Origin of the sequence: Sphingomonas sp. Sph1(2015) (assembly GCF_001970915.1) — a bacterium.
Lineage (GTDB): Bacteria > Pseudomonadota > Alphaproteobacteria > Sphingomonadales > Sphingomonadaceae > Sphingomonas > Sphingomonas parapaucimobilis.
In genome coordinates this window covers 55,893-153,938 of the sequence record NZ_MQUI01000003.1, presented here as the reverse complement: position 1 = coordinate 153,938, position 98,046 = coordinate 55,893, and the positions used below count along the sequence as shown (strand labels likewise).

The 98,046-nt window shown below is 67.7% G+C and carries 94 protein-coding genes, 2 tRNA genes and 2 pseudogenes (1 of these 98 cut by a window edge); 33 read left to right on the top strand and 65 right to left on the bottom strand.

Annotated features, from left to right (window positions below):
- The 16 genes and pseudogenes from BSZ14_RS02460 to BSZ14_RS02385 form a co-directional block, all read right to left on the bottom strand.
- Positions 1–736, bottom strand: a pseudogene (locus BSZ14_RS02460) (hypothetical protein); the annotation flags it as partial.
- Positions 736–1,119 carry a hypothetical protein gene (locus tag BSZ14_RS02455; protein WP_076709641.1) on the bottom strand — a complete coding sequence of 128 codons (384 nt, stop codon included), beginning with the start codon at positions 1,117–1,119 and terminating at the stop codon, positions 736–738. The pseudogene BSZ14_RS02460 and the gene BSZ14_RS02455, both read right to left, overlap by 1 nt.
- The gene (locus BSZ14_RS02450) at positions 1,116–1,922 is read right to left on the bottom strand and encodes a DUF2163 domain-containing protein (RefSeq protein WP_076709640.1); all 807 of its coding nucleotides are present in this window, start codon (positions 1,920–1,922) and stop codon (positions 1,116–1,118) included. The genes BSZ14_RS02455 and BSZ14_RS02450 overlap by 4 nt, the downstream gene beginning before the upstream one ends.
- Positions 1,919–4,192 carry a DUF2460 domain-containing protein gene (locus tag BSZ14_RS02445; protein WP_076709639.1) on the bottom strand — a complete coding sequence of 758 codons (2,274 nt, stop codon included), beginning with the start codon at positions 4,190–4,192 and terminating at the stop codon, positions 1,919–1,921. The genes BSZ14_RS02450 and BSZ14_RS02445 overlap by 4 nt, the downstream gene beginning before the upstream one ends.
- 161 nt (positions 4,193–4,353) lie before the next feature.
- Positions 4,354–4,890 carry a tail tape measure protein gene (locus tag BSZ14_RS02440; protein ID WP_076709638.1) on the bottom strand — a complete coding sequence of 179 codons (537 nt, stop codon included), beginning with the start codon at positions 4,888–4,890 and terminating at the stop codon, positions 4,354–4,356.
- Entirely contained in the window at positions 4,883–5,080 is a 198-nt protein-coding gene (locus BSZ14_RS02435) for a phage tail assembly chaperone (protein WP_042490581.1), read from the bottom strand. The genes BSZ14_RS02440 and BSZ14_RS02435 overlap by 8 nt, the downstream gene beginning before the upstream one ends.
- Entirely contained in the window at positions 5,077–5,385 is a 309-nt protein-coding gene (locus tag BSZ14_RS02430; RefSeq protein WP_076709637.1) for a gene transfer agent family protein, read from the bottom strand. The genes BSZ14_RS02435 and BSZ14_RS02430 overlap by 4 nt, the downstream gene beginning before the upstream one ends.
- The gene (locus BSZ14_RS02425) at positions 5,382–5,789 is read right to left on the bottom strand and encodes a phage major tail protein, TP901-1 family (protein WP_076709636.1); all 408 of its coding nucleotides are present in this window, start codon (positions 5,787–5,789) and stop codon (positions 5,382–5,384) included. Before BSZ14_RS02425 ends, BSZ14_RS02430 begins: the two co-directional genes overlap by 4 nt.
- Positions 5,790–5,800: 11 nt before the next feature.
- Positions 5,801–6,190, bottom strand: a complete 390-nt coding sequence (gene gp17 / locus BSZ14_RS02420; protein ID WP_076709635.1) for a tail completion protein gp17 — start codon at positions 6,188–6,190, stop codon at positions 5,801–5,803.
- On the bottom strand, positions 6,187–6,681 hold the full coding sequence (locus tag BSZ14_RS02415; protein ID WP_241823609.1) for a hypothetical protein: 495 nt from the start codon (positions 6,679–6,681) through the stop codon (positions 6,187–6,189). Before BSZ14_RS02415 ends, gp17 begins: the two co-directional genes overlap by 4 nt.
- Positions 6,682–6,879: 198 nt before the next feature.
- Positions 6,880–7,875: a phage major capsid protein gene (locus BSZ14_RS02410; protein ID WP_076709634.1), complete on the bottom strand. Its 996-nt coding sequence runs from the start codon at positions 7,873–7,875 to the stop codon at positions 6,880–6,882.
- Position 7,876: 1 nt separating this feature from the next.
- Positions 7,877–8,257: an HK97 family phage prohead protease gene (locus BSZ14_RS02405; protein ID WP_076709633.1), complete on the bottom strand. Its 381-nt coding sequence runs from the start codon at positions 8,255–8,257 to the stop codon at positions 7,877–7,879.
- Entirely contained in the window at positions 8,254–8,559 is a 306-nt protein-coding gene (locus BSZ14_RS02400) for a DUF6127 family protein (RefSeq protein ID WP_076709632.1), read from the bottom strand. The genes BSZ14_RS02405 and BSZ14_RS02400 overlap by 4 nt, the downstream gene beginning before the upstream one ends.
- Positions 8,556–9,659: a phage portal protein gene (locus BSZ14_RS02395; RefSeq protein WP_076709631.1), complete on the bottom strand. Its 1,104-nt coding sequence runs from the start codon at positions 9,657–9,659 to the stop codon at positions 8,556–8,558. The genes BSZ14_RS02400 and BSZ14_RS02395 overlap by 4 nt, the downstream gene beginning before the upstream one ends.
- Positions 9,660–9,808: 149 nt before the next feature.
- Positions 9,809–11,119: a DNA-packaging protein gene (locus BSZ14_RS02390; protein WP_076709630.1), complete on the bottom strand. Its 1,311-nt coding sequence runs from the start codon at positions 11,117–11,119 to the stop codon at positions 9,809–9,811.
- Positions 11,119–11,598 (bottom strand): hypothetical protein, encoded by a 480-nt coding sequence (locus BSZ14_RS02385; RefSeq protein ID WP_076709629.1) that lies wholly within the window; start codon positions 11,596–11,598, stop codon positions 11,119–11,121. The genes BSZ14_RS02390 and BSZ14_RS02385 overlap by 1 nt, the downstream gene beginning before the upstream one ends.
- A 188-nt stretch (positions 11,599–11,786) precedes the next feature.
- On the opposite strand from BSZ14_RS02385, the gene BSZ14_RS02380 reads away from it, so the two are divergent.
- Positions 11,787–11,862 (top strand) — tRNA-Val (locus tag BSZ14_RS02380).
- 569 nt (positions 11,863–12,431) lie between these two features.
- Here the strand turns inward: BSZ14_RS02380 and BSZ14_RS02375 are convergent.
- From BSZ14_RS02375 to BSZ14_RS02305, 15 genes are all read right to left on the bottom strand, one after another.
- A complete protein-coding gene (locus tag BSZ14_RS02375) occupies positions 12,432–14,252 on the bottom strand; it encodes a glycoside hydrolase family 127 protein (RefSeq protein ID WP_445190531.1) in 1,821 nt (606 codons plus the stop codon).
- A 262-nt stretch (positions 14,253–14,514) separates the two neighbouring features.
- On the bottom strand, positions 14,515–15,033 hold the full coding sequence (locus BSZ14_RS02370; RefSeq protein ID WP_076709627.1) for an FUSC family protein: 519 nt from the start codon (positions 15,031–15,033) through the stop codon (positions 14,515–14,517).
- Positions 15,030–16,754 carry a ubiquinone-dependent pyruvate dehydrogenase gene (gene poxB, locus BSZ14_RS02365; protein WP_076709626.1) on the bottom strand — a complete coding sequence of 575 codons (1,725 nt, stop codon included), beginning with the start codon at positions 16,752–16,754 and terminating at the stop codon, positions 15,030–15,032. The genes BSZ14_RS02370 and poxB overlap by 4 nt, the downstream gene beginning before the upstream one ends.
- A 134-nt stretch (positions 16,755–16,888) precedes the next feature.
- Entirely contained in the window at positions 16,889–18,637 is a 1,749-nt protein-coding gene (locus BSZ14_RS02360; protein WP_139330266.1) for a hypothetical protein, read from the bottom strand.
- 13 nt (positions 18,638–18,650) lie between these two features.
- Positions 18,651–19,724, bottom strand: a complete 1,074-nt coding sequence (locus tag BSZ14_RS02355) for a protein-glutamate methylesterase/protein-glutamine glutaminase (RefSeq protein ID WP_076709624.1) — start codon at positions 19,722–19,724, stop codon at positions 18,651–18,653.
- Positions 19,725–19,729: 5 nt separating this feature from the next.
- On the bottom strand, positions 19,730–20,584 hold the full coding sequence (locus tag BSZ14_RS02350) for a CheR family methyltransferase (protein WP_042490562.1): 855 nt from the start codon (positions 20,582–20,584) through the stop codon (positions 19,730–19,732).
- A gap of 70 nt (positions 20,585–20,654) precedes the next feature.
- Positions 20,655–21,143: a chemotaxis protein CheW gene (locus tag BSZ14_RS02345; RefSeq protein ID WP_042490561.1), complete on the bottom strand. Its 489-nt coding sequence runs from the start codon at positions 21,141–21,143 to the stop codon at positions 20,655–20,657.
- Positions 21,140–22,813: a methyl-accepting chemotaxis protein gene (locus BSZ14_RS02340; protein WP_076709623.1), complete on the bottom strand. Its 1,674-nt coding sequence runs from the start codon at positions 22,811–22,813 to the stop codon at positions 21,140–21,142. Before BSZ14_RS02340 ends, BSZ14_RS02345 begins: the two co-directional genes overlap by 4 nt.
- Positions 22,814–22,981: 168 nt before the next feature.
- Positions 22,982–24,901 carry a methyl-accepting chemotaxis protein gene (locus BSZ14_RS02335; protein ID WP_076709622.1) on the bottom strand — a complete coding sequence of 640 codons (1,920 nt, stop codon included), beginning with the start codon at positions 24,899–24,901 and terminating at the stop codon, positions 22,982–22,984.
- A gap of 253 nt (positions 24,902–25,154) precedes the next feature.
- Positions 25,155–26,957 (bottom strand): methyl-accepting chemotaxis protein, encoded by a 1,803-nt coding sequence (locus BSZ14_RS02330; protein ID WP_076709621.1) that lies wholly within the window; start codon positions 26,955–26,957, stop codon positions 25,155–25,157.
- Positions 26,958–27,170: 213 nt separating this feature from the next.
- Positions 27,171–27,674: a chemotaxis protein CheW gene (locus tag BSZ14_RS02325; RefSeq protein ID WP_042490442.1), complete on the bottom strand. Its 504-nt coding sequence runs from the start codon at positions 27,672–27,674 to the stop codon at positions 27,171–27,173.
- 4 nt (positions 27,675–27,678) lie between these two features.
- The gene (locus BSZ14_RS02320; protein ID WP_076709620.1) at positions 27,679–29,652 is read right to left on the bottom strand and encodes a chemotaxis protein CheA; all 1,974 of its coding nucleotides are present in this window, start codon (positions 29,650–29,652) and stop codon (positions 27,679–27,681) included.
- Positions 29,649–30,017 carry a response regulator gene (locus BSZ14_RS02315; protein ID WP_058744781.1) on the bottom strand — a complete coding sequence of 123 codons (369 nt, stop codon included), beginning with the start codon at positions 30,015–30,017 and terminating at the stop codon, positions 29,649–29,651. The genes BSZ14_RS02320 and BSZ14_RS02315 overlap by 4 nt, the downstream gene beginning before the upstream one ends.
- Positions 30,014–30,325 (bottom strand): STAS domain-containing protein, encoded by a 312-nt coding sequence (locus BSZ14_RS02310; RefSeq protein ID WP_076709619.1) that lies wholly within the window; start codon positions 30,323–30,325, stop codon positions 30,014–30,016. Before BSZ14_RS02310 ends, BSZ14_RS02315 begins: the two co-directional genes overlap by 4 nt.
- A gap of 452 nt (positions 30,326–30,777) precedes the next feature.
- A complete protein-coding gene (locus tag BSZ14_RS02305; protein WP_076709618.1) occupies positions 30,778–31,596 on the bottom strand; it encodes an arylamine N-acetyltransferase family protein in 819 nt (272 codons plus the stop codon).
- Between the two features lie 104 nt (positions 31,597–31,700).
- Between BSZ14_RS02305 and BSZ14_RS02300 the strand changes: the two genes are divergently transcribed.
- Positions 31,701–32,636 carry an L-threonylcarbamoyladenylate synthase gene (locus BSZ14_RS02300; protein WP_076709617.1) on the top strand — a complete coding sequence of 312 codons (936 nt, stop codon included), beginning with the start codon at positions 31,701–31,703 and terminating at the stop codon, positions 32,634–32,636.
- Between the two features lie 201 nt (positions 32,637–32,837).
- Here BSZ14_RS02300 and msrA read toward each other — a convergent pair whose 3' ends face one another.
- A complete protein-coding gene (gene msrA / locus BSZ14_RS02295) occupies positions 32,838–33,377 on the bottom strand; it encodes a peptide-methionine (S)-S-oxide reductase MsrA (RefSeq protein ID WP_042490451.1) in 540 nt (179 codons plus the stop codon).
- Between the two features lie 79 nt (positions 33,378–33,456).
- On the opposite strand from msrA, the gene galE reads away from it, so the two are divergent.
- Positions 33,457–34,461 (top strand): UDP-glucose 4-epimerase GalE, encoded by a 1,005-nt coding sequence (gene galE, locus BSZ14_RS02290; RefSeq protein WP_076709616.1) that lies wholly within the window; start codon positions 33,457–33,459, stop codon positions 34,459–34,461.
- Between the two features lie 5 nt (positions 34,462–34,466).
- Positions 34,467–35,306, top strand: coding sequence for an HpcH/HpaI aldolase/citrate lyase family protein (locus tag BSZ14_RS02285; RefSeq protein WP_076709615.1), 840 nt, complete (start codon positions 34,467–34,469; stop codon positions 35,304–35,306).
- Here BSZ14_RS02285 and BSZ14_RS02280 read toward each other — a convergent pair.
- On the bottom strand, positions 35,283–36,014 hold the full coding sequence (locus BSZ14_RS02280; RefSeq protein ID WP_241823608.1) for a phosphatase PAP2 family protein: 732 nt from the start codon (positions 36,012–36,014) through the stop codon (positions 35,283–35,285). The genes BSZ14_RS02285 and BSZ14_RS02280 overlap by 24 nt on opposite strands.
- A gap of 242 nt (positions 36,015–36,256) precedes the next feature.
- Here BSZ14_RS02280 and BSZ14_RS20145 point away from each other — a divergent pair, with 242 nt between their 5' ends.
- Positions 36,257–36,382 carry a hypothetical protein gene (locus tag BSZ14_RS20145; RefSeq protein ID WP_274533634.1) on the top strand — a complete coding sequence of 42 codons (126 nt, stop codon included), beginning with the start codon at positions 36,257–36,259 and terminating at the stop codon, positions 36,380–36,382.
- A 79-nt stretch (positions 36,383–36,461) separates the two neighbouring features.
- Here the strand turns inward: BSZ14_RS20145 and BSZ14_RS02275 are convergent, their stop codons facing one another.
- Together BSZ14_RS02275 and BSZ14_RS02270 are read right to left on the bottom strand one after the other, a co-directional pair.
- Positions 36,462–37,541, bottom strand: a complete 1,080-nt coding sequence (locus tag BSZ14_RS02275; RefSeq protein WP_076709614.1) for a glycosyltransferase family 2 protein — start codon at positions 37,539–37,541, stop codon at positions 36,462–36,464.
- Positions 37,538–40,030 (bottom strand): DegT/DnrJ/EryC1/StrS family aminotransferase, encoded by a 2,493-nt coding sequence (locus BSZ14_RS02270; protein ID WP_076709613.1) that lies wholly within the window; start codon positions 40,028–40,030, stop codon positions 37,538–37,540. Before BSZ14_RS02270 ends, BSZ14_RS02275 begins: the two co-directional genes overlap by 4 nt.
- A 223-nt stretch (positions 40,031–40,253) precedes the next feature.
- On the opposite strand from BSZ14_RS02270, the gene BSZ14_RS02265 reads away from it, so the two are divergent.
- Complete coding sequence (locus tag BSZ14_RS02265) at positions 40,254–40,670, top strand: DUF2721 domain-containing protein (RefSeq protein ID WP_042490538.1); 417 nt, start codon at positions 40,254–40,256, stop codon at positions 40,668–40,670.
- A 280-nt stretch (positions 40,671–40,950) separates the two neighbouring features.
- A pseudogene (locus BSZ14_RS20265) lies at positions 40,951–41,070 on the top strand (IS481 family transposase); the annotation flags it as partial.
- Here BSZ14_RS20265 and BSZ14_RS02260 read toward each other — a convergent pair.
- Positions 41,018–42,142, bottom strand: coding sequence for an ATP-binding protein (locus BSZ14_RS02260; RefSeq protein WP_076709647.1), 1,125 nt, complete (start codon positions 42,140–42,142; stop codon positions 41,018–41,020). The pseudogene BSZ14_RS20265 and the gene BSZ14_RS02260 overlap by 53 nt on opposite strands.
- Complete coding sequence (locus BSZ14_RS02255; protein ID WP_076709612.1) at positions 42,139–42,816, bottom strand: response regulator; 678 nt, start codon at positions 42,814–42,816, stop codon at positions 42,139–42,141. The genes BSZ14_RS02260 and BSZ14_RS02255 overlap by 4 nt, the downstream gene beginning before the upstream one ends.
- Positions 42,817–42,940: 124 nt before the next feature.
- On the opposite strand from BSZ14_RS02255, the gene BSZ14_RS02250 reads away from it, so the two are divergent.
- Genes BSZ14_RS02250 through BSZ14_RS02230 form a run of 5 tightly spaced genes read left to right on the top strand, consistent with a single transcriptional unit; the run spans position 42,941 to position 50,389 of the window.
- Positions 42,941–44,074 (top strand): efflux RND transporter periplasmic adaptor subunit, encoded by a 1,134-nt coding sequence (locus tag BSZ14_RS02250; protein WP_076709611.1) that lies wholly within the window; start codon positions 42,941–42,943, stop codon positions 44,072–44,074.
- Positions 44,075–44,077: 3 nt separating this feature from the next.
- Positions 44,078–47,185, top strand: a complete 3,108-nt coding sequence (locus tag BSZ14_RS02245) for a multidrug efflux RND transporter permease subunit (protein ID WP_076709610.1) — start codon at positions 44,078–44,080, stop codon at positions 47,183–47,185.
- On the top strand, positions 47,182–48,603 hold the full coding sequence (locus tag BSZ14_RS02240; protein WP_089413565.1) for an efflux transporter outer membrane subunit: 1,422 nt from the start codon (positions 47,182–47,184) through the stop codon (positions 48,601–48,603). Before BSZ14_RS02245 ends, BSZ14_RS02240 begins: the two co-directional genes overlap by 4 nt.
- Positions 48,600–49,145, top strand: a complete 546-nt coding sequence (locus BSZ14_RS02235) for a cytochrome b (protein ID WP_076709608.1) — start codon at positions 48,600–48,602, stop codon at positions 49,143–49,145. Before BSZ14_RS02240 ends, BSZ14_RS02235 begins: the two co-directional genes overlap by 4 nt.
- Positions 49,142–50,389 carry an MFS transporter gene (locus BSZ14_RS02230; protein WP_083748048.1) on the top strand — a complete coding sequence of 416 codons (1,248 nt, stop codon included), beginning with the start codon at positions 49,142–49,144 and terminating at the stop codon, positions 50,387–50,389. The genes BSZ14_RS02235 and BSZ14_RS02230 overlap by 4 nt, the downstream gene beginning before the upstream one ends.
- Here BSZ14_RS02230 and BSZ14_RS02225 read toward each other — a convergent pair.
- From BSZ14_RS02225 to BSZ14_RS02210, 4 genes are all read right to left on the bottom strand, one after another.
- Entirely contained in the window at positions 50,386–52,773 is a 2,388-nt protein-coding gene (locus tag BSZ14_RS02225) for a TonB-dependent receptor domain-containing protein (protein WP_158069153.1), read from the bottom strand. The genes BSZ14_RS02230 and BSZ14_RS02225 overlap by 4 nt on opposite strands.
- Positions 52,774–53,001: 228 nt before the next feature.
- Entirely contained in the window at positions 53,002–53,982 is a 981-nt protein-coding gene (locus BSZ14_RS02220; protein ID WP_076709606.1) for a FecR family protein, read from the bottom strand.
- 102 nt (positions 53,983–54,084) lie between these two features.
- On the bottom strand, positions 54,085–54,624 hold the full coding sequence (locus tag BSZ14_RS02215) for a sigma-70 family RNA polymerase sigma factor (RefSeq protein ID WP_042490463.1): 540 nt from the start codon (positions 54,622–54,624) through the stop codon (positions 54,085–54,087).
- A gap of 153 nt (positions 54,625–54,777) precedes the next feature.
- Positions 54,778–55,653, bottom strand: a complete 876-nt coding sequence (locus BSZ14_RS02210) for a glycosyltransferase (protein WP_083748045.1) — start codon at positions 55,651–55,653, stop codon at positions 54,778–54,780.
- A gap of 174 nt (positions 55,654–55,827) precedes the next feature.
- Here BSZ14_RS02210 and BSZ14_RS02205 point away from each other — a divergent pair, with 174 nt between their 5' ends.
- The 6 genes from BSZ14_RS02205 (at position 55,828) to BSZ14_RS02180 (ending at position 64,136) form a co-directional block, all read left to right on the top strand.
- Positions 55,828–56,751: an MlaA family lipoprotein gene (locus BSZ14_RS02205; RefSeq protein ID WP_076709605.1), complete on the top strand. Its 924-nt coding sequence runs from the start codon at positions 55,828–55,830 to the stop codon at positions 56,749–56,751.
- Positions 56,752–56,865: 114 nt separating this feature from the next.
- Positions 56,866–57,285 (top strand): glycine zipper 2TM domain-containing protein, encoded by a 420-nt coding sequence (locus tag BSZ14_RS02200; RefSeq protein ID WP_076709604.1) that lies wholly within the window; start codon positions 56,866–56,868, stop codon positions 57,283–57,285.
- Positions 57,286–57,397: 112 nt separating this feature from the next.
- Positions 57,398–58,096 (top strand): outer membrane protein, encoded by a 699-nt coding sequence (locus BSZ14_RS02195; RefSeq protein ID WP_076709603.1) that lies wholly within the window; start codon positions 57,398–57,400, stop codon positions 58,094–58,096.
- Between the two features lie 151 nt (positions 58,097–58,247).
- A complete protein-coding gene (locus BSZ14_RS02190; protein ID WP_076709602.1) occupies positions 58,248–59,507 on the top strand; it encodes an efflux RND transporter periplasmic adaptor subunit in 1,260 nt (419 codons plus the stop codon).
- 55 nt (positions 59,508–59,562) lie between these two features.
- Positions 59,563–62,703 (top strand): efflux RND transporter permease subunit, encoded by a 3,141-nt coding sequence (locus BSZ14_RS02185; RefSeq protein ID WP_076709601.1) that lies wholly within the window; start codon positions 59,563–59,565, stop codon positions 62,701–62,703.
- Complete coding sequence (locus BSZ14_RS02180) at positions 62,700–64,136, top strand: efflux transporter outer membrane subunit (RefSeq protein WP_076709600.1); 1,437 nt, start codon at positions 62,700–62,702, stop codon at positions 64,134–64,136. Before BSZ14_RS02185 ends, BSZ14_RS02180 begins: the two co-directional genes overlap by 4 nt.
- A gap of 83 nt (positions 64,137–64,219) precedes the next feature.
- Here the strand turns inward: BSZ14_RS02180 and BSZ14_RS02175 are convergent, their stop codons facing one another.
- From BSZ14_RS02175 to BSZ14_RS02165, 3 genes are read right to left on the bottom strand one after another with little or no spacing between them, the layout of a single operon-like run.
- Positions 64,220–66,010, bottom strand: a complete 1,791-nt coding sequence (locus BSZ14_RS02175; protein WP_076709599.1) for an ABC transporter ATP-binding protein — start codon at positions 66,008–66,010, stop codon at positions 64,220–64,222.
- A gap of 4 nt (positions 66,011–66,014) precedes the next feature.
- Positions 66,015–67,385, bottom strand: coding sequence for a HAMP domain-containing sensor histidine kinase (locus tag BSZ14_RS02170; protein WP_076709598.1), 1,371 nt, complete (start codon positions 67,383–67,385; stop codon positions 66,015–66,017).
- Positions 67,382–68,062, bottom strand: a complete 681-nt coding sequence (locus BSZ14_RS02165) for a response regulator transcription factor (protein ID WP_076709597.1) — start codon at positions 68,060–68,062, stop codon at positions 67,382–67,384. The genes BSZ14_RS02170 and BSZ14_RS02165 overlap by 4 nt, the downstream gene beginning before the upstream one ends.
- A 130-nt stretch (positions 68,063–68,192) precedes the next feature.
- On the opposite strand from BSZ14_RS02165, the gene BSZ14_RS02160 reads away from it, so the two are divergent.
- The 3 genes from BSZ14_RS02160 to BSZ14_RS02150 are packed head-to-tail and all read left to right on the top strand — an operon-like array spanning position 68,193 to position 72,699.
- On the top strand, positions 68,193–69,383 hold the full coding sequence (locus tag BSZ14_RS02160) for an efflux RND transporter periplasmic adaptor subunit (protein WP_076709596.1): 1,191 nt from the start codon (positions 68,193–68,195) through the stop codon (positions 69,381–69,383).
- Positions 69,383–71,332: a MacB family efflux pump subunit gene (locus BSZ14_RS02155; protein ID WP_076709595.1), complete on the top strand. Its 1,950-nt coding sequence runs from the start codon at positions 69,383–69,385 to the stop codon at positions 71,330–71,332. Before BSZ14_RS02160 ends, BSZ14_RS02155 begins: the two co-directional genes overlap by 1 nt.
- A gap of 2 nt (positions 71,333–71,334) precedes the next feature.
- On the top strand, positions 71,335–72,699 hold the full coding sequence (locus BSZ14_RS02150; RefSeq protein WP_076709644.1) for an efflux transporter outer membrane subunit: 1,365 nt from the start codon (positions 71,335–71,337) through the stop codon (positions 72,697–72,699).
- Between the two features lie 250 nt (positions 72,700–72,949).
- On the opposite strand, the gene BSZ14_RS02145 is transcribed toward BSZ14_RS02150, so the two are convergent.
- Both BSZ14_RS02145 and folK read right to left on the bottom strand, forming a co-directional pair.
- Positions 72,950–73,025, bottom strand: a tRNA-Lys gene (locus BSZ14_RS02145).
- A gap of 20 nt (positions 73,026–73,045) precedes the next feature.
- Positions 73,046–73,522 carry a 2-amino-4-hydroxy-6-hydroxymethyldihydropteridine diphosphokinase gene (folK, locus tag BSZ14_RS02140; RefSeq protein WP_076709594.1) on the bottom strand — a complete coding sequence of 159 codons (477 nt, stop codon included), beginning with the start codon at positions 73,520–73,522 and terminating at the stop codon, positions 73,046–73,048.
- Positions 73,523–73,544: 22 nt separating this feature from the next.
- Here folK and BSZ14_RS02135 point away from each other — a divergent pair, with 22 nt between their 5' ends.
- Entirely contained in the window at positions 73,545–74,219 is a 675-nt protein-coding gene (locus BSZ14_RS02135) for a uracil-DNA glycosylase (protein WP_076709593.1), read from the top strand.
- Positions 74,220–74,253: 34 nt separating this feature from the next.
- Here BSZ14_RS02135 and aguB read toward each other — a convergent pair whose 3' ends face one another.
- From aguB to BSZ14_RS02110, 5 genes are all read right to left on the bottom strand, one after another.
- Positions 74,254–75,102 (bottom strand): N-carbamoylputrescine amidase, encoded by an 849-nt coding sequence (gene aguB / locus BSZ14_RS02130; protein WP_076709592.1) that lies wholly within the window; start codon positions 75,100–75,102, stop codon positions 74,254–74,256.
- 33 nt (positions 75,103–75,135) lie between these two features.
- Positions 75,136–76,146 (bottom strand): hypothetical protein, encoded by a 1,011-nt coding sequence (locus BSZ14_RS02125; RefSeq protein ID WP_042490480.1) that lies wholly within the window; start codon positions 76,144–76,146, stop codon positions 75,136–75,138.
- A 53-nt stretch (positions 76,147–76,199) separates the two neighbouring features.
- The gene (locus tag BSZ14_RS02120; RefSeq protein WP_076709591.1) at positions 76,200–76,652 is read right to left on the bottom strand and encodes a hypothetical protein; all 453 of its coding nucleotides are present in this window, start codon (positions 76,650–76,652) and stop codon (positions 76,200–76,202) included.
- 715 nt (positions 76,653–77,367) lie between these two features.
- Complete coding sequence (locus BSZ14_RS02115; RefSeq protein ID WP_076709643.1) at positions 77,368–78,336, bottom strand: agmatine deiminase family protein; 969 nt, start codon at positions 78,334–78,336, stop codon at positions 77,368–77,370.
- An 11-nt stretch (positions 78,337–78,347) separates the two neighbouring features.
- On the bottom strand, positions 78,348–79,979 hold the full coding sequence (locus BSZ14_RS02110) for a M28 family peptidase (RefSeq protein WP_076709590.1): 1,632 nt from the start codon (positions 79,977–79,979) through the stop codon (positions 78,348–78,350).
- A gap of 93 nt (positions 79,980–80,072) precedes the next feature.
- Here BSZ14_RS02110 and BSZ14_RS19825 point away from each other — a divergent pair, with 93 nt between their 5' ends.
- Together BSZ14_RS19825 and BSZ14_RS02105 are read left to right on the top strand one after the other, a co-directional pair.
- Positions 80,073–80,213 (top strand): hypothetical protein, encoded by a 141-nt coding sequence (locus BSZ14_RS19825; RefSeq protein ID WP_042490483.1) that lies wholly within the window; start codon positions 80,073–80,075, stop codon positions 80,211–80,213.
- Between the two features lie 147 nt (positions 80,214–80,360).
- Entirely contained in the window at positions 80,361–80,738 is a 378-nt protein-coding gene (locus BSZ14_RS02105; protein ID WP_052811592.1) for a lysozyme inhibitor LprI family protein, read from the top strand.
- 39 nt (positions 80,739–80,777) lie between these two features.
- Here BSZ14_RS02105 and BSZ14_RS02100 read toward each other — a convergent pair whose 3' ends face one another.
- The 3 genes from BSZ14_RS02100 to BSZ14_RS02090 all read right to left on the bottom strand — a co-directional run bounded on the left by BSZ14_RS02100 (position 80,778) and on the right by BSZ14_RS02090 (position 82,270).
- Positions 80,778–81,146 (bottom strand): hypothetical protein, encoded by a 369-nt coding sequence (locus BSZ14_RS02100; RefSeq protein WP_076709589.1) that lies wholly within the window; start codon positions 81,144–81,146, stop codon positions 80,778–80,780.
- Between the two features lie 124 nt (positions 81,147–81,270).
- On the bottom strand, positions 81,271–81,885 hold the full coding sequence (gene rpsD, locus BSZ14_RS02095) for a 30S ribosomal protein S4 (protein WP_042490485.1): 615 nt from the start codon (positions 81,883–81,885) through the stop codon (positions 81,271–81,273).
- Positions 81,886–82,045: 160 nt separating this feature from the next.
- Positions 82,046–82,270, bottom strand: coding sequence for a hypothetical protein (locus tag BSZ14_RS02090; RefSeq protein ID WP_042490487.1), 225 nt, complete (start codon positions 82,268–82,270; stop codon positions 82,046–82,048).
- Positions 82,271–82,375: 105 nt separating this feature from the next.
- Here BSZ14_RS02090 and BSZ14_RS02085 point away from each other — a divergent pair, with 105 nt between their 5' ends.
- Entirely contained in the window at positions 82,376–82,684 is a 309-nt protein-coding gene (locus BSZ14_RS02085; RefSeq protein WP_076709588.1) for a chorismate mutase, read from the top strand.
- 153 nt (positions 82,685–82,837) lie between these two features.
- On the opposite strand, the gene BSZ14_RS02080 is transcribed toward BSZ14_RS02085, so the two are convergent.
- The 6 genes from BSZ14_RS02080 to rpiB form a co-directional block, all read right to left on the bottom strand.
- Positions 82,838–83,563: an RNA methyltransferase gene (locus BSZ14_RS02080; protein ID WP_241823607.1), complete on the bottom strand. Its 726-nt coding sequence runs from the start codon at positions 83,561–83,563 to the stop codon at positions 82,838–82,840.
- 2 nt (positions 83,564–83,565) lie between these two features.
- The gene (locus tag BSZ14_RS02075) at positions 83,566–83,886 is read right to left on the bottom strand and encodes a GIY-YIG nuclease family protein (RefSeq protein ID WP_076709586.1); all 321 of its coding nucleotides are present in this window, start codon (positions 83,884–83,886) and stop codon (positions 83,566–83,568) included.
- A 165-nt stretch (positions 83,887–84,051) separates the two neighbouring features.
- Positions 84,052–84,519 (bottom strand): transcriptional regulator NrdR, encoded by a 468-nt coding sequence (gene nrdR / locus BSZ14_RS02070; protein WP_076709585.1) that lies wholly within the window; start codon positions 84,517–84,519, stop codon positions 84,052–84,054.
- Entirely contained in the window at positions 84,520–84,711 is a 192-nt protein-coding gene (locus tag BSZ14_RS02065) for a hypothetical protein (RefSeq protein ID WP_042490494.1), read from the bottom strand.
- Between the two features lie 12 nt (positions 84,712–84,723).
- Positions 84,724–86,022 carry a serine hydroxymethyltransferase gene (glyA, locus tag BSZ14_RS02060; protein WP_042490495.1) on the bottom strand — a complete coding sequence of 433 codons (1,299 nt, stop codon included), beginning with the start codon at positions 86,020–86,022 and terminating at the stop codon, positions 84,724–84,726.
- An 18-nt stretch (positions 86,023–86,040) separates the two neighbouring features.
- Positions 86,041–86,484: a ribose 5-phosphate isomerase B gene (gene rpiB / locus BSZ14_RS02055; RefSeq protein WP_076709584.1), complete on the bottom strand. Its 444-nt coding sequence runs from the start codon at positions 86,482–86,484 to the stop codon at positions 86,041–86,043.
- A 118-nt stretch (positions 86,485–86,602) separates the two neighbouring features.
- On the opposite strand from rpiB, the gene BSZ14_RS02050 reads away from it, so the two are divergent.
- Positions 86,603–87,049, top strand: coding sequence for a hypothetical protein (locus BSZ14_RS02050; RefSeq protein WP_076709583.1), 447 nt, complete (start codon positions 86,603–86,605; stop codon positions 87,047–87,049).
- Positions 87,050–87,158: 109 nt separating this feature from the next.
- Positions 87,159–87,653 carry a Uma2 family endonuclease gene (locus BSZ14_RS02045; protein ID WP_076709581.1) on the top strand — a complete coding sequence of 165 codons (495 nt, stop codon included), beginning with the start codon at positions 87,159–87,161 and terminating at the stop codon, positions 87,651–87,653.
- A 158-nt stretch (positions 87,654–87,811) separates the two neighbouring features.
- On the opposite strand, the gene hemA is transcribed toward BSZ14_RS02045, so the two are convergent.
- Both hemA and murI read right to left on the bottom strand, forming a co-directional pair.
- Entirely contained in the window at positions 87,812–89,053 is a 1,242-nt protein-coding gene (gene hemA, locus BSZ14_RS02040) for a 5-aminolevulinate synthase (RefSeq protein WP_042490500.1), read from the bottom strand.
- A 248-nt stretch (positions 89,054–89,301) separates the two neighbouring features.
- Positions 89,302–90,099, bottom strand: coding sequence for a glutamate racemase (gene murI, locus BSZ14_RS02035; RefSeq protein WP_076709580.1), 798 nt, complete (start codon positions 90,097–90,099; stop codon positions 89,302–89,304).
- A 103-nt stretch (positions 90,100–90,202) separates the two neighbouring features.
- On the opposite strand from murI, the gene plsY reads away from it, so the two are divergent.
- The 3 genes from plsY (at position 90,203) to topA (ending at position 94,840) form a co-directional block, all read left to right on the top strand.
- Positions 90,203–90,808: a glycerol-3-phosphate 1-O-acyltransferase PlsY gene (gene plsY, locus BSZ14_RS02030; protein ID WP_076709578.1), complete on the top strand. Its 606-nt coding sequence runs from the start codon at positions 90,203–90,205 to the stop codon at positions 90,806–90,808.
- Positions 90,801–91,880 (top strand): DNA-processing protein DprA, encoded by a 1,080-nt coding sequence (gene dprA / locus BSZ14_RS02025; protein ID WP_076709577.1) that lies wholly within the window; start codon positions 90,801–90,803, stop codon positions 91,878–91,880. Before plsY ends, dprA begins: the two co-directional genes overlap by 8 nt.
- 362 nt (positions 91,881–92,242) lie before the next feature.
- A complete protein-coding gene (topA, locus tag BSZ14_RS02020) occupies positions 92,243–94,840 on the top strand; it encodes a type I DNA topoisomerase (protein ID WP_076709576.1) in 2,598 nt (865 codons plus the stop codon).
- 159 nt (positions 94,841–94,999) lie between these two features.
- On the opposite strand, the gene BSZ14_RS02015 is transcribed toward topA, so the two are convergent.
- From BSZ14_RS02015 to panC, 3 genes are all read right to left on the bottom strand, one after another.
- Positions 95,000–95,161 (bottom strand): hypothetical protein, encoded by a 162-nt coding sequence (locus tag BSZ14_RS02015; protein ID WP_158069151.1) that lies wholly within the window; start codon positions 95,159–95,161, stop codon positions 95,000–95,002.
- Between the two features lie 149 nt (positions 95,162–95,310).
- Positions 95,311–95,616: a hypothetical protein gene (locus tag BSZ14_RS02010; RefSeq protein ID WP_076709573.1), complete on the bottom strand. Its 306-nt coding sequence runs from the start codon at positions 95,614–95,616 to the stop codon at positions 95,311–95,313.
- 74 nt (positions 95,617–95,690) lie between these two features.
- Entirely contained in the window at positions 95,691–96,536 is an 846-nt protein-coding gene (panC, locus tag BSZ14_RS02005; RefSeq protein ID WP_076709571.1) for a pantoate--beta-alanine ligase, read from the bottom strand.
- A 75-nt stretch (positions 96,537–96,611) separates the two neighbouring features.
- On the opposite strand from panC, the gene BSZ14_RS02000 reads away from it, so the two are divergent.
- The 3 genes in view from BSZ14_RS02000 to pgmG are tightly spaced (each overlapping or abutting the next) and all read left to right on the top strand, a layout consistent with a single transcriptional unit that may run on beyond the window.
- Positions 96,612–97,448 (top strand): division plane positioning ATPase MipZ, encoded by an 837-nt coding sequence (locus BSZ14_RS02000; protein WP_042490511.1) that lies wholly within the window; start codon positions 96,612–96,614, stop codon positions 97,446–97,448.
- Complete coding sequence (locus tag BSZ14_RS01995) at positions 97,445–97,714, top strand: molecular chaperone DnaJ (RefSeq protein ID WP_076709570.1); 270 nt, start codon at positions 97,445–97,447, stop codon at positions 97,712–97,714. The genes BSZ14_RS02000 and BSZ14_RS01995 overlap by 4 nt, the downstream gene beginning before the upstream one ends.
- Positions 97,707–98,046, top strand: partial view of a phosphoglucomutase/phosphomannomutase PgmG gene (gene pgmG / locus BSZ14_RS01990; protein WP_076709568.1) — the 5' end (the start) only. 1,046 nt of this gene lie beyond the right edge of the window; the window shows 340 of its 1,386 coding nt (coding positions 1–340); it begins with the start codon at positions 97,707–97,709; its stop codon lies beyond the right edge, outside the window. Before BSZ14_RS01995 ends, pgmG begins: the two co-directional genes overlap by 8 nt.

Genomic DNA, 98,046 nt, shown 5'->3' with positions numbered 1-98,046 from the left:
CGACCCATTGCCCGCCGCTCATCCCGGCGAGCATCTCCAGCACCGCGCGCACGCTGCCCCCGCTCGCGGCAAAGCCCGCCACGCGCATCCCCGCATCGCCCGGCCGCACCACAGGCGACAGCGCCCGTGCGATCCCGTCGCAGGAGACGGGACCGGAATCGGCCTCCACCTCGAAGGTCAGTTGCGGGATACGGTTGCCGAACTCGGCCAGTGCCAGCCCCTCGAACACCGCATAGGCGATGCCCCGAAAGGCCGACGCCCGCGCGCCCTCGACCGAGGCGATCAGCGGGTCGACCGGCTGGTCCTCCGTGCCCTCATGGAGGCGAAAGCCGGTCGCGACCTTGAAGTCCCCCGCGCTCCCCCGCAGCAACCGGCCATCGGCCCAGATTCGCCCGACCCGCCGGATCGCCCGCCCCGACAAGGCGACCGCGAAGTTGGCGGAGTAGCTGTAGCTTTCCGTGCCCGGCCGCCCCTTGCCGCCGCCGGTCAGCCCCCGCGCCTCGACCAGATCGGTCGCCCAGATCACCGGCCCGGCGACGCGCATCGCGCCGAAGACGGCGGGTATCTGCGTGCCGTAGGTGGAAGTCTGCACCGACAGCTCGGCCAGACGCGGGCCTTGGCGGCGCGGCGGACCCAGCACCGCATGATCGACCCGATTGCCGATCAGCGCGCCGATCGCGCCGCCCACCGGCCCCAGCAGCGCACGCCCCACCGTGCCCAAGACCAAGGTCGCCATTACCTCTCCCCCTTCCAATATCCCAGTATCGGCCAGGGCGGCGCTCCCGGCCGCCAAGCGACGCGGCGAAGCCCCGCATCGGCGTGGACGATCCCGTCGCCGACCCGGATCGCCAGATGCAGCTGCCCCGGCCCGGCCTGCATCAGCAGCACCGCGCCCGGCTGATCCCCGCAGCGTGCGAATACGGCATCGAGCAGCGCCGCCACCCGCCCCTCATCGCCGCTGCGCCAGCCATAGCCGGTCGGCGCATCCCGCCCCGTCGCCAGCGCGACCAGACCGACACAGTCCAGCCCATGCACCGCATCGCGCCCGTGCAGCCGGAACCGCACGCCGACCAGCGCCCGCGCCGCCGCCTCGACGCCGTTCATGACCTCGGGGGTCATGCGCCGGGATAGCGGGTCAGCAGGTCGATGCCGGGCAGGAACGGCTCGCCGCGAAAGTTCACGACATTGCCGAAGCGTGACAGGCAGGTCTCCAGCCGCTTGTCGCACCCCTCGACCAGTTCGATCAGCGCGCCTGCTGCGACCGCAAAAGCAGGGGCGGCGGACAGCCACAGCCGGTTCCCCTCGGACCGCGCGACCATCGCCTCCAGCCCGGTATTGTCGCCGCCGAACCAGATCAGCCGTCCCTGGCCATAGGCGTTGGCGACCGGCTCGGCCGCGTCGAGGGTCAGCGCGACCTCGCCATCCCAGGCCGTCACCCGCACGAACCGCCGCCGCCCCGCCATCGCCACGCGGCACCGCCGGTCGCCCAGCGACGCGCGGCAATCGGGCGAAGTTTCCTCCGCCACCGGCCGGTCCAGCGAGGCCGCCACACCGCGCAGTTCGGCGGTGAACCCGCCCTCGCCCAGCTGGACCGCGCCGATCGTCCCCTGCCCCAGCGGCACGGGTGCCGCCTCGCCGCTCCAGTCGACCGCGATCGCCGCGACGCTCGCTCCATCCCAGCGACCGCTCAACAGGTCACGTTCGCCGATCGCCGCGCTGGTCAGCGCCCCCGATGCCTCCATCAGATCGGGGTCGAGGCCATCACCGCGCAGGATCGCACTGGGCGTCAGGCCGGGTGCGGCGCGATAGCGAAGCCCCTCGATCCACAGGTCATGGTCGTGGCCCGCCAGCCCGATCGTCACGCCGTCGCGCCGCTCGATCCGCCAGCACAGCACCCATGTCGTCAGCGTGTCGGCACTCATGCCTCGCGCACCTCGACCAACGGGACCGAGGCAGCAGCCCCCGCCCGGAACCCCGCGAGCGTCGCGCTCAGCCGGTCCTCGGCGAAGCGGACGGGCACGTCGAAGGTGAAGCTGGCGGTGATCGCCGCGCCCGCCGCAGGGGCGGTGTCGAAGAGCAGCCAGCCGCCCGGCTCCAGGCCGAATCCGGTGGCATTGCGGCCTGCGATCTTCACCGACACGCTGCCCACCACCGGCCGGGTGATGCGACGCGACTGGTCGCCATAATGACGGGCCAGCGCGAAGCGGCGCGTGGTGCCGTCGCCGATGCCGATCGCTTCATCAGTGCCGATGCTGTCGAACGGATCGCGCAGGCGGAAACCCCGCGCCGGTCCCATCCGCGCCCGAAAAAAGCCGAGCAGCGCGGCGATGTCCTCGGCCGAACGGATGCCGGGGCCGACATCATAGGTCGTCCGCGCCCCCGCCCAGGCGGCGTTGCGCGCCTCGCGCCCGCCCGCGCTGGTCAGGATCGCGGTCGAGAAGCCCGGCGTCACCTCCGCCTCGCGGCCCAGCGCCAGCGGGAACAGCACATCGTCGAAAGCCTGCATCTCGTCCTCCTCCCCTTCCCAGCAGGTGAATCCGTCGCGCATCACCTGCGGCATCGCCCACAAAAAGGTCTGCACCACGCCGCGCGCCCGCGCCGCCTCCGCCGCTTGGGCGATCCAGCCCCATTGCCCGCGCTGGTCGGCGCGCAGCACGAAGCCCGACAGATAATGCTGGCGCGCGGGCGGATAGCCGAGCCGCGCCTCGGCCAGCGCGACGCCCTTGCGGGTCGAGGCGGTGGCGCCTGCCGTCACCCAGTCATAATCCTCCAGTTGCAGCACATCGAAGGCGGGGCTCGCCCAGCCGATCGGCATGTTGGCGCGCTTGGCTTCGGGAGCCAGCGGGTCGAGCACGGTCGGCAGATAGGTGAGCAGATGCGTGACGCAGCCCGGTGCCGCCGCCTTCGCCGCCGCACACAGCGCCGCCGTCGATGCCGCCAGGCACGCCCCCGCCCGGTCGAGCGTATCGCGCTGCCCTTGCGTCTTCGCGCCCGCCATGCTCGCCATCGGCACCGGCGCGAAGGCCGCCACCGCCGCCGCGTCGCACAGGCACGGCGCCCCGTCCGAGGGGCGCACCCACCACCATGGCTCGCCGACCTGAAATTGCGGGGGGAGACCCGCCGCCTGGCCGATCGCCAGAAAGGCGCGCGCCACTTCCTGGAGATAGGCCATCGCGCCCGAATGCGCCGGGCTGAGAAGCGTGGAGGGCGGCTCCCAGCCGGTCAGCGCGGGCGCACCATCGGCCGAGCGCTGCTTCCAGTCCCCCCAGCAATGCGCGTCGAACAGCTCGTAGGAGAGCGACCAGATCAGGTCGTACCCCAGCGCCTTCGCCTCTTGGGCAAAGCCGCGATGCCAGGCCGCACATGCCGCGTTCAGCGCGCCGCCCATCAGGCTGGCGTAAAGCCCCTCGCCGCTGCGTTCGAGCCGGAAATAATGGCTCATGCCGACATAGTGGACGATGCCGCCGCGATAGCCGAGGTGCAGCATGTTGCGCAGCAAACGCTGCGGCGTCAGGTGATAGCTGTCGTCATAACCGCTGGCGATCCGAAACCCCTGTTCGGGCAGAACGCCCGCGCCGACACCGATCACCGCCCCCGGTCCGTCACAGGCGATGCGGGTCAGTTCGACCCAGCCCTCCTGCGGCCGGGCGAGGAACGTCGCGCCGGCATCGTAATCGGGTGCGACCAGTGAGACGAACATCCGGTCGACATCGCCAGCCCAGACGTGATCACGATCCTCGGGAAATCGGAACCCGCCTGCGAGGTTCGCGAAGTCGATCACGACCTCCGCATCCTCCGGCGTGCCGGTCGCGTAATTCCACAGCCGGACATACCAGGCACGGGCCTTGCCGCTTTCATCGCGCCCCTCGATCGTCAGCGTCGGCCCATGCCGCGCATCCAGCGGCTTGATCCCGCCCGAGCGCCAGCGGAACCGCAACCGGCAGTCGCGATAGTCGCGCGCCGTGTCGTAGCGCAGCAGCGGATGGTCGTGCCGATCCGCCGATTCCCAGATCAGCCCGGCCAGATCGTCGGCACGGTAGAATACCGCATCGATCCGCAGCGCGTCCGGTGCGGTCGCGACGACCGCTGCCATCATCGGGCGCGGAAAATCGACCGTCCAGTAGCGCGGGTCGAAGCGTGAAAGAATGTCGCTCCGCTGCTCGCGCCGCTGGTCGTGCAGGCAATATTGCATGACAGCATTCCTTCTATTCCTCCCCTGCAAGGGGAGGGGGACCATGCGGAGCATGGTGGAGGGGTGTCCCCGGTCATGGGTTTCACCGCCCTAACCGGCCGGGACACCCCTCCGTCAGGCCTCCGGCCTGCCACCTCCCCTTGCAGGGGAGGAATGGGGTTTCAGTCCTCGGCCAGCGCCGCGCGTACCGCCCTTGCGACCTGTCGACTGGAGCGTTGCAGCACGCCCGCCGCCTCCCCCGCCCCGGCGTTGATGGTGATCGCAACACGGACGTCACGCGGGGCGCCGCCGGGGCGCAGCGTCTCGACCCGCCCGCTGCTGGTCGGCACGAAGACCTCCGGCCCGCGCTCGCCGACCAGATAGGGCCGGTCGGGCGACACCGGCCCGCCGGTCGCCCGGCCCGGCAAACCCGAGGCCAGGCCGCCCAGCAGGCCGAGCAACCCGCCATCGCCGACCGACGCCATCCCCTGTTTCAACGCCACCCGCGCGATCTGGTCGAGCACCGACAGCGCGGTCGCCTTCAACTCCTCGAAGCCGAACTTGCCCGTCCGCGCGGCGCGCAGCAGCGCCCCCTCGACCGAGCGCGCGCCGATCTCCGCCGCATCGCCCAGCCCGCGCGAGAGTTCGGCGCGCATGGCCCCCATGTCCGCTGCGAAGCCCCGCATGTCGATGCGGGGCGCGAAATCCTGCTCATCCATCCGGATACATCTCCCGCAGGCGGGCGAGCGTGGCGGGCGAGGGTGGATCGCCACCCTCACCACCGCCCGCCATCGCCGTCACGATTCCCTGAAGCTCGGCCGGTGTGGCGCGCCAGAAGCGGTCGGGCGACCAGCCCAGCACCGCGCCCGCCATCCCCGCCAGCCGCGCCGCCGCCTCGGCGAAGGTCATTTTCCGCCCAATATCTGGCGCAGCAATTGGCGCAGCACGGGCGCCAGCGCCGCCAGCCCCAGATCGACCAGCGCCTCGCCCAGCTGCTCGCGGCTCAACCCCTCGGGCACCTCGCGCAGGCAATGCCAGATCAGCGCCGCCGCCTCGCCCAGCGAGAGCTTGCCCTCGCCGGCCCGCTCGACCAGCCCGAACAGCGGACCGAGTTCGCCCTCCGCCGCGACCAGGGCCTGGAAGCTCGGCCGCACCACCAGCTCCGCGCCGCCGACCCGAACGCTCGCCTCGCCGCGCATCGGATTCGCGCTCATGCCGACACCACCGGGCCGGAGCTTTCCAGCGCCAGCGTGTAGGTCCGCTCGCCGCCGAAATCGCCCGAGTAATCCAGCCGCGTGACCAGGAACCGCCCGGTCATCGACCCGCCGCTCTCGAAGCTCAACCGATAGGTCTCGATCGTGCCCGCCAGCGCATGGCCGCGCATCCGCGACTCCGCCGCCGATCCGGTGAACACGCCCGCGCCCGCCACGCTGACATGCCGCACCCCCGCGCCCGACAGCAATTCGCGCCAGCCGCACGAATCCTTGCTCGTCACCACCACCGTCTCGCCATTGATCGACAACTGCGTGGTGCGCAGCCCCGCCATCGTCGCGAAGGCGGGCGGCTCGGCCCCGTCGCCGATCTTGAGCAGAAAGGCGCTTCCCTTTTCGATTGCCATGTCCCGTCCCCCTATTGTCCCGTGCGCCACAACCGGGCGCGCCATTCGACGCTCGCCGTCCAGCGCGCACCCGTCTTCCCCATGCGGGTCGCGGTCACGCTCAGCGCCGCCACCCGCCACCCGTCCGCCAGCACGTCCGCCAGGCCGACTGCCTCCGCCGCCTGGACGCAGGTGCGTAAGCGCCGGGGGTGCTCCCCCTCATCGGTCAGGGTCAGCACGACCCGCAGTTCGCGCCCCTCGATCCCCGCCGCGCCCCAATCGCTGTCGCTCGGTTCGCCCAGCACGGCTTGCGGCACGCTCGCCCGCACCGGCACCGCGTCGAACAGCGCCACGCCCAGCGGCGTCAGCGCGGGGCGGAGCGCGGCCATCAGCCCGGTCCTGAGCGCCTCGCGCGCGGTCATGCCCGCCTCGGCCCGTCGAGCCGCATCCGCCGGTATGGCCGCCAAAGTGCGGCGACGGCGGCGGGCGGAACGGCGGCGGCATCGCGATTGTCGAACAGATGCGCGCCCATGATCGCCACGCCATGCGCGATCTCGGGCGGCAGGCCGTCCCAACCCTCGGCAAGACCCGCGCGATAGCGCACCGTCGCGGCCTCCCGCGTGCGGACCCAACCACGCCCGTCCCGGTCGATCGCGTTTTCACCGCCGGACAGGATCGCCGCGACCGGCGTCGCCGCCAGCGCCTGCCACGCCACCGATCCCGACAGCGGCTCCTCGACGTGCCGCCGGATCAGCATCTGCCCGCAAAAGGATTCGGCCAGCCCCAGCGCAACGCCCGCGACTCGCTCAACCAGCGCCGCCTCATTGCCCTCTTCCAGCCGCAGCAGCGCGCGCACCGCGCCCGCCGCCGCCGTCACGGTCGCCGGGGGCATGGCCTCCTTCGTCCCGCTCATCATGTAAACTCCTTCATCGATACAAGTTGCGACAGGTCCGACACACGGGCGTCACAGTTGGCGCGCAGAGAGTCGGGCAGCCGCTGCCCTCCTCCCCCTTGGGCACCGGCCATGCCGACCCCGCGCCCCCCGGCCGGGTCCGGCATCCTCCCTGAACTACGGGGCAGCCCCTTGCGGCTGCCCCGATTTTTCAGGGACTCAGGCCGTCGCGAACTTCATCAGCTTGATCGCCTCCGAGTCGCTGACGCAGCCGCCGACTCGCCGCGTGGCGTAGAAGGTGACGAACGGCTTGTTGCTGTACGGATCGCGCAGGATCGCGGTCTCGGCGCGCTCGGTGATCAGATAGCCCGCCTGGAAATTGCCGAACGCGATGGCGTAATTGTTCTCTGCGACATCGGGCATGTCCTCCGCCTCGACCACCGGATAGCCGAGCAGCGTTGCGGGCTGCCCCGCCGCAAGCCCCGGCGCCCAGAGGAACTGGCCGTCCGTCGTCTTCAGCTTGCGGATGCGTGCCGAGGTCGCCGCGTTCATCACGAAACAGGCCCCCTGACGATAGGGCGCGCGAAGCAGCTGGACCAGCTCGACCAGCCGGTCCTCCGCGCCCGCCCCGAACGCGCCCGGCGCACCGCTCGGCATATATTGCAGCGTGCCGAAGGGGCGCGCGCCGTCCTTGGCGGTCGAGACCGGGTTGGTCAGGAAACCCTTGGGCCGATTGATACCCGATCCGCTGACAAAGGCCTGCCCCTCGGCGCGTGCGAACTCGGTCGCGATCTCGCTCGCCAGCCAGCCCTCGACGTCGAAGGCCGCGTCGTCCAGCATCGCCTGGCTGGCCGAGGGATTGGCGTAAAGCTCGCCCATCGGCGGGGCGAGTTCGACGAAACTGGGCGTCGCCGTCTCGGGCCGCGCCGCCGTCTCGCTCGCCCAGCCCGACGGCGTGCCGCCGGTCGTGACCAGCTTGCGATACCCCGCCGAGCCGACCGTCACGACATTGGCGATGCCGCGGATGGGCGAGACGTTGCGCAGCACCGACCCGATCGCCGCGTCGATCTCACGCGGGACGGCAAAGCCGCCGCTGTCGCCGGTGGTGCCGGTAAAGGCCTTCAGCTCGACGGTGGTGCCGCTGCGCACATAGCCGTCGAAAGCGCCGCTGGTCTTGCGCGCGCCGTCCAGCACGGGCCGTTCGATCACGTCCATATCATTCCCCCTTGGTAAAAATCTGAATCACGCGGGCAAGCGGCTGCATCGGCACCGTCACCAGGCTGATCTCGATAAGTTCGGCCGACAGGATGGCGCGGGCCGCCCCCTGATGGACGACGCGCGGCCGGTAGCCGACCGACAGCCCCGCCACCGCGCCGGAGCGGACCAGAGCGGCCAGCACGGGGTCGTCGACCATGCCCTCGACCGACAGGCCCGTATCGTCCTCCGCCATGGCGGTGATGTGTCCCATCGCCGCGCCGCGATGCTGCCAGAGCAGTGGCACGTCGCCCGCCCCCGCAAAGGCCCCGCGTCGCATCACGTCGCCCGCCCGGTCCATCCGGTCCCAGATCGCGGCATAGCCGGTGAAGGAGAGGCTCATTTCAGCCAATCCTCCATGCCCAGCCGCATCGCGATCCCCGCCAGCAGCAGCGCCCCAAGCAACCGCGTCAGCCAGCCGACCGCGCTTTTCCACACCGACGACTTGGCCTCGCGCCAAGCCGACAGCAGCTCGCGCAGTTCGGCGACATCCGCCGCCGCTTGCGGGTCGGTGAGACCCAGCCGGGTCAGCGCCCGTGTCGCGCCCAGCTCGCCCGCTTCCTCGGCGACCGCGCGCAGCGTCACCAGGTCCGCGCCGCTATCCGCCGCCTGCGCCAGCAGCCGCGCCAGAACGTCGCTGCTCATGACAGCCCCACCATGGCGCGCTTCTCCGCCGGATCGAGGAAATCGGCGCTCGCCGCCATGGCCCAAAGCATCTGGCGCTCCTCGGCCAGCGCGGTGACGCGGTTGATATCGACCGACAGGCTGGCGCCCTCGAACCAGCCCGCCAGTCCCTGCGCCAGCCCGCTCAGGATCGCACCCGCCAGCGGCAGGATCGCCTGTCGCCACAGCGCGCGGTTCGCCTCGCGATAATTGGCATAGGTATTGTCGCCGGGCAGGCCGAGCAGCATCGGCGGCACCCCGAACGCCAGCGCGATCTCGCGCGCCGCGGACGACTTGGCCGCGATGAAGTCGAGTTCGGCCGGCGTCAGGCTCATCGCCTGCCACTTCAGCCCGCCCTCCAGCAGCAGCGGCCGCCCCGCATTGCCGCTGCCCGCAAAGCCCTCCATCTCGGCACGCAGCCGCTCGAACTGGTCGGGGGTGAGCGTCGAGCCATCGCCCGGATCATAGACCAGTGCCCCCGAAGGCCGCGCCGCATTGTCGAGCAGCGCGCGGTTCCAGGCGGCGGCGGCATTGTGAATCGCGATCGCCCCCGCCGCCGCGCCCAGACAGCCCAGCCCGTAATGATCGTCGAGCGGGTGGCAGCTTTTCAGATGCACCACCGACGGCTTCACCGGATCGACCGGCAGCGTCGTCACCCGGCCCCCGGCGCGGTAGAGATAGGCGGCGGGCCAGCCGCTCGCGTCCAGCTCCATCGTCACCCGCTCGGGACGCAGCGCGAACAGCTCGACCACATCGCCCTCGGCATCGCGCAGGATCTGCACATAGGCATTGCCGTGTAGCAGCATGTGCGTCGCCACCGTCTCCAGCAGCGCCTGCCCCTCACTGCGCGCCGCGACCAGCGCGACCAGTTCGGGATGCGACGCGGTGAGCGGCGCATCGGCCAGCCCGCCCGCGACCATGCGCACCGCGCGCTGCGCCACCGGATTACGAAGATAGCCCTCGCGCACCTGGCTCTCATAGGACGGTGCCGCCCCCGTCAAAGGCACCCCCGACCGGGCCAAACCCAATCCGAGCAAAGGACGCGCGGCCCCCCGCCCGGTCTTGCGACCGAACATCCTCATGATCGAATCTCCTCTAGCTCCTCCCCGGCACGGGGAGGTGGCAGCGCGCAGCGCTGACGGAGGGGTGCTTCCACGCAAGGTCACCCCTCGCCGCGATCCCCCTCCACCATCCTGCGGATGGTCCCCCCCCCGTTCCGGGGAGGATCAGCTCACAAATTCCGTATCCCCGGCGGCCCTCGCCCCGACAGCATCAGCTCGGTGAGCGCCCAGACCAGCGCGTCGGCGCGGTCGGGCGAGCGGCCCGGTCCGTCATAGGCCCCCGCCACCCCCAGCCCGCACAACTCGTCCTCCAACGCCGGAAACCCTCGCGAATGCCAAACCCGCCCCTGCGCATAGAGAAACGACACCGGCTCGGCCCGCGCCGCTTTCCCGATCGAGGCATAGACCAGATGCACCGGCAGCGTCGGGTCGGCGAGCCGCAGCACGCTTTCCACCATGTCGCCGCCCTGGTTGCGCTCGGCCACCACCCGGTCCGCGCGGTTGCGCCGGGCACAGCCCGCCACCCGCGCCGCCCAACCCTCGGGCGAAAGCCCTGCCTCGCTGGCGTCCTCCAGCACATAGCCATGGCCGTCGCGCCCCAGCCCCACCGCAACGATCCCGCAGGCGTCGCCGCCGCTGGTCGCGGGCGGATCGACGCCGACCACCACCCGGTCGAGTGCGGGCACCGACTTGGCCCGCTGCCGGTCGAGCAAAGCGCGGGTCCACAAGGCCCCCTCGCGGTCGTCGACCATCTCGCCGTCCAGCTCCTGCCGCCCCAGCCGCGTGTCGCCGTACTGGGCGATCATTGCGTCCTGGAAGCTGTCGGGCAGATGCGCATTGTCGCTGGTCCGCCCGATCGTCTCGACACAATCGGGCAGCGCCATGACCTTGCGCATCAGCGGCGTCGCGCGCGGCGTGGTCGTGACCAGCACGCGCGGGGTCTCACCCAACCGGAGCGTCATCATCAGATTGTCCCACCCGGCCTCCCCCTTCCACTTGCCCAGTTCGTCGCACCAGGCGGCATGATGCTGCGGCCCGCGCAAAGCCTCGGGCGCGGCGGCCGAATAGGCGAAGCCGATCGCGCCGGACGCGAAATGCACCTGCCCCAGGCTGCCGATCCATTTCGGCGTCTCACCCTTTCGCGCCACCGCCAGCAGCCCGCTTTCGCCGCGCACCATCACTCGCTCGACATCGCGCAGTGTCGCCCCCATCAGCGCGATCCGCGCGCCCGGATGGTCGCGGGCCAGCGCGCTGACCCACTCCGCCCCCGCGCGCGTCTTGCCGAAGCCGCGCCCGGCGCGGATCAGCCAGACCCGCCAGTCGCCCGGCGGCGCGACCTGTCCGTCATGCGCCCATAATTCCCATCGCTCGACCAGTTCGCGCTTCTGCGCCGCCGTCAGTGCGGCCAGCGCCTGTTCGCGCGCACCCGGCTCCAGCATCGCCAGCGTGGCGAGCCGCGTTGCCGCATCCTGTCCCGCCATCACGCCATCCCCTTCAACCGCCGCCGCGCCAGCCCATCGAGCGCGCGTTCCAGCGCCGCATCGGTCTCGGCCGCATCGGCCCGCGCCGCTTCGCTTGCGCCGTCACCGGCCTGGGCCAGCGCATCGCGGCGGGCGAGCAGCTTCAGATAGAATTGCACCTCGGTCGGCTGGAGCGGCGGGGTGATGGAGAGGCCGGTGGTCCCCGCACCGGCCTCTCCGCCTCCCTCCCCGTCCCCGGCCGCCAACAGGGCGAGCATCCGGCGCAGCAGCCCTTCCTCGACCAGCGCATGTGCCGCGCCGATCGCCGCATCCCAGGCCTCGCCAAAGGCCCGGTCGCGCGCCCGCAAGGTGCGTGCGGCCCGCAGCGTCTCTCCCACCGCCCGTGCCGCCGCGCCCGCATCGGCGCTGACCGCCAACGCCGCCAGGAATTGCCGTCGCCGCGCCAGCGTCCACCGCGCGCCCTCCCCCGTTCCGGCCATTCCCACTCCCCCCGTAACACCGAGCGCGAACCCGACCGCTCCCCCGGTCGCATCCGCCCCTCGATGTTCCCTTTATGTACCGATGCCGGTGGGGTTTGTATCCAACAAACGAACCAGATGGGTTGGAGGCATAAAAGCGGCTTGCCAGATGCGGAACGCATCGGCATTAGGCGGGCCTTCCCGAGAGGGGGCGATTAGCTCAGTTGGTAGAGCGTCTCGTTTACACCGAGAATGTCGGCGGTTCGAGCCCGTCATCGCCCACCATTCCAAACATCCCCGAATAGCCCCGCCCCGGCGAAGGCCAAGGTCTAGCCGCCATGCGCTCGGTGGAGCGGTAACGGGTCGAGATTTTTTGTTCGCGCGGAGACGCGGAGGCGCGGAGGTGCCTCGCCTGCTGCAGCTTTATGCCTTTCTCCGCTTGGTGATGAAGGCTTGCCCAGGCCAATCGGACACCCTCTCTGCGTCCTCCGCGTCTCCGCGTCTCCGCGCGAACAAATCTTTTTGTGCTATTAGCCGCGACGGCGTGGCAACTGGACCCCGGCTTTCGCGGGGGTGGTCGAGTTTGGATTTGGGTCGGATCGACATTCAGACATGCCCAACTTTCCCTCGCCCCTCATCGAGGGGAGAGGGTTGCGCAGACTTGGCCTTTGCCAAAGCAAAGGCTTAGTCGGAGCTGGGTGAGGGGTGCTGCGCTCGCGCAAGCGAGCGCGCGAGCCGAAGGCTCGCTCAACCCCTCACCCAAGCTGCGCTAGCCAGCCAAGCTGGCAAGCTTCGCTAACCCTCTCCCCTTTCCAGGGGAGAGGGAAGAGGGGGAGCGTGAATGCCGATTTGGCCTAAGCCAGCTTCCAATAGGTCGCGTACCGCTCATGCGCGATGCGGTGGTAGGGGACCAGCCGTACCGGCTGGCCATCCGCCGCCGGGATGGTGAATTCCAGCGGTTTGCCCGTCGCGCTGATCTTCCTCGCCAGCGCATCGGGCTCACCCGCCAGCGTGGGCGCCTGGAACGGCGTGTCGTTATACTCGCCGTATTTGCGCTCACTGACGATGATGTCCGCGCCCGGGGCCAGCCCCTCGCGGCCCAGCGCGCCCGCCAGGACCAGCGGTCCATAGGTGAAGGCGACGATCTCCGGCGCGGCGGGGGCGCTTTCGACGGCGGGCTCCATGACCAGGCGCCATTCCACCGTGTCGCCGGTCTTCCACGTCCGGGTCAGCTCGGCATAGCGGCCAGGCTTGTCGGAACGCTGCACCTCCGCACCGTTGACCAGCAGGGTCGCGGTGCGGCTCCATTTCGGGTGGCGCAGCTTCAGGGTCAGCTCGGTCGGCTGGCGCAGTGTCCAGCGGAACTGGGTGTTCGCCACCTCGGGGAAGTTCGTCACCTGGGTCAACGTCGCCCCCTTGTCGGCCCAGGTCACGGTCGAGGGGATGAACAGGTTCACATAGATCGCGCGGTCGTCATGGAAGTAGATCGAGTCGCGATACTTCACATGATTTTCCATGCCCGTGCCGGTGCAGCACCAGAAGCTGTCCTCGGGCGTGTGATAGAGCTTCATGTAACCCGGCCGCGCACCCTGAAAATAGGTCGCCATGCCCGAATCCGGGTCCTGCGAGGCGAGGATGCCGTTGTAGAGCGTGCGCTCGTAATAATCGGCATATTCGGCCTGCGGATCGCGCAGGAACAGCGCGCGGGTCAGCTTCAGCATATTGTGTTGGCAGCAGGTCTCCGATCCCTTGGCCGAGAAGACGTGTTTGTCGAAATCGGCCATGGCGAAGAAATGCTCGCCATCGCCGTGACCACCGGTGGCGAAGGCACGGGTATGCGCGACCGTCCGCCAGAAAAAGGCGGCGGCGTTGTGATAGGCGTCGTCGCCATTCGCCTCATAGACGCGCTGGAACCCGATGATCTTCGGGATTTGCGTATTGGCGTGCATCCCGTCGAGATAGTCGCGGCCGCCCGTCAGCGGCTTCATCACCGCCTTTTGCGAAAAGCGTTCGGCAAGGTGGCGATAATCCGCGTTGCCGGTCATGAAATACAGGTCGGCATAGACCTCGTTCATGCCGCCATATTCGGTTTCCAGCATCGTCTCGAACTGCGCGTCCGACAGCGGCTTGGTGGCCACGACGCCCCAGTCGGCCAGCCGGATCAGCACCGGCCGCGCCGGCTCGCTCCCCGCCAGCTGCACCGCATCGCGCAGGCCCGCATAGACCTTGTGCAGCGTGTACCAGGGGACGCCGGTGATCGGCTCGCCGCGCAGGTGCGCCGCGACCAGCGCAGGACCCTTGGGGAAGGCGCAGACCAGGCCGGTGCCCGCCGCCTGCTGGCACGCGGCGAGTTCGTTCGCGATATAGTCGATCCGCTGGCGATAGCGCTTGTCCCTGGTCGCGCGGTACGCCAGCGCGCAGGCCGAGAGATAATGGCCCAGCGTGTGGCCGTGGCAGTTGATGTCGGCCCACTGCGCCTCCGACTCCCAGCCGCCATAGACGGGTGCCTTGGGCTTCAATCCGGCATTGGTGCGGAAATTGGCGAGCATCCGGTCGGGTTGCAGGCGCATCAGATACGCCTCGGTCATTTTCTGCGCATGGAGGAAGGGGCTGTCGGCCAGCGTGACATCGGCCATGTCGAAGGGCTGGACCGCATTGGCGGGCATGGGGGCCATCGGCTTCCCGCCGGTCCCGTTCTGCGCCCAGGCGGAGGCGGGCATCACCGCCCCCCATCCGGTCGCCAAGGCACCGATACTGGCCGTGGCAAGGACTTGGCGCCGCGACGGCGCGGAACAGCATGAAGGCATGATCTTCTCCGACTATTCGATTTTGCAGCAGTCTGCGTCGCACGGCCGGAATCCGCAAACGTTTTCCAGCCAGGGCGCGAAATTGGCGTCCCGGCGACCGCGGAATGATGTTTATTTGTCGGACAGAGGATCAGCCGGTTCGGCGGAACAGCAATCGCTCAAAGCCCCAGTGCAGGATCGCCCCGATCGCCACACCCAGCATGACCTCCTGCGCCTGCGCCAGCGCGGCGGTCAGGATCGTGCCCCCCGGCGGGACGGTCAGCAGGACGATGACCGAGGTCCACATGCACACCCGCAATTCGGTGCGGATGCGGGCGATGGCGGCGGTGACGCTGACCGCCACCGCCAGCATCGCGACCGCCCCCGCACCGGGCATGGCGAAGGCGACGAGCAGCGCCACCGCCACGCCGATCAGCGTCGCGACGATCCGCCAGGTGAGCGAGCGATGCGTGTCGCCCAGCCGGTCCTGCGAGACGACCAGCGCGGAGACGCTCGCCCAGACCGGATGGTCCAGGTGCAGCCGGTCGGCGATGCCGAGCGCCAGCACCGCCGCGCCGGTACAGCGCGCGACAAAGGCGATGGTACGCACCGTCTCCTCGCGTGAGACATGCGCCGTCACCCAGCTTCGCAGGGCGGGCGGCGGCGTCACCGCAAGAGGTTCGCCCTGGCCAGTTCCAGCACCTCGTCCCCGCGCCCGCTCAGCACCGCGCGCGCGGCATAAAGGCTGAACCCCTTGATCTGCTCGGCCTGGATCTTGGGCGGCATGATGAGTTCCTGCGTCTCGGTCACGACATCGACCAGTGCCGGGCCGTCATGCGCGAACGCCTCGCGCAAGGCGCCCTCCAGCGCGTCCGATCGGGTGACGCGCACCCCGAAATAACCCATCTCGCGCGCGATCGCGCCAAAGTCGGGGTTCTGGAGCGACACATTGTCGTCGACATAACCCGCCGCCTTCTGCTCCAGCGCGACGAAGCCCAAGGTCGAATTGTTGAAGACCACGATCTTGACCGGCAGCTTCATCTGCACCGCGGTCAACATGTCGCCCATCAACATGGTCAGCCCGCCATCCCCCGACATCGACACGACCTGCCGCCCCGGACAGGCGCCCTGCACGCCCAGTGCCTGGGGCAAGGCATTGGCCATCGAGCCATGGTTGAACGAGCCGATGATGCGCCGCTTTCCGTTCATCGTCAGATAGCGCGCCGCCCAGACGGCGGGCGTGCCGACATCGGCGGTGAAGACGGTATCCTCGTTCGCGAGCCGGTCGATGGTGCGGGCCACGAATTGCGGATGCAGCGGCTTGTCGCCGTCGCGCGGGGTGGCGAGGTCGTCCAGCCCCTTGCGGGCATCGCGGTAATGCGCGCGCGCCTTGTCGAGGAAGCGGCCATCGCGCTCGCCGCCGACCAGCGGGATCAGGCCGCGCGCCACTTCCGCCACGTCGCCGACCACGCCCAGGTCGAGCGGCACCCGCCGCCCCAGCGCGCTCGGGTCGCGGTCGACCTGCACCACCTTCGCCTTTTCGGGATAGAAGTTGCGATAGGGAAAGTCGGTGCCGAGCATCAGCAGCGTGTCGCACTCCATCATCGCGTGATAGCCCGACGAAAAGCCGATCAGCCCGGTCATGCCGACATCATAGGGGTTGTCGTACTCGATCCATTCCTTGCCCCGATAGGCGTGGACGATCGGGGCCTGTAGCGCCTCGGCCAGCGCGACCACCTCGTCATGCGCGCCCGCCGTGCCTGCACCGCACAGCAATGTCACCGCCTTCGATTCGTTGAGCAGCTGGGCGATCTTGCCCAGCTCCGCCTGCGGCGGCACGAGGCGCGGGGTGGCGAGCGGCGGGAAAGCGACGCTGCGCGTCTCGGGCGCAGGCTTCAGCGCGACATCGCCGGGGATGACCAGCACCGCCACGCCGCGCTTGCCGATCGCGGTGCGGATCGCGCGGTGGAGCAGTTCGGGCATCTGGCGCGGGTCCTGCACCATTTCGCAGAAATGACTGCATTCGCGGAACAGCTCGGTGGGGTGCGTTTCCTGGAAATAGTTCAGGCCGATCTCGCTCGACGGGATATGCGCCGCGATCGCCAGCACCGGCACATGGTTGCGATGGCAGTCGAACAGCCCGCTGATCAGGTGGAGATTGCCCGGCCCGCAACTCCCCGCACAGACCGCCAACCTGTCCGTCGCCGCGGCTTCCGCTCCCGCCGCAAAGGCGCCCGCCTCCTCGTTGCGGACATGCATCCACTGAATCTTGCCCGACTTGCGCAGCGAATCGTTGAACGCGTTCAGGCTGTCGCCCGTCACGCCCCAGATTCGCTCGACGCCCGCCTCGACCAGCGTGCGGTTCAAAAGATCGGCGATCGTCTCGGCCATGGTTCGTCTTTCCCTCACTATCGACGGGGCCGGTGCCCGTCATGCTGCAAGAGCGAAACGATCCGGGATGCGAATGGCTTCGCACCCCGGAGATGAACTTCGTGCAAGACGTCTAAACCGCCGTGCAATCGCGATCAGAACAGCCCGTCATCGTCATCGTCGAACGTCACCGCCGCCGTGACCGTCGCCACCGGCTCCATGCCGGGCAGCAGATAGGCCGCATGGATCAGACGCTCGGATGCCATCGTATAGAGGCTTGCCGCCCAGGGCAGCAGCTCCGCCAGCACGGCCTCGTCCGCCGCCGTCAGTTCGGTGCCGTCCGGGGTCTCGGGCGCGACCCGATCGGCATAGCGGGTCAGCCCCAGGGCCACCGAGCACAGCGCCTCCACAAAGTCGCGCTGCTCGCCCAGATCCCCGGCGCTCGCCTGGAGCGAGGCGACGATCCGCTCGGCATCGCCGCCGCCCTTCACCATGGCCCCGGCCGAGCTTTCGCAGGCCCGCCGCACGACCGACAGCGCTTCCTGCAACGCGCCGCGCGTGTCGCCATTCTTGCTGTGCGTGTTGTCCTGCTGGACCAGGTCGATCCCGCTGAGCACCCCGATCAGCGAACCGACCGCGACGCTCAGCTGGTCGAGGCGGCTGGCGCAGGGGGCGACCTCCTTGGCGATCACCGCCACCGCCCGGCCCAGCGTGCCGTGGCGACGGCACAGCAGCTGGGTGTTGGTCGAGATATCCTGCACATTGACCGCGATGTGGCGGATGCGGCTCAGTCCGTCGGTCAGGTCGGCCAGCGTGCGGCTGACGAAGCCGGTCAGTTCGGCCAGATGGCCATCGGCGTCGCACAGCTGATCGGTGACGTTGCCCAGCGTCGAAATGCCATGTTCCAGCCGGAACAGCAGCTGTCCGTCCGCGCCGCCCTGCGACCCCAGCAGATCGCGCAGATGATCCGCCAGCGGCGCCAGCCGTTCGAGCGAGGTGACGATCGAGGCGATCTCCCGCCCGAACTCGTCGGCCATCGCGTTCAATTGCGCGGAGATCAGCCGGGCCATATGCGCCCTGGCTCCGTCCGGCATACCGCCATTCGCATCCTCGCTCGCGACCCGGTGCAGCATGGTGATGGCGTGTTCGGCGCGCTGGCGCACGCTGTCGCCGATCTGGATCGCGCCCAGGATGCGCGCGACCTCGCCCTGCACGGTCCGCACGATGCCGCCGACCTCGTCGGTCATGCGCATCACCGATTCGATATGATCCTGCAGCGCATTGGCATTGGCGGTCAGCTCGGCGGGCACGGCAGCCCCGGCGCGGTCGCATTCGGTCGCGAGTAGGCGGTCGGCCTTCTGGACGTCGCCCACCACCCGGCCGAACTGGTCCAGCTGCCGCTCGATCTGGCGCAGTTCCTGGCGGCCGGTGGTCAGCTTCTCGTCCATGCCGACGACGAAGTTGAAGAACGCCGCCTCGCCCGACGAGGCGATCTTGATGTTCATCCCATAGATGCCGAGCAGCTTCAGGATCGTGCTGACCTCGTTCAGCAGGCCGCGCAGCTCGCGGGTGCGGCCGGTCAGCGTCTCGACCTCGATCGCGCGCCGCTTCTGGATGATCGGCAGGGTGATCAGGCGATAGGCGACGTCGCGCAGCCGGGAGACGGCCACACCGGCGGTGTCGTGCGACAGGGCCTGACGGATACTCGCCAGGCCGTCCGCCATGCCGTCGATCGTGCCGATCGCGGTGGCCAGCGTCTCGCCGGTTTCGCGAAACGCGTCTTCCAGGCCACCCATCCGGTTCTGCACCTGCTCCGCCAGCACCGCAAAGGAGATGGCGGGCGGGGTCGGCAGGCCGCCAGCCAGCGGAACCGCATTGTCGGTATCGATCCGTGCCACAAACATCTGTCGTTCCTTCTTAGCGGGCCGTGGCGTGGAGCAGTTCGCGTGCGACGCTGCCCAGCGGGATGATCTTGTCATGCGCGCCGCGCGCGATCGCTTCCTTGGGCATCCCGAACACGACCGAGGTCGCCTCGTCCTGCGCGAAGGTCCGCGCGCCCGCCTGCTTCATTTCGAGGAGACCGCGCGCCCCGTCGTCGCCCATGCCGGTCAGGATGATGCCGACCGCGTTGGAGCCCGCATTGCGCGCCGCCGAGCGGAACAGCACATCGACCGAGGGGCGATGGCGCGAGACCAGCGGCCCTTCGCGCACCGACACGACATAGCGCGCGCCCTGCCGCTCCAGCATCGTGTGGCGCAGGCCGCCCGGTGCGATCAGCACGCGGCCGCGCATCACCGTGTCGCCGTCCTCGGCCTCCTTGACGTCGACCTGGCACAACCCGTCCAGCCGCTTGGCAAAGGCGCGGGTGAAGCTCTCCGGCATATGCTGGACGATGACGATGCCCGGCGAATTGGCGGGCAGCGCCTCCAGCACCTCGCGCAGCGCCTCCGTGCCGCCGGTCGAGGCGCCGATGCACACCACCATCTCGGTCGTGCGGCTCATCGCGCGGCCGGTGGGGGGCGGCAGGACGGCATCGGCGGTCAGCTTCTGCGCTGGGCTCAGCCTGGTCTGGGCACGCCGCGCGCCGAGCCGCGCCTTGGCCGCGCCCTTCACCGTCTCGCGGATCATCATATGCGCTTCGTTCAGGTGATCGGCGACGCCGACCCGCGGCTTCAGGATCACGTCGACCGCCCCGGCCTCCAGCGCCTGGAGCAGCGTTTCCGAGCCTTCCTCGACCAGCGAGGAGCACATGACGACCGGCAGCGGGCGCTGCGCCATCAGCTTGCGCAGGAAGGTGATGCCGTCCATGCGCGGCATCTCGACGTCCAGCGTGATGACGTCGGGCACCTCCTCCTGGATGTGGCGCGCGGCGGCGAAGGGATCGGCGGCGGCGGCAATCACCTGAATGTCCGGGTCGGCGGACAGGATCGCGGTCATCGCCTGGCGGACACTGGCGCTGTCGTCGATCACCAGCACGCGGACTTTGCTCATGGCCGTCAGATCCGTTGAAACACGGTGTTTGACACCGTCTTCAGGGGAAGGTCGAAACCCGTGATCGATTCGGAATGGCCCAGGAACATCCAGCCGCCGGGGCGCAGACATTCGGCCAGACGGCGCACGACCTTTTCCTGGGTCGGCTTGTCGAAATAGATCAGGACGTTACGGCAGAAGATGATGTCCATCGGATCGCCCACCGGATAGCGTTCGTCCATCAGGTTCATCTGGGCGAAGCCGATGGCCGAGCGCAGCGCGGGCACGATGCGCATCTCGTCGCGCCTGGGATCGCTGGCGCTCATGACATAGCGTTTGCGCAAGGTCGTCGGCACCGGATCGAGCATCGCGGCCGGATAGATGCCCCGACGCGCGGTGCGCAGCACCTCGCTGTCGAGATCGGTCGCCAGGATCCCGAAATCGGGGCCGCCCTTGTCGGCGGCAAAAGCGTCGAGCAGCATCGCCAGCGTATAGGGCTCCGCGCCGGTCGAGCAGGCCGAGCTCCACACGCGGATCCGGCGCTGCCCCTGGTCGCGCAGCTGCGGCATGACCGTGCCCATCAGATAGTCGAAATGCTTGGGCTCACGGAAGAAGTCGGTCTTGTTCGTCGTGACCGCATTCAGCAGATGCTCGCGCTCGCCCGCCAGATGATCGGCCTGGAATACCCAGGCGCAATAGTCGCCCAGGCTGCTGAGCCCCGTGGCGCGCACGCGGCGGCGCAGACGCCCCTCAATCATCGTCATCTTGGCGGGCGGCAGGCGGATTCCGCACTCCTTGTATACATAGGCGGAGATGCGATCGAAATCGCGACGCTGCAGCGCGTCGGGCGATGCCGATGCCGCGCGGGCCAGACTGCTCAAAGGAACGGCTCCTGTCGGAAGCGAGAGGAAGGGATCGGCCGCCACGCCGGGCGGCCGGAAAGAACTGGGATCACGCCGCCATGCCGAGATCGGCCAGGGCGGCCTCGGCACCGTCCGCCCCGAACAGGCGCGCCGGGTCGAGCAGCGCGACGAAGCCCGCACCCCGCCGCAGGATCGCCTCGATCTGCTCGGACCGCCAGCGACCGCCCAGATCAGGCGCGCCCTCGACCGATTCGGCCGGGAAGGTCGCGACGTCGAGCACCCGGTCGACGACCATGCCCAGCGCCAGCGGCTTGCCCTCGCCGCCCGCCACATCGACCACCAGAACGCGGGTGGTCAGCGTCGGCTCGACCGGGGGCATCCCCAGGCGGACCCGCAGATCGACCATCGGCACGGAGTCGCCACGCACATCGGTCAGCCCCAGGAACCAGTCGGGCGCGTGCGGCACCCGATAGGCGTTACGGTGGTCCAGGATCTCGCGGACCGTGGTGACGGGCAGCGCGAACTCTTCGTCGCCCAGTCCGAAGACCACGACCTGGATGTCGGATGCGCCGCTCATGCCGCGCGTCCGAACGCGGCGTCTTCGCCGTCAGGGCCGCCATTGGTCAGGTCCAGCGCGAAACCGCGCACCCGCGCCTGCTGGTCGGCGACCGAACCGCTGCGGGCCGGAACCGCCTTGGGCCTGGCCTTGGCCGGGCGTGGTGCCGGGCGGCGCACCGGGCGGTTCTGTGCGCCCTGTCCGTCGACACGGAAATAGGCGATGCTTTCCTGAAGCTCCTCGGCCTGGCTGGCGAGTTCTTCGGAGGTGGAAGAGATCTGCTCGGAGGCGCTGGCGTTCTGCTGCGTCACCTTGTCGAGCTGCTGGATCGCCTCGTTGATCTGGACCGCGCCGATATCCTGCTCGCGGCACGCCGCGCTGATCTCGGCGACCAGTTCGGCGGTGCGGCGGATGTCAGGCACCAGCTTGGTCAGCATCTCGCCCGCCTGGGTCGCGGCACCCACGGTGTCCGAGGACATGCCGCTGATCTCGGCCGCCGCCGTCTGGCTGCGCTCGGCGAGCTTGCGGACCTCGGCCGCCACGACCGCGAAGCCGCGACCATGTTCGCCCGCACGGGCCGCCTCGACTGCCGCGTTCAGCGCCAGCAGGTCGGTCTGGCGGGCGATTTCCTGCACGATGCCGATCTTCTCGGCGATGGTGCGCATCGCGACGACCGCCTTCTGCACCGCTTCCCCACTCTGTTCGGCCGCCTGCGACGACTGCCGTGCGATCTTCTCGGTCTGGGTCGCGTTGTCGGCATTCTGTTTGATGTTGGCGGCCATCTGCTCCATCGAAGCCGAGGCTTCCTCGGCGGCGGCGGCCTGTTCGGTCGCGCCCTGGCTCACCTGTTCCGACGAGGACGACAGCTGCTGGCTGCCCGACGCGACATTCTGCGCCGCCTGGGTGGTCTGGCCGATCGTCTCGCGCAGGCGGACGGTCATCCGGTTGACGGTTTCGACCAGGTCCTTGATCTCGTCATTGCTGGCGACATGCACTTCGTTGCTCAGGTCGCCATCGGCGACGGCGGACACCGCTTCGTCGATCTTGCGCAGGCCCTTGGAGACCAGCAACGCAACCCACAGGGCGCCCGCAACCGCGATCAGCAGCGCGACGACCGCGGTGGTCATCAGAGTCGTCCGGGCCGACGCATAAAGCGTGGCGGAGTCGATCTTCGCCTTATCCATCTGGCCTTGCGTGATGCCCGCCAGCTTGGTCAGCGTTTCGCTCAGCCGCACCGCGACGGCACGGCCTTCGGTCATCGACATGGCAGCCGCCTCGGCATTCTGGTTCTGCAAGGCCAGAGCGCGGGCGCGGTCGCTGATATTCTTGTAGCTGTGCCATTCCTCCAGCGCCTTGGTCCATACGGGGCGGCCCTGCACGGTGGCGATCTTCAGACCGTCGTTCAGGCTTTCCTCGATCTTGGCGTCATACTGGCCGAAGCTGCTGTCGAAACTACGCTTCTGCGCAACATCCTGCGTCATCATCATGTTCTTTTCGGCGCGGATCGCGCGGCTAATGTCGCCATCAGCCGTTAAGGACAGCTTGATGCGCTGCGCTGGTCCATCGATGATGTCGGCGATCATCACGTTCAACGCATTGACCTTTGACACGCCAACTCCGACGACAACCGCCAGAAGCAACAAGACTATCGCAAATGTACCAGCCAGCTTGGCCTTGATCGTAACCCGCATAAACCCACCCCAAGTTGAAAGCCGCTTCGAATATTACGGAACCACCCCCTCGGAACCGCAAAACATCATAGGCATAAAGTAATGAATTATTGGTTCAGAACCGTGATATTGGTGTCATGACGACGGCTGTGCGGAGCGCCCCCGGCACTCCGCAGCCCAGTCAGCCCCTCAGGCCGCGTGGCCGAACTCTGCATCCTCGCCGTCCGGTCCGCCCTCGCTCAGGTCGAGCGCGAAGCCGCGCAGCCGTGCCTGCTGGTGCGCGACCGAGCCGGTCCGTGCCGGGGCCTTGCGCACCTTGGCGATCGCCTGGCGCGTCGCGGGTTTGCGGACCGCAGGCTTGACCGCGGCGGATCGCTGCGCCTCGGCCACCTGGAAGAAAGCGATGCTGTCCTGCAGATCCTCGGCACGCCCGGCGAGTTGGGTCGAGGTGCTGGAAATCTGGTCGGACGCGGACGCGTTCTGCTGCGTGACCTTGTCCAGCTGCTGGATCGCCTCGTTGATCTGCGACGCGCCGATATCCTGTTCGCGGCACGCCGCACTGATCTCGGCGACCAGTTCGGCGGTACGGCGGATGTCGGGCACCAGCCTGGTCAGCATCTCGCCCGCCTGAGTCGCGGCGAGAACCGTGTCCGACGACATGCCGCTGATTTCGGCCGCCGCCGACTGGCTGCGCTCGGCCAGCTTGCGGACTTCGGCCGCCACGACCGCGAAGCCACGGCCATGTTCCCCGGCCCGTGCCGCCTCGACCGCCGCGTTCAGCGCCAGCAGGTCGGTCTGGCGCGCGATTTCCTGCACGATGCCGATCTTTTCCGCGATAGTGCGCATCGCGATGACCGCCTTCTGCACCGCCTGACCGCTCTGTTCGGCATCCTGTGACGACTGGCGGGCGATCTTTTCGGTCTGGGTCGCGTTGTCGGCATTCTGTTTGATGTTGGCGGCCATTTGCTCCATCGAGGCCGAGGCCTCTTCGGCGGCGGCGGCCTGTTCGGTCGCGCCTTCCGACACCTGTTCGGAGGCCGAAGACAGCTGCTGGCTGCCGCTGGCGACCTGATCGGCCGCCCCCGCGACATTGCTCGCGAAATGGGTGAGGTTGTCGACCAGATTGTTGATCGCATCCTTCATCCGGCGGTGATCGCCCTCGCACTCGATCTCCACGCGTTCGAGCAGCGAGCCAGTGCTGACCAGGTTCAGCACGCGATTGCCCTCACCGATCGGCAGCAGGATCGCGTCGAGCATCCCGTTGATCCCGCTGACCAGTCCGGCAAAGTCGCCGGGGAAACGCGTCGCATCGCCGCGCTCGCTCAGCTTGCCGGCGGTCGAGGCCGCGATCAGGCGCTGGATCTCGCCGATGATCGCCTGGAAATTGGCGCGCAGCAATTCGATCGTGTCGTTGATGAACGCCTTCTTGCCGGGCAGCTGCTGCATCGGCGCATCGAAATTGCCCTCGCCGAACTGCTTGATACAGGCCATCGCCATCTTCTTGGCGGCGATGTGGTTGGCGACCATCTCGTTCAGGCGGCGGGCCATGACGCCGAAATCGCCCTGAAACTTGTCGACCGGCACGAACACGTCGATGTCGCCGCGATCATGTTCGGCCGACATGGTGTTCATCTCGGCGATCAGGCCCTTCAGATTGCCGCGAAGCTGCTCGATCGTCTCGTTGATAAAGGCCTTCTTGCCCGGTAGCGCCGCCAGGGGCGTCTCGAAATCGCCCTGCGCCAGCGCGGCCACACAGGCCATGGCCTGTTTCTTGACCGCGATATGGCTGGCAACCAGTTCGTTGACGGTCCGCGCCGCAATGGCCAGGTCGCCGGACAATTCCTCGACCGGCACCACCGCGTCGATGTCGCCACGCTCATGCTCGGCCGCGACTTGCGCCAGCCGCCGGTTGAACGTGGCGGCCGGCATGGCGGCGGTCTCGAGCAGTTCGTTCACCGCGACGAGCATTTCGCGCGCCTTGCCGGTCGCACCCGACAGGTCGGCGCGCTCGTCGATCCGCCCTTGGGCGAAGGCGCGCTGCAACCGGCCGATCTCCGTCGTGGCGACGTCGGCATGCGAGGTGTGTTTCAGCGAAGCATGGAAACGCATGATGGTCCCCTCTCCTGTTTTGAGTTGAAAAGCAGATCAGGCGGCGACCGCAGCCGCACGGGTGGCGTCGAGGCAGAAGATTAGCTTTTTCGACATCGACAGGTGATTGAAGGAACCCGGCATGTTCTTGTCCTCAAGAGTCGACCAGCGCATCATGCGGTTCGCGAGCCTGGGGATTACGAAGCGCCGGAATGCGCGCGAACATCCCGGCTGTCAGGGGGCGGGGCAGCGCCCGCCCCCTGACCATCCTGGTTCAGGCAGCGTGCCCGAATTCGACGTCCTCGCCGTCCGGACCACCATTGGTCAGGTCCAGCGCGAAACCGCGCACACGGGCCTGCTGATCGGCGACCGAGCCGGAGCGCGCGCCCGACGCCGACCGGGCAGGCTTGGCCACCGGACGGGCCACCGGCTTGCGTACGGCGGGCTTGGCGCGGCCACGATGGCCAGCGGCATCGACGCGGAAATAGGCGATGCTTTCCTGAAGTTCCTCGGCCTGGCTGGCGAGTTCTTCGGAAGTGGAAGAGATCTGCTCGGAGGCGCTGGCATTCTGCTGCGTCACCTTGTCGAGCTGCTGGATCGCCTCGTTGATCTGGACCGCGCCGATATCCTGCTCGCGGCACGCCGCGCTGATCTCGGCGACCAGTTCGGCGGTGCGGCGGATGTCAGGCACCAGCTTGGTCAACATCTCGCCCGCCTGGGTGGCAGCACCCACGGTGTCGGAGGACATGCCGCTGATCTCGGCCGCCGCCGTCTGGCTGCGTTCGGCGAGCTTGCGGACTTCGGCCGCCACGACCGCGAAACCACGGCCATGTTCCCCGGCCCGTGCCGCCTCGACCGCCGCGTTCAGCGCCAACAAGTCGGTCTGGCGGGCGATTTCCTGCACGATCCCGATCTTCTCCGCGATGGTGCGCATCGCGATCACAGCCTTCTGTACCGCCGTGCCGCTCTGTTCGGCATCCAGCGACGACTGGCGGGCGATCTTTTCGGTCTGGGTCGCGTTGTCGGCATTCTGTTTGATGTTGGCAGCCATCTGTTCCATCGAAGCCGAGGCTTCCTCGGCGGCGGCGGCCTGTTCGGTCGCGCCCTGGCTCACCTGTTCCGACGAGGACGACAGCTGCTGGCTGCCCGACGCGACATTCTGCGCCGCCTGGGTGGCATCGCCGACGACGCCGCGCAGACGCTCGACCATCGATACCAGCGCATGGCCCAGCATGTCCTTGTCCGACAGCGGCTGGTGATTGACGGTCAGGTCGCCGCCCGCGATCGTATCGGCCAGTTGCGCGGTCTTGCGCAAGTTGACGGTCATGCGGTTCACCGAATCGACCAGATCCTTGATCTCGTCATTGCTCTTGACATGCACGTCCTGCTCCAGGTCGCCGATGCCGACTGCCTCGATCGCCACCGACGCAATCTTCAGGCCACGCGAGACGATCAAGGAAATCCAAACGGCGCCACTGATCGCGACAAGCAAGGCGAGCACACCACACATCAGCAGGACGTTGCGGCTTTCGGTGTACAGAACGTTCGTCTGCTCATCGGCTTCCGTCATCTGCGATCGCTGGAAGGCACTCAGCTTCGCGATATTGTCCGCCAATCGGTTCATGATCGGGGTTTGAACCGTGTTGGACAAAGTGGCGGCTTCCTCGTTACGATTTGCATAGCCGAGGTCGCGGATGCGGTCGAACGTGGGCTTCAGTTCATTCCAGTCGGAACGCACTTTCTCCCACAGGGCCTTGCCGTCGGGCGATGCGATGGCCAAGCCCTGGTCGATGGTCTTGCTGAGTTCGCTCTCGCCCGTGATGACCCTGTCATAATAGATCTTCATCGTGGCCTGATCGGTATTGAGGGCCAATGACTGCTGATCGGCGAGGGACTGGCTCTGGATCGTATCGATCGATTGTGCGATCGACAGTCGGCGTGCCGGGCCAGCGATCACGTCGCTGATGGCGCTGTTCAACACACCCATCTTGACGATGCCGACACCGATAACGATGGCAAGAAGAAGGGTCAGGACCGCAAAGGTCGCACCCAGTTTCATTTTGATGGTAGCTCGCATGACCCCCCCATTATGGGTTTGGATTGATAGAAATATCGGCGCAAATCGGGCGTTTGTTGAATTGCCGTCAGGCCGAACATGACTTTGGCATCGAACGGATAAACCTGGACCGTCGCGCTGCGGGCAACGGACGAGCCGGGCGCCGGGGCGTCGATACGCCCTTGTGTCGCATGGTGACGGCCGCAAAGGCGCTGGCGCAGACCGTGCGCCCGGTCAGTGGATGGTCGTGGTCTCGGCGGCGGCGTCGGTCAGGCGCGAGAACAGCGCGGTCAGGTCCGGCAGGACCACCACATCGCCCCCTCGCCGCACCAGGCAGCGGACATTCTCGCGCGGCCAGCGCATGCCGATCACCGGCACCTCCTCGGAATCCCCCGCGTGCAGCACGGTGACCTCGTTCACACGGTCGGCGGTCAGGCCGATCAGGAAGGGATCGCCGTTCACGTCCAGCTCGATCACGATGATGCGGCTGTCGGCGGTGTTGGCCTGCGCCTCCATCCCGAACGCGCCGCGCAGATCGGCCAGCGGCACGATGCGGCCGCGAAAGTTGATGACCGAGGCGGCGAGCGGATCGGCGCCCGGCACCATCGTCACCGGCATCATGTCCAGGATCTCGCGGACGATGCCCGCCTCCAGCGCGAAGGTCTCGCCACCCAGGCCGAAGGTCAGGACCTCCAGGCCGTTCTCGGGCGTCCAATTGGGTACTTTGTGATAGGGCATGGGCTTATCCAGCGGCCAGACGCCGCTCCTCCCTGGGCTGGCTCAGCGCGATGAGCTGGGCGATGTCGAGGATCAGGGCGACCGAACCGTCGCCCAGGATGGTCGCGCCCGCAAAGGCCGCGACGTTGCGGTGGAGCGGCGACATGGCCTTGATGACCGTCTGGTGGTTGCCGACGATCTGGTCGACGACCAGGCCGACGCGCTCCGCCCCCGTGCCGACCACGACGATCTTCTGATAGGTGTCGGGCTTGGTCCCGGTGGCGAACAGGTCGCGCAGCCGCAGGAAGGGCACCAGCCGTTCGCGCAGCGTGATGATGCTGCGCCCGCGCGAGCGCAGATCCTCCTCCAGCGACAGCTCCAGGCATTCCTCGACCGCCGCGAGCGGGATGACATAGCGTCCCTCGCCCACGCGGACCAGCAGCCCCTCGATGATCGCCAGCGTCAGCGGGATGCGCAGCGTGATGGTCGAACCCTGGCCCGACACGCTCTTCACGACGATCGAACCGCGCAGGCTTTCGATGGTGCGCTTGACCACGTCCATGCCGACGCCCCGGCCCGACAGGTTCGTGACCTGCGCCGCCGTCGAGAAGCCGGGGTGGAAGATCAGGCCCAGCAGCTCGTCCTCGCTGACCACCTGGCCGGGCTGGATCAGGCCATTGGCTTCCGCCTTGGCACGGACCCGCTCGACATCGATGCCGCGCCCGTCATCGGTGATGGTGATGAGGACTTCGCCACCCGCCTGATGCGCGCTCAGCCGGATCACGCCGCTGGGCGCCTTGCCCGCCGCGATGCGGTCCTCGGCCTTTTCCAGGCCATGGTCGCAGCTGTTGCGGATGATATGGACCAGCGGGTCGAACAGGCGCTCGATCACGGTCTTGTCGACCTCGGTCGTCTCGCCTTCAGTCACCAGCTCGATCGCCTTGCCGGTCTCGTTGGCCAGATCGTGGATCAGGCGGCGGAAACGGCCGAACAGCGTCGACACCGGCACCATGCGCAGGATCATCATCGTGTCGCGCATCTCGCCCGCCAGCCGCTCGATCTCTTCCGAAACGGAACGCAGGCTGAGGTCCTGGCCATGCCCCGCCAGCTGCGACAGACGGCTCTGGGCGATGACCAGTTCGCCGACCCGGTCCATCAGCTCGTCGAGCCGCTCGGCGGGCACGCGGACATGCTCGCCCTGCGAGCGGTTGGCGGCGGCGCCGCGCGGGCTGGCGTCATTGGCGGCGACGGGTGCGTCCACGGCGACCGGAATTGCCTGGGCCTCTTCGTCCACCGCTTCCGCCCCGGCATCCTCGACCGCCAGCGGGGTGATGGTGATGTCCATGTCGTCCATGACGAACAGGAACACGTCCTCGATCGCCTCGCGCGAAATGTCGCCGATCAGCGTGCAGTCCCAGCCGACGAGGCAATGGCCGGGGTTGAGATCGTCCAGCGCGGGCACCGTGTCGAAGGTCGCGACGATCGTCGCCTCACCCAGCTCGCGCAGTTCGTCGAGAAGCGCCAGCGGGCTCGTGCCATTGGCCATCGCGTCGGGGGGCAGGCGGAAGGACAGGGTCCAGCCCTGCTTGCGCGGGGCAGGCGCGGCCATGGGGGCCGAGATACCGGCCGCCGCATCGACCGCCGCCGCCAGTCGGTCCAGGATCGCCTGGCCATGGGCGGCGGGCGCGTCACCATCGACCAGCGTACGCATATGGTCCGCCGCCGACAGGATCACCGACACCAGTTCCGGCGTCGCACGGACATCGCCCTTGCGCACGCGGTCGAACGCGCTTTCGCAATGATGGGTGAAGGCCGCCAGCGCATCGAAGCCGAACATCGCGCCCGAGCCCTTCAGCGTGTGAAGGCCCCGGAACACGGCGTTGACGAGGTTCATGTCGTCCAGCCGGTGCCCCAGGTCGAGCAGGCCCTGTTCGACCTGCTCCAGAAGCTCGCCCGCCTCGATCCGGAAGGCGGCTGTCGGATCCTCGGCCGCGCTCACCGGGCCAGGACCTTCTGGGCGACGCGGATCAGCTGTTCGGGCTGGAAGGGCTTCACCAGCCAGCCGGTCGCGCCCGCCGCCTTGGCCTGCGCCTTCATCGAGTCGTCCGACTCGGTGGTCAGGAAGATGATCGGCACGCCCGCCTGCGCAGGCTGCTGGCGCAGTGCGCGGATCATCTCCAGCCCGTCCATATTGGGCATGTTGAGGTCGGTGACGATCAGGTCGAACCGGGTCTCGGTCGCCTTGGCCAGCCCCTCGGCGCCATCGGCGGCCTCCGTCACCGTATAGCCCGCGCCGGTCAGGGCGATGCGGATCGCCATGCGCAGGCTCGCGCTGTCGTCGACGGTCAGGATGGAAGCGGTCATTGGGCGATGTCTCCGTGAAGCCAGAATTGGGTGTCGTCGGCCGAAGCGGGCAGGAAGGCCGCGCGGGTCAGCAAGGTGTGCAGGGTCGCGTCGGCGGGGGCCGACAGCGCGAAATCGCAGCCTGTCGCCGCCGCACTGACTCGCGCCGCCTGGACCAGCTGGATGACGCTGAGGTCCGGTGACGCGGCGCCGGACAGGTCCAGCCGGACGGTCGCGCCAGGCGCGATCGCGGTCTTCAAATCTTCGGCCAAAACGCCGATGGTCGGCAGGCACACGTCCTCGCTTGCCATCACCATGGTGATCGACATGATCTTTCCTTCAGGTCAAAGGTGCGGACACGCAGGATCACCCTGCGGCCCCATCAATAGTTCACGAAATACCCATCAACGCGGACCGGGCCGTCAACGTCCCGGTCTCCGATTGGCGTGGCGTGGAGCGGTGCGGCCAAAACCCCGTGGTTCCAGCCGGTACTCTCCGCCCCCGATCATCTCTTATGTCCCCCAAGTTCATTCAGGGGTATATCGCGCAATGGTAAAATCCGACTTAAATATACAAGACGTGCGATGAAAATGGCGAATGGCCGCACAGAGCCCATGCGCCACCGGCAACGCCCTGCATATTCCCGGAATCCCGAGGGCAGCCACCACCCGGGCGGGCGGTGCATCGGCCCCCCCGCCGCCTATCCGACCAACATGGATCAGGCCGTGACTCGACCACCCCGTCCGGGCGCCAAATCACGACGGCCGCGAAAACGAATCGGCTATTCGCCGAACAGCGTGCCTGCGTCTTCGCTGCCCAGGTCGATGCCGAACATCAGGCTCAACCGCATCCGATAGACACGCGGGTCGGTGATCGTCGCGGCGGCTTCATCCTCCCCGACGCGGCGGCGATAATGCCGGTCGGTCAGCGCCGCGAAGCCACGCGGCAGGACGATGCTGACGATCGTCGCCTGACGGAAACGGCTCTCCGGCGCGGTCGAGGTCCAGTGATTGGCCAGCGCCAGGTCGGCGTCCCACACATGGTCGGTGGTAAAGCTGTATTGCGGTTGCCACCCCTCACCCGTCGCGCGGCCATCGGTCAGGCCGGGATGGCCGTTGCGCAGCAGCATCCAGCCATGCTGCGGATCGCGGTCCAGCCGGAAGAGCGCGCCGTCGGGTGCGGTCGCCTCCGCCCCTTCGACGAGCGGCATGGGCGGCAGATAACTGCCCCCGAAGCCCGCATCGGCGATCCAGTCCTGCCCCTCGATATGGACCAGGCTGAGCGTGTGGGTGGTCGGCGGCACGTCCGTCGCCGCCAGCCATACCCGCGCGAGCAGCGGCCGTGCATGGAAGCCGTGCGCCGCCAGCGCGTCGAGGAACAGCCGGTTCTGCTCGAAGCAATAGCCGCCGCGCTTGGCGGTCACCAGCTTGGCGAAGACGCCCGTACTGTCGATGGCGATGGGCCGGCCCAGCCGGACATCGATATTCTCGAACGGGATCGCCTGGCGATGCGCCCATTGCAGTCGCCCCAGCCCTTCGGCATCGACGGTCACGCGCGAAGGCAGGGCGATACGGGCAAGATAGGAATCGAGATTGAACATGCGTGTGTCCTTTAAGGGTCCGGACCCGAATTGTCGAAGGGGGCCGGACGCGTCTCCCGCCCCCTTCTGTCGCCATGCGCGACGGGATATAGGCGGAGGCGATCATGACCTTTCCCCTTGAAGACCCGACCCTGCCCTTCGGCCCCGATGCGATCCGCGCCGCCGCGGCGGTGATCCGGAATGGCGGCATCGTCGCGGTGCCGACCGAGACGGTCTATGGACTGGCCGCCGATGCGACCGACGCGAAAGGCGTGGCGCGCATCTATGCGGCCAAGGGGCGGCCTTCGTTCAACCCGCTGATCGTGCATGTCCCCGATCTGGCGACGGCGCAGACGCTGGCGGAATTCGATGACGACGCATTGGCGCTGGCGCGCGCCTTCTGGCCGGGGCCGCTGACGCTGGTGCGCCCGCTCAAGGCCGGGGCGGGCATCGCCTCGCTGGTCACGGCGGGGCTGGATACGGTCGCGATCCGGGTGCCGCGCCACCGTGCGATGCAGGCGTTGCTGATGGAAAGCGGCCGCCCGCTCGCCGCGCCGTCGGCCAATGCCAGCGGCGGGATCAGCCCGACGCGCAGCCCCCATGTCCGCGCCAGCCTGGGACCGGACGTGCCGGTCATCGACGACGGCGCGACCGAGGCGGGGCTGGAATCGACCATCGTCGCGGGCCGCACCATCCTGCGCCCCGGCCCGGTGACGGCCGCGATGCTGGCGCAAGTGCTAGGCGATGTGGAGCAAGGCCCGCAGGCCCCCGCCATCGTCACCGCGCCGGGTCAGCTCGCCAGCCATTATGCGCCGCGCAAGCCCCTGCGCCTGAATGTCACGCACGCGGCGGCGGACGAATGGCTGATCGGCTTCGGCGACGTACGCGGGCAGGACAGCCTGTCGGAGCGCGGCGATCCGGTCGAGGCGGCGGCACGACTGTTCGACGCGCTCCACCGCGCGGATGCGGGGGACCGCGCGAGGCTGGCGGTGGCGCCGATCCCCGACGACGGGATCGGCGAAGCGATCAACGACCGGCTGCGGCGGGCCGCGACGCGATAGAGGTCGGGGCGTGCCGCTTCGACTTCGCTCAATGCGACCGGGACTTACATCCCGCCCTCCGTTCAGCCTGAGCGAAGTCGAAGGCCAAGGGGCTACCGACACCCCGAGGGCATTTTGGGCGGAGGTCTACGCGTGGCCTTCGACTACGCTCAGGCTGAACGGAGGTGGGATGGCAGGTTAGGAACCACCCCACCCTATCCCTTATGCCGTCACCGCCTTCGACCGGGCGGCGAAGCTCTTGCGCAGTTTCTGCAGCTTGGGCGGAATCACCGCCATGCAATAGGGGTTCGACCGGCCCGAGGTTTCCCAATAATCCTGATGGTAATCCTCCGCCGGATACCACTCGGCCATCGGCTCGATCGTGGTCACGACCGGCTTGTCCAGCCCGGCCTGGGCGCGTTCCAGGGCTGCCTTCATCGCGGCCTCCTGCGCCTCATCCGCCGGGAACATCGCCGAGCGATATTGCGTGCCGACGTCATTGCCCTGCCGATTGAGCTGCGTCGGGTCGTGCGTCGCGAAATAAATGTCGAGCAGATCGCCCAGCGCCAGTTGCTCCGGATCGAAACCGATGCGGATCGCCTCGGCATGGCCGGTATCGCCGCCGCACACCTGCTTGTAGGTCGGGTTGGGCACGGTGCCGCCGATATAGCCGCTTTCGACCGACTCGACCCCGATCACGTCCTTGAACACCGCCTCGGTGCACCAGAAACAGCCCCCGGCCAGCGTTACATATTCGGTCACTCGGAATCTCCTTGTCGTCTTGTATGCATAGATAGGAAGCGGCTAGGCCACGGCAATCCAGCGACTTGAGGCAAAAGTGATGGCGACGATCGACGGCAAGGTGATGGTGACGGGCGGCGCCGGTTATATCGGCAGCCATGCCGTGCTGGCGCTGCTGGATGCAGGCTATGAGGTCGTCGTGCTCGACAATCTGGTCACCGGCTTCGACTGGGCGGTCGATCCCCGCGCCTCGCTGGTCGTCGCCAATGTCGCCGACGACGACGCCGTGCGCGCCGCGATCCGCGAGCATAACGTCCGCGCCATCATGCACTTTGCGGGCTCGATCATCGTGCCCGAGTCGGTCACCGATCCGCTCAAATATTATCGCAACAACACCGCCGCCAGCCGCTCGCTGATGGAAAGCGCGGTGGCCGAGGGCGTCGGCCACTTCATCTTCTCCTCGACCGCCGCCACCTATGGCACGCCCGAGCGGGTGCCGATCAAGGAAAGCGATCCCAAGGCGCCGATCAACCCGTACGGCATGTCCAAGCTGATGACCGAGATCATGCTGAAGGACGTCGCCGCCGCGCATCCGATCAACTATTGCGCGCTGCGCTACTTCAACGTCGCGGGCGCCGATCCGCAAGGGCGCTCGGGCCAGTCGACGGTCGGTGCGACGCATCTCATCAAGATCGCGGTCGAAGCGGCGATCGGCAAGCGTGATGCCGTCGGCGTCTATGGCACCGACTTCGCCACCCGCGACGGCACGGGCGTGCGCGACTATATCCACGTCTCCGACCTCGCCGCCGCGCATGTCGCAGCGCTCGAACTGCTCATCGAGCGGCCGGGCGAGAGCCACACGCTCAATTGCGGCTATGGCCGTGGCTTCTCGGTGCTGGAGGTGCTGGACGCGGTCGACCGCGTGACCAACCGGACGATCGAGCGCCGGATGGAAGGCCGCCGCGCGGGCGATCCGGCCGAGCTGGTCGCGGACAATGGCGCGATCCTCGCCACCCTGCCCTGGCGGCCCGAACGCGACGATCTGGAAGGCATCGTCCGCGACGCGCTGGCCTGGGAGCGCAAGCTGGCCGAGATGGGCCGCTAAAGCCGATGCGACTGCGCTCGCTCCTCTTCGTACCCGGCGATCGGCCCGAGCGGATGGCCAAGGCGATGGGGACGGGCGCGGATGCCCTGATCCTCGACCTGGAGGATGCGGTCGCCCCCGATGCCAAGCCGCGCGCGCGCGAAGAGGTGGCGCGGTTCCTGTCCCGGCCCCGCGACACGGCCGTGCAGCTGTTCGTGCGGATCAATCCGATCGACGGGCCGCTGGCGACCGACGATCTGGCCGCGATCCTGCCCGCCCGACCCGACGGCATCGTCCTTCCCAAGGCCGAAGGGCTGGTCAGCCTGCACGCACTGGCGGCGCGCGGGGTGACGCATATCCCGATCCTGCCGATCGTCACCGAGACGCCGATGGCGCTGTTCCGGCTGCACGAATATGCGGGGTCGAGCCTGCCACTGACCGGCCTGACCTGGGGCGCGGAGGACCTGCCCGCCGCGATCGGGGCGACCACCTCGCGCGAGGCGGACGGCAGCTATACCGCGCCCTATCAGCTGGCGCGCTCGCTGACCCTGTTCGGTGCGCATGCCGCCGGGATCGCCGCGATCGAGACCGTCTATCCCGACTTTCGCGATCTGGACGGGCTGGCCGCCTATGCGGCGCGGGGCAACCGGGACGGCTTTAGCGGCATGATGGCGATCCACCCGGCGCAGGTGCCCATCATCAACGCCGCCTTCACCCCCTCCGCGGAGGATATCGCGCGGGCACAGGCGATCGTCGATCTGTTCCTGGCCAATCCGGGCGCGGGCGCGCTGCAGCTGGATGGCAAGATGGTCGATGCCCCGCATCTGAAGGCGGCCCAGGCCTTATTGGCGCGCGCCGCCCCATGACCGGCGGGCGGCCGCCGTCGCCCACCACCAGCCCAGCGCCCAGAGCGTTCCGAAGCACCAGCCCGCCGCCACGTCCGACGGCCAGTGTACGCCCAGATAGACGCGGCTGCCCCCGATCGTCCCGACCAGCAGCACCGCGATCACGACGATGGCATAACGCACCCGGCGATGGTCGGTCAGTTGCGTCGCCAGCGCCGCCAGCGTCAGATAGACCATCGCGCTGCCCGCCGCATGGCCGCTGGGGAAGCTGGCATTGTGGACATCGACCCAGTGCGCCACCAGATCGGGGCGCGGGCGGGCGACCATCAGCTTCACCCAGGTCACGACCGCGCCGCCGCTGATACCCGAAAGCGCCGTCATCAGCGCCAGCAGCCACCACCCCCGCGCCAGCAGCAGGATCACCGCACCCGCCACCATCAGGACCAGCGTCGGGACGCTGCCCAGCGCCGTGAAATCCTCCGCCACGGCGCGCAACTTGTCCGACGAGGCATGGGTCCGCAAACCGGTCAGGATCGCGCGGTCCCAGGCAAAGGGCCAATGATCCACCGCCACCCCGAAGAGCAGCAACAGCGCAAGCGCCATCGCCACCGCCGCCACCCCGCGCAGTGCCATCGGCATTGCCGACAGGCGCGACGGCGCAGCGAGCGGCGAGTCATGCGATTCGTCGCGCGACGAATCGCTGCCCGAAAAACGGGTCCGGTCGATCATGGAAACTGCCTCGCCATGCCCCGCCTTTGTGGCGAATGCCCCAGAAGGGCAAGGGGATCAGGCTTCATGACTGGGCCAGACACCGATTTCGTCGCCGCCAAGCCCTTGAATGACCGGAAACTAATCCGGAAGCGGCGCGATCAATCAGTGTCATTCGAAAAATGGGTTTGTTTGTTAACGCATTCTGTCTCATAAATGAGACGCGCCAACGAGAATGATTGGCGCGAGAGGACTGCACCACCATGCAAGAGCACGTGATTTCCCCGATCGATCGCCTGATGATCCTGACCGTCGGTGCGGTATCGAGCTGGCTGGCCGTCGGCGGCATCGCCGTCGGTGCGTCGAGGCTGATCAGGCACCTGATCTAAGACAGGTCGGCGCAATCCCCGGCGCTTTCAGCGGCTGGGGATTGCCACAGGGAACGGCGCATGCCCGGCGATGATCGGATCAGTCCCGGTCATGGCCCTGCCCGGTCCGATAGACACGGCGCGCCATACCGATCGCGCGCCATCGCAGCAGATCGTCGACACCGGCATAGCCCAGTCCCAGATGTGGCGGCCGCGATGCCAGCACATCGCCCAGCGTGACCTTGCCGCCCCGCAGCGCAGCGCGTGCCAGTTGCCGCCAGCGCCGCGCGGTTTCCCACCGGATCAGCGTCAGGCTCTGCGCATCGGGCGCGAAACGCTCGACGAACGCGCCCTGGAGCTGCGCGATCGCCTGCCCCAGACGGCGCAGGGTCGCGCCGTCGGGGATCGGCACGCCCCCCATATTATGCTGGACCAAGAGGCGCGCCACCTCGCCCGCATCGTCGCCAAACAGCGGCGCATGCGCCTCGGCCAGGACGCGCGTCGCGCTGGCGCGCATCATCGTCGTGAACCGCTTCGACGCGCCGCCTTCGTGCTGGCGATAGATCAGCAGCGGCTCGTCCAGCCGCGCGATGCGCCCGAATGCGACGATGCGGTGGTACAGGTCGAAATCCTCGGCATAGAGGATTTCGGGCCGGGTGAACGGGTCGAGCCGCCGGGCGGCATCGGCGCGGACCACCACCGTCGACCATGCCAGCGGATTTTCGATCCAGCTCAACCAGGCGACCAGATCGGGCGTGGTATGCGGCGCATAGTCCATGGGCAACACGCGCTGCCCGACCAGCTGCTCGGTCTGGGTCCCGGCCAGCACGATATCCGGGCGCGCCTCCAGAAAGGCGACCTGCCGTGCCAGCCGTTCGGGGCGACACAGATCGTCCTGGTCCAGCCCCGCCAGATAGCGCCCCCGCGCCTCGGCAAATCCGCGATTGCGTGTCTTCACCGGGCCGCCATTGACGGCATTCTCGATCAGGCGAACCCGGGGATCGGGCCAGTTCCGCACCAGTTCGCGGGTGCCGTCCGACGAACAGTCGTCGACGACCAACGCCTCCCAGGCGGTCAGCGTCTGTTCGCCCAGGCTCGCCAGCGTTTCGCCGATCAGCGATGCGCCGTTATAGGCGGGGATGACGACGCTGACGACAGGATCGGCGACCGGATCGCTCATGCCGCCACACTGCTCCGGGCCGCCGCATCGCCGCCAAGCAGCTGGTCGACGATCATCTGGCCGACATCATTCTGCCAGAGCCACAAGCCATTGGCCTGCCCCCGGAAACTCTTCTCCCCGCCCAGCGCGCCCCCGGGTACGAAACCGGCGGAAAGGCCGATGCCATAGACGCCCGGCACCGGCCGATCCTGGTCGTCGAGGATACGGCAATGCCGGTCGACCATCGGCCGCCCCGCGCGATGGGCGAGCGCGATCGGCTGTCCATTCACGTCGAACAGCGGCAGCGCGCGCGGACGATAGCCGAGCGCGCCCACCACCAGATCGGCCTCGCCGATGATCCGACGCGCCTCGGCATCGTCCTCTCCCGCGATCCGGTGGAGGCGCAGGCGCGGGTCGGGTGTCCGTCCGCCCAAGCCCAGCATCCGCATCACCAGTTCGCGCGACTCCAGCCGAAGCCCAGCGAGGCGCAGCACGAACCCGCTGACCGGGCAGATATCGTCGGGCGTATAGTCGGTAAAACCTTCCGCCGCCGCCGCCTCGACCGACGGGAAGAAGGGCTTGGGCGCGGTCCGCACCATCAGCGTGATCGCGCCCGCCCCCCAGGGCAGGTCATGGCATTTGAGCAACTGCACCGCCGAGGCCAGGGCGCTGGTCGAGGCCCCGACGATCACCACGCGCGGCGCGCGCCGGTCGGCCAGCCGTGCCGCCACTGCCTCTACCCCGCCACGCCGCAACAGCAGGTCGGAGCGCATCAGCCGGTCCCCCGCCAGCTCGCCCAGGGTCGCGCCCGCGACCCTCTTGTCCGCGACATGCGCGTCGGTCTGGTAGCCGCCGGTCGCCACGACCAGATGGCGCGATGTCAGCACGCGCTGCCCTTCGCGGCCGACAATGGTGGTCCGCCAGAGCCCGTCCGCCGTGGCCTGGGCGCTCAGCGCCTCGGTATCGGTGCGGATTTCGCCGCCATGCGCCGTCACGATGCCGCGCAGCCGCTGCGCGGTCGCCGCCAGCAACGGCGCGGTCTCCGCCAGCGGCGCGCCCAGCGCCCCGCAATGCCGCGCCATCATCTGCCCGGCCGGATGCGCCTCCAGCGCGGCGAGTTCGGGATAAGGATTGCCGCGCACCGCCGACAGGAAGGTTTCCGCCGTGGTGTCCGAACGGATCGCATAGCCGCCCAGCGCCCCCGGCCCGATGCGGGGCGACCGTTCGACCAGGACCAGTCCGTCCCCGGCCAGCCGCTCCAGCAATCCCTTCTTGCTCGCGGCGGTCAACACGGCGGTGCCCGCCGGTCCGCCGCCGATCATCACGCAGCCCAGCGCGGCGTCACCATGGGCCTGCCCAGGTCCTGACCCGGCATCGGCCGCGACCTGCGCGATCGCACGCATCAGCCGCCCGGCGACGATCGTCGCATCGCCCGGCCGCATCGCATCGGTGATCGGCAGACTGAGCATCCGCGCCGAAACGGCATCCGCCACCGGCGTCGGCTCGACCAGCGCCGTGTCGCGGAACAGCGTCTGCTCGCCCAGATGCGGGCTGAAATACTGCCCCGTCCCGACCCCGTCCGCCGCCAGGGCTCCGGCGATGGCGGCCCGGCGCGATGCCAGTTCGGGGGGAAGCAGCACCGGCATGAACTGCGTCGCCTGCCGCTTCGCCGTCATGCGCTGAACGGTGAGGTCGGGCAGCGCCGCGCGATATTCGCGGTCCAGCGCGGCGCGGGCGTCGCAGATCGAATCGAGTTCGGCCAGCTTGCTGCGCGCCATCAGGCCCAGTATCTCGGGCATCTTGGCGTTGATGCCCGGCAGAGTCGCGTGGCGCCCGCTCTCGAAACCGAAATTCACCATCGCGCGCAGCTGGTCGATCCGCTCGACATCGCCGCTATAGACCAGCCCGCCCTCACCGACCGAAAAGGTCTTGGTCGCATGCATCGAATAGACCAGCGTGAAGGGCGCACCCGTGCCGAAGCCCCGCCCCGCCGCGTCCCGCGTCCCCAGCGAGGCCGCCGCATCGATGACGACCCCGACCTCGTACCGCCGAGCCAGCCAGGCATAGCGGTCCAGGTCGATGACCGTGCCGAAGGTCGCATAGGGCACGATGACGCCGATCCGGCCGCCATGCTGCGCCAGCATCCGCTCTTCCTCGGCCGCGTCGGCGGTCCAGTCCTGCGGGTCGATATCGACGATCAGGGGGGTAAGCCCGGCCCAGATCGCCGCCTGCGCCGTCGCGGCAAAGGTCATGGCGGGCATCATCGCAAGCGTGCCCGGCCGGGGATGCAGCCCCGCCGCCTGCCGGATGGCGATCATCAGGCCCAGGGTCGCATTGCCGACCGCCAGCGCTGCACCGCGCCCGTCGAACAGCCGTGCGACCATCTCGGCCTCCAACGCGCGGACCTCGGGGCCGTTATTGCTGAACTGGCCGGACGCCTCGATCCGCTTCAGGCCCTCCATCTGTTCGGACAGCCGGGGCGGTCGCGGCGCGATGAGCGGAAATTCCATCTGCCTCTCCCCCTTTAAACGGCCCGTCTTCTTTCATATCCGTCCTAAAAACCTCTTAGCACAATAGGTTCGGGGGCACATGGTCCTTCGCGCCATCCCATTTTGGGGGAGTCGTCTTCCCGCTTCATACGGGTTCCGGCGCGCGCTGGCCCTTGGGTGATCTTTCTCGCGGGAACATTGGCGTCCTTTGTTCGATCGTTGATCTTCCGAAAAGCGAGCCGTGATGACCGAACCCCTGAACGCCGCCGCCCGCGTCATCCAACTGGCGCTGACGCCGATCTTTCTGCTGACCGCCGTGGGATCGCTGCTGAACGTCTTTGCGACCCGGCTGGGGCGGATCAGCGACCGGATTCAGGGATTGAGGAAGGACGGCCGGACGAACGGCTATGAGCTGCGCCGCCTTCGCCTGCGCTCCAAGATCCTCGACATCGCCGTCATGCTGACCGCGGCGGCGGGGGCGATGACGTGCTGCGCGGCGATCACCCTGTTCCTGGGGACGCTGCGCGACTCGCGTCATGCGGGGGTGCTGTTCTTCTTCTTCGGCGGCGGCCTGATCTGCGCGGTGGCGGGGCTGGCGTGCTTTGTCGGAGAGATCACGATCGCCGGGCGGGCGCTTCGCGACGATCATGGCGAGGGATGAGCTGCGCGCTGATTGGCAGGGACCCAGGTGGCCTGGCTATTCATCCGGCATCACCACCAACCAAGCAGCCGATGGTCGTGGCGTTCCGCCGTCACACCCCGCCGCCGCTGCCCCCCTGTATCCATGCGTCGCAGCCGTCGATCCCGCTCCCGACCCGGTCGGCGCTGCATCATTGCCCCCAGCGGCACGGCATCGCCCGCCACCCGCCACGGTCGCGGTCACCCGGAAGGTCGCGTCAGACGCGATTCGACATGATCCGCGAGGCGACCGAGATCGAGCGCCGGCTCACCAGCCATGGACCGAGGGGCAGGTCGAGCGGATGAACCGGACCATCAGGCAGGCGACCGTCAAACGCTTTCATCACGAAAGCCACGACCGGCTTCGAACGCGCCTCGTCGACCCGATTCAGCAGATGCCGGAACCGAACACCTGGGGATGATGATGCGGAATTGCGAAATTTCACCGTTACGCTGGTATATGGCATCACCTCCATGCGCCTTCGCGATAGCCTTGATGACCGAAAGACCAAGCCCCGACCCATTCGCATTTTGAACGCCGCGTGAGAATTGAAGAAAAGCCCGCTTCTCAAAATGCACAGGAAGCCCGGGACCTTTATCTGAAACCGTAATGACGGCCGCGTTACCGGAAAATGTCACCGCGATCGACACAATGCAGGGGCTCGCATGGCGCCGAGCATTGTCGACCAATGCGATTACGGCTTGACGCACCCGTGCCGCATCGACCCGGACGACACCCGGTTCCAATGCCATTTCCAGCTCGAAACCTGCTGGTGCAAGCATCGCTTCCAGCACCGGCCGCATCTCGTGAAATTCGGCAGCGAGGTCGACATCGGCGAGCAACAGCTCCAACCGACCGCTTTCTGCCAGGCTGACGCTGCGCAGGTCCTCGACCAGCCGGGTCAGTCCGTCGACCTGTTTCATCAACCCGACCACCAGCTCCGCATCGAGCGCGAAAACGCCATCTTTGGCGCCCTGAAGCCGCCCACGCAGGATCGTCAGCGGCGTCCGCAGTTCATGTGCGATCTGCGCGTTCCAGACCTTCATGTCGTCCGACATGCGCTGCAGCCGGTCGGCCATCGCGTTGAAGTCGGCGATCAACACGGCCGCCTCGCCATGCGCGCCGCGGACCGGCGCTATCCGGGTTGCCAGATCGCCCTCGGCAATCCGACGCGCGGCTTCTCCCACCGCCCCCAGTGGCTGTACTATCCGCCGAGCCAGCCGCACCGCGACCGCAAGCGCCAGCACCACCCCGATGACGCAGGCCGCCAGCGTGATGCCGACATCAAGCCCGGTGGTGTCCGCCACCCCCGGCGGCAGGGGGGCCACGATCCGCCACCGCTCCAGCACGGCATAGACGATATAGAAGGCCGCCGTGCTGACCGCGACGGCGACGAAGGCGAGCGCCGCCAACGCGATCGACAATTGCCGGGTCAGGCTGTTCCGGTTCCTCATCCCCGCGACCATAGCCGGTATCCGACGCCGCGCACCCCCTCGGGCATATCGGGCGCCCCCGCCTGATCGAGCTTGCGGCGCAGCTTGCTGACATGGCTGTCGACCGTCCGGTCGAGTGCGTCCGATCCCGGCAGGCAGGCGTCGAGCAGCTCGCCACGGCTGAACACCCGGCTCGGCGTACGCGCCATATGGGCGAGCAGGCGGAACTCGGTCAGGGTGAGCGCGACCTCGCCATTCTGGGTGCGGACGATGTGCGCGGTCGTGTCGATCTCGACCGGGCCGACGCGAAGCACACCGTTGGCGCCTTCCCCGCCCGACCGGCGCAGCACCGCCTTGACCCGCGCCACGACCTCGACCGGATTGAACGGCTTGACCACATAATCGTCCGCCCCGATCCGCAGCGCCTGCAACTTGTCGATATCCTGATCCAGCGCGGTGGTGACGACCACGGGCGTATTGCCCCGCCGCCGCACTTCGGACAGCACGCCCCAGCCATCGACCAGCGGCATCGAGATGTCGAGCAGCAGGATGTCGGGCTTCAGCGCCAGATGCAGGTCCAGCGCGGTACGCCCGTCGCCGGCATGAACCGTCCGGAACCCTTCGCGCTCCAAATAGGCGCAGAGGATATCGGCGATGTCACGTTCATCTTCGGCGATCAGTACAAGCGGGTTCATGTGACGTTTCCGTTCCTCTTCACGCCGTCATATCAGTCGCACTCGACAGGCTGCCAGCCCGCCCCCACGCATTCTCCACACAATCTCGACGCTGCCCCAATGGTCTGGATGGATAAGCGCCGGCATGAAGGTCCATTCTTTTGCATCCGGCACGCGGTGTGCCCTGCCGATCGCTCTGGCGGTGGCGGCGTCGCTGAGCGGCTGTTCTGCCGATGCCCCAACGGCGCAAGTCGATGCGGTAGAGGTAACGACCCTGCGTGTCGTACCCTCCACGGTGACGGCGGTCGACGAATTGCCGGGGCGCGTGGTGGCGTTCCGCACGGCCGAGATCCGGCCGCAGGTCGGCGGGATCGTCCAGCGCCGCCTGTTCGAACAGGGTGCGGCGGTGCGCGCCGGGCAGTTGCTATTCCAGATCAGCCCCGCCCCCTTCCAGGCCGATGCCGACACCGCGCGGGCGACCGTGCAGAAGGCCAGCGCCGCCTATGCCCGCGCCAACGCGCAGGCGGATCGGCTGAAGCCGCTGGTCGCCGCCGATGCGATCAGCCGCCAGAGCTATGACGATGCGGTCGCGGCCCGCGCGCAGGCTGCCGCGGAACTGGCCGAAGCCCGTGCCACCCTGCGCCGCCGCCGGATCGACCTCGGCTTCGCGCGGGTTACCGCCCCGATTCCAGGCCGGATCGGGGCGGCCAATGTGACCGAGGGCGCGCTGGTCACGGCGGCGGATGCCAATCCGCTCGCCACCATCCAGCAGATCGACCGCGTCTATGTCGATGTCCGGCAACCCGCCGAACGCTATGCCGAACTGCGCGACCAAAGGGCCGGGACCGGGTTGGTCGAGATCCTGACGGCATCCGGCCGAAGCCATCCGGTGCAAGGGCGCATCCTGTTTTCGGGTGTCGCGGTCGATCCCAATAGCGGCGACGCCCTGGTCCGGGTCGAGGTGCCGAACCCGGGCGAACGGCTGTTGCCCGGCATGTTCGTTCGCGCCCGCCTGCCCCGTGCGACCATGCCGGGTGCGCTGTCCGTGCCGCAACAGGCCGTAACCCGCGCGGGCGACGGCACGCCGCAGGTCAGCGTCGTCGGCGGGCAGGACCGGGTGCATCTCCGCCGCGTCACGCTCGGCCCGCTGGTCCATGGCCGCTATGTCATTCGGTCGGGTCTGCGCGCCGGGGAGGTGGTGATCGTCGAGGGGCAGAACCGCGTTCAGCCCGGCACCCCGGTCAAGCAGCGGGCGTGGCGCGACGGGGCGGCGGGCTGAGTCATGGCGAAATTCTTCATCGATCGCCCGGTCTTTGCCTGGGTCATCGCGATCGCGATCGTGCTGATGGGCGTCATCGCCATCCCGAAAATGCCGGTTGCCCGCTTCCCCAGCGTCGCGCCGCCGACGGTCAGCATCTTCGCCAGCTATCCCGGCGCCACGACACAGACGCTGAACGACAGCGTCGTCTCCCTGGTCCAGCGCGAACTGTCGAGCGTCAAGAACCTGCTCTATTTCGAAAGCTCGGCCGATACCTCGGGCTTGGCGACGATCACCGCGACCTTCCGCCCTGGCACCAACCCCGAAATGGCGCAGGTCGATGTGCAGAACCGGCTGAAGACGATCGAGCCGCGCCTGCCGCAGGTGGTGCGCCAGACCGGCGTCACGGTCGAGTCCGCCTCGTCGGGCTTCCTGATGATCGTCAGCCTGTTGTCCGATGGACAGCAGGACGAGGTGGAGCTGTCCGATTACATGGCGCGCAACATCGTGGATGAGCTGAAGCGCATCCCCGGCGTCGGGCGCGTCCAGAATTTCTCGGCGGAGCGCGCCATGCGCATCTGGATCGACCCCGCCAAGCTCGCCGGATACGGCCTGACCGCCACGGATGTGACGGCGGCGATCGCCGAACAGAATGTGCAGATCGCCCCCGGCAAGCTGGGGGCCGAACCGACCGCCAACGGACAGCGCGTGCTGGTGCCGCTGACCGCCGACGGGCAGCTGAAGACGCCGGAGGATTTCGCGGGCGTCATCCTGAAGGCCAACACGGACGGCTCGTCGGTGACGCTGAACAAGGTCGCCCGGATCGAACTGGGGCGGCAAAGCTTCGGCAACGACACACGGGAAAATGGCAAGTTCGCCGCCTCGGTGGGCATCCAGCTGACGCCCGGCGCCAATGCCGTCGCCGCCTCCAAAGCCGTGCGCGCGCGGATGACCGAGCTTGCCCGCTCACTGCCGCCGGGCATGAGCTGGTCCGCGCCGTTCGACACCGCGCCGTTCGTCCGCATCTCGATCGAGAAGGTACTTCATACGCTGGCCGAGGCGATGCTGCTGGTCTTCCTCGTCATGTACCTGTTCCTGCAAAAGGTCCGCTACACGCTGATCCCCGCCATCGTCGCGCCCATCGCGCTGCTCGGCACGATCGCGGTCATGCTGGCGACGGGCTATTCGATCAACGTGCTGACCATGTTCGGCATGGTGCTGGCGATCGGCATCATCGTCGATGACGCCATCGTCGTCGTCGAGAATGTCGAACGGCTGATGCACGAGGAGAAACTCTCGCCCGCCGATGCCACGCGCAAGGCGATGGGCGAAATCACGCCCGCCATCATCGGCATCACGCTGGTCCTGTCGGCGGTGTTCATCCCCATGGCGCTGGCCGCCGGGTCGGTCGGCACCATCTATCGCCAGTTCTCGATGGCGATGGCGGTGTCGATCCTGTTCTCCGCCTTCCTCGCGCTCACCCTTACCCCGGCGCTGTGCGCGACGCTGCTCAAGCCGCTGGACGAGGAGCGCGCCAAGAACCGCTTCTTCGCCTGGTTCGATCGTCAGTTCGACCGCGCCACCCGCGGCTATCAGAGCTGGGTCGCGCGTCTGCTGAAGGCCAGCGGGCGGATGATGCTGGTCTTCGTCGCGATCGTCGGGATGCTGGCCATCGCCTTCGTCAACCTGCCGTCCTCGTTCATGCCGGAGGAGGATCAGGGCTATTTCATGACCAGTTTCCAGCTGCCCGCCGATGCCACCGCCAGCCGCACGCTGGCAGCGGTCAAGGCGCTGGAAAAGCACATGGCGACGCGCCCCGGCGTCGAGACGACCGAGGCGATCCTGGGCTTCGGCTTCTCCGGCTCCGGCCCCAACGCCGCCATGGTCTATACGATACTGAAGGACTGGAAGGACCGGGGCGGCACGAATGTCGGCAAGGAGGTCGCCGCCGCCGACGCCGCGATGGCCCGGGACGTCCATGAAGGACTGGTCATGAACGTCATGCCGCCCGCGATCGACGAACTCGGCACCTCCTCGGGCTTCGCGCTCCGCTTGGAGGACCGGGCGGGCAAGGGCCGCCATGCGCTGTTCACCGCACGCGACATGCTGGTCGCCTATGCACAGCGCAGCCCCAAGCTGACCGGCGTTTACGCCGAGGGGCTGCCGTCCGGGACCAGCGTGCGGCTCGACATCGACCGCGCGAAGGCCCAAGCGCTCGGCGTCCCGTTCAGCGCGATCAGCGACATGATCGGCACGGCGCTGGGCAGCAGCTATGTCAACGACTTCCCCAACAAGGGGCGGTTGCAGCAGGTGATCGTACAGGCCGAGCCTGCGCACCGCATGAACCTGGACGATGTGATGGGATTGCGCGTCAAGAACGCGGCCGGGGGCACGGTGGCGCTGGCCGAGCTGGTCACGCCGGTATGGAGCAACGGCCCGCTCCAGCTCTCCACCTATAATGGCTGCCCGTCCGTCAGCATCACCGGCACCGCCGCGCCCGGGGTTTCCAGCGGCGATGCGATGCGCGAGATGGAGCGGCTGGCGGCCGAATTGCCCCACGGCTTCGGAATCGAATGGACCGGCCAGTCGCGGCAGGAGCGTGAGGCCGGGGCGCAGGCGCCGATGTTGCTCGCCCTGTCGATGCTGGTCGTCTTCCTGGTGCTGGCGGCGCTCTATGAGAGCTGGTCGATCCCGATGGCGGTGATGCTGGTCGTGCCCCTGGGACTGATCGGCGCGGTATCGGCGGTGATGCTGCGCGGCCTGTCGAACGACGTCTTCTTCAAGGTCGGCCTGATCACCATCATCGGCCTGAGCGCCAAGAATGCGATCCTGATCGTCGAGTTCGCCAAGCAGTATCGCGAGGCCGGATACAGCCTGATCGACGCTGCCATCACCGCCGCGCGGGTACGCCTGCGCCCGATCGTGATGACCAGCCTGGCCTTCACGCTGGGTGTCGTCCCGCTGATGCTGGCGGGCGGGGCGAGCGCGGAGACGCAGCATGCGATCGGGACCGGCGTGTTCGGCGGCATGATCACCGGCACCGTGCTGGCGCTGATCTTCGTGCCGACCTTCTTCGTGGTGGTGGTGGGCCTCGCCGAACGCTGGCGCGCGCGCCGGGAGAAGGCGGCATGACGATGCGATCCCTGCCCCTTGCCCTGCTGTTGGCGACCACCGCCTGTTCGATGACGCCCAGGCTGCCCCTGCCCACCCCGCCGGTCGCCGACGCGTACCCTCTGGCGGGCGGCTCCGAGGCGCTGCCCGCATGGCGCGACATGTTCGGCGATGCCCGGCTGCAAAGCCTGATCGCGCTGTCGCTCGACGCCAATCGCGATCTGCGCATCGCCGCGCTCGATGCCGAAGCCGCGCGCGCCCAGCTGCGCGTGCAGCGCGCCCAGGCGCGGCCCGGCGTCCATGTCGACGCGGGCTATACCCGTCAGCGCCAGCCCGCCAGCGTGGCCGGCGCGGGCATCGGCCTGACGCCGGGCAACGGCCCGACGGGCTTCGAGTTCGGCCAGTTCAGCGTGCAGACGGCGCTGACCGGGTTCGAACTCGACCTGTTCGGCCGCCTGCGTGCGTTGAACGAGGCCGCGTTCCACCGCTGGCTCGCCTCGGTAGAAGCGCGGCGCACCGTCCGCCTGACCGTGATCGGGGCGGTCGCCGATGCCTATTGGAACGAACGGCTGGCCGACGAGCAACGGGCACTGACCCGTTCGACGCTGGCCGACTGGCGCGCGTCGCTGGAGATCACCCGGCTCCGAAAGGACGCCGGACAGGCGAGCGGTGCCGACCTGGCGCAGGGCGAAGGACTGGTGCGACAGGCCCAGGCCGATCTGGCCCGGCGCGAGCGCGAATGGGTGCAGGCGACCAACGCGCTGGTGCTGGCAGTCGGCGCGCCGCTGCCGCGCGACCTGCCGCCCCCCACCCCGCTGATGGATCAGCCGATCCGCACCGCGCTGGCGGCCGGAACCCCCTCCGACCTGTTGACCCGGCGCCCCGATATCGCGCAGGCCGAGCAGGCGCTGCGCGCCGCCAATGCGGATATCGGCGCGGCACGCGCGGCCTTTTTCCCGCGCGTCTCGCTGACCGCCGCCTTCGGTTTCGCCAGTCTCGCGCTCGAGAGCCTGTTCCTGGGGGCGAACCGCACCTGGTCCTATGCGCCCGCGATCAGCCTGCCGATCTTTCGCGGCGGCGCGCTGCGGGGCAATCTCGACCTCGCCCGCCTGCGGACATCCTCGGCCGTCGCCACCTATGAAAAGGCGATCCAGACCGGCTTTCGCGAGGTGGCGGACGGATTGGCCGCCCAGGCGACCTATGGCGCGCAGCTGGCCGAGCAGCGCGGGGTCGCCACCCAGGCCGAGCGCCGCGCCACGCTGACCGGGCTGGCCTATCGGGCAGGTCAGACCAGCCGCCTCGACCTGCTGGACGCGCAGCGCGCCATCTATGCCGCCCGGCAAAGCGCGCTGATCGTCCGGCGCGACCAGCTGACCGCCGCCGCCGCGCTCTACCGGGCGCTGGGTGGCGACACCGCCGCCGAAGGAACGCCCGAATGAACCGCCGCGACCGTTACACCCTGCCGATGCGAATGCTGCACTGGACCCGCGCCGCCCTGATCCCAGGCCTGATCGCGCTGGGCTGGACGATGACCTCGCTGCCCGACAGCATGACGGCCAAGTTCGCATGGATGTATCCCGTCCATAAGGAATTCGGCGTGCTGGCCTTTCTGACCGGCATCATCGCGCTGATCCTGCGCCGCCGCTCCGCCCTGCCCCGTCATCCCGCCGGGCTGGCACCATGGGAGACCATGCTGTCCTCCATGGTGCAATATATAATGCTGGCGCTGGCGATCATCGTACCGCTGATGGGCTATGCCATGTCCAGTTCGTTCACCCAGAGCGACGGCGTACCCTTTTTCGGCATCGGACTGCCCGAACTCCTGCCCAAGGACGACCACGCCTTCGCGCTCTTCGCCCTCGCGCACCGGATATCGGCCTATATGCTGCTGGCGCTGGTCGTCCTGCATGTCATGGGCGTGCTGAAGCATCGGTTCCTGGACCGCGGGCGTGACACCGACGTGCTGCGCCGGATGCTATGACCCAGCCTGTTTCGGGCGCGTATGACCCGGCGGGCATGGATCCCGGTCCGGGCTGGAAATGGCGTTTCTGGTCGATCTTCGCGGGACAGGCGCTGTCGCTGACGGGGTCGGCCATCACGCAATTCGTGCTGATCTGGTGGATCACCGACACGACCGGCGACCTGGGCGCCTTGGCGACGGCTGGCCTGGTCGCGCTGTTGCCGCAAGCGCTGCTGGGACCGCTCGGGGGCACCTTCGCCGACCGCTACAACCGCCGGATGCTGATGATCGTCTCCGACCTCATCTCAGCCTTCTGCATCGTGGTCGTGATCGCCCTGTTCCTGAGCGGCCGGATCGCGCTGTGGCACATCTACACGGCGATGTTCGTGCGCAGTGCGGCCACCGCCTTTCAGATGCCCGCCGCCTCGGCCAGCGAGGCGATGCTGGTGCCCCGGCATTTCCTCCCCCGCGTCGCCGGACTGAACCAGACGCTGATGGGCGTCGTGACGGTCGCCGCCGCGCCGCTGGGGGCGCTGGCGATCGCGGCGATGCCGGTCGGCAAGGCGTTGTGGATCGATGTCGGCACCGCGCTGCTTGGCATCGCCCCGCTCCTGGCCTTCGCGATCCCGCAACATCGCCTATCGAGAAGCGGGACCGGCATCTGGACCGAATTTCGCGAAGGCATCGGGGTCGTCTGGCAAGATGCCCGCTTGCGACGCATCTATGCGCTGCTGACCGCCGTGGTGCTGGTCATCATGCCGACCTTCACGCTGCTGCCGCTGCTGGTGAAGCAGCATTTCGGCGGCGGGGCGCAGCAGGTCGCGATGCTCGAAAGCCTGGGCGGCGCGGGCATGATCGCCGGCGGTGCGATCGTGGCGATCATCGTCCCCCGGCGGCTGGTGTCATGGATATTGTGGGGCTTCAGCTTGTCCTGCGCGACGCTGGCGCTGACCGCGCTGATGCCGTCGGGCCTGTTCTGGCTGGCGGCGATCTTCTGGGCGTTGAGCGGCCTGCTGTTCATCCTGGGCGATGCGCCCTTCACCGCCTTGATCCAGGCGACCGTTCCCAATCAGTTGCAGGGGCGCGTGCTCGGTCTGCTCGCCACGCTGATGGGTCTGGCGGCACCGTTCGGCCTTCTGATCGCCGCGCCGCTCGGGGCGTTGATCGGCGTACGCTGGCTGTTCGTCCTGACCGGCGCCCTTGGAACGCTGGTCAGCCTGCTGGCATTCCTGTCCGGCGAACTACGCAGGGCGGAGGAAAGCTAGAAGGACCATGCGGCACCGATCCTGATGGTTCGCGGTTGCAGGGGCGTCCACTGCGTCCGCCGCATATAGGCCAGCGGATTGCCCAGGGCGAAGCGGTTGCCCGCGCCGTCGAACAGGTTGAAGATATCGAGGGTCAGCGTCACCGGCCGGTGCGTCCAGGCCAGCCCCATGTCCGCCTGCGCATAATCGCCCTGCGCCAGATGGAGCGGCCCGACCCCGACCCAGGAGCGTCCGGCATAGCGGACCGAGCCGCGCAGCAACAGGTCGTCGCCGTTCGCCAGCGACCACCGCCGATCGAGCGCCACCCGCAACGAGACGGCCGGCGTATTGGGTAGCGCCTGTTCCCGCGCAAGGGCGAACGGCGGGGCAGGAGCGGTCAGCATGCTGCGGGTCAGGACGATCGCCCCGGTCAGCCGGACGGCCCGTGCGGGGCGCCACTGCACCGTCGTCTCCAGCGACCAGATCTGTCCATCGCCGATATTGGCGGTATGCGGCCCCGTCGCCCCGTAAAGGTCCGCCTGGATGCTGCGCCAATTGGCGAAGGACAGCGCCGTTTGGCCGTGGAAACGCGATGCGGGATCGCCGAACCGCAGGCCCGCTTCGATGGTGTCCAGCGTGTCGGGTCCGAACACGACATAGCCCTCGTCCGGCGATATGTCATCCGGATCGACCGACACCTCGGTGTCCAGACCATAGCCGCCGACGCGCAGCCCGCGCTGATAACGCAGATAGCCGGTGAGGCCGGGCTTCCAGTCCCAGCGCAGGGCGGCACTGGGCAGGAAGGTCACGTCACCGCCATTGGGCACCTCCACCGCAAGCCCCTGCTCGCGCCCGCCGGGCAGGATGGTGGTGCCGAAAAAGTCGAGATAGGTCGCGCGCAATCCCATGGTCGCCGCCAGCCTGTGCCCCAGCGCCAGGGTCGCTTCGCCGAACAGCGCCACGTCGACCACGCGGTTGCCGATACCGCGCAGCACCGTCCCGCCATCGCGACCGACGGTCGAATGGATCAGGCGATCGTCGCTGATCGTGGCATAGCTGCCCAGTAGGAAACCGTTGCCGCTGTCGCGGTGCCGGGCCAGGCGCAATTCCCCGGTCACGACCTGCGAGCTGCTTGCCGTCTCCAGCGCGGTGGCACCGCGCACCAGTCCCGCCGCGTCATAGCGCGCCATGACATTGTTCCGGACCAGCGACAGCGCCGCGGTCAGCGTCTGTCCCCCGGCGCTGCGATGCTGGACGGTGATCGAGCCCATCCGGAAGTCGTTCGACGACGGCTCCGCCACCGGCACCGCACGGGTCAAGGGCGGGGCGGCGGCATCGACATATTGGGCGTCGCGATTGTCGATCCGCTGATAGACGCCGCCGATATCGATCGTCCAGGCATCGTCGGGGCGGAGGCGCAAGGTCGCCCGGCCACCGCCCACGTTACTGCGGTTCACGCCCCTTCTGCCCCGGAGCGTGTCGTCGATATAGCCCGGCGTCCGCGATCCATAACCGAGGATGCGCAGCGCGGCGCGATCGCCCAGCGGCGCGTTGAGGATCGCCATGGCATCGCCGCCGGTCCCGCCATGCGCGATCCCCGTCGCCCCCAGGCCGACCGCGCCCGACCAGCGATCCAGTACCGGCGGGTTGGGTGTGACGCGTATCACCCCGCCCAGTGCGCCGGTGCCGTAGAGCGTCCCCTGCGGCCCCTCCAGCAACTCGACCGAGGCGATGTCGTAGAGCGCGAGGTTCGGATCGGGCGCGCTGTAGTTCAGCTGGATCTCACCCAGATACTGGCCGACCGTCGCCTGGCTGCCGCCCACCAAACTGCTGTCCGCGATCCCCCGCACGAACAGCTTCTCGCGCCCCGGCCCCAGGCTGGTCGTCGTCAGCACCGGCAACAGGTTCGCCAGCGCGCGGGTGTCGGCATTGGCCCCGCGGCCGATCGTCAGATCGTCGGCGGTCAGCATATGGGCGGAGCCGGGATAATCCTCGATCGGGACGCCCCGCTTGCTGGCCATCACCACGACCTCCGCGCCGACGACCGGAGGCGGCGGCGGCGGCGGCGGCGGCGGATCGCGGCGCGGCGGCGGCGGGGCCGGATCGGCGATGCGCCGCGCGCGCTCGATCCGATAGACAAAGGGCGCGGACCGCACCGCGACCAGGCCAGTGCCTGCCAGCAGGCGGGAAAGCGCCTGTTCGACGGTCATCCGCCCCCGGATGGGCGCGCGCAAATGGCGCTGCGCCAGGATCGGGTCGGTGCCCGCCACGCTGACGCCGCCTTGCAGTCCGACCGTCACCAGGGCGCGCGACAAGGGCACGACCCCGATATCGAACCAGCGCAGGTCGCCGCTCGCCGGACCTTGTCCGACGGCGGCTGTCGCAGACAGGATCGTCGGAATCATAACTCCGACGGCATGCAAAACCCTCACCGTCGCAGACGCTCGTCCGGCATGGGGTGCCCGTCCCCTGCTCCAAAGCATGATGCCATCAGCGTGATCCACCCCTCTCCTTCAGGGCAGGGGCAGGGGGTGGAGCGTTTGTGCAAACGCCGGGCCTGTGGCGATGCCCCACCCCAACCCCTCCCCTGAAAGGGAGGGGCCAGATTCGGTTCGATCCCATGTCGTCATGCTCTAGCGCGCCGGGACGAACGACAAACGACCATGGATCGCCTTGACGCGGATGGGCAGTGCCGCCTCGATCTGGCGGCGGAGCTGCGACCGGTCGGCGATCTGGAAGACCGCGGTGACCTTCATGCCGCGCAGCACCGGGTCCACTGCGACGGGCGCGCCCATATAGCGGGACAGGGTGTTCGCAACCGCCTCGATCGGCTTGTCGGTGAACACCAGCTGCCCGCGTTCCCACGCCAGCGCCTGATCCGGATCGACCCGCTCGACCGTATCCGTCCGCTCGCCGGGCTCCCGGCTGAGCGCCGTTCCTGCCGGCAACTTCGTGACGACGCCGCCATCGACCGCCGGCGATACGGATACCAGCCCTCGACGGACGGCGACCGCGAAACGGCCCCCTTCATCGAGCACGTCGAATTCGGTCCCCAGGACCCGGACGGCACGCCCCGCCGCCGTGACCGTGAAGGGGCGCGCCGCTTCATGGCGCACGTCGAACAGAACCTCGCCAGTCGCCAGCGTCGCGGTGCGCCGGTCGTCCTCCAGCCGGACCGTCACCGCGCTGTTGCGGTTCAGGGTCAGGCGCGACCCGTCCGCCAGCGTCACAATTTTCGTCGCGTCACCGCCGGTGCGATAGGTTTCGCCCTGGGGGGCGATCATCCGCGTGATCTGCGGGCCAGCCAGCACCGCCACCGCCGCGGCGGCGGCCATGCCCAGCGCCGGGAGCGCCCATCGCCGCGACCGGTCACGCTCCGCGCGTGCATCGGCAAGGGAGTGGACGGCCGCCCCCTCGCCCTGTGCGGCAAGCGGTGCCGCATCGTGCAGATCATCCGCCGCAATCCACAGGCCTTCGACCCTGGCATAGGCGGCGACATGCGCCTGATCGGCCTGAAGCCATGCGAGATGCGCCTCCCACAACTGTTCGTCCTCGCAATCCTGCAAGCGAACGAACCACTGGATGGCCGCCTCTTCCGCATCATCGGTCGTCATTGGTGCCATCACGCTACCGCCCCGTCCTTCGCTGGTCCCCCGCCATCATGGACGAAGTCGTTCCATGGGCTCCGCAATATCTTCTGGTGTCCGGGCACGGGATTATCGATCAAGGCTTTGCGAGAGATGCCGGAGGGCCGACATCATATGCTTTTCGATCAGGCTTCGCGACACGCCCATCCGCTCGGCCACCTGCGCATGGGTCAGCCCCTCGATCTTGTGCAACCGGAAACTCGTCTGCACCGCCTCGGGCAGGGCGGCGAGTGCGATACGCATCTGACGCAGTTGATCGCGGGCGATCAGTGCCTCGTCCTGGGGAACCGCGTCGCTGACGTCCTCTCCACCCACCGAGACGTTATGATTGGCCTCGCGCCAGTCTCTGTCCCGCCGTGCGCGGGCGCGGTCCTGGCGCAGACGGTCGAGCAGGATGTTGTTGCCCAGCCGATAGAGATACCCGCCTGGATGCTGCACTTCGGTATAGCAGCGCACCGAAACGACGCGCAGATAGATTTCCTGGACGATGTCCTGTCCTTCCGCCTGCCCTACTCGAGCCGCGAAGTAACGGAGCAGCGCCGCCCTGCGCGCCAGAAAAGCGTCGAGCAGTGCTGTGGACGGCGACGGGGGCGGCACGATGTCGTTCATCGGTGGCTTTTGCACGGGTTGGTTGAGGATCGGGACAAGCGGCTATCACCCCCGACATGCGCGGCCAATGGAGCGCCACGTCATCTGCACATAGTCTCCACAGACCCCCCACCAAACCATTCGATATCCATGCCGGACGCGCGATGGCGTGGGTTACTGAGTCCCCTGCCAGTCCCGTATGCGCAGGCGTGCGGCGAACAGCCCGCGCTGCGCGAACCGGCGGCCCAGCCAGCGGAAATAGCGATCCTTCAGCGCGAAGGGCGTCAGATGATAGGCCAGCCGCTCCGTGAGCGTCCATCGTATCGGCACCCGCCGCCGTCTGGACGGACTACACCAATGGGATGGCGTCATGCGCTGGCGTCCCAGCTTCATGACGCGGTGCAGGACCTCATGATCTCCCAGGACATAGGGCCAGCGAGACATGTCATAGCCGCCCGCCGCCCGCAGCGCGTCGGTGCGAAAGCAATGCCCCGCCGCGCCGACATGGGCCTGCCGAGGCAACAGGCGGGTCGCGATACATTGATGCAGCGTCATTGCGGCTGCCCGGGCGCCAAGATTGTCCGAAGGCACGAAACAGGCCGATGCCACCACGGTCCGCCCGCAGCGGTCATCGAGCAGACGCTCGGCCTGCGCCAGATAGCCGATCGGATAAAAGGTATCGGCATCGCAGGTCGCGACGAACTCCGTCTCCACCTGCGCCAGCCCGGCGCTGAAGGCGGCGGTCTGCCCGGCGATCTCGCCTTGGCGTAGAATGACATAATCGACGCCGCGACCGGCCAGGGCGCCATGGCAAAGGGCGACCGAGCAATCGGTCGAGCCATTGTCGATCAGGACCAGCTTGAACGGCCGGGTCTGGCGGCGAAGCTGTTGCAGCGTCGCGACGATCGTATCCGCTTCGTTGTAGAAGGCCAGCAGGATCGTCCATCGCGCGGCGGCGGCACTGGCACCGGCACCGGCACCGGCAACCGGTTCATCCCACCAATCCGGATCAAAGGCGACCGTCTCGTCGCAGGGTTCATATCCTGACATGCGCGATAGACGGAGACGGCGTGCCTCCACCTCAAGCCGACTTCAACTTTTCGAACGGCTGTCGTTGAGGTGATCGCCCGACCGCGTCGTCTCTGGGTCAGACAGATGGAATTCGAGGGTGCGTGCCGTTGCGGCATCGGCCGAAGGGGGACTGGGTTGATTGCTGCACCGTTGATGGCATTGCTGGCGACGACGTCCTCGCCCCTGCAAGGGACGGTTCCTCCGGCCGGGGTTTTCGATACGGTCTCGATCACCGTTGCGGAGGTCCATGCGTTCGACCCGGCGGACTTCGACCAGGTCCCGCCCCCCAGGAAACAAGGCGATCCCAACGCAGGCCCCGACACGGGCGACGAGATCGTGGTCACGGCGAGCCGCCACCGGGCGGACGATCCTATGCACCAGGTCAACAGGGCGTCCTTCGCGCTGACCGAGACGGTGGACGACGCGGTCATGGCGCCGGTCGCCCATGCTTACCAACGGACGACACCAAAGCCGATCCGAACCGGTTTGCGCAACGTCTTCGCCAATCTGCGCGAACCCGTGGCCTTCGCCAATTTCCTGCTGCAACTGAAAATCGGCAAGGCGGCGGAAACGGCGGGCCGCTTTGCGATCAATTCGACGCTCGGCCTGGCGGGTGTGATCGACGTCGCGCGCCGATGCCCGTTCAACCTTCCCCGCCGCCCGAACGGCTTTTCGGACACGCTGGGCTTTTACGGCGTGAAGCCGGGGCCGTTCCTGTTCGTGCCGCTGATCGGGCCGACGACGCTGCGCGATCTGGTCGGCGGCACGGTGGACGGAGTCGCATCGCCGCTGATCATCGGCGGGCCGTTCCGCAACCGGGCCTATATCATCACCAGCAATATTTTCCGCACACTCGATCGCCGCGCCGAAATGGATGAGGAATTGCGCACCATGCGCGAGCAGCCCGATCCCTATGTCGCACGGCGGGATCGCTATCTCGATCGGCGGGAGGCGCGGGCGCGGCGGCTGAAGGGGCTGGGCGATGCCGAAACCATGGTGGGGGAAACGCCCTATGGCCAGATCGATCCCTCAGCGAACGCCCATGGCTGCCACCATGGCCGAGACCAGCACGAGTGACCGCAACCGTCAAAGCACCATCTTTTCGGATAAACCGATTGCGGAGTCCCCGCATCGACTTCGTCTCTCGCACATCACCGCCCAGTTTGAGACGGCCGGATGGAAGGACGAACGATGCGACTTGTTGCCTTATGCCTGGCCTCTCTCCTCCTCTCGGCAACGCTGATCCCGAACACCGCGCACGGGCAGAGCTGGCACCGGGACGGATATGATCGCAGCGGATACCACGACTATCGCGACGGCTATGACGATGGCGGCGGCGACGGGTATCGGGATGGTCATGACGACGGTTACGAGCGGGGGCATGGCGACGGCTATCATCGCGGCTATGCCGATGGCCGGGACGATGACCGCCCTGCCAGCAATCCCTGCCGTGCGCAGGGCGGTGCCGGGGCGCTATTGGGTGCGGTCGGTGGTGGCTTGGCGGGTCATCTGGTCTCGGGACGCCGCGACAAGTTGATGGGAACGGCACTCGGCGCGCTGGCGGGCGGGGTCGCGGGCGACGCCATCCACCGCCGCGATCGCTGCCGGTAATCGATCTGAAAAAAGTTATTCAGGCAATTGAGGTGCGGCCCGGACCATTTCGTCACAGCATCGATGGACGATGCCATCGAACAAGATATCACGACACCGGGATTTCACCGACATGCCCAAGACCTTCACCTTCCTGAACCTTGCCATTGCCACCGCCATGACTGCGATGGCCGCGCCGGCATCGGCACAAGTGACTATCGGCGGACCATATATCGTCGGCCGCATCGGTTCGCTGATCGATTCCGATCTGAAGATGAAGGGGCCGGACACGGCGCCACCCTCGACCTTCCCGGCGAATGTCGACTTCCGGCGCGGCAAGTCGCTTGAGGGTGGCCTGGGCTATGATCTGGGCGGCTACCGGCTGGAAGCGACGGTCGGCTACACGTCGGCTCGCGCCAATGCCAAGCGCCTCGATGCCGCGTCACTGGTATCCGATGGTCGGTCCAAGACACTCAGCCTGGGCCTGGCGGGCTATGTCGACGTGCCGGTGGAAGGGCCGCTCCGACCCTTTGTCGGTGGTGGCATCGATATCGTCCGCGTGACCGAACGCCTGTCGCGCACGACGCGGACCGGCGGCCAGGGCAGCACCATGAACGGGCGGGACTGGGGCTTTCGGTGGCATGCCGATGCGGGTGTCGGCTATGCACTGAGCGACAGCACGACGGTCGAACTCGCGGGTCGCTATGCGCAGACCACCGGACTCCAGTTCGCAGGGCGGATGCCGCTCGCCAATGGCGGGACCGCCGCCACCAGCTACAAGCCGAAACTCACGGCTACCGCGATCACCGTCGGACTGCGCCAGCGCTTCTGACGGTGTGGCTGGCGGACGGGCACTCCCTGCCGTCCGCCAGCCCTCCTCCCCACGACGCCCTCCCCCGCCGATCACGGCGCCCCACGGCCTGTCCCGGGGCGTACCGTGCCCTGTCGGCCTCCCCGTTCCTGTCAGATCGGACGTTCGCTTCATGCCCGATACCCATAGCGTGGCCACCCGGCGGCTGTCCCGGCGTGCCCAGGCCACCGTCCTCGCCATCGCCGTCGGTCTGCTGGCGACCGGAACGGGGGTCTTTGCCGTATCGAACAGACTCACCGACAAGGCGACGGCTTCCGCCGTCCCCCGCCCGCCGGGCTTTCGACCGACGCCGCAGCAGCGCCAGTCGCTGACGATCGAGACGGTCGGCAGCACCCCGACGCCCGCCGCCACGATCGAGGCGACCGGCACGATCGCCGTCGACGGCAATCGCAGCACGCCCGTCTCCCCGCCCTTCGGGGGCATGGTCACCCGGCTGCTGGTCGAACCCGGACAGCATGTCGCCCGGGGTCAGCCGCTGATGACGGTCAAGTCGGTCGAATATGTCGAGGCCCGCGACGCGCTGGTCGCGGCGAGCGCGCAGCACCGCGCGGTCGTGTCGCAATGGCGACTCGCACGGCAGAATGCCGATCGTTATGGCGAGATCTACCGGACGGCGGGCGGCGCGCTGAAGGATTATCAGCAGGCATTGAGCGCGGTCGCCACCGCCGAGGGCGCTGTACAGGCCGCCGCCGCGAACGTGTCCGGCGCGCGCGGGAAGCTGGCGGTCTATGGCATGACGGCCTCCGCCATGCGGGCGCTGGAGAGCCGCCAGAGCGCCGGTGCCGCCGAAACCATCGTCCGGGCGCCCATAGCGGGCGTCATCGCGCGGCGCGACGTGGCGGCGGGCCAGTATATCGATGGCAAGGGGTCGGCGGTCATCGTCATCACCGACCCGTCCGCCGTCTGGCTGATTGCGCAGATCGCCGAACAGGACGCCGCGCATGTGCGCGTCGGCGATGCGGTAACGGTGACGACCCCGGCCTGGCCCGGTCGCCGCTTCACCGCGAAGGTGGCGCAGGTGGGGTCGGGCCTGGACCCCGCCTCGCACCGCCTGCCGGTCCGCGCGACGATCGCGAACGCCGATGGCGCGCTGAAGCCCGACATGTTCGCCAGCTTCACCATCCTGCCCCGCGCCCCGGCCGGAGAGGCCGCCCAGGCCACCGCCATGCTGATCCCCGCCAGCGCGGTGATCCGCGAAGGCGACGACGCGCGGGTGTGGGTCGCCCGACCCGACGGCACGCTGGTTCCGCGCCGGGTCGCGACCGGCCAGCGGTCGAACGGCAAGGTCCGGGTCACGGCCGGGCTGCGCCTGGGCGAGCGCATCGTCACCGGCGGCGCCCTGTTCGTCAACGAAGCCGGGACGCAGGGCTGAACGCCCTGCCCTTCCCACCCTCGTTTCGCGTCGTCCTCCTGTCAGCGAAAGCCGCATGAACCACATCGTCGCCTTCGCGCTGCACCAGCGCACCCTCATCGTCATCCTGCTGATCGCGCTGCTCGGCGCAGGCGGCGTCGCGTTCGGCAGGCTGAATATCGAGGCCTATCCCGATCCCGTGCCGCCGATGGTCGAGATCGTGACCCAGAGCCCCGGCCTGTCGGCCGAGGAGATCGAACGCAACATCACGATCCCGATCGAGGTCCAGCTGGCGGGCATTCCGCATGTCACCGCCATCCGCGCCTCGACGCTGTTCGGCCTGTCCGACATCCGCGTCCAGTTCAGCTACGACTTCAGCTATGACGAGGCGCAGCAGCGGATCATCAACCGCCTGTCGCAGATGTCGGCCCTGCCCTATGGGGCCAAGCCCGTCATCTCGCCCACCTCGCCGATCGGCGACGTCTTCCGCTACCGCGTCAAGGGGCCGCCGGGCTATTCGGTGATGGACCTGAAGACGCTGCAGGACTGGGTGGTCGAGCGGCGGATGAAGTCGGTGCCCGGCGTGATCGACGTCATCAGCTGGGGCGGCAAGACCCGCACCTACGAGGTGGTGATCGACAATAACCGGCTGGTCGCCAACGGCATGACGGTGCAGCAGGTGCTGGCCGCGCTGGGCAAGAGCAACGCCAATGTCGGGGCGCAGACGATCGACTTCGGCCCGCAATCGGCGATCGTTCGCGGCATCGGCCTGATCCATACGCCCGAACAGGTCGGCGCGGTGCTGGTCGGCGACCGCAACGGCGTGCCGGTGATGGTGCGCGACGTTGCCAGCATCCGGGTCGGCCATGTCCCGCGCACCGGCATTTCGGGACAGGACGCCGATGACGACATCGTCCAGGGCATCGTGCTGATGCACCGGGGCGCGCAGTCGACGCCGACGATCGCGGCGGTCAAGGCGAAGGTGGCGGAGATCAACGCCTCCGGCGCGCTGCCGCTCGGCGTCTCGCTCGACCGGATCTATGATCGCTCCGGCCTGATCGCATTGACCACGCGCACCGTGGTCCACAACATGATCGAGGGGATGCTGCTGATCTTCGTGATCCAATGGCTGTTCCTCGGCAATCTCCGCTCCGCCGTGATCGTCGCGGTGACGATCCCCTTTGCGCTGTCCTTTGCCGTCCTGATCCTGATCGCACAGGGCGAAAGCGCCAATTTGCTGTCCGTGGGGGCGCTCGACTTCGGCCTGATCGTCGATGCGACGGTCATCATGGTCGAGAATATCTATCGACGACTGGCCGAACGATCGCATGGCGGCTCGACGGGGTCGACCAAAGCCGATCGGTTCGCCACGATCCAGGCCGCGGCGGGCGAGGTCAATCGCGGCATCTTCTTCGCAGCCGCCATCATCATCGCCAGCTTCATCCCGCTCTTCACCCTGTCGGGCGTCGAGGGGCATATCTTCGGCCCGATGGCCAAGACCTATGCCTATGCCATCATTGGCGGCCTGATCGCGACCTTCACCGTCTCGCCGGTCCTCGCGGCGATCCTGCTGCCCGAGCGCCTGTCCGAGGTCGAGACCCGCGTCGTGCAGTGGCTTCGCCGCCTCTACCGCCCCGCCGTCGGCTTCGCGCTCGCGAACCGGCTGCTGACGCTGGGCATGGCGGTGTTGCTGTTCGTCGGCGCGGGCCTGGGCGTTCGATCGCTGGGCATCGAGTTCCTGCCGCACCTCGAGGAAGGCAATATGTGGATCCGCGCCAGCCTGCCCTCCTCGATCTCGATCGCGGAGGGACAGCATGTCGTCAACGACATCCGCCGTACGATCCACGGGTTCGGCGCGGTGGAAACGGTGGTGTCGCACCAGGGCCGCCCCGATGACGGCACCGATCCGTCGGGCTTTTCCAACGTCGAATATTTCGCGCCGCTGAAGCCCGCCGCCGACTGGCCCCAGCCTATCAGCAAGGAGGAGCTGACCCGGCGGATGAGCAAGGCGCTGACCGACCGCTTCCCCGGGGTCGAGTTCTCGTTCTCGCAATATATCGAGGACAATGTCAGCGAATCCTCGTCCGGGGTGAAAGGGGCCAATGCGGTCAAGCTGTTCGGTCCCGACCTTCCGACGCTTCAGCGGTTGGGCAATCAGGTACGCGACGTGCTGGCCAAGGTGGACGGGGTTGCCGATCTGGGCGCCTTCCCGCTGCTCGGCCAGCCGACCGTCCGGATCGACGTCGATCGCGACCGTGCCGCCCGCTATGGCCTCGACACCGACGATGTGAACGATGTCGTCCGCGCCGCAGTCGGCGGGCAGGAGGTCGGTCGCCTGTACGAGCAAACCACCGACCGTAACTTCCCCATCACGGTCCGGCTGAAGCCCGAACAGCGCGATGGGCTGGAAACCATCCGCCGGATCACGGTCGGCGCGCCCGCGCCGGGCGGTGGCCTGCGCCAGGTCCCCCTGTCCGAACTGGCAGATATCCGCCTGACCTCCGGCGCGTCCTTCATCTATCGCCAGCATCAGGAACGCTACATCCCCGTCAAGTTCGCGGTACGCGGACGCGACCTGGGCAGCACCGTCGCCGAGGCGCAGCGCCGGGTAGCGGCCGAGGTGACGCTGCCGCCGGGCTATCATGTCGAATGGGCGGGCGAGATGGGCAATCTCGACAGCGCCGTCGCCCGGCTGAAAGTCGTCGTGCCGGTCAGCCTGGCGCTGATCCTGCTGCTGCTGTTCGTCAATTTCGGATCGGCGATCGACATGCTGCTGGCCGCCTCGGTCATGCCGATGGCGCTGATCGGCGGAGTCCTGACCCTGGCGGTGACGGGCACGCCCTTCAGCATCTCGGCGGCGATCGGCTTCGTCGCGCTGCTCGGTATCTCGGCCATGGACGGGATCATCGTGCTGACCGCATTTCATCAGGCCGTCGATGAAGGCATGGAGCGCGCCACAGCCCTTGCCCATGCCTGCGAGACGAGCCTGCGGCCGGTGGTCATGACGTGCATCGTCGCCGCCATCGGCCTGCTGCCTGCCGCCATGTCGACCGGAATCGGCAGTCAGGTCCAGAAGCCGCTGGCGCTGGTCGTGGTCGGGGGAATGATGCTCGCTCCCATCCTGATCCTGCTCGTCCTGCCGGTCCTGATCGACATCTTCTCTCCGCACGGACGCCGTGCGGCCGCATCCCCCCAGTCGGACGTCGCCCTGATATGATCCGCGCCCCGCTCCTATCGCTGCTGATCCTGCCGCTCGCGGCCTGCGCGACGGTCGGCCCAAGCTTCCACGCCCCCGCCCCGCCCAAGAGCAAGGGCTATCCGGTGGCCGAGGCGGCGGGCAGCCCGGCAACCGCCCCCCAGCTGGTGCCGGGAGCCGCCGTGCCGCAACGCTGGTGGACCCTGTTCGGCAACCCCGCCCTCGATGCGCTGGTCGACGAAGCGCTGCGCGCCAATACCGACATCGCCACCGCCGAGGCCAGGCTGCGACAGGCACAGGCGCAGATGTCCGTCGCCCAGGCCGCGCGCCTGCCATCGGCGGACCTGGGCATCCAGGGCGAGAAGACCCGCACCTCGCGGTCCCTGTCGGGGGTCCTGGCCGATGACAAGCGATACCTCTATTCCTTGAGCACGACCCAGCTTTCGATCGCCTATCCGCTCGACCTGTTCGGCGGCCTGCGACGACGCGGCGAATCCGCGCGTGCAGCGGCGGAGGTGCAGGCGCATCGACTGGCAGCGGCGCGATTGACCGTCGCCACAAACACCGCGCTCGGCATCATCCGGCTTGCTTCCATCCGCGACCGTATCGACGCCGCGCGTCGCTCTGCGTCGCTTCGCCGCCAGCTGCTCGACATGTTTCGCCGCCGCTACGCACTGGGGGATATCGGCCTGGCCGAGATCGAGGCACAGCGGACCGCACTCGCACGCGCGGAGGGCGCGCTGCCTCCGCTCTATAAGGCAGAGGCCCATGAGCGGGCCCTGCTCGACACGTTGCTGGGGCGGGAGCCGGGTGCGGCCGCCCAGCCGCGAATCCCGCTCGATGCGTTACGCCTCCCCGCCGATCTGCCGCTCAGCCTGCCCGCCGAACTGGTGCGACAGCGACCCGATATCCTGGCCGGCCAGGCCCAGCTCCATGCGGCGAGTGCCGATGTCGGCGTCGCCATCGCCGCGCGGCTGCCGTCGATCACGCTCAGCGGCAATGTCGGCGGGCGGGCGATCGAATTCGACCGGATGTTCGCTGGCGGCAATCCATTCTGGACGATCGTCGGCGGCCTTACCCAGCCCCTCTTTCGTGGCGGGGCGCTGCGCCGCCAGCAGGACGATGCACAGGCTGCGCTCGACGCCGCCAAGGCGCAATATCGCGGTGTCGTCCTGGCGGCGCTGGTCGATACCTCCGATGCCTTGTTCGCGGTCCGACAGGACGGCGAGGCCGTGCGCACCGCGACCATCGCCAACGAAGCGGCCCAGCATAGCCTGCAACTCGTGTCGCAGCAGGTACGGCTTGGGGCATCGGGAACATTGGAGGCCATGAACGCAGCCGCCGCCAGCGCCGATGCCCAGGCCGAACTGATCACCGCGCGCACCTTGCGACTGTCCGATACCGTCGCGCTCTTCCAGGCGCTCGGCGGAGGCTATTCGGTCGACACGAAATAACGTCGGCCAGAGGCGGATTACCACCCTGGCCCTTCCCCCCGCTGCGCGCGCAGCGCTGATCGCCGGTCATTCGACGGGCAGCCTCATGCCCGATCAGGATGGAGCAATGCGGCGTAGGCGCCGTCCTTCGCGATCAGCGCGTCATGGGTGCCGGATTCCACCACGACGCCCCGCTGCATCACGACGATCAGGTCCGCCGAACACACGGTCGAGAGCCGGTGGGCAATGGTGATCGTCGTCCTATTCCCGGAAAGATCCGCCAGGGCCGCGCTCATCGCCTGCTCGGTGCGGGTATCGAGGGCGCTGGTCGCCTCGTCGAGCAGCAGGATCGGGGGGTCGCGCAGGATGGTGCGGGCAAGCGCCAGGCGCTGCTTCTCGCCGCCCGAGAAGCGATAGCCGCGCTCCCCGACGATGGTCTCATACCCTTTCGGCAGCGCCTCGATATAGTCGGCGATCTGCGCCGCGCGGGCAGCGGCCGCCAGTTCGGCATCGGTCGCCTCCGGCCGTGCGAAGCGGAGATTGTCGGCGATGCTGGCATTGAGCAGATAGGGTTCCTGCGTGACCACGCCGAGCATGTCGGTGAGCGACGCGAACGTCAGGTCACGGATGTCGACGCCGTCAAAGCGGATCGCGCCGTCGTCGACATCGTACAGCCGGGCCAGCAGATAGCCGAGGGTCGTCTTGCCCGAGCCGGTCGCCCCCACGATGGCAACATGCGCACCCGCGGGGATGTCGATGGAGACGTTGCGCAACGTCGGTTCGCCGCCCTTGTCATAGGCGAAGCTCACCTTGTCGATGCTGACGGCGCCGCGCATGTCGGCGAGCGCGATGGTGACGGCATCGGGGCGCTCCACGATCTCCACCGGGCGGTCGAGATAGTCGAAGACGCGGGCGAACAGGGCACGGGTGGTCCGTATTTCCAGCCCGGTGCGCAGCAGCTCCTGCAATGGCCAGAGCAGTTGCTCCTGCAACGCGATCATCGCCACCAGCGTACCGATGGAGATCGACACGTCCCGGCTGATCAGCCAGCCGCCGAGGAACAGCGTCAGCGCCGGCAGGGCATCGAGCAGCAGATGGATCAGCTGCCACTGCCATTCGCCCGCGGTGCTGGAGCGTACCTCCAGCGCGCCGACATCGGCCGAGGTGCGGCTGAAATGGCGGACGAGATGGGCACTGCGCCCCATGGTCCGGGCCAGGATGATGCCGGAAATCGACAGCGTTTCCTGCACGGTGGACGACAGGTCGGCCATGCGCTGCTGCTGGCGATCGGTATAGGCCTCGCGCTTTTCTCCGACGCGGTCGCTCAGATACACGACCGCCGGGATGATGATCATCGAGAACAGCGCGAGCCGCCAGTCGAGCAGCAGCATCGCGATCGCCGTCATCAGGACGAGGCTGACATTGCGAGCCAGCTCGTGCGCGGTGTTGGTGACCAGCGATTGCAACCCGCCAATGTCGTTGGCGATGCGCGACTGGATCTCGCCGGTTCGCGTCTTGGTAAAGAAGCCGAGCGAAAGCGACTGGAGATGGCCGTACACGCGGACCCGCAGGTCGTGCAGGATCGACTGGCCGATCCGCGCGGACAGGATGGCATGGGCGGCGTTGATCGCGGACGCCGCCGCACCGGCACCGATCAACGCCCCGACCAGCAGCGCCAGCAGGCCCATGTCGCGCTTGGGCAGCGCCTGGTCGATAATCGCGCGCAAGAGGAATGGCGTGGTGAGCCCCACCGCCGCGCCCAGGACGATCAGCAGCGCCACCAGCGCGACACGGCCGCGATAGTGTCCGAAGAGGCCCAGCACGCGCCGCAGCGAAACCTGCGCACCTTGGTCTTCCTCGTCTTCCTCCTCGGTCCTGGGATCGCCTTGCGCCATGCTTTCACGCTTTCAAATTATGCGATGGGGCTTGCCCATGCGTATCGGGGATGCCGCCGGGGGGCGGGGGGTTCGCGCTCATCTGGCTCCAGCTGCCATGCGCCAGCGGCAGCATGACGGTGACGCAGAGCCCGCCCGTCGGCCGGTTCGCCAACGCCACCGACCCGCCGCTGGCGGCGATGGCGCGGCGCGCGATGCCAAGGCCGAGCCCAAAGCCGGCGCCGCTTTGGTTTGTGCCCTGCACAAAGGGATCAAGAAGCCGCGTCGCCTCGCCCTCGGCAATGCCAGGCCCCTCGTCCTCGATGGTGATCATACAGCGTTCCACGCCGTCATGCGCCAGCGCCAGCCGGACGGCCGCCCCCTGGGGTGAGAAGCGCAGGGCGTTACGAAGGATGTTCTCGAACGCGCGGTGGACCAGCTGGCCGCTGCCGACGACCACCCAGTCGTCATCGGCGCCGTCGATCGGCAGGTCGACGCGCAGGCTTACGCCCTGCGCCTCGGCTTCGAAGCGCGCATTGACGGCGACGAGTTGGAGCACCTCGAGCAGATCAAAATAATCATCGCTCGAACCGGCATCGCTCTCGAGCCGGGCGAGCGTCAGCAACTCGCCGACCAGCGCGTCGAGATTGCCCGCCTCGCGATCGATCCGGTCGAGCGAGGCCTCGAGCCGGGCGGGGTCGCGGCGCAACAGATCGGCCGCCAGCCGCATCCGCGCCAGCGGCGACCGCAGCTCGTGCGAAACGTCGTGGAGCAGTCGGTCGCGCGCGGCGACCAGTTCCTGGAGCCGTTCGGCCATGGCGTCGAAATCGCGGGCGAGATCGGCGACCTCATCCTTGCGCCGCCCCATGGTCGGGCCGAGCCGCACGCTCAGATCACCCTGCGCCAGTCGGCCGAAGCCCAGTTGCAGGCGATGGATCGGCGAGGCGAGATAGGCGGCCAGCATGGCGCTGAACGCAAGACCGGCCATCGCGATGGCAATCAGCTCGTCGGGCGGGATGACGGTGGACACCCAGTCCTCCCCGGCATGGGACAGCGACGGCGTGGCATAGCGCAGGCAGTAGCCGACCGCCCTGCGTGCGATCGCCCGGGAGGCCGCCGGCCGCGCGCAGGGATCTTGTGCCAGAGCCGCAAGCGTCAGGCGGCTGCGCTGCTCTGCGGGCCAGTTGGCGATCTGCTGCGCCAGGCCAGTCGGGCCGCCACGCTCCAGTGCCGTCGCCGCCGTCTCAACCAACATCGTGCCGGTGGCATAGGGTGGGTCCCAGTCCGGGCGGGAGGGGGCAGGCTGGAGCGACCAATAGAACCACAGGCCCGTCGCCAGCACCAGATAGGCTATCCAGAAGCCCAGCCATATCTTCCAGAACAGGCGTCGCTTCACGGCGTTACCCTGAGGCGATAGCCGACGCCGCGGATCGTCTCGATCTCCACCGCATCCGCGCTCGCCTGGCGCAGCTTCTGGCGCAAATTGCTGACATGAACGTCGATGCTGCGGTCATAACGCTGCCGCTGGCGCCGCAGCGCTGCCAGGGACAGATCGTCCTTGGTCGAGACGATATCGCCCGCGCTCATCAGCGCTTCCAGCAGACTGAATTCCGTCGCGGTGAGTTCGATCGCGTCGCCGTCCCAGCGCGCGTCGCGTCGCGCAGGATGGAGCGTCAACCGCTCGATCGACAATGGACCGGTCGCCCTGGCGCCGCCGGTCCGCCGGAGCACCGCACGCAGCCGCGCCAGCAGTTCGCGCGGATTATAGGGCTTGCCGATATAGTCGTCGGCGCCGAGTTCGAGGCCGATCACCCGATCGACATCGTCGCCCCGCGCCGTGAGCATCAGCAACGGCACCTTGCTGCTCTGGCGGATGCGGCCCAGCACCTCGATTCCGTTCATGCGCGGCAGCATGATATCGAGGATGACGGCCTCGAACCGGCCGGTCAGCGCCTGTCGCACGCCGTCCTCGCCATTGCCGGCAACCGTGAGGGCAAAGCCCTCTTCGGCCAGATATTCTCGCAGCATGGCGCTCAGCTCGGCATCGTCGTCGATCAGCAGCAGGTTGGTCACGTCTCGTCCTTTGTTGCCAAGGATGCTGGGACGTCGGGCGCGCGATGTCAGCCCTTCTTTACGCAATCTTTTCGCTTCGCTTGCGATGGTCTTACCCTCGGGCTCGTCGGCGCTTGGCATAAGGCCCGGCATGTCGAAACGCCGTGTCCTTCTCTTCGTCGGCCTCCCCGTCATGCTTGCCTTCGCCGCGCTCGCCTGGTGGCTGGCGATGCGCCCGTCGCCCATGGAAGGGCTTACGACCGCCGAGGTGACCCTGGGCGACATCGAACAGAATGTGCTGGCGACGGGCAAGCTGCGCCCGAAGGAACTGGTGAGCGTCGGCGCCCAGGTCTCGGGTCAGGTCAAGAAGCTGTACGTGCGGCTTGGCCAGCGCGTCCGCGCCGGGGATCCGATTGCGGACATCGATGCCGCCCCGCAACGACTGGCGCTGCGCAATACCGAGGCGGCGGTCGGATCGCTGATCGCCCAGAAGGCATCCCGGCAGGGTGCGCTGGTGCAGGCGGAGTTCGCCTATCGCCGCCAGGAGACCATGCTGGCGGCCGAGGCGACCGCGCGCGCCGACTATGAGGCCGCCCGGGCGTCGCTCACCGCCCTGCGCGGCGAACTCCGCTCGCTCGATGCCCAGATCGTCCAGGCCCGCACCCAGGTCGAGACCGCGCGCCTGAACCTCGGCTTCACCCGCATCGTGGCGCCGATGGACGGCACCATCGTCTCCATCGTCACGAAGCAGGGGCAGACGGTGAATTCGTTCCAGTCGGCGCCGACCATCGTCATGCTCGCCCGGCTCGACGTGATGACCGTGCGGACGGAGATTTCGGAAGCCGATGTGCAGAAGGTCAAGGTGGGCCAGACGGTGCGGTTCACGACGCTGGGCGCACCCGATCGCCGCTATCATGCCCGGATCGACCGGATCGAGCCGGCGCCGGAATCGATCGCGACCGAAGGCACGACCAGCGCGACAGCCGCGAGCGGGACCGCGGCCGCCGCCACGGCCATCTACTACAATGCCCTGTTCGACGTGCCCAATCCCGAAGGCCGACTGCGCCCGTCGATGACCGCGCAGGTCTCCGTCCTGCTTGCCGGTGTCCGTCGCGCGGTGCTGGTCCCGTTGGCCGCGCTGGGCGAGCGGGGCACCGATGGCCGCTACCAAGTCCGCGTCGTCGACGCCAAGGGTGGGATCGAAACGCGCCAGGTCCGCACCGGCATCGCCAATGACAGCAATGCCGTCGTGCTCTCCGGCCTCAAGCCCAGGGAGAAGGTCGTCATCGCGCAGGAAAGCCGCGAGCCTTCGGCCGATGGCGGCCTGGGCATCGGGTTCTGATGACCACGCCCCCGATCATCGAAACCATGGGTCTGCGCCGGGAATTCCCGGCGGGCGAGGGCACCATCACCGTCCTGAAGGACGTCGACCTGGTGATCGATGCCGGGGAAATGGTGGCGATCGTCGGCGCGTCGGGATCGGGCAAGTCGACCCTGATGAACATCCTGGGCTGCCTCGATCGCCCCACCGCCGGAACCTATCGCGTGCAGGGTCGCGATACCGGCACGCTGACCCCCGACGAGCTTGCCGCGCTGCGCCGCGAGCATTTCGGCTTCATCTTCCAACGCTATCACCTGCTCTCGGACCTGTCCGCCGTCGGCAATGTCGAGGTGCCGTCGGTCTATGCCGGCTATGAACCCGGCGCACGACGCGCGCGGGCGACCGCCTTGCTGACCCGCCTCGGCCTGGGCGAGCGCACCCGCCATCTGCCCAGCCAGTTGTCCGGCGGCCAGCAGCAGCGCGTCTCGATCGCCCGCGCGCTGATGAACGGCGGCGCGATCATCCTTGCGGACGAACCCACCGGCGCGCTCGACAAGGCGAGCGGCGAGGAAGTGATACGCATCCTCAAGAAACTGAACCAGGAGGGGCATACCATCATCCTCGTGACGCACGACATGGCGGTCGCCGCCCATGCCGATCGCGTCATCGAACTCAGCGACGGCGCGATCGTCGCCGACCGCCACACGCGCGACCCCGTCCAGCGGCAAGCCCTCGCCCCGGCGGCGCAATCCTCGGCGGGGCGGTGGCGGGCAGCCGCCAGCCGGTTCAGCGAGGCGTTCCGCATGGCGCTTCTGGCCATGGCCGCGCACCGGGTGCGCACCTTCCTGACGATGCTGGGCATAATCATAGGCATCGCCTCGGTCGTGTCGGTCGTGGCGCTGGGCAATGGCGCGCAATCGAAGGTGATGGCGCAGATCAGCGATCTCGGCACGAACACCATCGAAATCTTCCCCGGCAAGGATTTCGGCGACCTGCGTGCCGCCTCGATCCAGACGCTGAGCGAAAGCGACGCCCGTGTTCTGGGCAGCCAGAGCTATGTCGACAGCGTGTCGCCCAACATCTCCACCAGCGTTACCGCGCGGCGCAGGAACATCGCCGCCACCGCGCAGATCAACGGCGTCGGCGCCGGCTATTTTCGCGTTCGCGGCTTCAAGGTGACCCAGGGCACGGTCTTCAAGCAGGCGGACGTGACGCATGCCGCACAGGTGGCGGTGATCGACAGCAAAGCGCGCACGACCCTGTTCCCGCACGGCGCCGATCCGATCGGCGCGACGGTGCTGCTCGGCCAGGTGCCGATGCGCGTGATCGGCGTGCTGCGCCCGTCACAGGCCGGCGGCGGCGGATCGAGCGCCAATGTCTACATCCCCTATAGCACGGCCGCGGCGCGGATGACGGGGCGGACGAAGCTGGAGAGCATCACCGTGCGCATTGTCGACCAGGTGACGAGCAACGCCGCCCAGCAGGCCGTGACGACCCTGCTCACCCGGCGGCACGGTACCAAGGACTTCTTCATCTTCAACTCCGATCAGATCCGCAAGGCGATTACCCAGACCAGCAAGACGATGACCGTCCTCATCTCGTCGATCGCCGTCATCGCGCTGGTCGTCGGCGGGATCGGCGTGATGAACATCATGCTCGTCTCGGTGACCGAGCGGACCCGGGAGATCGGGGTGCGCATGGCCGTCGGCGCGCGACAGAGCGACATCCTTCAGCAATTCCTGATCGAAGCGGTGCTGGTCTGCCTGATCGGCGGCGCGGCGGGCATATTGCTCGCCCTGCTGCTCGGCCTCCTCGTCAGCCTTAGCGGCAGCGGCTTCGCAATGGTGTTCTCGCCCTCGTCGATCCTCCTCGCCTTCGCCTGCTCCACGGCGATCGGCATCCTGTTCGGCTTCCTTCCCGCGCGTAACGCGGCCCGGCTCGATCCTGTCGAGGCCCTGGCACGAGATTGATGATGAAACCCGTTCTCACCCTGATCGTCATCGGCACGCTTCTGGCCGGCTGCGCCACCCGCACCCCCTATGTCCGTCCCGCCGCTCCCCTGCCCGGCGCATTCCTCCACCAGTCCCCGGCCCCACAGCAAAGCCCGCGCACCGACACATGGTGGCAGAGCTTCGGCGACCCGGCGCTGGATGCGCTGGTCGAGCTTGCGGTCGCGCGCAATCCGGACCTCGCCGCGGCCGCGATACGGGTACGGCGCGCCCAGCTTGAAGCGCGGCTCGCCGGAAATGCGCTGACACCGATCCCGAGCGGCTCGCTCAGCATCGGCCTGTCCCGCCCCCTCTCCGGCGGTGCGCGCCGGACAAGCGAAATCGCCGCCGGTTCGGCGCGCCTCGCCTGGGAAGCCGATCTGTTCGGTCGCCTCGGCGCGCGCCGGGACGCGGCGCGGCTGGAGGCGGAAGCGACCGCCGAGGATCGCGACGGCGTGTTCCTGACGCTGGTCGGCACGACCGCGTCGCTCTACTGGCAGATCGCGCTGGCGAACGAGCGGATCGCGCTGGGCGAGCAGAGCCTTGCCTATGCCCGCCGGACACAAGCGCTGGTGGAAGCTCGGTTCCGGGCCGGAGCGGTTTCGACGCTCGAGCGCCGAGAGGTCGAGCAAAGCGTCGCTGCACAGGAAGCCGCACTGACCGAGGTTCGCCAGGCCCGCGTCCGCGCCCGCGAGGCGTTGATGGTGCTGCTCGACGGCCTGCCCGCGCCCGCCGCTGAACCGCAGGCCCTGAAGATGGTGCCGCTGCCGGTCGTCGCGGCTGGCCTGCCGGCCGATCTGCTCGGGCGCCGCCCCGACCTGCGCGCCGCCGAATTGCGCCTCAGAAGAGTGCTTGCAAGCGCCGATGCGACCAGGGCCGGCTTCTATCCGGCGCTTACCCTGACCGGCAGCCTGGGGACATCCAGCAGCGGCCTGCTCAACCTGATGGCCAATCCCGTTGCGACCCTGGGCGCGGGCCTCACGCTGCCGTTCCTCAACCTGCGCGGCATGCGCTTCGAGACGCAGATTGCCCGCACACGCTACGAGGAAGCGGTAATCCTGTTCCGCAAGTCGCTGTACACCGCCCTGGCGGAGGTGGAAACCACGCTCTCCGCCCGGAGCGAACTGGCGACCCAGGGTCTCGCCCTGCGTCGCGCCCGTGACGCTGCGGTGGACGCCCAGCGCCTGTACGAAGTCCGCTACCGCGCGGGGGCCGTGGCGCTTCGCGTCTGGCTCGATGCGCAGGAACGCCAGCGCATTGCCGAACTCGCCCTATCCGCCAATCAGTTCATCCGGCTCCAGAACCAGCTCACGCTATATCAGGCGCTGGGTGGCGGCTTCGGGAATTAAGCCATTGGCAATGTCCGGCAAGACGTGGCAGCATGATGGTCGACCGACGGCGGGCGTCTACCGACCATCTCCCGTCTCCGTCTTGCCCCGGGCATCCGGTTTGGCCGACATCCATAGCATCAGCCCGCCAGGCCGGGTCAAAATCAGCGCAATCTTCGATCTGCGTGCGGGTATGGCTTGGCCCATATGGGGCATTTCATGCCTGTGCCCGGGTCGGGGCAAATCTGTCCGCGCGCCTGTATCATCCCGGTGGTGGGTCCGCCGGGGCTCGAACCCGGGACCTCTCGATTAAAAGTCGCTTGCTCTACCGACTGAGCTACGGACCCTCCATCGGGGTGGAAGCGACCTAGGGGCGCGGACGCCTGCGGTCAACACCATGTCGCATATGGCGCACAAACCGGCCGTCGCGCGGGTCGCGCCAGTCCGCCGCGATCGTCGCCAGCGGATGCAGCACGAAATCGCGCGCGGCATAGGCCAGATGCGGCACGGCCAGCCCCGGCGAGTGCCACTTGCCCCCCGACCACAATATGATGTCCAGATCGATCACCCGCGCCCCCCAGCGCTGCCCCCGCCGCCGCCCGAAATCGCGCTCGATGGTTTTCAGTATGCCAAGCATGGCGGGCGGGTCCAGCGGGCTCTCGACCAGCGCGGCGGCATTGGCGAAGGCGCGGATCGAGGGGCCGATGGGCGCCGTGGTCAGGATCGGCGACACGGCATAGACACCCGGCAACGCCGCCAGCGCCGCGCGAATCTCGTCACGCGGGCTGCCATGCCGCCCCGGACGGTTGGAACCCAGCGCAATGGCATAGCTTGTCGTCATCATGTCCTGCGACTACCCGAGCGTGATGCCTGACGCATCCTTTCCCGTGATCCCGGCGCCCCTGGCCCCGATCCAGCCACCGCGCGACTGCCCCCTCTGCCCCCGCCTGGTCGAGGTTCGCCAGACGGTCGCCACCGAATATCCCGGCTGGTGGAACGCCCCCGTGCCGCCATTCGGCGATGACGAGGCCTGGCTGGCGGTCGTCGGCCTTGCCCCCGGCAAGCATGGTGCGCACCGCACCGGCCGCCCCTTTACCGGCGATGGCGCAGGGCCGCTGCTCTATGGCACCCTCGCCAAATTCGGGCTGGCCGAAGGCGCGTTCGCCGCCAAGGTCGATGACGGCCTGACGCTGAAAGGCGCGGTGATCCTGAACGCGGTCAAATGCCTGCCGCCCGAGAACAAGCCGACGCCGGACGAGATCCGTACCTGTCGGACCTTTCTGGAACAGGAATTGGCCGCACTGCCCCGGCTGTCGGTGGTCATCGCACTGGGCGAGATCGCGCACCGTTCGGTCATCAAGGCGCTGGGCGGGCGCCTCCCCAAGGCGCGATTCGCGCATCTGGCCGAACATCGCCTGCCCGGCGGCGGCCCGGTGATCCTCGATAGCTATCACTGCTCGCGCTACAACCAGAATACTGGCCGCCTGACACCCGAGATGTTCGAGGCCGTGTTCGCGCGGGCGATGGAATTGCGGGGCTAAACCATTCCTCCCCTTGCAGGGGAGGAATTTGAGTTCAGATATCCTGGACCAGCCGCCCGTACAGCTCAGGCCGCCGGTCGCGGAAGAAACCGAAGGCGGCGCGGTGGCGCTTCACCCGGTCGATGTCGAGCGTGGCGACGATCACGCCCTCTTGCTCGCGGTCCAGTTCGGCCAGGATGTCGCCGCGCTCGTCGCAGATGAAGCTGGTGCCGTAGAAGGTCTGGCCATGTTCGCACCCGACGCGGTTGGCGGCGACGATCGGCACGACGTTGGACACGGCATGGCCGACCATCGCGCGACGCCACAACCGCGCGGTGTCGAGGCTGTCGTCATGTGGCTCGCTGCCGATCGCGGTCGGGTAGAACAGGATCTCCGCCCCCATCAGCATCATCGCGCGCGCCGTCTCGGGATACCATTGGTCCCAGCAGATGCCGACGCCCAGCTTGGTCGCGGGGCCGTCCCACACCTTGAACCCGGTATTGCCGGGGCGGAAATAGAATTTCTCCTCATAGCCCGGACCGTCCGGGATATGGCTCTTGCGATAGACGCCCGCGACCTGGCCGTCCGGATTGATCATCGCCAGCGAGTTGTAGTGATGCGGCCCGTCCGCCTCGAAGAAGCTGGTCGGGATATGGACCTTCAGCTCAGCCGCCAGCTCCTGCATCGCGCGCACCGCCTGGTGCTCGGCGGTCGGCTTGGCGTTGGTGAACAGCCCCTCGTCCTCGACGCGGCAGAAATATTCGCCTTCGAACAGCTCGGGCGGCAGGATCACCTGCGCACCTTGCGAGGCCGCCTCGCGAACGAGGCGCGACACCTCGGCGATGTTGCGGTCGATATCGGCGGTAAAGGCCAGTTGCAGCGCGGCGACGGTGATCTGGGTCATGGCCCTGCCCTTTAATGGCTCCGCACGCGGGCGTCACCCCGCTTCCGCATCCAGCTTCCTGCGCAAGGCATCGAGAAACGGCCCCGGCTCGTCCAGCCGCAACGCCACCGCCCGCACCGGATCACGCCGCCACCGCGAGCGCGGCGGCAAGGGTTCGGACAGGCGGATCAGCATATTGGGCCAGGCCAGCAGCGCGATGTTCCAGCTATCGGGCGCGCGCACCGTCTCGCCATCGGGATTGGCCGTCACCGCCGCGATCGCCGCATAGGGAATGGTCCGGTCGACCAACAGCCCGGCGCGCAGCCTTACCCCCGTTTCGGTGAGCAGGACCGGCGACAGGCGCAGCGACCTGATAAGGCCGATCAGGTAGAGCAGCGACACATCGCTGATGACGAACATCACCAGCGCTGCGGTCCGGCTCCAATGCGCGACCAGCAGATGGGTGACGGTGATCTCGATGCAGGAAATGACCAGCAGCGCGATCATCATCGGCTGCAGATGGCGATGATAGGCAAAACCCTGCGCCCCCGCCGGTATCTCCGGCGCCGCGCCCCAGCGGAACAACGCCAGATGCAGCAGCCGAACCTCCGCCCGCGCCAGTCGCACCAGCGGCCGGGGCAGGATTTCCTCCAGCAGTGCGGACCAGCGATCCGGCTCGGTTCGGTTCCACGCACGAAGCCGCACCGCCACCCGCCAAAGGCCCCATCCGCCATGCAGAGCGATCGCGGCGGCCGGGACGATCATCGCCCAGGGCATGGCGAACAGCGCCGCCCGGATCGGCGGCGGCGACAGGCTGAACACCGCCATGCCCGCGGACGCCATCGCGGCGATTCCCGCCCGCCAGCCCGGCCGTCGCGTTCGGCTCAACAACCCCAGCATCATCGCGTCCGAGGCGATCCAGAGGAACAGCAGCGCCGCGCCGCGGGGATAAGCCTGCGCTATCGGCAAACGGAGCAAGGCCGCCGCACCGACGATGGCCAGGACAGGCGCAATCGCGGGGAGAATCGGACGAGCGAACCCGTTGGCGGATCGGACGGCGGTCATGGCGACTCCCCTGTTCGGTGACGCCGCGATGCTAGACCCTGCCGCCCCGCGCGTCACGCGGTCATGCGGGATGCCGGGTCGGGATCGGCCAGGATGTAGCGCAGGACGATGGGATAGAAGCTGTTGATCTTCAGATCGCACAGCGCCATCAGCCGCTGGTTGAGCGCACGCGTCACCCCGACATATTCGTTCCACCGTTCCTCGATGGTGCGGGCGGTCCAGGTGCCGATATGTTTGGAATAGGTCAGGCGCAGTTCGCGCGTCTCGACCATGATCGCCTCGCATCCGGGGATGGTGGCCAACAGCCGCCGTTCGCGCAGCGGGGTCAGCAGCAGTTCGTCCTCGGTCTTCAGATGCTTGGTGATGGCCTGCGCGATCCGCGTGCGGGCCAGGCCCACCCTCGGCGCGGCCTCGGCATAGCGCAGCTCGAACAGGGCCATGAGGTCGCCGACGGCGCGCATGATGTCCTCATGTTGGGCACGGAGCAGATTGATCGTGGCTTGCAACGCGTGGGCTCCGATCCCGGACAGGTGATCGTTCCGTATAGCGCTGTTCCCTTTATGGCTGGTAAAGGACAAGAATGGCTGAAAAATTCTGCGCGCCGACCGGGCAGCGCAGACGGGGAAACGAGTGCCGATCGCGTCATTGCCGGGTACATCGCGTCCCCGCCCCCTTGGACTTCAGAGCATGATGACATGGGATCGAACCGAGCCTAGCCCCTCCCCTTCAGGGGAGGGGTTGGGGTGGGGCATCACCACAGGCCCCGCTTTTGCGGAAACGCCCCACCCCCTGCCCCTCCCCTGAAGGGGAGGGGTGGATCACGCTGATGCCATCATGCCTTAACGCTCAGGCGCACCCTGCACGCCGTGCAGCCTGAGCGAAGTCGAAGGCCAAGGGATTCCCGGGCGACCTGGCCTATCGGTGAAGCAGCCCTAGCGGGCCGAACAGCGCCCCCACCGCGGCCAGACCGGTGATAATCGCCTCATCCCGCCACACGCGCCGGATGTGACCCATGATCGAACCAGGGCGAGTCAGCGCGGACGAATGGCGATCACCACGCCCTTCGCCTCGATCGCCCAACCCCAACTGTCGCTTGCGGAGGGCAGATAGCGGGAGGCCGCTATCCGAGTGGGTATCGCGACCTGGCCTTCGCACTTCGCCTCCCGACCCCGGAGGAAAAGAGCCCGCGCCCTGGGATGACGGCACGGGCTCGTTCGGCGATTATGCCGGAATCTGCTGCGAAATACAGTGGAAGCTGCCGCCGCCGGTCAGGATGGCATCGGCGCGCAGGCCCACGACCTGGCGGTCGGGAAAGATCGCCTGGATCGCGGCGACCCCGGCATCGTCATTCTCGCTGCCGTAAAGCGGCACCACGACCGACGCATTGCCGATATAGAAGTTCATATAGCTGGCGGGCACGATCTCGTCGTCGCGCAGCACGCGGCCCGGCGACGGGATGCCGACCACCTCCAGACCGGCGGCCAGCGCGTCGCGCTTGGCGGCGGCATAGACCTGCCAGTTGGGGTCGTTCTCGGCAGCTTCGGGAATGGCGACGCGGTTGGGGCCGACGAAGCGCGCCAGATTGTCGACATGGCCATCGGTATGGTCGTTGAGCAAGCCATTGCCCAGCCACACGATCCGGGTCAGCCCCAGGTCGCTGGCCAGTCGGTCGGCGATCTCGCTTTCGGTCAGGTCGGGATTGCGGTTGGGGTTGAGCAGGCACTGACGCGTCGTCACGACCAGCCCGGTGCCGTCCCCATCGATCGCGCCGCCCTCCAGCACCCATTCGCAGCGGGTGGCGGAGAGTCCACGATCCTCGGCCAGCCGCGCGCCGACCGTGTCGTCGCCGGGCAGGTCGTATTTGCCGCCCCAGCCGTTGAACTGGAAGAGCCGTGCCGAACCGTCACCGGTGATGATCGGGCCGGTATCGCGCAGCCAGATGTCGCCGAAGGGCTGGACGACCACGTCCGCCATGTCGCCCGCCATCGCGCGCGCGGCATCCGCCGCTTCTCCATCGGCGGCGACCAGGATCACCCGCTCGCCCCGACCATCGGCATGGACGGCGCGGGCAAAGGCCAGCACCTCCTCGCGCGCAGGGTCGAGATCCTCTTCCCACAGCTCCGGATGGCTGGGAAAGCCGATCCATACGGCATCATGCGTGGCCCATTCGGGCGGCGGAGGCGTGGTCACGGTTGGCGTGGTCACTGGACGTTCTTCCTGCTTTGATCGCGAATGGTGCGAAATTCGGCGGTGGGATACCAGTTGGGCCACAGGCCCGGCCGGTCGGCGAGCGTCCTGCCCAATTGGTAATAGACCGTCAAATCCTCGACCGCGCCCGACCAATCCCAGCGGGGATCATATTCGTCGGCGGGCTTGTGATAGCGGTTGGCCACATAGTCCTCCGCTGCGGCCTTGCCCGCCGCGACCCCGCCCGTCACCTTGTCCTGCCCCGAGCCGCCGTCGAGCATCGGCACGCCCAGCTTGGCGAAGGAAAAATGGTCGGAGCGGTAATAGCCGCCACGTTCGGGATTGGCCTCCTCGCCGATATAGCGCCCCTGCGCGGTGACCAGCTTCGCGGCGATATCCTCGATCTCGGACTTGCCCTTGCCGACCAGCACGAAGTCCTTCGACCGGCCGGTGACGTTCAGCCCGTCCATGTTCACGCCGCCCACGGTGCGGGCGAGCGGGAAGACGGGATGCTGCGCATAATAGCCCGAGCCGAGCAGCCCGCTTTCCTCCGCCGTCACCGCCAGGAAGGCGATGGAGCGCTTGGCCGGCCCCGCCTTCGCTTGCGCCTCGGCCAGCGCCACCAGCCCCGCCACGCCGGTCGCATTGTCGAGCGCGCCGTTGCAGATATCGTCACCGTCCACCGCGTCGCAGCGGCCCAGATGGTCCCAATGCGCCGAATAGAGGACGTAATCGCCCGGCGCGGTGGTGCCCGGCAGGACGCCGATGACATTCTTCGACGCCTGACGCCGGATCGTGTTGGTAAAGCCGCCCGACAGGGTCAGGCCAAGCGGCACCGCCTTGAACCCCTTTTGCTGCGCTGCCTTGGTCAGCGTGGACAAGTCCTTGCCCGCCGCCTTCAGGATATTCTTCGCCACCGCCTCCTGAATCCAGCCGATGACCTGGCTCTGGTCCTGATGGTCGCCCGGCTCGTCCAGTTCCAGCTGCGGCCCGGTCCAGGAGGATTGCACCACCGCCCAGGGATAGGCGGCGGGTTCGGTCTGGTGGACGATCAACGCGGCGGCAGCACCGTGCCTGGCGGCATTCTCGAACTTATAGGGCCAGCGACCATACCAGGTCATCGCACGGCCCTCGAACGGTCCTTCGCGCCCCATGGTCTGCCAGTCGGCATCGTTGATCAGGATCACCACCGTCTTGCCGCGCACATCGACCCCGGCATAATCGTCCCAGCCCTTTTCGGGCGCGGTGATGCCATAGCCGACAAATACCAGCTCGCTGTCCTTCACATCGATGCGCGGCGTCACGCGGTACGTGCCGACGACCATGTCGGTGCGATAGGCGAGCGGAATAGCTGCGCCCTTGCCCGTGACGGTGAAGGGCTGGACGTCGGTGGCGGTGATCTCGACCATCGGCACATCTTGGGTCCACCGGCCCTTGTTGCCGGGCTTCAGCCCCGCCTTCTGAAAGCGCTCGATGATGTACGCGACCGTCTTGTCCTCCGCCGGGGTGGTCGGCGCGCGGCCTTCATATTCGCCGGAGGACAGGGTCTGGGTAACCGTCTTCAGCGTGTCGACCGAGATGGCGGGCTTGTCCTGAGCCATGGCGGTGCCGGACAGGAGGAGGGACAACAGGACCAGACGACGCATGACGATTTCCCCTTATGTTTTGGGGGTGTTGTGCCAAGCGGAGGCTGGCGGGGCAAGCTTGCCCGGCGCCGCCCCGTTCGCCAGACTGCGATCATGAAAACGCCGTCACCCTTCGCCATACTGGTCCTGTCCGGCTTTATCGGCCTGCTGACGGGCAAGTTCGGTCTATGGTTTCCGTTGGGCATGGCGACGGCGATCATCGTGGCGATCGTGCAGAACAAGCGGGCCGGATAGGATCTCGCCATCCCCCCTCTGCGCCCACCAGCAGCGGAACGAAAAACAGGCTGCCGCGCCGGATGCATCCTGCAACCGTCGCGACGACAAATGGTTGTGCGACGTTGTGGCCGATGAAAATGTCACGCCGCACAAAAGGAGGGAAGCATGAAGTGGATTGTCGCCATGACCGCCGTGATGGTCATCGGAACGGGCGCACCCGCCATCGCGCAGGAATCGCCCAATCTATCCCCCGCCTATATCAACTGCATGAACCGCGCGGGCGGCAACATCGTGCAGACCGGCGTCTGCACGCAACGCGAGGCGGCGGTGCAGGATGACCGCCTGAACAAGGCCTATCAGCAGGTCATGCGCCAACTCGCGTCGCGTCCCGCGGTCAAGACCGCCCTGCGCGACCAGCAGCGCCGCTGGATCCGGGAACGGGATTATAGCTGCAAGATCAATGGCGACACGATCGACACCGGCTGCATCGTCACCAAGACGGCGCTGCGCGCGGATCAGCTGGAGCGACAGGTCCGCTTCTGATCGCGGCCTTGGCGCTGCATGGCTCTGGGCGGCTGTCCGTCAGTCGCCCAGGGAATAGACCGCCTCGAACCTGCCGTCCTTCAGCCCGCCGATCACCCATGTCGAGGGTTTGCCGCTGGCAAAACTCACCGTGTATTTCTCGTAACGCTGACCGTTCGCGTCCTGCGCCTTGTCGAGCTTGACAGACTGGATCGCACCCGCCGCCTTGATCGCAGGGGCCATCTGCGGAAGCTGTTCGCGACAGGCCTTGAGCAGCCCCTCACCCATCAACGCCTCGGAACAGGTGCCGCCCGCAACGGCGGTCAGCATGGTGCGCAGCTGGCTGGCATATTGCCCCTGCTCGGCCGTCTGGCCGGTGGCGGCGGTCGTCATCGTCAGTGCCGCAACGGCGATCAGACCCAGGCGCATTGATATCCTCCCCCTTTAAACAGGCAGAGTATGCGCGTGCCCGTGACGCCCGGCAAGCGAGACACAAACAAAAAGGGCGGCCCCGAAGGACCGCCCTTTCCGTAATTCGGTAAGACCCGAAAACTCAGCGCGAATAGAATTCGACGACCAGGTTCGGTTCCATCTTCACCGGATAGGGCACCTCGTCCAGGGTCGGGATGCGGGTCAGCGCGACCTTGGTGTTGCCGTCGGCGGTGACGTAGTCGGGCACTTCACGCTCGGCGAGCTGCTGTGCTTCCATGACCAGCGCCATTTCGGTCGCCTTCGAGCCCAGCGAGATCTCGTCGCCGACGAAGCAGCGGCGCGACGCGATGTTGCACTTCACGCCGTTGACGCGGATGTGGCCATGGCTGACCAGCTGGCGCGCGGCGAAGATCGTCGGCGCGAACTTGGCGCGGTACACGATCATGTCCAGGCGCTGCTCGAGCAGGCCGATCAGGTTCTGCGAGGTATCGCCCTTCATGCGGGCGGCTTCCTGGTAGCAGGCCTTGAACTGCTTCTCGGTCACGTCGCCATAATAGCCCTTCAGCTTCTGCTTGGCGCGCAGCTGCAGACCGAAGTCCGACATCTTGCCCTTGCGGCGCTGACCGTGCTGGCCGGGGCCATATTCACGCTTGTTGACGGGGCTCTTGGGGCGGCCCCAGATGTTCTCGCCCATACGGCGATCGAGCTTGTACTTCGCGCTCTGACGCTTCGACATGTGTAATCCTTGGCAATTACGAACGACGTTGGTCCCGGTATCGCACCATGCCAGCCTTTATGGGGACAAGCGCAGGCCCACCGCTTCACCGGGATGCGGGGGCAATTGCGAAGCGGCGCGCCTAAACGACAGGCGCGCCGGAGTCAAGCGAAGCGCTCGATCAGCGTCCGCTGGCGGTGTTCAGCCGCCCGGTGGCGTTTTCCACATCGTTGCGCGCATTGGCCGCGATCTCGTCCCATTCCGCCTGGGTCTTGCAGATCCGCTTGGACGACAGGCGCGAGCCGGTGGTTTCCTGAACCCGGCAGATCTTCTTTTCCTTCACCGGCGCGGGCGCGGGTTCGGCCTGTTGCCCGGTCAGGGCCAGCAGCAGCAACGTGGTCAGCATCGTCCTATCTCCCAATTGGAACGCGGGTGCCATGCTATCCTGTGCGCGACCCGATCGGCAAGCCGGACTGGACAGCGGGAACGCCGCCCGGCAGAGCCATGATCCATGACCCAGATTCTCGCCGGCCCCGATTGCACCACCATGGCGGAGGTCCGCGCGGGCGTGGACCAGCTCGACCGCGAACTGGTCGCGCTGCTCGCGCGCCGCTTCGCCTATATGGACGCCGCCGCCCGGATCAAACCGACCCGCGACCGCGTGCGCGACGAGGACCGCAAGACCCAGGTCATCGACCAGGCCCGCGCCGAAGCCCGCCGCCTGGGCGTACCCGAAGCGGTCGTGGCCGATATCTGGGAAGTGCTGGTCGAGGGCTCGATCGCCTATGAGATGGCGACGTTCGACCGGACGCGGGGGTAAGTTTCCTTCCCTCTAGCCTGTTCCAACGCCCGTTCAGGCTGAGCGAAGTCGAAGCCCACGCCCCATCCCCCGCCACGGGGGCCATTTGGCGGAGTTCATCCTGTGGGCTTCGACTTCGCTCAGCCTGAACGGGGGGCGGGGATTGGTAGGGCGTTACCGCTGACGCGGCCGCGCCAGCGTCGACAATACGCCGCGCAGCGTCCGCACTTCCTGGCTGGACCAGCCGGGCTTGGTCAGCAAGGTGCGCAGAGTCCGCTTGCTCGCAGGGGTCCGGTCGGGCGGGAAGAAGAACCCGGCATTCTCCAGCATATCCTCCAGCTGGCCGATCATGCCGTCCAGTTCACCCTGCGGTGCGACCTCGGGCAGCTCGACCTCTGGCGGCTGGGCCAGTTCGATACCCTTGGACCATTCATAGGCGATCAGGATCACCGCCTGGGCCAGGTTCAGGCTGCCGAATTCGGGGTTGATCGGCACGGTGACGATCTTGCGCGCGATGGCCACATCGTCGGTCTCCAGCCCCGACCGTTCCGGCCCGAACAGGAAGGCGGCGCGGCCCACGGTATCGGCATGGATTTCGCGCGCCGCCTCTTCCGGGGTGACGACCGGCTTGGTGACGCCGCGCTTGCGCACCGTGGTCGCATAGACCTGCGCACAGTCGGCGACCGCATCGGACACGCTTTCAAAAACCTTGGCCTGTTCCAGCACGATGTCGGCGCCCGACGCCGCCGGTCCGGCCTGTGGATTCGGCCAGCCGTCGCGCGGGGTGACGAGGCGCATCTCGACCAGCCCGAAATTCAACATGGCGCGCGCGGCCTTGCCGATATTCTCGCCGAGCTGCGGGCGGACCAGGACGATGACGGGGGGCTGGGACTTGTTCACGTTCACTCTCTCGTTCGCCCTGAGCGAAGTCGAAGGGCACGTTCCGCGCGCGGTATTGCGGCTTCTTTGAGCGCCGTCCAGTCGGTTGCGATCAGCGCGGTCTTCTTGGCGCGGGACCAGCCTTTGATCTGGCGTTCGGCGGTGAGGGCTTCGTGGCGGGACGGGAAGTCCTGGGACCAGGCCAGTTCGACTGGGCGGCGGGCTTCCGTGTAGCAGGGGATTTCGCCCGACTGGTGCTGGGCGATGCGGTGTTCGAGGCTGTCGGTGTGGCCGGTGTAATAGCTGCCGTCGGAGCAGCGGAGGATGTAGCAGTAGAAGGCCATTCGGTCAGGCTATCGCCTTTGGGATATGGAGCAAAGGATTCCCTTGGGCTTCGACTTCGCTCAGCCTGAACGGAGGTGGGGGGAACAGGGCCTTATACAAAGAGCCTCATACAAACATCCGTTCAGGCTGAGCGAAGTCGAAGCCCACGCCCCGCCCTCACCAAATCACTCCCCCTTCGGAGCCACCTCTTCCACCGTCCCGGCAAAAGCCTCGAAATCCCGGGCCTCGCCGAACTCGCGATAGACGCTCGCAAACCGGATATAGGCCACCGAATCCAAGCCCTTCAGCCCTTCCATCACCATCTCGCCGATGCGCTTGGACGACACCTCGCCCTCGCCGCTGGTTTCCAATTGCCGCTGGATGCCGGACACCAGCTTTTCCACCCGCACCGGGTCGATCGGACGTTTGCGCGTGGCGATGGCGATGGACCGCAGCAGCTTCTCGCGGTCGAACGGTTCGCGCCGGTCCTCGCTCTTCAACACGAACAGCTCGCGCAACTGGATCCGCTCGAACGTGGTGAAGCGCGCGCCACAGCCTTCGCATTGGCGGCGGCGGCGGATGGCCGCCCCATCTTCGGTGGGGCGGCTGTCCTTTACCTGACTGTCTTCATGGCCACAAAAGGGGCAGCGCATTCAGATCTTCTTCTTCGCCTTGAAATAGGCGTAGCCGGCACCTGCCGCCGCGCCGAAGATCGGGCCGACGAACGGCACCGGGATCGCGACGACGGCACCGAGCGCGCCCCACTTCGCCATGCTCTTGCCCAGGCCAGGGGTCGACTTGATGTCGTTCTGCACCTCGGAAATCTTCTCGTCGAACTTGGCCATGCGTTTACGTCCTTATCCCTGGTAGATCGGAAAGCGTGCGCAAAGCTCACGCACACGGGCACGAACGTTCGCCTCGACCTCTGGGTCCCCATGTTCGCCCTTGGCCTTCAGGCCATCGAGCACATCGGCGACCATATGGCCGATCTGCTCGAACTCGGCCGGACCGAAGCCGCGCGTGGTGCCGGCGGGCGAGCCGACGCGGATGCCGCTGGTCTTCATCGGCGGCAGCGGATCGTTGGGGATGCCGTTCTTGTTGCAGGTGATGCCCGCGCGCTCCAGCGCCTCGTCGGCGTCGCGGCCGGTGATGCCCAGCGGGGTCAGGTCGACCAGCGCCAGATGCGTGTCGGTGCCGCCCGCGACCAGGTTCGCGCCGCGCGCCTTCAGCGTCGCCGCCAGCACGCGGGCATTCTCGACCACCGCCGCGATATAGGTCTTGAACTCCGGCTGCAGCGCCTCGCCGAACGCGACCGCCTTGGCGGCGATGACGTGCATCAACGGACCGCCTTGGAGGCCGGGGAAGACCGCCGAGTTGATCTTCTTCGCGATCGCTTCGTCATTGGTCATGATCATGCCGCCGCGCGGACCACGAAGGGTCTTGTGCGTGGTAGTGGTCACGACATGCGCATGGCCGAACGGGGTCGGATGCAGGCCGCCCGCCACGATGCCAGCGAAGTGCGCCATGTCGACCATGAAATAGGCGCCGACCTCGTCCGCGATCGCGCGGAACCTGGCGAAGTCGATGACGCGCGGATAGGCCGAGCCGCCCGCGATAATGATCTTGGGCTGGCACTCGCGCGCGATCCGGGCGACCTCGTCATAGTCGATCAGGTGCGTCTCGGGATCGACGCCATACTGAACGGCGTTGAACCACTTGCCCGACAGCGCCGCCTTCGCACCGTGGGTCAGGTGGCCACCGGCGTCGAGCGACAGGCCCATGATCGTGTCGCCGGGCTTGGCCAGCGCCAGCATCACCGCGCCGTTCGCCTGCGCGCCCGAATGCGGCTGGACGTTGACGAAGTCGCAGCCGAAGATCTGCTTGGCGCGGTCGATCGCCAGCTGCTCGACCTCGTCCGACGGCGCGCAACCCTGATAATAGCGCTTGCCCGGATAACCCTCGGCATATTTGTTGGTGAAGACCGAGCCTTGCGCTTCCATCACCGCCTTGGAGACGATGTTCTCGGAGGCGATCAGCTCGATCTGGGTCTGCTCGCGTTCCAGCTCGTGGGCGACACCGGCGAAGACGGCGGGGTCGGCATCGGCGAGCGTACGGGTGAAGAAACCGGCGGGCTGGACGTCGTTAAGCGTGCTCATGAGGGTATCCTTGCGCGTTCAATTCTGGGCGGGCGCGGTGGACAGCATGTCGACACGGCGCTGATGACGTCCGCCCTCGAACGGGGTGGACAGGAAAGCTTGGAGGCAGGCCTTGGCCATTTCCTCACCGATGACGCGCGCGCCCATGGCGATGGCGTTGGCGTCGTTATGCTGGCGGGCCAGCGCGGCCGACAGCGGCTCGGACACCAGCGCGCAGCGGCAGGCGGGGTTGCGGTTCGCCGCGATCGAGATGCCGATGCCCGAGCCACACAGCGCCACCCCGCGCTCGGCACGGCCATCGGCCAGTGCCTCGCCGACCGCGCGGCCGAAATCGGGATAGTCGACGCTGCCATTCCCGTCGGTGCCCAGGTCCAGCACCTCGTGCCCCTCACCGCGCAGCCAGTCCGCCAGCACGGTCTTGAGCGAGACGGCGGCATGATCGGATGCGATCGCGATGCGCATAAGACGGGCGCTCCTGACAGGGTCGAGTGGAATGCCCGCGCCTTTACGCGCGCACGCAGCCCATGGCTACCCCTTCGCGCAACGGAACGTGCGGTGCATTTGAAGGGTTCTGCTCGTCATGAAGCGCATCCTGATCCTCGCCGCCCTATCCACCCTGACGGCCTGCTCGCGAGAGACGCCGGAAGAGGTGAGGAACGCGACGTCCCTGACGAACAGCCCCAGTGCCGCGGCCACGGCGGGTCCGGCCGGGGACGGATCGACCTTCACCGGCCTGCCGAAGAAAAAGGGTCCAGATTATGTCGGCCGTTATGTCGGCGTGGAGGGCATGTTCCTGAACATCAAGCACGCCGCGACGCCCGGCCGATACCGCATGGAGATGCAGTGGGACCTCGACCACAAGGGCGAGTTCCGGGGTGAGCAGGTCGGCGACACCATCGTGTTCGAGCGGAGCGGCGTGCGCGAGGTCCTACGCCCGACAAACGGCGATGCGACGGGGCTGAAATATCTGGCGGGCAAGACCGAGTGCCTGACGGTCAAGTCCGGCGAGGGCTATTGCAAGAAGTGAGGCGCGGCTAGGCTGCCCGGCGCCGTCATAATAGGATCGCGACGGTGAACCAGCAGGCCCGCCTTTCCCCGGACACCCGTGTGCGCTTCACGGCGCCCGGTTCCTGCACATGGTCGAGAGCGGCGCGTTCGAGGGCATGAAGGTCGAACTGATCGACGGGGAACTGGAACGGACGAACCCGCCCATGGGTGGCCATGCCGCCGTGCAGGCCAGTGTCGTATTTTACCTCGCCCAGAAAATGGGCCTCGCCTTGGTGCGGGCAGAGAGTGGGCTCGTTCTCGACGACTCGACGGTCGTGGCTTGCGATGCCGCCCTGCTGCGCCAGCCGATCACCGAGAATCGCTTCCTGACGCCGGATGACGTGCTGCTCGTCGTCGAGATCGCGCAGACGACGCAAAGTCGCGATATGGGCCTCAAGCGGATGCTCTACGCCCAGGCGGGCATCCCGACCTATTGGGTGATCGACGGGGTGCGCCGCGTCGCCCATGTCTATGCCGAGCCGGTGGAGGGCGATTACAGCAGCGTCCACACGGTGCGGTTCGGCGAAGCCCTGGCCGTGCCGGGCAGCGACGCCGCGGTCACGCTCGACCGAGTGCTACCATAAGATACTCCACCCCGGCGGAGGCCGGGGTCCAGTGGCCATGCGATTGATGCGACGCATGGCGGCGTTTCGCACGCCTCCAGCCTCACCCCAACTGGACCCCGGCCTTCGCCGGGGTGGAAGAAAAGAACGAAGAGGCCGGAAAGCCAAATGGTGGCCCCTTACGCCGCCATCTTCAACTCCAGCCGCTCCCAGATCTCGACCAGCGCCAACACCAGTTCCGCCATCATCGCCTCGTCATGCGCGGGGCCGGGGGTGAAGCGCAGACGTTCGGTGCCGCGCGGCACGGTCGGGTAATTGATCGGCTGGACGTAGACGCCATATTCGGCGAGCAGGATGTCGCTGATCTTCTTGGCCTTGACCGGATCGCCGACCATCACCGGCACGATATGCGTCTCGCCCAGCATCACGGGCAGCCCCGCCTCGCGCATCATCGCCTTCAGCTTGGCGGCGGCGGCCTGCTGCCCCTCGCGCTCGACCGAGCTTTGCTTGAGGTGCCGCACGCTCGCCAGCACACCCGCGACCAGCACCGGCGACAGCGAGGTGGTGAAGATGAAGCCCGGCGCATAGGATCGGATCACGTCGACGATCATCCGGTCGGCCGCGATATAGCCGCCCATCACGCCGAACGCCTTGCCCAGCGTCCCCTCGATCACGGTCAGCCGGTGGGCGACGCCGTCCCGCTCCGAAATGCCGCCGCCGCGCGCGCCGTACATGCCGACCGCATGAACCTCGTCGAGATAGGTCAGCGCATTATATTTGTCGGCGAGGTCGCAGATCGCCGCGATCGGCGCGACATCGCCCTCCATCGAATAGACGCTCTCGAACGCGATCAGCTTGGGCACGCCCGGATCGGCGGCCGCCAGCAGTTCCTCCAGATGCGCAAGGTCATTGTGGCGGAAGACCTGCTTCTCGCAGCCCGAATTGCGGATGCCCGCGATCATCGAGGCGTGGTTCAGCTCGTCGGAAAAGATCACGCAGCCCGGCAGGATCTTGGCCAAAGTCGCCAGCGTTGCCTCGTTCGAGACGTATCCGCTGGTGAACAGCAGCGCCGCTTCCTTGCCGTGCAGGTCGGCCAGTTCGCCTTCCAGATCGACATGATAGTGCGTGTTGCCGCCGATGTTGCGCGTCCCGCCCGAGCCTGCGCCGACGTCGTGGAGCGCTTCCTCCATCGCGGCGATGACCTTGGGGTGCTGGCCCATCGCCAGATAGTCGTTGGAGCACCAGACGGTGATCGGCTTCGGCCCGTTATGCCCGGCAAAACACCGCGCATTGGGAAACATGCCCTTGTTGCGCAGGATGTCGATGAAGACGCGGTAACGTCCCTCGGCGTGCAGGCGGTCGATCGCCTGGGTGAAGACGCGGGAATAATCCACGCGCACGTCCGTGCCTTCGATGCTCATGGGGTGCGAATGTAGGCGCAAGCCGCGCATGAATCGAGTCGGGAACTGCGCTTACTGTGATCGATCATGGTGGACATATTGTCCCAAGGATCGATCGGTTCCTGATGCGGGTGGTTCGCAAGGGCCAACCTTGCACTTGTCCTCCCACCTCCGTTCAGGCTGAGCGAAGTCGAAGCCCACGGGAAACGCCTAGCCCCACCCGCATCCCGTGCACTTCGACTTCGCTCAGTGCGAACGGAGGTTGGGGCTTACAGCGCCTCGATCCGCGCAAAACCCCGCGCCGCCAGGCCGGGGGCGAGTGCCTGCTCCCGCTCGCCGAGTCGCGTGAATACGGCCACGCCCTCGCCCGGATGGGTGGGCCAGTCCTGTCCCTCCGTCAAAAACGCGATTCGCCGTGCGATCCCCGGCCCGCCATCGACAAAGGCCACCGGCCGGGGCGCCGCCGCCGCCAGCTCCGCCTCGACCAGCGGGAAATGGGTGCAGGCATTGACGATCACGTCGATCGACTCGCCGCCCTTCTGCCCGAACAGACCGTCCAGCACCGCCGCGAAGGATTCGGGCGCCAGCATCTCGCCGCGCAACTTCGCCTCGGCCAGCTCGACCAGTTCGGCCGAGCCGTGCCGGATCACCCGGCAATCCCCGGCGAACTTCGCCGCCAGATCATCGACATAGGCCTGGCGCACCGTCGCCCGCGTACCCAGCACGCCGATCGTCCGCGTCCGGCTCATCGCCGCCGCCGGCTTGATCGCGGGCACCGTGCCGACCACCGGCAGATCGAGTGCCGCGCGCACCGCAGGCAGCGCGATGGTCGAGGCGGTGTTGCAGGCGATCACGATCAGCCGCGGCCGATATCGCTCGGCCAGCCGCCCGAGCAAGGCGGGCACACGCCCGGCAATCTCCGCCTCGGTCTTCTCGCCATAGGGAAAGCCCGCACTGTCGGCGACATAGACGAAGGGCGCGATCGGCAGCACGGCGCGCGCAGGCCCCGCGATCGACAGCCCGCCCACCCCGGAATCGAAGAACAATATCGGACGCGCATCGCTCATTCCCGCCTCATAAGCGCCGTGCGCGTGCGAAACCAGAGCCGCACCGGATTGGACAGGCCAACGCGTATGTTCTATGTCTGTCCCGGAGCACAGGGGAAGACTATTGCCGACCGAAATCATCTGGGGGCCGCCGACCTGGGCCTTGCTGATCGGCTATCTGCTGGGGTCGATTCCCTTCGGAATCATCCTGACCCGCGCCGCCGGGGCGGGCGACCTGCGCAGCATCGGATCGGGCAATATCGGCGCGACCAACGTGTTGCGTACCGGCCGCAAGGGGCTGGCCGCCGCGACGCTGATCCTGGACCTGCTAAAGGGTGTCGCCGCCGTCCTGATCGTGCGCCACTGGCTGCCCGGCGAGGAAGTGCTGGCGGCCGCCGCGGCGTTTGTCGGCCACTGCTTCCCGATCTGGCTGAAGTTTCGCGGCGGCAAGGGCGTCGCCACGTTGATGGGCGTCGTCACCGCGCTCCACTGGCCGCTGGGGCTGGTCTATGCGGTGGTCTGGCTGGGGCTGCTGGCGACGATCCGCATCTCGGCGGTGGCGGGCATGGTGGCGGCGGTCAGCGCGCCGCTGGCGGCGGCGGTGCTGGGCCGGTTCGACCTGGTGCTGCTGCTGATTGCGCTGGCGCTGATCATCATCTGGAAGCACGGCTCGAACATCGAGCGGCTGCTGGCCGGGACCGAACCCCGTATCGGCAAGAAGCGTGACTGACGCCCGGTTCGCGCAGCTCCGGCTGCTGCGGACGCATGGCATCGGCCCTGTTACCTGGCGGCAGTTGATGGCGCGCTTCGGCGAGGCCGAGGCCGCGCTCGACGGGCTGTCCCAGCTTGCCCGGCGCGGCGGCGGCGAAGCTCCCAAGCCCGCCGATCCGGCGCTGATCGCCCGCGAGATCGAGACGGTTGCGCGGCTGGGCGCGCGTCATGTCCTGCTGGGTGAGGCCGATTACCCCGCGCTGCTCGCCGAACTCGACACTGCACCGCCCGCGCTGATCGTGCGCGGCGACATCGCCCTGGCCCGGCGCGGCGGCGTGGCGCTGGTCGGTGCGCGCAACGCCTCGGCCGCGTCGTGCCGCTTCGCGCGCGGACTGGCGCAGGATCTGGCGGCGCAGCGCGTGCCCGTCACCTCGGGACTGGCGCGCGGCATCGACACGGCGGCGCATATCGGCGCGCTCGACGGCGGGACGATCGGCGTCATCGCCAGCGGCATCGACATCGCCTTCCCGCCCGAAAATGCGCGGTTGCAGGAGGAAGTCGCGACCCGCGGCGTGCTGATCGCCGAACAGCCGCCGGGGACGCAGCCGCTCGCCCGCCACTTCCCCTCACGCAACCGGATCATCGCAGGGCTGGCGCAAGGAACGGTGGTGGTCGAGGCCGCGCCGCGCTCCGGCTCGCTCATCACCGCACGGCTGGCGGGCGAGGCGGGGCGCGAGGTGATGGCGGTCCCCGGACACCCCGCCGACCCGCGAGCGCAAGGGTGCAACATGCTGATCCGCGAGGGCGCGACGCTGATCCAGTCGGCGGCCGATATTCTCGAACAGATCCGCCCGATCGACGCCCGCATGGTCCGCGCGCCCGAAAGCCGCTACACGCCCCCGCCGCCGCACGAGGCGAGCGACGCCGACCGTGCGCGCGTGACCGACCTGCTCGGCCCGGTGGCGGTGACGGTGGACGAACTCATCCGCCAAAGCGGACGCCCACCCGCCATCGTCCAGACGATCCTGCTGGAGCTGGAACTCGCCGGACGGCTTGAGCGCCATGCGGGCGGCCGGGTGGCGCTGGCATGAGGTTGGGACGTGGCCTTCGACGTCGCTCAGGCTGAACGGGCGGTAGGAATGGGTTCGCGCAGAGGCCCAGAGGACGCAGAGGTGTTTCACAGGGGGGCAGCACCGGTTTTCTCCTCGTGGAGGTTACGGTGCCGCATTCACGGCAATCCAGACATCTTTGCGTCCTCCGCGCCTCCGCGCGAACACATCTTCTTCGCGTCCTCGCGTCTTCGCGTGAACCCAACTCCCCATCACCCGTTCAGCCTGAGCGCAGTCGAAGGCCACGCCTCGACACCCGCCACACCCGAACCAACCCCGCTTGACGGCCCCCCGCCCCCTCCCCATCCTCGCGTACACACGTAAGGGACGTAGTTTTACCACTCATGCAGCTTGTCATCGTCGAATCGCCCGCCAAGGCGAAGACCATCGAGAAATATCTGGGTTCGGACTATCGCGTCCTGGCAAGCTATGGTCACGTCCGCGACCTGCCGCCCAAGGACGGATCGGTCGACCCCGACCAGAATTTCGCGATGGAGTGGGAAAATTACGCGGACAAGGCGCGCCAGCTGAAGGCGATCGCCGACGAGGCCAAGAAGGCCGACCGACTGATCCTCGCCACCGACCCCGATCGCGAGGGCGAGGCGATTTCGTGGCACGTGCAGGAGGTTCTGAAGAACCGCAAGGCGCTGCCCGACAAGGTGGAGCGGGTCACGTTCAACGCGATCACCAAGCCCGCCATCCTGCATGCGATGCAGAATCCGCGCGAGCTGGATACCGATCTGATCGACGCGTACCGCGCGCGCCGCGCGCTCGACTATCTGGTGGGCTTCACCCTGTCGCCGGTGCTGTGGCGCAAGCTGCCCGGTGCCAAGTCGGCGGGCCGCGTCCAGTCGGTCGCGCTGCGCCTGATCGTCAGCCGCGAGCGCGAGATCGAGGCGTTCCGCCCGCAGGAATATTGGTCGGTCACCGCCGATATGGAGCAGGACGGCACGCCGTTCGTGGCGCGTCTGGTCCAGTGGGAGGGCAAGAAGCTCGACCGCCTGTCGATCGGCAATGAGGGCGACGCCACCCGTGCCAAGGCCGATGTCGAGGCGGGCCGTTTCCAGATCCAGTCGGTCGAGACCAAGCCCGCGACGCGCAACCCGCCGCCGCCCTTCACCACCTCGACCCTGCAACAAGAAGCCGCGCGCAAGCTGGGCTTCTCGGCCGATCACACGATGCGGATCGCGCAGCAGCTCTATGAGGACGGCGCGATCACCTACATGCGTACGGACGGCGTCCAGATGGACGGATCGGCCATCTCGGCGGCGCGCAAGGCCGTGGCCGACCGCTATGACGGTTCTTACGTCCCCGACAAGCCGCGCATGTACCAGTCCAAGGCCAAGAACGCGCAGGAAGCGCACGAGGCGATCCGGCCGACCGACTTCTCCCGCGACCGGGCGGGTTCGGGCGATCATGGCCGCCTCTACGACCTGATCTGGAAGCGCGCGCTGGCGTCGCAAATGGCCTCGGCGCGGATGGAGCGGACCACCATCGACATGGCCGACGGCACCGGCCGCCATGTCCTGCGCGCGACCGGACAGGTCGTGCTCTTCCCAGGCTATCTGGCGCTCTATGAAGAAGGCCAGGACGACAGCCAGGACGAAGAGGCCCGCCGCCTCCCCCGCCTGCGCGAGGGCGATGCGCCTGCCAAGAAGGAGGTGAAGGCCGAGCAGCACTTCACCCAGCCGCCGCCGCGCTTCTCCGAGGCATCGCTGGTCAAGCGGATGGAGGAACTCGGCATCGGGCGTCCGTCCACCTATGCGTCGATCATCAAGACGCTGAAGGACCGCGCCTATGTCCGCGTCGAGAAAAACCGCTTCTTCGCCGAGGAGAGCGGGCGTCTGGTGACGGCGTTCCTGGAGCGCTTCTTCGAGAAATATGTCGGCTACGACTATACCGCCGAGCTGGAAGAGGAGCTGGACGATGTGTCCGGTGGCCGCGCCCAGTGGCAGGCCGTGCTCGATGCCTTCTGGCGCGACTTCAAGCCGCGCACCTCGGAAGTGATGGAGCAACAGCCCTCGGCGATCACCGCCGAACTGGACCAGTTCCTGGCGCCTTACCTGTTCCCCGAAAAGGCGGACGGGTCGGACCCGCGCCTCTGCCCGAACTGCGGCGAGGGCAAGCTGGCGCTGCGCGGCGGCCGGTTCGGCGCGTTCATCGCATGCTCCAACTACCCCGAGTGCAAATATACCCGTCGATTCGCGCAAGGCGGCGAGGGCGCGGGCGAGGATAGCGGCCCCGAGACTTTAGGCCAGGACCCGGAGACCGGCCTTCCGGTCGAGCGCAAGTCGGGGCGGTTCGGCCCCTATATCCAGCTGGGCGAGGGCAAGGACGCCAAGCGCGCCTCGATCCCCAAGGATGTCGATCTCGACCTGGAATGGGCGCTGAAACTGCTCAGCCTGCCGCGCACCATCGGCAATCATCCGGAAACGGGCGAGCCGATCACCGCCTCGATCGGACGCTATGGTCCCTATCTGGCGCATGGCGGAAAATATGCGCGCCTGACCTCGACCGCCGATGTGTTCGAGACGGGCATGAACGCCGCCGTGGTCAAGCTGGCCGAGGCGGCAGCAGGTGGCGGGCGCGCCGCGCGCGGCACCGCGTCGCGCGAACCGCTCAAGGTGCTGGGCAAGCATCCGCGCACCGAGGCGGAGATCAAGCTGATGGAGGGGCGCTATGGCCCTTACGTCACCGATGGCGAGACGAATGCGACCATCCCCAAGACGGTCGACAAGGACCAGCTGACGCTGGAGGAAGCCGTGCAACTGATCGACGCGCGGGCGGCGGCCGCTCCGGCGCGCAAGAAACCGGCGAAGAAGGCCGCAGCCAAGAAGGCACCCGCCAAGGCGGCGGCGGACAAGAAGACGGCGGAAAAGAAAGCGCCAGCCAAAAAGGCTCCGGCCAAGAAAGCTGTGGCGAAGAAGACGAGCGAAGCCTGAGTCGAACCTGATCCCGTGAGCTGATCCCGGCCCGCCCCGTTCGGGCGGATCAGCGCGCGGCGGTCGGCGGGGTCAGCCCGCATCTACCATCGCTTCCCGACTTCAACATAAAGTGGCGACACACCGAAGGCGCCCGGCCTCCGATCACTCTCGCCGTGCTCAAGATCTGCTCCGCTCCGCCAAAGGCAAGAGCTTGTCGAAACCACGACGCGCAAGCAGTCCAAAGCCCAATCCGATGATTCCAGCCAGCGATCGGCCATGGGAATCATCGGCCACCATCCCGTGCGGCAAATTGGCGTAGCGTTCGAGCATGATCGTCACGGACAGGCCGATGGCTATGGCTACCCCCAGGTGAACGACAAGACGCCAAAAGCTGATCGTCACCGTGCCGTCATTCACACCCTTTTGCTTTACGCTTCGACACCGTCCATCGTCACGACCACCAATGGTCGTGCCATCTTAACGTGACGTCAGGCCGCGCGCATCTGCGGCATGTTGCCGTGGAGGAAAGCGCGGGCCTGACGCTGCGCTTCGGCGATCTCGCGCGCGGTCATGTCGCTGGCCACTTCGGCCCGCGCGATCTGTGCGGGCAGGAAGCCCGCGACCGCCGCCAGGTTGAACCACTTATGCGCCTCGACCAGGTTCAGGCGCTTGCCCGCGGACCCGGTCGAATAGGCGACCCCCAGGTCGTACATCGTCGCACCATCGTCGGTCGCCACCTGGTCGGCGAACCGGCTTTCCATCAGGAACTGTGCGGATTTGCTGCTATTGGCCATATCCTGCCCCTCTGTTCGGACGCCTCTGCGTCCGACTCTGGGTCTATGGCCATAACGGTCACAAATTGGTTAACTCATGACGGGTCGGTGACAGCGATATTATCGATCAGTCTGGTCGATCCCATGCGTGCGGCGGCCACCAGACGGCGCGGGCGTTCGACGGTGCAATCGAGTGAAAGTGTTACCGCGTCGACCAGCTCGACATAATCGACCTCGAACCCGGCGGCGGTCAGGGTCGCGCGGGCATCGGCCAAAACGGTCGCTGTTTCCTCGCCCCGCCCGATCGCGCGCGCCGCAACGCCCAGCGCGCGCGGCAGCGCGACCGCCTTGGCCCGCTGTTCCTCGTCGAGATAGATGTTGCGCGACGACAGGGCCAGGCCGTCATCGTCGCGCTGGGTGGGTACGCCGACCACGTCGATGGGGAAGTCGAGATCGGTGACCATGCGCCGGATCACCGCCAGCTGCTGGAAATCCTTCTCGCCGAAATACGCCGCATCGGGGCCGACCTGGTTGAACAGCTTGGCGACGACGGTGGCGACGCCGTCAAAATGGCCGGGGCGCGATGCCCCCTCCAGCCCTTCGCTGACGCCATCGACACGGATCGAGGTCGCATGGCCATCCGGATACATCACCTCGACGCCCGGCATCCACAGCAGGTCGCAGCCCGCCTCGGTCAGCATCCGGATGTCGGATTGCTCGCGCCGGGGATAGCGGCCCAGATCCTCGCCCGCGCCGAACTGCTTCGGGTTGACGAAGATCGACGCCACGACCTTGGTGCCCGGCCGCTTCGCCGCTTCGACGAGCGCGATATGCCCGGCATGGAGCGCGCCCATGGTCGGCACCAGCGCCACGCGCGCACCCTCGGCACGCAAAGCGGCGAGCGCCTCGACCAAGGCTTCGCGATCCCGAATGACTTGCACTGATTTTACCCCTCGTTCCCCACGCCGAGGGCTTCTATGTAGGGTGGCAACGGGGATCAATAAGGAAGCGACGAGTTGCCGGAACGGCTATCTTCAACGCACGTCATCGTCTTTGCCAATGAAAAAGGTGGCACGGGCAAATCGACGACGGCGGTTCATGTGGCGATCGCGCTGGCCGCCAAGGGCGCACGCGTGGCGTGCCTCGATCTGGATCATCGCCAGCGGACGGTGGGCCGCTATCTCGACAACCGGGCCGACACGATCAAGCGCACCGGGCACAAGCTGCCCATGCCGGTCCATGCGACTCATACCAGCCAGACCGAGGAGGGATTCGAGGAGCTGTGGTTCGGCCTGTCGCAGGATGCCGACTTCCTGATCGTCGACACGCCGGGCCGCGACGACCATTTCGCGCGGACGGCGGCGGCCTTGTCCAACACGCTGGTCACGCCGATGAACGACAGCTTTGTCGACTTCGACCTGATCGGACAGGTGGACCCGGAGACGTTCCAGGTGACTCGTCCCAGCTTCTATTCGGAACTGATCTGGGACGCGCGCAAGCAGCGGGCGCGGGCCGACGGCACCACCATCGATTGGGTCGTCTTGCGCAACCGGCTTCAGCATATCGAGGCGCGCAACATGCGCCGGGTGTCGGATGCCTTGGGCGATCTGTCGCGCCGGGTCGGCTTCCGGGTCATTCCGGGCCTTGGCGAGCGCGTCATCTATCGCGAGATGTTCCCCAACGGCCTGACCATGATCGACGCCAAGGAGTTCGGCGCGATGGGGCTGGGCCATGTCGCCGCGCGGCAGGAACTGCGCGAGATGATGGCCGCGCTGCAACTGCCCGAAGGGGGTGCGGACGCGGGAGCCGAAACGGTCGCGGCGGGCGCGAACGAGACAGACGCCGCCGCATGAAATGGCTGATCGCGCTGGCGGTCATCTGGCTGGTGTGGCGCTACATGCTACGTCCGGCCAGGCCGAAACCCGCGCCCCGGCTGCCACGGGACGAGGCGGACGCGCTGGCGATCCTCGACCTGCCGCCGGGCGCGGACGTCGAGGCGATTCGCCAGGCGCATCGCCGCCTGATCGGGCAGGTTCATCCCGATCGCGGCGGCTCGGCCGACCTGACGCGGCGGGTGAACGCCGCGCGCGACCTGTTGCTGGCGCGCCGTGATGCCTGATCCCGGGGCTGAGCGGGCGGCCAAAATCCACCCCAGCGTCTGCCGCGAATATGACGTGCGCGGCACGGTGCCCGAGACACTGGACGAAGGCGCGGCCTATGCCGTCGGGCGCGGCTTTGCGACGCGCGTGCGGCGCGCGGGCGGCACCCGCGTCGTGGTCGGGCGCGACGGGCGGCTCAGCTCGCCGATGCTGGAGGCCGCGCTGGTCGAGGGGCTGACCGACAGCGGCGTGGACGTCGTGCGCATCGGCCTCGGCCCCACGCCGATGGTCTATTTCGCCGAAGCGACCTTAGGGGTGGACGGCGCCGTACAGGTAACGGGCAGCCACAATC

Coding starts and splice junctions, on each gene's coding strand:
- BSZ14_RS02280 (WP_241823608.1), bottom strand. CDS start 36,014: ATGATCGACCGGACCCGTTTTTCGGGCAGCGATTCGTCGCGCGACGAA.
- BSZ14_RS02215 (WP_042490463.1), bottom strand. CDS start 54,624: ATGAACGACATCGTGCCGCCCCCGTCGCCGTCCACAGCACTGCTCGAC.
- BSZ14_RS02410 (WP_076709634.1), bottom strand. CDS start 7,875: ATGGACGTGATCGAACGGCCCGTGCTGGACGGCGCGCGCAAGACCAGC.
- rpiB (WP_076709584.1), bottom strand. CDS start 86,484: ATGCGCATCGCGATCGCATCCGATCATGCCGCCGTCTCGCTCAAGACC.
- BSZ14_RS02385 (WP_076709629.1), bottom strand. CDS start 11,598: ATGGCCGGAACGGGGGAGGGCGCGCGGTGGACGCTGGCGCGGCGACGG.
- BSZ14_RS02450 (WP_076709640.1), bottom strand. CDS start 1,922: ATGAGTGCCGACACGCTGACGACATGGGTGCTGTGCTGGCGGATCGAG.
- BSZ14_RS02180 (WP_076709600.1), top strand. CDS start 62,700: ATGATCCGCGCCCCGCTCCTATCGCTGCTGATCCTGCCGCTCGCGGCC.
- rpsD (WP_042490485.1), bottom strand. CDS start 81,885: ATGTCGAAGCGTCAGAGCGCGAAGTACAAGCTCGATCGCCGTATGGGC.
- BSZ14_RS02405 (WP_076709633.1), bottom strand. CDS start 8,257: ATGAGCCTCTCCTTCACCGGCTATGCCGCGATCTGGGACCGGATGGAC.
- BSZ14_RS02065 (WP_042490494.1), bottom strand. CDS start 84,711: ATGGCCAAGTTCGACGAGAAGATTTCCGAGGTGCAGAACGACATCAAG.
- BSZ14_RS02205 (WP_076709605.1), top strand. CDS start 55,828: ATGGCATTGCTGGCGACGACGTCCTCGCCCCTGCAAGGGACGGTTCCT.
- hemA (WP_042490500.1), bottom strand. CDS start 89,053: ATGAGCATCGAAGGCACGGACGTGCGCGTGGATTATTCCCGCGTCTTC.
- BSZ14_RS02210 (WP_083748045.1), bottom strand. CDS start 55,653: ATGTCAGGATATGAACCCTGCGACGAGACGGTCGCCTTTGATCCGGAT.
- BSZ14_RS02150 (WP_076709644.1), top strand. CDS start 71,335: ATGAAACCCGTTCTCACCCTGATCGTCATCGGCACGCTTCTGGCCGGC.
- BSZ14_RS02310 (WP_076709619.1), bottom strand. CDS start 30,325: ATGTCGATCACCATGGTGATGGCAAGCGAGGACGTGTGCCTGCCGACC.
- BSZ14_RS02355 (WP_076709624.1), bottom strand. CDS start 19,724: ATGAGCAAAGTCCGCGTGCTGGTGATCGACGACAGCGCCAGTGTCCGC.
- BSZ14_RS02400 (WP_076709632.1), bottom strand. CDS start 8,559: ATGAGCAGCGACGTTCTGGCGCGGCTGCTGGCGCAGGCGGCGGATAGC.
- BSZ14_RS02440 (WP_076709638.1), bottom strand. CDS start 4,890: ATGGATGAGCAGGATTTCGCGCCCCGCATCGACATGCGGGGCTTCGCA.
- BSZ14_RS02390 (WP_076709630.1), bottom strand. CDS start 11,119: ATGGCGGGACAGGATGCGGCAACGCGGCTCGCCACGCTGGCGATGCTG.
- BSZ14_RS02395 (WP_076709631.1), bottom strand. CDS start 9,659: ATGAGGATGTTCGGTCGCAAGACCGGGCGGGGGGCCGCGCGTCCTTTG.
- BSZ14_RS02250 (WP_076709611.1), top strand. CDS start 42,941: ATGAAGGTCCATTCTTTTGCATCCGGCACGCGGTGTGCCCTGCCGATC.
- BSZ14_RS02175 (WP_076709599.1), bottom strand. CDS start 66,010: ATGGCGCAAGGCGATCCCAGGACCGAGGAGGAAGACGAGGAAGACCAA.
- BSZ14_RS02090 (WP_042490487.1), bottom strand. CDS start 82,270: ATGCTGACCACGTTGCTGCTGCTGGCCCTGACCGGGCAACAGGCCGAA.
- BSZ14_RS02105 (WP_052811592.1), top strand. CDS start 80,361: ATGAAGTGGATTGTCGCCATGACCGCCGTGATGGTCATCGGAACGGGC.
- BSZ14_RS02185 (WP_076709601.1), top strand. CDS start 59,563: ATGAACCACATCGTCGCCTTCGCGCTGCACCAGCGCACCCTCATCGTC.
- BSZ14_RS02305 (WP_076709618.1), bottom strand. CDS start 31,596: ATGTTCAATCTCGATTCCTATCTTGCCCGTATCGCCCTGCCTTCGCGC.
- BSZ14_RS19825 (WP_042490483.1), top strand. CDS start 80,073: ATGAAAACGCCGTCACCCTTCGCCATACTGGTCCTGTCCGGCTTTATC.
- BSZ14_RS02430 (WP_076709637.1), bottom strand. CDS start 5,385: ATGAGCGCGAATCCGATGCGCGGCGAGGCGAGCGTTCGGGTCGGCGGC.
- BSZ14_RS02085 (WP_076709588.1), top strand. CDS start 82,376: ATGACCCAGATTCTCGCCGGCCCCGATTGCACCACCATGGCGGAGGTC.
- BSZ14_RS02235 (WP_076709608.1), top strand. CDS start 48,600: ATGAACCGCCGCGACCGTTACACCCTGCCGATGCGAATGCTGCACTGG.
- BSZ14_RS02100 (WP_076709589.1), bottom strand. CDS start 81,146: ATGCGCCTGGGTCTGATCGCCGTTGCGGCACTGACGATGACGACCGCC.
- BSZ14_RS02200 (WP_076709604.1), top strand. CDS start 56,866: ATGCGACTTGTTGCCTTATGCCTGGCCTCTCTCCTCCTCTCGGCAACG.
- folK (WP_076709594.1), bottom strand. CDS start 73,522: ATGATGACGACAAGCTATGCCATTGCGCTGGGTTCCAACCGTCCGGGG.
- BSZ14_RS02345 (WP_042490561.1), bottom strand. CDS start 21,143: ATGAGCGGCGCATCCGACATCCAGGTCGTGGTCTTCGGACTGGGCGAC.
- BSZ14_RS02325 (WP_042490442.1), bottom strand. CDS start 27,674: ATGCCCTATCACAAAGTACCCAATTGGACGCCCGAGAACGGCCTGGAG.
- gp17 (WP_076709635.1), bottom strand. CDS start 6,190: ATGACCGCGCGCGAGGCGCTCAGGACCGGGCTGATGGCCGCGCTCCGC.
- topA (WP_076709576.1), top strand. CDS start 92,243: ATGCAGCTTGTCATCGTCGAATCGCCCGCCAAGGCGAAGACCATCGAG.
- BSZ14_RS02300 (WP_076709617.1), top strand. CDS start 31,701: ATGACCTTTCCCCTTGAAGACCCGACCCTGCCCTTCGGCCCCGATGCG.
- BSZ14_RS02160 (WP_076709596.1), top strand. CDS start 68,193: ATGTCGAAACGCCGTGTCCTTCTCTTCGTCGGCCTCCCCGTCATGCTT.
- BSZ14_RS02265 (WP_042490538.1), top strand. CDS start 40,254: ATGACCGAACCCCTGAACGCCGCCGCCCGCGTCATCCAACTGGCGCTG.
- BSZ14_RS02240 (WP_089413565.1), top strand. CDS start 47,182: ATGACGATGCGATCCCTGCCCCTTGCCCTGCTGTTGGCGACCACCGCC.
- BSZ14_RS02445 (WP_076709639.1), bottom strand. CDS start 4,192: ATGCAATATTGCCTGCACGACCAGCGGCGCGAGCAGCGGAGCGACATT.
- BSZ14_RS02245 (WP_076709610.1), top strand. CDS start 44,078: ATGGCGAAATTCTTCATCGATCGCCCGGTCTTTGCCTGGGTCATCGCG.
- galE (WP_076709616.1), top strand. CDS start 33,457: ATGGCGACGATCGACGGCAAGGTGATGGTGACGGGCGGCGCCGGTTAT.
- aguB (WP_076709592.1), bottom strand. CDS start 75,102: ATGACCCAGATCACCGTCGCCGCGCTGCAACTGGCCTTTACCGCCGAT.
- BSZ14_RS20145 (WP_274533634.1), top strand. CDS start 36,257: ATGCAAGAGCACGTGATTTCCCCGATCGATCGCCTGATGATCCTGACC.
- nrdR (WP_076709585.1), bottom strand. CDS start 84,519: ATGCGCTGCCCCTTTTGTGGCCATGAAGACAGTCAGGTAAAGGACAGC.
- BSZ14_RS02075 (WP_076709586.1), bottom strand. CDS start 83,886: ATGGCCTTCTACTGCTACATCCTCCGCTGCTCCGACGGCAGCTATTAC.
- BSZ14_RS02415 (WP_241823609.1), bottom strand. CDS start 6,681: ATGAGCGGGACGAAGGAGGCCATGCCCCCGGCGACCGTGACGGCGGCG.
- BSZ14_RS02340 (WP_076709623.1), bottom strand. CDS start 22,813: ATGCGGGTTACGATCAAGGCCAAGCTGGCTGGTACATTTGCGATAGTC.
- BSZ14_RS02010 (WP_076709573.1), bottom strand. CDS start 95,616: ATGGCCAATAGCAGCAAATCCGCACAGTTCCTGATGGAAAGCCGGTTC.
- murI (WP_076709580.1), bottom strand. CDS start 90,099: ATGAGCGATGCGCGTCCGATATTGTTCTTCGATTCCGGGGTGGGCGGG.
- BSZ14_RS02050 (WP_076709583.1), top strand. CDS start 86,603: ATGAAGCGCATCCTGATCCTCGCCGCCCTATCCACCCTGACGGCCTGC.
- BSZ14_RS02285 (WP_076709615.1), top strand. CDS start 34,467: ATGCGACTGCGCTCGCTCCTCTTCGTACCCGGCGATCGGCCCGAGCGG.
- BSZ14_RS02255 (WP_076709612.1), bottom strand. CDS start 42,816: ATGAACCCGCTTGTACTGATCGCCGAAGATGAACGTGACATCGCCGAT.
- BSZ14_RS02375 (WP_445190531.1), bottom strand. CDS start 14,252: ATGGCCCCCATGCCCGCCAATGCGGTCCAGCCCTTCGACATGGCCGAT.
- BSZ14_RS02135 (WP_076709593.1), top strand. CDS start 73,545: ATGCCTGACGCATCCTTTCCCGTGATCCCGGCGCCCCTGGCCCCGATC.
- BSZ14_RS02220 (WP_076709606.1), bottom strand. CDS start 53,982: ATGACGACCGATGATGCGGAAGAGGCGGCCATCCAGTGGTTCGTTCGC.
- glyA (WP_042490495.1), bottom strand. CDS start 86,022: ATGAGCACGCTTAACGACGTCCAGCCCGCCGGTTTCTTCACCCGTACG.
- BSZ14_RS02335 (WP_076709622.1), bottom strand. CDS start 24,901: ATGCGTTTCCATGCTTCGCTGAAACACACCTCGCATGCCGACGTCGCC.
- BSZ14_RS02330 (WP_076709621.1), bottom strand. CDS start 26,957: ATGCGAGCTACCATCAAAATGAAACTGGGTGCGACCTTTGCGGTCCTG.
- BSZ14_RS02045 (WP_076709581.1), top strand. CDS start 87,159: ATGGTCGAGAGCGGCGCGTTCGAGGGCATGAAGGTCGAACTGATCGAC.
- BSZ14_RS02195 (WP_076709603.1), top strand. CDS start 57,398: ATGCCCAAGACCTTCACCTTCCTGAACCTTGCCATTGCCACCGCCATG.
- BSZ14_RS02275 (WP_076709614.1), bottom strand. CDS start 37,541: ATGAGCGATCCGGTCGCCGATCCTGTCGTCAGCGTCGTCATCCCCGCC.
- BSZ14_RS02260 (WP_076709647.1), bottom strand. CDS start 42,142: ATGAGGAACCGGAACAGCCTGACCCGGCAATTGTCGATCGCGTTGGCG.
- BSZ14_RS02225 (WP_158069153.1), bottom strand. CDS start 52,773: ATGATTCCGACGATCCTGTCTGCGACAGCCGCCGTCGGACAAGGTCCG.
- BSZ14_RS01995 (WP_076709570.1), top strand. CDS start 97,445: ATGAAATGGCTGATCGCGCTGGCGGTCATCTGGCTGGTGTGGCGCTAC.
- BSZ14_RS02360 (WP_139330266.1), bottom strand. CDS start 18,637: ATGTTTGTGGCACGGATCGATACCGACAATGCGGTTCCGCTGGCTGGC.
- BSZ14_RS02110 (WP_076709590.1), bottom strand. CDS start 79,979: ATGCGTCGTCTGGTCCTGTTGTCCCTCCTCCTGTCCGGCACCGCCATG.
- BSZ14_RS02155 (WP_076709595.1), top strand. CDS start 69,383: ATGACCACGCCCCCGATCATCGAAACCATGGGTCTGCGCCGGGAATTC.
- BSZ14_RS02190 (WP_076709602.1), top strand. CDS start 58,248: ATGCCCGATACCCATAGCGTGGCCACCCGGCGGCTGTCCCGGCGTGCC.
- BSZ14_RS02435 (WP_042490581.1), bottom strand. CDS start 5,080: ATGACCTTCGCCGAGGCGGCGGCGCGGCTGGCGGGGATGGCGGGCGCG.
- BSZ14_RS02230 (WP_083748048.1), top strand. CDS start 49,142: ATGACCCAGCCTGTTTCGGGCGCGTATGACCCGGCGGGCATGGATCCC.
- poxB (WP_076709626.1), bottom strand. CDS start 16,754: ATGGCCGAGACGATCGCCGATCTTTTGAACCGCACGCTGGTCGAGGCG.
- BSZ14_RS02315 (WP_058744781.1), bottom strand. CDS start 30,017: ATGACCGCTTCCATCCTGACCGTCGACGACAGCGCGAGCCTGCGCATG.
- BSZ14_RS02270 (WP_076709613.1), bottom strand. CDS start 40,030: ATGGAATTTCCGCTCATCGCGCCGCGACCGCCCCGGCTGTCCGAACAG.
- BSZ14_RS02125 (WP_042490480.1), bottom strand. CDS start 76,146: ATGACCGCCGTCCGATCCGCCAACGGGTTCGCTCGTCCGATTCTCCCC.
- BSZ14_RS02455 (WP_076709641.1), bottom strand. CDS start 1,119: ATGACCCCCGAGGTCATGAACGGCGTCGAGGCGGCGGCGCGGGCGCTG.
- BSZ14_RS02425 (WP_076709636.1), bottom strand. CDS start 5,789: ATGGCAATCGAAAAGGGAAGCGCCTTTCTGCTCAAGATCGGCGACGGG.